The organism is Hydrogenophaga sp. L310 (assembly GCF_055703065.1).
The window spans coordinates 1-110396 of record NZ_JBVPZA010000006.1 but is presented as its reverse complement, the minus strand read 5'-3'; the positions used below and the strand labels follow the sequence as shown (position 1 = coordinate 110396).

Here is a 110396-nt window from a genome sequence, read left to right as displayed (position 1 = left end):
GAGGTAGTTGGTGTAGATGGCCTTGACATCGGTGCTCTCTTGCTCGATGACAGGCCAGGTTTCCCTGGGTTTGAGAAGAATGGCTTGTATGCGGTCAACGATCGACATGGTTCCCTCCTGTTGAAAAACCTTGCGCGGCCTGGCGCCGCCTGTGTGCCTGGTCCCGCCACCTCCGGCAGGGCCAGACTCTGAAATGGATCAGCGCGGATTCTCGAAGAACACCGCGTTGGTGTAGTCGCTGATCTCGAAATACACCTTCTTCTCGCCCGGGTCCACCTGCATGTTGAGGTTTTCGTCCAGGGTTCCATAACCATAGCGGTAGGCGCGCGGTTTGCCGTCGTCGGTACCCAGCGCGGTGCTGACCTTGTCGATCTTGAGGAAGCGGCGCACCACCTTGTCGCCGGCGTACACCTCCAGCACGCCGTTGGTGCCGGTCCAGTTCTGGATATCGCGGCTGAGCTTGTTCTGCTGCTCCTGCGTGCAGCCGACGGCGATCAGCGTGGCAACAACCAGGGCGGCGGTCAGCAGGCGGCTGGTAGGCTTGTTGTGCATTCAATGCTCCAGGAGTTCTGGCAGGCATTGTGCCGCAGGCTCGCGCAGGCAGTGGTCGGCCACGCGGTCGAGCTCGGTCGGCTCCGGGTTGATCACCACCACGCGGGCGCCGCGCTGGTGGGCGGCCAGCGCCAGCCCGGCCGCGGGGTAGACCACGCCCGAGGTGCCGATGACGAGCATCAGGTTGCAGGCGTTCGCGGCCTCTTCAGCCGCTTCCAGCGCGCCGGCTGGCAGGCTCTCCCCGAACCAGACCACCGCCGGTCGGCGCAGGTTGCCGCAGACCGGGCAACGGGGCGGTCGCCCCGCCTGCAGTGCTCCGGCGTCGCAACACGGGCGCGCTGCATCCAGCCACTGGTCCTGCAGGATGCTGCCGTGGATGGCGATGGTTTCGTGGCTGCCCGCGCGCTGGTGCAGGCCGTCCACGTTCTGCGTGATGAGCGTGAGCCGGCCCGGGTGGCGCTGCGAAAAGGCCGCCAGCGCGAGATGGCCGGCGTTGGGAGTGAGCTTCGCGATCATCTCGCGGCGGAAGGCGTACCAGTCCCAGACGCGCTGCGGATGGGCGCGAAAGGCGGCTTCGGTGGCCAGCTCTTGCGGGTTGAACTGCGCCCACAGACCGGTCTGCGCATCTCGGAACGTGGGCACACCCGATTCGGCGCTGATGCCCGCGCCGGTGAGCACCGCGATGCGGCGTGCTTCACGGATCCACTGGCGCACCGTGTCCCGCATGGACGCGACCTTCAGCTGCGCTGGCGCAGTGCCTCGTACAGGCAGACGCCGCTGGCCACCGAGACGTTGAGGCTTTCCACTGCGCCAGCCATGGGGATGCTGACCAGCTCGTCGCAGGTCTTGCGCGTGAGCTGGCGCATGCCGTCGCCCTCGGCGCCCAGCACCAGCGCCACAGGAACCTTGAGGTCCACCTGGTACAGCGTCTTCGGTGCGTCGTCGCTGGTGCCGATGATCCAGATGTTGCGCTCCTTCAGTTCGTTCAGGGTGCGCGCGAGGTTGGTCACCATGAAGTACGGCATGGTCTCAGCCGCGCCGCTGGCCACCTTGGCCACAGTGGCGTTGATGCCCGCCGCGTGGTCCTTGGGCGCGATCACCGCGTGGGCTCCCGCACCATCGGCCACGCGCAGGCATGCGCCCAGGTTGTGCGGATCGGTGATGCCATCGAGCACCAGCAGCAGCGGCACGGTGCCGGCGGCCTCCAGGCCTTCAAGCAGTTCATCCAGCGAGTGCACCTGCGGCAGTTCCTGCACGCGAGCGGCCACGCCCTGGTGGCCGTGGCTGCCGGCGAGCTTGGCGATGCGCAGGCTGTCGGCCTCGATCAGACGCACGCCCGATTCTTTGGCGCGCTCCAGAAACTGGCGCATGCGCGCATCGCGACGCGTGGACTCGAAGTAAACCTCGACGACGGATTGGGGCGCGGTTTTCAGGCGCACGCCCACGGCGTGAAAGCCGAAAAGCACTTTGGGGGAAGACATCCTCAGATTATCAACGCCCTCCGGGCGCCCCGCGTCGCCTTCGGCTCGGATGATCACCGCCAGCGCGCAATGCCTCACCCAGGATGCGGCGGAACTGGCTCCGCCAGGCCGCATCGCATAGCCCCCTTGAGGGGGTCGCGCGCAGCGCGGCGGGGGTGTTCAGGTCAAGCCGGTGCTTCCGCGGTCTCCACCACCTGGCCGGCCTCGATCGTGATGCGGCGCTCGCAGCGCTGGGCGATGGCGCGGTCGTGGGTCACGAGCACCAGGGTCGTGCCCTGCTCGCGGTTGAGCTCGAACATCAGCTCCATCACCTTCTCGCCCGTGGCGAAGTCCAGGCTGCCGGTGGGTTCGTCGGCCAGCAACACGGCGGGCTGCACCACGAACGCCCGCGCCAGCGCCACGCGCTGCTGCTCACCGCCCGAAAGCACCTTGGGGTAGTGGCCCAGCCGTTCGCCCAGGCCCACACGCTGCAGCATGCGCGTGGCGGTGGCGCGCGCATCGCGCCGGCCCGCCAGCTCCAGCGGCAGCATCACGTTTTCCAGCGCGTTCAGGTTGCCCAGCAGCTGAAAACTCTGGAACACGAAGCCGACCTTTTCCGCACGCAAGGCGGCACGCTGGTCCTCGTTGATCACAAACAGGTCCACACCGTCAACCAGCACGGTGCCGCTGGTGGGGGTGTCCAGTCCGGCCACGATCGACAGCAGGGTGCTTTTGCCCGAGCCCGAGGCCCCCACGATGGCCGCAGTCTCCCCTTTGTTCAGGGAGAAATCGATATCGCGCAAAATGGTCAGGGTGCCCGTGGAGTCGGTCACCGACTTGAACACATGCTGCACAGCAATCATCACATCCGACATGGAAAGGCCTTCCGGTTGAAACGACGTCACTTTAACGCCCTGCTCGTCGGGGCAGCCTGCCTGGGGTCTATCGGTGCGGCGATGGCACAGACCGCCTCGGCGGCCACAGTGCCCACGGTGCTGGTGGTGGGCGACTCCCTGACCGCCGAATACGGCCTCCGGCGCGGCAGCGGCTGGGTGGCGCTGCTGCAGCAACGCCTGGACCAGGAAAAGATCCCCGCCCGCATGGTCAACGCCGGCATCAGCGCCGACACCACATCGGGCGGCCGCTCGCGCCTGCCGGCCCTGCTGCGCCAGCACAAGCCCGCCGTAGTGATCATCGAGCTCGGTGGCAACGATGCCCTGCGCGGCATGCCGCTCAGCATGACGCGCGACAACCTGGCCGCCATGGCCCGGCTTTCCCGCGGGGCCGGTGCCCGCGTGCTGCTGGTGGGCATGGAAGTACCGCCCAACTACGGCACCAGGTACACGCAGGAATTCCGCCAGGTGTTCAAGACCGTGGCGCAGGCCGAGAAGATCGGTCTGGTGCCCTTCCTGCTGGCGGGCGTGGCCGATGTGCCCGATGGGACAGCCACGCTGTTCCAGAGCGACCGCATCCACCCGAACGAACTGGCACAACCCACGCTCGCCGGCAACGTGTGGCCCGCGCTGCGCGGGCTGCTGACGAAACGATAATCCGGCATGCCCGTTCACACCCTGCCCGCCAGCGAAGCACTGACCCAGCTCGACCGCTTCGACACCATCATCGACGCCCGCACCGAAGACGAACACGCGCTCGACCACGTGCCCGGCGCCCTCAACTGGCCCACGCTGAACAACGCCGAGCGCATCACCATCGGCACGATGTACAAGCAGGTCAACGCATTCGAGGCCAAGAAGCGTGGTGCGGCCCTCTCCGCGCGCAACATCGCGGCCCACATCGAACGCGACGTGATCGACAAGCCCCGGGACTGGAAACCGCTGGTGTATTGCTGGCGCGGCGGCAACCGCAGCGGTGCCCTGGCCACCATCCTGGGCGCGATCGGCTTTCATGTCACGCTCATTGAAGGTGGCTACAAGGCCTGGCGCGCGGCACTGGTCGAGTCCCTGCCCGGCCTGGCCACCCGACTGCACTACCGCGTGGTCTGTGGCCCCACCGGCAGCGGCAAGACGCGGCTGCTGCAGTCACTCGCCGCCCAGGGTGCTCAGGTGCTGGACCTCGAGGCACTCGCGAACCACCGCAGCTCGGTGCTGGGACACATCCCGGGCGTACCACAACCGAGCCAGAAACGCTTTGACAGCCTGATCTGGGATGCCCTGCGCCACTTCGACCCGGCGCGGCCGGTGTACGTCGAGAGCGAAAGCAAGAAGGTGGGCAATGTGCGCGTGCCCGATGCTCTGATCGACGCCATGCGCGAGAGCCCCTGCATCGACCTGCGGCTGTCGGACGAGGAGCGTGTGGCGCTGCTGCTGGAGGACTACGATTTCTTCGTCCAGGACAGCGCGCATTTTTGCCAGCGGCTGCAAGCGCTGACCGAGTTGCGTGGCAAGGCCGTGGTAGAGGACTGGATCACGCAAGTGCAGACGGGGCAGACACCGGCGGTGGTGCTGGATCTGCTGAAGCTGCACTACGACCCGACCTACGCCCAGTCCATTTCCCGCAACTTCAAACAATACGCCCAGGCACACCCATGCGTGCTGCGCGACCGCTCGAAGATCTCGCTCGACAAAGCGGCCGCGTCATTGATGGCGTCCGAAGCTGCCGCGGCGCCGGCCTCGCTGGCCGGATGAGGCAGACCGCCTGAACCGGCGGCTCAGGCACCAAGCCAGAGCACGGCGACACCCAGCGGCAGGTTCAGATCAGCGGCACGCCGGTCTTGGACTGCAGGAACTCGCGCGTCACGTCCGGCGCCAGTTCCACCACTTTCAGGCCTTCGGGCGTGACGTCCATCACGGCCAGGTCGGTGATGATGCGGTCGACCACGCCGATGCCGGTCAGCGGCAGGGTGCACTGGGGCAGGATCTTCAGGTCTTCACTGCCGTCCTTCTTCTTGGCCACGTGTTCCATCAGCACGATCACGCGCTTGACGCCCGCCACGAGGTCCATGGCGCCGCCCATGCCCTTGACCATCTTGCCGGGGATCATCCAGTTGGCCAGGTCGCCCTTGTCGGTCACCTGCATGGCGCCCAGGATGGACAGGTTGATCTTGCCGCCGCGGATCATGGCGAAAGACTGGTCGCTGCCGAAGATGGCCGAGCCCTTCATGGTGGTCACGGTCTGCTTGCCGGCGTTGATCAGGTCCGGGTCCACCTCGTCTTCGTAGGGGAACGGGCCGATGCCCAGCATGCCGTTTTCGCTCTGCAGCCACACTTCGACGTGGTCGGGCACGTGGTTGGCCACCAGCGTCGGGATGCCGATGCCGAGGTTCACATAAAAACCGTCCTGCAGTTCCTGCGCCGCACGCGCGGCCATCTGGTCTTGGGTCCAAGGCATGGTGTTCTCCTTATTTGCGGTCGCGGGTGGTGCGCTTCTCGATGCGCTTTTCCGGGGTCGGGTTCAGCACGATGCGGTGCACGTAGATGCCCGGCAGGTGCACGTCGTCGGGGGCGATCTCGCCGGTGGCCACGATGCGCTCCACCTCGACGATGCAGATCTTGCCGGCGGTGGCGGCCGCGGGGTTGAAATTGCGCGCCGTCATGTTGAAGCGCAGGTTGCCGGACATGTCGGCCACATCGGCCTTCACCAGCGACACCTCGGGCACCAGCGAACGCTCCATCACGTAGGTCTCGCCGTCGAATTCGCGCAGTTCCTTGCCTTCGGCCACCAGGGTGCCGACACCGGTCTTGGTGAAGAAAGCCGGAATGCCGGCGCCGCCGGCGCGCAACTTCTCGGCCAGCGTGCCCTGCGGCGTGAATTCGAGTTCGAGTTCGCCGGCCAGGTACTGGCGCTCGAACTCCTTGTTTTCGCCCACGTAGGACGAAATCATCTTCCGGATCTGGCGCGTCTGCAGCAGCTTGCCCAGACCGAAGTCGTCCACGCCGGCGTTGTTGGAGATGGCGGTCAGGTTCTTCACGCCGGAATCGCGCAAGGCGTCGATCAGCGCTTCGGGAATGCCGCAAAGGCCAAAACCGCCCACGGCGATGAGCTGGCCGTCAGCCACCACACCCTTGAGGGCCTCGGCTGCGCTAGGGTAGATCTTGTTCACGTCGGTTGCTCCAGTGGTTGAACAGGGATGAATGCAACGATACTACGTAACAGCATACGTAGTTTGACCTAATGACTAACCCGAACACCGATCTCTCCGGCATCGACTACCGGCTCGCGTTCGACCTGGCGCCAATCGGGCTGGTGCTCTCGCGTCAGCGCACGATTGTGGACTGCAACCAGGCCTTGTGCGAGATGTTTGGCGCCGCGCGCGAGCAGCTGGTGGGCCAGAGTTTTCTGGTGCTCTACCCGAGTGCCGACGAGTACGAGCGCACCGGGGCGCGCATCGCCCCCATCCTCGGGCGCAGCGGCACCTACGCCGACGACCGCGTCATGAAACGCGTGGACGGCCGCTTCAAGGGCGAGACCTTCTGGTGCCACGTCACGGGCCGCGCGCTGCACCTTGAGGCACCCCACGAGGCCGGCATCTGGAGCTTCGAAGACCTGAGCTCACGCCGCGCGGTCAAAGCCGAACTCACCGGGCGCGAACGCGAGGTGGCCGCCTTTCTGATGGGCGGTCTGACCAGCAAGGAAATCGGCAAGACGCTGGGCATCAGCCACCGAACGGTGGAGATCTACCGCGCGCGGCTGATGCGCAAGTACCAGGCGCACAGCACACCGGACCTGGTGCACCGACTTCTCGCAGGTTAAGCGCGATCCGGCGCCGGGCAGCCCCAAGCCGGATCAGCCCCCTCGGGGGGCAGCGACCCGCGCAAGCGGTGGAGCGTGGGGGTTGTCAGTTCACTGCGGCTGGTAGCCGCTGTCCTTGATGATCTTTGCCCAGACCTCGCGGTAGGCCACCTCGCGCTTGCCCAGCTCGGCACCGCTCATGAAACCCACGGTCAGGCCCATGGCGGTCAGCTTGTCCTTCACATCGGACATGACGATCACTTTCTGCAGGGCCGCAGCGAGTTTGTCCAGCGCGGCTTTGGGTGTGCCCGCCGGCGCGAAGAGGCCGTAGTACGGCACCTCTTCGAAGCCCTTGATGCCGAGCTCGGTGAAGGTCGGCACCTCGGGCAGCGCGGCCTGGCGTTGTGTGCCCATCACGGCGACCACGCGCAGCTTGCCGGCCTTGTGGTTCTCGATGAAGTCGGGCACCGAGCCCACGCCCGCGGGAATGATGTTGCCCAGCATGTCGCCCATCATGGGCGCGCTGCCGCGGTAGGGTGCGGCCACCAGGTCCAGGCCAAACTGCTTGCCGATCACCTGCACGGCGAACTGCGGCGTGGACGCGGGCGCGGGGATGCCCATGGTCGCCTTGCCGCCGCTGCCCTTGACACTGTCGATCCAGGCCTTGAAGTCGCGCGCGGGTGTGCCACCCGACAGCGCCACGGCGTTCACGAAGGTGGCAAACCCGGCCACGGGCACGAAGTCCCTGGCGGGGTCGAAGCCCGGGTTTTTCATGGTCAGCGGCAGGATGGACACACTGTGGTCGTGACTCAGGAACACGGTGTGGCCATCGGCCGGCGCGACCTTGAGCGCATGCGCGGCGAGCTGCCCGCCCGCACCGGGCTTGTTGTCCACCAGCACGTTGCCGCCGAGCTCGGTCTGCAGGCGCTCGGCGAGGATGCGGGCAACGGCATCGGAACCACCACCCGCGGGAAAGCCGACAAGGATTTTGGTGGGGATCTGCGCCTGGGCAAGACCGAAACCAGCGACGGCGGACAGGGCCAGCGCGAGGCGGCCGGCACGGGTGATGAAGGAACGGCGGGGCGATGTCATGGGTTCAACTCCTGAAGAAAAAAAACAGTGGTGTTCGGGGTGGCGCAGTCAGGCCTTGGGCGGCTCCACCACCTCGGCCGCGGTGCGGAACGCGTCCACCGAGGTGGGGATGCCGCAGTAGATGGCCGCGTGCAGCAGCACCTCCTGGATTTCCTGCACGGTGGCGCCGTTGTTCAGCGCGCCGCGCACATGGCCTTTGAGTTCGTGCTGCTTGCCCAGTGCGGTCAGCATGGCCACGGTGACCAGGCTGCGGGTCTTGCGGTCCAGGCCTTCGCGTTGCCAGACATCGCCCCAGGCGGCGCGCGAGATGTGGTCCTGGATCGGCTGGGTAAAGGGCGTGGTGCCGGCCAGGGCCCGGTCCACGAACGCATCGCCCATGACCTCGCGGCGGGTGGCCAGGCCCTTGTCGTACTGCTGATCCTGCATGCTGTGCTCCATGTGTCTGTTCAACGTGGGCCCCAAGGATAAACTTTCGGGACAAGCAAAACCCTGACCGGAGACAAACCATGAGCGATGCACGCTACCCCCTGCCCGACCTCAACACCCTGCCCGAGGACCTCAAGGCCAAGATCCTGGAGGTGCAGGAAAAAGCCGGCTTCGTCCCCAACGTCTTCCTCGCGTTGGCCCGCCGCCCGGCCGAATGGCGCGCCTTCTTCGCCTACCACGATGCGCTGATGACGCCTGAGACCGCAGGGCGCGAGAGCGGGCTCACCAAGGGCGACCGCGAGATGATCGTCACCACCACCAGCGCCGCCAACCACTGTCTCTACTGCGTGGTGGCGCACGGCGCGATCCTGCGCATCTACGAGAAAAAGCCGCTGGTGGCCGACCAGGTGGCGGTGAACCACCGCAAGGCCGACATCAGCCCGCGCCAGCGCGCCATGCTCGACTTCGCGATGAAGGTCTGCCTGGCCTCGCATCAGATCGACGACGCCGATTTCGCCGCTCTGCATGCCCATGGTTTCAGCGACGAAGACGCCTGGGACATCGCCGCCATCACCGCGTTCTTCGGCCTGTCCAACCGCATGGCCAGCTTCAGTGGCATGACGCCCAATCCGGAGTTCTACCTGATGGGGCGCGTTCCCAAGGCGAAGTGAACGGCTGTCGGCTGTCGGCTGCCAAGAATCAGCCCGGCAGCCGCGGCAGGCCACCCGCGCTTTCGATCAGCGCGCGGGCATGCGCCGACATCGCCACCGATTTCTGTCGCGGAAAATCGACCCACACCACCGTGGCACCACCGTTGGCGTAAACCGTGTCTGGTTCATCGGTGCGCAGCATCTCGTGGTAGGTGTCGAACGAGGTGCGGCCCATGGCGCCCAGGTAGGTGCGCACCAGCACATCGCCCGGAAACTCGAGCTGCCGGATGAAGTTGCAGAAGGCGTTGACGATCACCGGCCCCTCGCCCTTCGGATCGGCCGGCAGGCCCATGCCGAAGAACCAGTCCAGGCGCGCGATCTCCATGTAGCGGAAGTACAGCGTGTTGTTGACGTGGCCCATGGCGTCCATGTCGCCCCAGCGGATGGGAACGACCACGCTGTGCACCAGCTTCTTGTCTTCGGGAAGGTCCAGTTTCATCGGTGTGCCTTGATGGATGCGAGGATGCCCAGCACGAACAGCATGCAGGCCGCCCATTGAATGGCGGCCGGCCACTGCCCGCTCCAGGCAAAGGTGTAGATCAGTCCGAACACGGTTTCGCTCACGATGAGCTGACCCGCCAGGCTCGGACTCAGGCGCCGGCTGGCCATGTTCCACAGCACCGCGGCCACCCAGGCCGATCCGATGCCGGTGACCGAGCACACGGTCACAAAAACCCAGAAGCCGGGTCGGGCCGACATCTCGCCCCAGGCCGATCCCCACAGCGCCCACAACAGCAGCGCACCCACTCCGGCGGCCACGCCCAGCCAGTTGGCCCACTCGGTCGAATTCACTTCCGGGTGACGGCCCAGCCAGGCGGCGTTGAGCAGGCCGAAGGCGGTCCAGCTCGCCATCGCCGCGACGGCGTACAGGATGCCGCGCCACAGGTGTGCGCCACCCGCCTCACCCGCGGCCTCACCCGTGGACTGCATCATGAGCAGCATGCCCAGCGCCGTCAGCAGCAGGCCCGGCACCAGCGCCACCCAGCGCATCGCCTGCGGTTTGCCCAGCACCATGACCCAGAGGGGAATCGTGCCGATGATGAGCACCGGCAGGGCCGCGCCGGCGTCGGCGATGGCCAGCACGAGCAGCAGGTAATAGCCGGTGTACCCCAGCACGCTCAGGACCAGCGCGGCACCGGCCTGCCGCAGCGTCGGCACACGCGGCACCGGCCCGCCCGCTGCGCGGTGCACGTGGCCCAGCAACAGCAGCAAGGCCGAGAACAAGCCGCAGGCCACAAACCGGCCCACGGTGTAGTCCACCGAGGTGAACCCCTCGACGATCAGCGGGGCGACAAAGGTCATGCCCCAGAAGGCCCCGGCGCCCAGCCCCGCCAGGATGCCCGTCACCATGCCGGACGGCCAGGCCAGCGGCCGTCCGGCGTCAACCGACATCAAGCGTCACACTCCAAAGCCGTCGTCGGCAGCGATCACGGCGCCGTTGATGAAATGGCTCTCGTTGCTCACCAGCATCATCAGCACGGCGTCCAGATCGGAAGGTTGACCCACGCGTTTGCGCGGCAGCATGTTGATGAGTTTCTGGCCCTGCTCGGTCTGCCAGTGGTGGTGGTTGATTTCGGTGTCGATGTAGCCCGGGCAGATGGCGTTGACGTTGATGCCGAAGCGGCCCCACTCCGCCGCCATCGCCTTGGTCATGTGCACCACCGCGGCCTTGCTCATGCAGTACACGCCGATCTGCGGCAGCACCTTGAGCCCGGCCATCGAGGCGATGTTCACGATGCGTCCGCCCACATAGGTGCCGGGTGCCGCCCCGTTGGCCCGGGCCAGCATGCGTTTGGCCACTTCCTGTGCGACAAAAAACGCGCCCTTGGTGTTGGTGTCGAACACGAAGTCGTAGTCTTCTTCGCTCACCTCCTGCAGCCGCTGCGTGGTGCTCACACCCGAGTTGTTGATCAGGATGTCGATAGCGCCCACTTCGGTTTCGGCGTGTGCGACCGCGGCCTTGATAGAGGCCAGGTCGGTCACGTCGAGCGCGACCACATGCGCATCGCCACCATCGGCTTCGATGTGGGCACGCAGCGCCATCAGGCGGTCGGTGCGGCGGCTGGCCAGCACCACGGCGGCTCCGGCATTGGCCAGTGTCTTGGCGAACTGCTCACCCAGACCGCCCGAAGCGCCGGTGATGAGGGCCACGCGGCCCGAGAGATCCAGGGTGTAAGCCATTTAGAGTTGCTCCTCGAATGAGACCATCGCGAACACGCTCGCGCCAGACGTGACATGGATTGTGGCGCATCGCCCACTAGAATCCGTCTCCATCACGACAATGTCTGCCCCATGTTCCTGACGATGGGCTTGCGCTGTCAGACGAAACATCCACCAGAGACCGCACCCCATGAGCCCAGAAGAAATCCTCAGCACCTACGGCCCACGCGAAGCGATGGAATACGACGTGGTGATCGTCGGCGGCGGCCCCGCCGGCCTGGCCACCGCCATCCGCCTGAAGCAACTCGCAGCCGACAAAGGCAGCGAGATCAACGTCTGCGTGCTGGAGAAAGGCTCCGAGCCCGGCGCCCACATCCTCAGCGGCGCGGTCATGGACCCCAAGGCCATCACCGAACTGTTCCCGAACTGGAAGGAACTCGGCGCCCCGCTGAACCAGCCCGTGACCGGCGACGACCTGCTGGTGCTGAGCGAAACCGGCGCCCAGCGCACGCCCGACTGGCTGATGCCGCGCAACTTTCACAACCACGGTTGTTACGTCATCAGCCTGGGTGCGGTCACCAAGTGGCTCGGTGAGCAGGCCGAAGCGCTGGGCGTGGAGATCTTCCCCGGCTTCAGCGCCGCCGAAGTGCTTTACAACGACGACGGATCGGTCAAAGGCGTCGCCACCGGCAACCTCGGCGTGGGCAAGGACGGCGAGCCGATGGAGAGCTTCCAGATCGGCATGGAGCTGCATGCGAAGTACACCGTGTTCGCCGAAGGTGCGCGTGGCCACCTGGGCAAACAGCTGATCGCGAAGTTCAAGCTCGATGAAGGCAAAGACGCCCAGACCTTCGCCATCGGCATCAAGGAACTCTGGGAAGTGCCGGCCGACAAGGCCAAGCCCGGTCTCGTGGTGCACACGGCCGGCTGGCCGCTGAACGACGACGCCTTTGGCGGCGGTTTCTTGTACCACCTCGAAGGCAACAAGGTCACGCTGGGCTATGTGATCGGCCTGGACTACCAGAACCCGTGGATGAGCCCGTTTGAAGAGATGCAGCGCTGGAAGACGCACCCCAGCATCAAGGCGCACATCGAAGGTGGCAAGCGCCTGGGCTACGGCGCCCGCGCGCTGAACAACGGCACACCCCAGGCCCTGCCCAAGCTGGTGTTCCCGGGTGGCGCGATGGTCGGCTGCAACGCAGGCTTCCTGAACGCCGCGCGCATCAAGGGCAGCCATGCGGCCATCAAGAGCGGCATGTTGTGCGCCGAGGCCGCGTTCGAAGCGGTGGCCGCAGGCCGCAGCAGCGACGAGCTGACCGCGTTCGAGACCGGCTTCAAGGCCAGCTGGCTGCACGAGGAACTCTGGACCTATCGCAACTTCAAGAACTGGTTCAAGAAGAGCCCGCTCATGGGCAAGCTCATGACCGGCGTCGAACACTGGTTCCTGCCCAAGATCGGTGTGTCCAACCCGCCCTGGACGCTGCACAACACCACCAAAGACCACACCAAGCTCAAACCGGCCAATGAAATGCCGCAGATCACGTACCCGAAACCCGACGGCGTGATCACCTTCGACCGCCTCTCCAGCGTGTTCGTCAGCAACACCAACCACGAAGAGCAGCAACCGGCGCACCTGACGCTGAAAGACGCCAGCGTGCCGGTAAACATCAACCTGGCGAAATACGCCGGCCCCGAGAGCCGCTACTGCCCGGCCGGGGTCTACGAGTTCGTCAACAAGGACGGGGCCGATCAGCTGGTGATCAACGCGCAGAACTGCGTGCACTGCAAGACCTGCGACATCAAGGACCCGACGCAGAACATCGTCTGGGTCACGCCCGAGGGTGGGGGTGGTCCGAACTACGCCGGCATGTGAGGCGCTCAAACCCTTGAAATGGTCGCTCGAAGCGGCCATTTCCCTTTGCAGCAACGCCCGGGCCGCACCCTGCGGCTGATCGGCAGGTCAAGTATTGCAAAAAGTATCAAGGCAGATATTCTGGCGGTACCTGTCAACCCACCGCCATGAACACCGCAGCCCTCTACCAGCACCGCTGGACACTGATCCGGATGCCCCTGGCGTTGTTCGCCATCGCACTGGCCAGCGCGGTCTGGTGGTGGTGGTATCCCATTCCGCCGACCCGGCTGATCATCAGCACCGGGCAGGCCGATGGCGCCTACCAGTTCCACGCCTCGCGCTACGCCGAAGCACTGGCCCGCCGGGGCATCCAGCTGGACGTCCTGCTGTCGGACGGCTCACCCCAGAACCTCGAACGCCTGCGGGCCGTCCCCGCATCGGCCGATCTGGCCCTGGTACAAGGCGGCTTCGGCTGGTCTTCCGCCGTCGGCCCTGGCATTCCGAAGGCTCCTGTGCAGACGCTCGCCAACGTGGACATCGAAGCCTTGTGGCTGTTCAGCCAGGGCGTCCCGCTGACCACGCTGACCGATCTCGATGGCCTGCGTGTGGCCGCCGGGCCCGAGGGCAGCGGACACCGCAACCTGTTGCGGCGCCTGCTGGCGCAGGACCGGGTCCCGCCCGAAGACATCCGCTGGTCGGACCTCAGTGGCCTGCCCGCCCGCGACGCCCTGCTGCGCAACGAAGTGGACGCGGTGTTCATGGTCTCTGCGCCGCGTTCACCTGGCGTGGAGGGCCTGCTGGCGGCCCCCGGCGTGCGGCTGGCGACGCTGCAGGGCACCGGGGCGATCGCCGAACGCAACAAATACCTCGAAAGCCGCCTGCTGCCCCAGGACGGCATGGGCGCCAACCTGCCCTCTGTGGACACGTCCATGCTGACCACACCGACCCATCTGCTGGCCCGCGAAGACCTGCATCCCGCGCTCAAACGGGTGGTGACCGCCGTGGCCCTGGAGGTGCATGGCGAGGGTGGACCCTTTCATCGCGCCGGCGAGTACCCCACCTTGCACGCCAGCGACTTCCCCTCAGCGCCCGAATCCCGCAGTGTCATGTTGCGTGGTCCCAACCTGTTTGAAAGGCACCTGCCGTTCTGGTGGGCCCAGGTGGCCAAACGCCTGCTGCTGATCGGCCTGCCGGTGCTGCTGGTCACGACCCTGCTGCTCCTGCTGGTGCCGGCCTGGCTGCGCTGGCGCCTCGAAGGCCACGTCATGCGCTGGTACGGTGAGCTGCGCTTCATCGAGGACGATCTCGCCAGCCAGAATCTGGATGTCGGGGGCATGGCGCTCAGCCACATCCACAACCGCCTGAACCACATGGAAACGGCCATCGCGGCCATGCAGCTGCCGGAGGAACTGGCCCAGCACTGGTTCACCCTCCGGCAACACGTCGAGTTCGTGCGTTCGCGCATCCTGGAGTACCGCGGACGATGAAACTCATGCTGCTCTACCGCCACCGCTGGCTGCTGATCTACCTGCCCATCCTGCTGGCGCTGGCGGTTGCGCTGACCATGGTCACCCGACTCTGGCATCCGCTGCCACCGCCGCGGCTGGTGATCGGGACCGGTCCGAACCAGAGCAGCTACCTGCGGCTCGCCCAGCTTTACGCCAGCCGCCTGGAACACCACGGCATCGCCGTCGACCTGGTCACCCACCCCAGACCACAGGACGCGCTGCAACACATGAAGCCGGGTGACGGTGCGATCGACGCCACCTTTGCCCAGGGCCTGTACGCCCCCGCCAACGCATCCCTGGCCCCGGCCGACGGCGTGCAGGCGCTGGCCGTGATCGGCCACGAAATCATCTGGGTTTTCGCACGCGAGGACATCACAGACATGGGGCAGCTGCGGGGTCGGCGCATCGCCACATCGGTGGCGGGCTCGTCCAACCGGATCGCGGCCGATCTCCTGCTGGCCCACCTGCACATCCGTCCCGACGAGGTGAAGTTCGTGCCCGAGGTGGGTGACTCGGCGATCGCCTCCCTGACCGGGGGCCGTGTGGATGCCGTCATCCATGTCGCCACCGGCGATTCCCAGACCGCCAACGCGCTCGCCCGGATGGACGGCGTGCACATCCTGGGCATGGAGCGCGCCGGCGCCCTGGCAGCACGCGAACGCCGGCTGCGGACCGTGGTCATGCCGCAAGGCGCCATCGAACTGCGCAGCCAGCTGCCCGCCAGTGACCTGCCCACCATGGTCACCCAGACGCACCTCCTGGCCAGGCCTGGCCTGCACCCCGCCCTGCAGCGCGCGCTGCTCGATGTGGCCGGCGAGCTGCACGTCATGAGCGGTTTTTTGGAGAGCCCGGGTCGCTACCCCACCACGGTCGGCAGCGACTTCCCGGTCTCACCGGTCGCCCTGCAGCACGCCAGCGGCATGCGTCCCTGGATGGAGACACTGCTGCCCTTCGGCATGGCGCAAAGAACCGAGCTGTTCCTGTATGCGGTACTGCCGCTGAGCCTGCTGGGTGTGGCCCTGCTGCTGCGCGCGCCGCGCTACATCGACTGGCGGGTCGACGCCGCGCTGCAGCACATCTACGGCGAAGTGCGCTTCATGGAGGAAGACCTCGCCCGGCAACCGGCCCACAAGCCGGTCTCGATACAGCCCCTGCTGGAACGGCTGGACACCCTGGAGCGGCAGGTGGCGCAAATGCAGCTGCCCAACCGCTACGCCGGACGCGGGTACACCCTGCGCCAGCATCTCTACCAGACCCGTCAGCGCCTGATCGTGATGCACGCGAGCTGAGTCAACAGGCTCCGCAGCCCGCCCATGCACCTCCATGCCGAGCTGATGCAGCGTCTTCAGGCACTCGCCAGCGGGCCGCGTCGCCTGCTCGGCATCGTCGGCGCCCCCGGTTCGGGCAAGTCCACGCTCGCCCACCTGATCGCCCAACACCTGGGTGAGCAGGCCCAGGCAGTCCCCATGGACGGCTTCCACCTCGCGCAGGCCGAACTGGAACGGCTGGGCCGGGCCCGACGCAAAGGCGCTCCCGACACCTTCGATGCCGCGGGTTATGCCGCACTGCTGCGCCGCCTGCGTGCGCAAAGCGGTGACGAGGTGGTCTATGCGCCCGACTTCCGGCGCGAGATCGAAGAGCCGGTGGCCGGCGCGCTGCCGGTGTTCGCCCGCACGCCGCTGATCGTCACCGAAGGCAACTACCTGCTGCTCGACGAAGGCGACTGGGCACCGGTGGCCGGGCTGCTCGACGAAGTCTGGTACCTGCACGTGGACGCCGCCCTGCGGCTGGAGCGCCTGAAGCGCCGGCACGAACAGTTCGGCCGCAGCCGGGAACAGGCACTGGACTGGATCGCCAGCACCGACGAACCGAACGCCCGGCGGATCGAAGCGTCGGCCCACCGGGCTCAGCGCCACATGGGCTGGGATCCGGCGGCCAACTGCTACACATTCCTGAGCATTTGACCCCATGCTGGCCGCGGCTTTCACACCAATGACATGCGGCGCCGGCAGAGTAGCGCCTGTCGTTGGAGCAAAAAATGTTGAGAAAAACAGAAAAGGGCCGGCTGGAGCTGCGCCCGGGCAACCGCACCCTGGGACAGCGTGAGCGGGCCATACTGCTGCTGGCCGATGGACAGCAAAGTGAACCGCAGATGGCGGGCCTGTTCACCGGCGACGGCCGGAAGCTGATTGATCTGCTGCTGGAGCGGGGCTATCTGGAGCGACAAGGTTCCGGGCAAGCGGGCAAGGGCCACGCCAAAGAGATCCAGCACATGCCGAAAAGCGTGCTGGAGCCGGACCCGGCCAGCACCGTTGGTGGGCACGGCGATGCTTTCACAGGCACCCGGTCGCTGGCCACCGCCCGCATGTTCCTGTTCGATCTCAGCGAGCGCCTGTTTGCCCCGCGCGACAAAGCCCTCGCGGCCCGATACCGGTCCGCGCTGCGCGAGGCACGCGATGCCGTGGCCATGCTCGCGGTGGGCCGGGAGATGATCGTTGACGTGGAAGCGCTGGCAGGCAGCGAGCGTGCCGACGGCATCAGTGAGCGGCTGGCGAAACTGTTGCCCGTGGAACTGCTGGAAACCATGGGTTGAGCCCGTTAGGGCAAGCTATCCGTTAAACTCGCCGGGTCAGGAGAGAGCCCCCCGAACCGGGAGCCGCCGAAGGCGCAGGCGACCGCTACACGGTCCTGAACGCTCAGGCAAAAGGACTGGCAAGCACCGGCTGCAAAGCGGGTGTACCCCCCTGGAGAGAGACCGCCCGCGAGGCGGTCCACCGAAGGAGCAAATGCGGCATCGCCCGCGTGAATCTCTCAGGTAAAGCGGACAGCGGGGCAGCGCACGGATGAACCGTGTCCACCCTCCCCCGGGAGGCCTGCCCCATCAGCGAGCGCTTGAGCGCCGCAGAAAGCCCGCCGTGACCGACGCCTCCGAACTGCTCAAGACCCCGCTGCACGCCCTGCACCTGGAACTCGACGCCCGCATGGTGCCCTTTGCCGGTTACAGCATGCCGGTGCAGTATCCCGCCGGCCTGATGGCCGAACACCTCCACACCCGCAGCGCTGCCGGCCTGTTTGATGTCTCCCACATGGGCCAGCTGCGCCTGGTCGGGCCCGACGCCGCCGCGGCGTTCGAAACCCTGATGCCGGTCGACGTGATCGGCCTGGGCGTGGGCAAGCAGCGCTACGGCCTGCTGCTCAACGAAGAAGGCGGCATCATCGACGACCTCATGTTCGTCAACCGGGGCGACGACATTTTTGTCATCGTCAACGGTGCCTGCAAACACGGCGACCTGGCCCACATCAAGGCCTGCATTGGCCAACTGTGCCACGTGGACGCGCAGTTCGAGCGCGCCTTGCTTGCCCTGCAAGGCCCGCAGGCCGTCACAGCCCTGCAGCGCCTGCTGCCGGACGTGGAAAAACTGGTGTTCATGACCGGTGCGGCCTTCACCTGGGCCGACGCCGACCTGTACGTTACCCGCAGCGGTTACACCGGTGAGGACGGCTTCGAGATTTCGCTGCCCGCCCCGGTGGCAGTCGACTTTGCCCGCGCCCTGCTGGCGCAACCCGAAGTGAAACCGGTGGGACTGGGCGCGCGCAACTCGCTGCGCCTGGAGGCGGGCCTGTGCCTCTACGGGCAGGACATCGACACCACCACCACGCCGGTGCAAGCCGGTCTGAACTGGGCCATGCAGAAGGTGCGCCGCACCGGTGGCGAGCGCGCCGGCGGTTTCCCGGGTGCAGCCCGCGTGCTGGCCCAGCTCGACGGCACCGAGCAGCTGACCCGCAAGCGCGTGGGCCTGGTGGCGCTGGAGCGCGTGCCGGTGCGCGAACACGTCGAGCTGCAAAACACCGCGGGCGACACCATCGGCGAAGTCACCAGCGGCCTGTTCGGCCCCAGCGCCGGCAAGCCCGTGGCCATGGGTTACGTCAACCTCGAGTACGTCGCCACCGGCACCCGCGTCCACGCCATCGTGCGCGGCAAGGTGGTGCCCATGGACGTGGCGCCCATGCCCTTCGTGCCGAACCGTTACTTCCGCGGCTGAACAACCCCTTTTCTGTCCACTTTCTTTACTGGAGCCCTTCATGACCACCAAGTACACCGAAGACCACGAATGGATCAGCGTTGACGGCGACGTCGCCACCGTCGGCATCACCCACCACGCACAGGACGCGCTGGGCGACGTGGTGTTCGTGGACCTGCCCGAAGTGGGCAAGAGTTTTGCCCAGAAGGACGTGGCCGGCGTGGTCGAGTCCGTCAAGGCCGCGGCCGATGTGTACATGCCCGTCAGCGGCGAGATCACCGAAGTGAATGAAGCCCTGCGCGCCGACCCCTCGCTGGCGAACAGCGACCCGCTGGGCGCAGGCTGGTTCTTCAAGGTCAAGCTGAGCGATGCTTCGCAAGTGGATGCCCTGCTCGACGAAACCGCTTACGCCGCTTTCGCGGCTTGAATTTGGCCCACCCCTGCCGCGCTGCGCGCGCCTCCCTCCAGGGGGCGGCGCTGGCGGACCGACAAAGCCGGTTCCGCGGCGCACTTGAATCGGGACACTTCGCTCGCGGCGGGTGTCTTTCGCTCTTCTGAGTTTTTGACTTTCCTCTTTCCCAACCAGGTCGTCCCATGCTGATGCCGTCCGTCAAACCCCTGGATGAACTCGAAAATGCCAGCGAGTTCATTGCCCGCCACATCGGCATCAGCGAAGCCGACGAAACGCTGATGCTGTCGGTCATCGGCGAGGCCTCGCGCCGTGCCCTGATCGACGGCATCGTGCCGCGCAGCATCGCGCGCAGCACCGGCATGGACCTGCCGCCCGCCGTGACCGAAGCCGCCGCGCTGGCCGAACTCAAGGCCATCGCGGCGAAGAACCAGGTGTTCAGGAGCTTCATCGGCCAGGGCTATTACGGCACGCACACGCCGGGCGTGATCCTGCGCAACGTGCTGGAGAACCCCGCCTGGTACACCGCCTACACGCCCTACCAGGCCGAGATTTCGCAAGGCCGCATGGAGGCGCTGGTCAACTTCCAGACCATGGTCACCGACCTGACCGGCATGGCCATCGCCAACGCGTCCATGCTGGACGAAGCCACCGCCGCCGCCGAGGCCATGACGCTGGCCAGACGCTCGGTCAAGGCCAAGGGCAACACCATCGTGGTGGCCGGTGACGCGCACCCGCAGACCATCGAGGTGGTGCAGACCCGCGCCGCGCCACTGGGCCTGACCGTGAAGCTCGCGAACTCGGCGCAGGAATGGGCCGACGCGCTCGCGGGCGACGACTACTTCGCCGTGCTGGCGCAGTACCCGTCCACCAGCGGCCGCATCGACGACCTGCGCGCCGAGGTGCAGACCGTGCACGGCAAGCAGGCCGCCTTCATCGTCGCGGCCGACCTGCTGGCGCTCACGCTGCTGGTGCCCCCGGGCGAGTTCGACGCCGACATCGTGGTCGGCACCACGCAGCGCTTTGGCATGCCCATGGGCGCCGGTGGCCCGCACGCCGCCTACATGGCCTGCCGCGACGCGTTCAAGCGCTCCCTGCCCGGCCGCCTGGTCGGCGTGAGCGTGGACACCCACGGCAACCCCGCCTACCGCCTCGCGCTGCAGACGCGCGAACAGCACATCCGCCGCGAAAAGGCCACCTCCAACATCTGCACGGCGCAGGTGCTGCCCGCCGTCGTGTCCAGCATGTACGCTGTGTACCACGGGCCGCAGGGCCTGAAGCGCATCGCGCAGCGCGTGGCCGCCTACACCGCCGTGCTGGCCCAAGGCCTTCAGCAACTGGGTTGCACGCTGACCAGTGCCTCGGCCTTCGACACGTTGACCGTCAAGGCTGCCGACGCTGTGCAGGCCCAGGCGGTCGTGGCCAAGGCGGTGGCCAAAGGCGCCAATCTGAAGCTGTCCTGGGGCCAGTACGTGAGCCTGTCGCTGGACGAAACCACCACGCGCGACGACATTGCGCTGCTGTGGTCGGTGTTCGCACAGGACGGCCAGACCCTGCCCACGTTTGACGCTTTCGAAAAGGGCATCGAGCCGCTGATCCCTGTCGAGCTGCGCCGCACCAGCACCTACCTCACGCACCCGGTGTTCAACAGCCACCACAGCGAAACCGGCATGCTGCGCTACATCCGCGCGCTGTCGGACAAGGACCTCGCGCTGGACCGCAGCATGATCCCGCTGGGCAGCTGCACCATGAAGCTCAACGCCACCAGCGAGATGATCCCCATCACCTGGCCCGAGTTTGCCAACGTGCATCCGTTTGCCCCTGCCGACCAGTTGCAGGGCTACAAAGCGCTGGACGAGCAACTGCGCGCCTGGCTCTGCCAAGCCACGGGCTACGCCGGCATCAGCCTGCAGCCCAACGCCGGCTCGCAGGGTGAATACGCGGGCCTGCTGGCCATTCAGGGCTACCACGCCTCGCGCGGTGACAGCCACCGCAACATCTGCTTGATTCCGTCGAGCGCCCACGGCACCAACCCGGCCAGTGCCCAGATGGTGGGCATGACGGTGGTGGTGACCCAGTGCGACGAGAACGGCAACGTGGACCTGGCCGACCTGCAGGCCCAGTGCGAAAAACACAGCACCAACCTGGCCTGCGTGATGATCACCTACCCCTCCACCCACGGCGTGTTCGAGACCACCGTGAAAGAGCTGTGCGCCCTGGTGCACAGCCATGGCGGCCGCGTCTACGTCGATGGCGCCAACATGAACGCCCTGGTCGGCGTGGCAGCCCCCGGCGAGTTCGGCGGCGACGTGAGCCACCTGAACCTGCACAAGACCTTCTGCATTCCGCACGGCGGCGGCGGCCCTGGCGTCGGCCCGGTGTGCGTGGTGGAAGACCTGGTGCCTTTCCTGCCGGGTCATGCCACCGGTGGCGTCAAGGGCAGCGTGGGCGCTGTGTCCGCAGCACCTTTGGGCAACGCCGCGGTGTTGCCGATCAGCTGGATGTACATCCGCATGATGGGCGCCGATGGGTTGAAGCACGCCACCGAAGCGGCCATTTTGAGCGCCAACTACATCAGCAAGCGCCTGGCCGACCACTACCCCACGCTGTACGCATCGACCAACGGCCATGTGGCGCACGAGTGCATTCTGGACCTGCGGCAACTGAAAGAAACCAGCGGCGTGATGGCCGAAGACGTGGCCAAGCGCCTGATGGACTACGGCTTTCACGCACCCACGCTGAGCTTCCCGGTGGTCAACACACTGATGGTGGAACCGACCGAGAGCGAAACGCTGGAAGAGCTGGACCGCTTCATCGACGCGATGATCGCGATCCGCAATGAGATCCGCCTGATCGAGGCCGGCACCTGGCCACAGGACGACAACCCGTTGAAGAACGCGCCGCACACCGCCGCCAGCGTGCTCACGAGCGAGTGGGCCCACCCCTACCCGCGCGAAACGGCGGTGGCCGCCGCGGGCCGTGCCGTCAACACCAAGTTCTGGCCGTCGGTGGGCCGGGTGGACAACGTCTACGGCGACCGCAACCTGTTCTGCAGTTGCGTGCCCATCAGCGACCTGGCTTGAAGCCACACTGAACGACAGAGGGCGCCGATGGCGCCCTTTTTCATGGCGCGCTGGCCATGCGCTCAAAGCCTTTGATCCACACGGGCAGCTGCTCGCGCAATAGCCGCAGGGCCGGCGCCTCCTGGCGCTGCGCGAGCGTGACCAGGCCGAAGCGCGCCGTGGCGTCCAGGGGCGGGCTCATGTCCAGCGGCACCAGCCCGGGCGCTGCGGCCTCGGCCGTCAGCACAATGGCCAGGCTGCGCCGCGCCACCTCAACGATGCTCTGGGTTTCGTCGCAGCGCAGGGTCACCATGTCGTCGGGGTTGGCCTGCGGGCCGTAGCGCCCAATCATCACGCGCGCCACCTCGTCGCTCAGCGGGGTGGACGCCACCGGGTAAGCCAGCAGCTCGTCCAGGGTCACGGGCCGGCCCAGCTGGGTCAGCGGGTGGTCGGGGCGCACCAGAAAGCCTGCGGGCAATTCGAACGCCTGGGCCACCTGCAGGTCGGCCGAGGGGCGCACCGAGCGCACATCGACCACGGCCGCATCCAGCAGCTGTTCGCGCAGGGCATCGATCAGCACCGCGGTGTTGCCGCGCGAGATTTGCAGCTGCAGCTTGGGGTGGTACTCGGCCATGTGCAGCATGAGCGGCAGGGACAGCAGCGCACCGGGACCCGAACTCAGCCCCACGCGCAGGCTGCCGGTCAGGCCCGCATGCAGTCCTTTGCCGGTTTGCTTGAGCGCCTCGGCGTCGGCCACCAGGCGGCGTGCGCGCGGCAGCGCCTCGTGGCCGAAGGGTGTGAGCGCGATGCGCCGGCCCAGGCGGTCAAACAGCTGCCCGCCCAGTTCGTCTTCCAGCGCCTGAATGCTGCGCGTGAGCGCGGGCTGCGTGAGGAACAGCGTCTTGCACGCCTGCACAAAACTGCCGACTTCGGCCAGCACCACGAAGTGCCTGAGTTGTACGAGGGTCATCCCTGATCTCCTGTCGAATTCATGGGTTCTTGCCGATCAATGCATTGGACTTTAAATCAACCGCTTCTTAACATGCAACAAAGTTCATGTTCAGGAGACACCCGGATGGATCGACTCAGCGAAACGGCAATACAGGCATTCACCCTCCTGCGCCGCGATATCCACTGCCATCCCGAGCTGGCTTTCAACGAGCGCCGCACCGCGGCCTTGGTCGCGGCCCAGCTCGGCGCCTGGGGTTACACCGTCACCACCGGACTGGGCGGCACGGGCGTGGTCGGGCAGCTGAAACGCGGCGCCTCCAGCCGCACCCTCGGCCTGCGCGCCGACATGGACGCGCTGCCGATTGCCGAGGCCACAGGCGCCGCCTGGGCCAGCTGCACGCACGGCGTGATGCACGCCTGCGGTCACGACGGCCACACCGCCATGCTGCTGGCCGCCGCCCACCACCTGGCGCAGCATGGGCGCTTTGACGGCACGCTGAACCTGATCTTCCAGCCGGCCGAAGAAGGCGGCGGTGGCGCGCTGAAGATGATGGAAGACGGCCTGTTTGAGCGCTTCCCCTGCGACGCCATCTTCGCCATGCACAACATGCCGGGCCATCCGCAGGGGCGGCTGGTGTTCCGCAGCGGCCCGACCATGGCCTCGTCCGACTTCGCCACCGTCACGCTCCACGGCCACGGCGGGCACGGCGCCATGCCGCACAAGGCGACCGACGTGGTGGTCGCGGCGGCCTCGCTGATCATGGCGCTGCAAACCGTGGTGTCGCGCCATGTGGACCCGATGCAGCCGGCTGTCGTCACCGTGGGCGCGATCCACGCGGGCAAGGCCAACAACGTGATCCCCGCCGAGGCGCGGCTGGAGATCAGCGTGCGCGCGCTGGACCCGCAGGTGCGGCGCAGCATGGAGCAACGCATCCGCGAGCTGGTGCGCCTGCAGGCCGAGAGCTTCGGCGTGCGCGCCGAGATCGCCTGGCGGCCCGGCTACGCGGTGCTGGTCAACGATGCGCAGCAGACCGCCCGCGCGCTGGCGGTGGCGCGACGGCACTTCCCGGCCGAGCAGATCGACCCGCAGGGACCCATGCTGACCGGCAGCGAAGACTTCGCCTTCATGCTCGAACGCGTGCCGGGCAGCTACCTGTTCATCGGCAACGGCACCGACGGCGAACCCGGCGCCTGCATGGTGCACAACCCGGCCTACGACTTCAACGACCTGAACATCGCCCCCGGCGCGGCCTACTGGATCGCGCTGGTGCAGGACCTGCTTTCCCCCCAGCCCTGAGCCACCGCTCATCAACGCCTTCCCCTCGACAACCACAACGGAGACCACCCCATGAACGCACGCATCCGCATCCACTCAGCTCTGGCCGCCGCCGCGCTGGCCACCCTCGGTCTGGCTGGCACCGCCATCGCCCAGACCTTCCCCGCCAAACCCGTCACGCTGATGGTCCCCTATCCGGCGGGCGGCCTGTCGGACGTGATCGCGCGTTCGGTCAACGTCACCCTGGGCAAGCAGCTGGGCCAGCCGGTGGTGATCGAAAACCTGGGCGGTGCCAGCGGGTCGATTGCGGCGCAGAAGGTGCTCAACGGCCCCTCGGACGGCTACACCGTGTTCCAGGGTTCGCCCAACGAGCTGATCCTCGCGCCGCTCGCGATTTCATCGATCAAGTTCAAGAGCGAGGATTTCCGCCTGGTGCAGATGATCGCCACCGCGCAGATGGCTTTCCTCGCGAAGAAAGACCTGCCGGTCAACAGCGTGGACGAGTTCCTCGACCACGCCCGCAAGGCCGCCAAGGATGGCAAGCCGCTGACCTTCGCCAGCGTCGGCCCCGGTTCGTTCTACCACCTGCTGGGCGAGCACCTGTCCAAGGTCACCGGCATCCCGATGATCCATGTGCCCTACAAGGGCGGGGCCCCCGCCGAGCAGGACCTGATGGCCGGCCAGGTCGACTTCTTCCTCTCGCCCTACGGCAAGAAGTACGACGAGATGGCCAAGCAGGGCCGCATCAAGGTGCTGGCCATGCTCAACAACGGGCGGCTGGACAGCGTGAAGCAATACCCCGCCATCAGCGAGAGCAAGCAGCTCAAGGACTTCACCTTCAACATCTGGACCGGCTACTTCGTCAAGAAGGACACCCCGGAACCCGTGGTCACCGCGCTGCACAAAGCCATCAGCGACACGCTGGGCGACGCAGGCGTGCACCAGGCCCTGGAGGCCAACAGCCTGCTGCTGCCCAAGCCACAGTCGCTGGCGGCCATGGACAAGGCCTACACCGACGGCACCCAACAGTTTCGCGCCATTGTCAAATCCATCGGGCTGCAGGCACAATAAACGCCTTCTTCCGTCGATCGGGAGAGACCGGCGCCCTCAGGGAAGGCCGGCGCCGAAGGAGCAACCGCCCCGGAAACTCTCAGGCAAAAGGACCGATCGACGACCGCGCTTTTCAAAGCGCAACACTCTGAAGAGTGGCCAGGATTCGTCTCCCGGCCCACCGCAGGAGCAAGCCCGCCGTCACGGCGGGTGAATCTCTCAGGTCACAAACAGAGGGGGTCATGGCCCGCACACGGTGTGCGGGGCGTGCCCCTTTGTTTGACGGCTTTCAAAGAGATTCCCATGGCACAACACCTCATCGTCATCGGCGGCGGCATCACCGGCGTCACCAGCGCCTACGCCCTGGCCCGTCAAGGTCACCGCGTCACCCTGATCGAAAAACACCGCTATGCGGGCATGGAAACCAGCCACGCCAACGGCGGGCAACTCTCGGCCTCCAACGCCGAAACCTGGACCCACCCGTCCACCCTGCTCAAGGGCATCAAGTGGATGCTCAAGGCCGACGCGCCGCTGCTGGTGAACCCCAAGCCCAGCTGGCACAAGCTGAGCTGGTTCGCCGAGTTCGCAGCCAACATCCCCAAGTACCGCGACAACACGATTGCCACCACCAAGCTGGCCATTGCCGCGCGCGAACACCTGTTCGGCTGGGCACAGGCCGAAGGCATTGATTTCGACTTGAAGCAACAGGGCATCCTGCACATCTACCGCGACAAGGCCGGCTTTCAGCACGCGGGTGAAGTCTCCAAGCTGCTGGCCGAAGGCGGCCTGCCGCGCCGCGCCGTCACACCCGACGAGATGCGCGCCATCGAGCCCACGCTGGCGGGTGACTATTACGGCGGCTATTTCACCGAGAGCGACAGCACCGGCGACATCCACAAGTTCACCCACGGTCTGTCGCTCGCCTGCGAGCGCCTGGGCGTGAAGCTGCTGACCGGCCACACCGTGAAGCGCGTTCAGAGCGACGGCAGCACGGCACACGTGACGCTCTCCAGCGGCGAGGTGGTGAGCGGCGACGCGGTGGTGGTCTGCGCCGGCGTGCACAGCCGCGCCCTGGGCGCGCAACTCGGCGACCGCTTGAACGTCTACCCGGTCAAGGGCTACTCCATCACCGTGATGCTGAACGACGAACAGAGCCAGGCCGCCGCGCCGCAGGTCAGCCTGCTCGACGACGAAACCAAGCTGGTGACCAGCCGGCTGGGCGCCGACCGCTTCCGCGTCGCCGGCACCGCCGAGTTCAACGGCATGAACCTCGACATCCGCGCCGACCGCATTCGCCCGCTGGTCAACTGGGTGAACCAGTGCTTCCCGGGCGTGAGCACCCGCCGCGTCGAGCCCTGGGCCGGCCTGCGGCCCATGATGCCGGACATGCTGCCACGCGTCGGCCCCGGCAGAGCGCCCAACGTGTTCTACAACACCGGCCACGGCCACCTGGGCTGGACACTGTCTGCCATCACCGCGCACCAGCTGACCGGGCATGTGGCGCAGTGGCAGGCGCAACAGCGCCACACGCGCCAGGTGATGCCCGCCCCCGCTGTCTGACGCCGCACGCGCAACCAGCGGCGATCAGCGGGTATGGCGCCTGCTGGCCCGCTGGCGCGGCGGGCTTGGGCTAAGCTCCCTGTGTTACTCCCAGCCGAGCCGCCCATGCCCACCGATTTCCGCGTGCTGAGCGTCATCCCCCCGATGACGCAGCTCAACACGCCCTATCCCTCCACCGCCTACCTCACCGGCTTCCTGCGTTCGCGCGGCATCGACGCGGTGCAGGAAGACCTGGCGCTGGCGCTGGTGCTCCAACTGTTCACGCCCGCCGGGCTGGAAGCTGTGCGCGGCCGTGCGCTGGCCCAGCCCGAGGCGCAACGCTCGGGCAGCGTGCACGCCTTCCTCGACCAGTTCGACGCCTACCGCAGCACCATTGGCCCGGCCATCGCCTACCTGCAGGGGCGCGACTCGACGCTGGCCCACCGCATCGCCGCGCGCGGCCTGCTGCCCGAAGGCCCGCGCTTCTCGGCGCTCGACGCCTACGTGGACGACGGCAGCGGCGACCCGCTGGCCTGGGCCTTCGGCGCGCTCGGCGTGCAGGACAAGGCGCGTCACCTCTGCACGCTCTACCTCAACGATCTGGCCGACGTGCTGCGCGACGCGGTGGACGAACGTTTCGAGTTCGTGCGCTACGCCGAGTCGCTGGCCAGCAGCCAGCCCACCTTCGACCCGCTCGCGGCCGCACTGGCCGCGCCGCCCACGCTGGTGGATCACTTGCTGAGCGACCTGACGCTGGCCGCCATCCACCGCCACAAGCCCGCGCTGGTGCTGCTATCGGTGCCCTTTCCCGGCTCGGTCTACGCGGCCTTGCGCATCGCGCAGACCATCAAGGCGCACCACCCGCACATCCGCATCGCGCTGGGCGGCGGTTTTGTGAACACCGAACTGCGCGAACTGTCCGACCCGCGGGTCTTCGATTTCGTGGACTTCGTGACGCTGGATGCGGGCGAGCGGCCGGTGCTCTCGCTGATCGAACACCTTCATGGGCAACGAGGGCGCCAGCGCTTGCAGCGCACTTTTGTGCTCGAAGACAGCACTCACCCCAACCCACCCCCAGGAGAAAAGGGAGAAAAAACCAGCACGGCCACCGTGCGCTACGTCAACTTTGCCGAGCCCGACATCCCGTTCGAAGACGTGGGCACGCCCACCTGGGACGGCCTGCCGTTGGACCGTTACCTGAGCCTGCTCGACATGCTCAACCCCATGCACCGCCTGTGGAGCGACGGCCGCTGGAACAAACTCACCGTGGCGCACGGCTGCTACTGGAAGAAGTGCAGCTTCTGCGACGTGAGCCTCGACTACATCGGCCGCTACGAAACCGCCACGGCAGAGAAGCTGGCCGACCGCATCCAGCAGATCGTCGAAGAGACCGGCCAGACCGGATTCCACTTTGTGGACGAAGCCGCGCCGCCCAAGGCCCTGAAGGCGCTGGCCGAAGAACTGATCCGGCGCCAGCTCAACATCTCGTGGTGGGGCAACATCCGCTTTGAAAAAACCTTCACCCCCGAGCTCGCGGAGCTGCTGGCGCAGAGCGGCTGCATCGCCATGAGCGGCGGGCTGGAGGTGGCGAGCGACCGCCTGCTCAACCTGATGAAAAAAGGCGTGTCGGTCGAGCAGGTGGCGCGCGTCACCAAAGGCTTCAGCGACGCCGGCATCCTGGTGCACGCCTACCTGATGTACGGATTCCCCACGCAGACGCTGCAGGACACGGTGGACGCGCTCGAATACGTGCGCCAGCTGTTCGAGGCCGGCTGCATCCAGAGCGGCTTCTTCCACCGCTTCAGCTGCACCGTGCACTCCCCCGTGGGCATGGACCCGGCGGCGTATGGCATTGAACTGATCCCGCTGCCGCCGGTGAGCTTCGCCAAGAACGACATCGGCTTCATCGACCCCACGGGCACCGACCACGACGCGCTCGGCATCGGCCTGCGCAAGGCGATCTACAACTACATGCACGGCCTGTGCGTGGAAGACGATGTGCGGCGCTGGTTCGAGCACCTGCCGCACAAGGTACCCAAACCGACCGTGAGCCGGCACCGGATCGGCAAGGCGCTGGCCGCCGCGGCCCACTGACCCCGGCCAGAGGCCGCGCAGGGACGGCGCGCCCTCAGCGCATCATCTGCAGGTACGCGGTGGTCACCGCCACCTGGGATTCGTCCAGCGAGGTCGCCACGGTGGTGCCGAACGCCATCCGGTCGTCAATGGGCCAGACCTGCCCGACGGTGGTCGCGATCGCGTTGGCGAACGACACATCGCGGAAGCGGCCGAAGCGTGCGTCGTTGCGGCCATCGATCTGCTGGTCGAGCATCGACGCCAGAGACGGGGTGACGCTGCTGAGCACCATCACGTTGCGCGGGCGGGTGGCGTAGGTGTTGACCGTGGCGCCGGGTTCGGCCCAGTCCACGCTCTGGAAACAGACCCGCACTTCCTGCGGGTTGCCGTTGCTGTCCAGGTAGACGTAGCGGTCCGCGCTGCCGGCCGTGCGCCCTTCGGGCAGGCGCACGCCGGCGGCCAGGAACGCGTTGAGCATGTCGTTGCCGCACAATTGGCTGCGCGCAGGGGCGGTGCCGCCGTTGATCTGCCCGGTCGGGTTGGTGGCGCTGTCGCCGGGCGGGCGCCCCACGCCGTTCACGTAGGCCTCGTACGCCAGTTGCCAGCCCTGCACGAAGTCGGTGGACAGGCGCTGGTTGGCCGCGCTGCGCTGCAGGTCGCGGCCCACGGCCACGGCGCCCAGCAGCAGACCGATCACCAGCAGGGTGATGCTCAGCTCCACCAGGGTGAAGCCGCGCTGGCGATGGCCAGGCTTGGTGGGCTTGGCATTGGTTGGTCGATTCATGGTGCACACCCCGAAAACATATGTAGGACTCAGAAGCCGATGGCATCCGCGAGCAGCGCGTTGCGGTTGATGGAGATGGACAGGTCGGTGATCGCCGTGGTGCGGGCCGCAAATTCGGCGTGCGTGTCCTGGGCGTCCACCAGCGAGTCCACGGCCAGCCCCATGGCGACACCCGCAGCAATCCCGCCCGCCACCGCGGCGGCGATCCCGACCGCGGCCAGGCCGATCTGGAACGATCGTGCGCCCACGCTCATGGTGGTGTCGGCGGTGGCCGAGAGCATCGCCTGGGCGGCGTCGGCCCCGCCGGCAATGGCGCTGGTCACACCTGCCGTGGCGGCCGCGACGTCCGCCTCCGCCAGCTTGACCAGCACGTACAGCTGGTCCCGGTAGTCGTACAGGGCCCGCTCCAGCACGAACGCTCCGGTGGCGGCGTTGAAGTGGGCGTGTTCGGCCACCGACAGGCCCGTCTCGCAGCCCAGCAGGGCAAACAGCTCGGCGTGGCTGGCGGCGAGCACGGTGTCGTCGTAGGCGTGGGTCGCGCGGGTGCTGGACGATTCGAAGGTCGGCGACGCGTCGCTGGCCGTGGCGTTGGCGCCGTCAAAGGCCTGGCCGTTGCCGTCGGCATCGAGCAGCCCCGGCGCGGCGATGGCGAACGCGGCCGGGCGGCGAACGCCCGCGGAGATCACCCCGAGTGACCCGGCGGGCGCGGTGGCGGCGTCCGAGGCGGTGTTCAGCGCCAGGCAGACATCCACCTGGTTGACAGCGGCGGCACCGCCCACGCCGCAGGGCGGCGCGTTGGCCGCATTGCATGCGCTGTTGAGCGGCGCCGCAACGTCGCCGGACTGGGTGGCACCCAGCAACCCCGCCGTGGCCACGGGCAGGGGCGGCGCGCTGCCATTGGGGGCGTTGCCGTTCTGCGGGCGGGGGTCGGGCGTGCGCACGCGCAAGGGGTTCATGCGGTCCTGCGCCACCGCCAGGTCGCGGTCCAGATGGGCTGTGGCCGAGGCCTCGCGGGACACGCCGTAGCGCAGCCGGCCGGCCTCGGGTCGGGGCAGAGCCAGCGTCTGCCAGGGCACATAGCCGACCTGGCGCAGCCCCCCGCCCGCGAGCGAGCAGGACTCCACGCCGTTGGCGTCGGCCGCCGGGCAAGGCAGGCGGTGCCGGGCGTACAGAAAACCCAGCACCGACTCGCGGGCCTGTTGTTGCGCATCCAGCTGCACGGCAGACACCCGCTGGCCGGCGGACTGCTGCCAGAACGCCACCGCCCCCCACACGATGAGGCCCAGCGCCAGCAGCGCCACCGAAATTTCCACCAGCGTGAACCCCTTCATCCGCTGTCTCATGGGTTGAGTCCTTTCGTGTCGAGTGCGATGGACTGGCTCAGCGCATCGGCCAGCGCGTTGAATACCCCGGCCGCGTAGGTGCTGGTGGCGACGAGCTTGGCCCTGGAGTCCACCAGCGCCTGTTGGGCATCCACCAGGTCCTGCGCGGCCAGCCCGACTTCCGTGACGGCCACGGCCATGTTGACGGCCGCGATGGCCACGGCGTAGACGGTCAGGCCTTCGGTGTTGGCCGCCGAGGCCAGCCCCACCAGGGTGCTGGTGGTGGAAATGGCCAGGCCCATGGCGGCCATGGCCACGCCGGTTTCGGCGCCGCTCACGCCGTCTTCGGCCGTGGTCACGTCGAATTCGCGCAGCGACCAGTATTCCTGCATCACGCGGGTGGTGTCGTACTGGGCGAAGGCCGCCTGGGCCGAGCCCTGGGCGGCGCTCAGCCGCGCCACGCAGCCCAGGCGCGTGGACAGGTCGGCCGGCCCCACGGCCAGGCCGATGTCGTCGAAGCCCTCGTCCTGCGCGCGGCCCGGCAGGTCGAACCGCCACGAGCCGCCCGCTCCGACCCGGTTGTTGCCGTCGAACTGGCCGTTCATCCCCGGGTGCACCAGCGTGTAGGCCACCGGCAGGCTGGCCGTGATGTTGCCGGCGCTCAACACGCCGGCTGCCGTGGGATTGGCCGCGAAGCCGCGCAGCACGCGGCACCAGTCCAGCCCGTTGACCGCCGTGCGCCGGGCCGCCGCCGAGGTGATCAAGCTGGTCACCTGCGTGGCTGCGGTGGCCGCGGCCGGCGCCTCGGCGGTGGCCACCGGCAGCACCGGCACGCCGTTGAAGTCGATGTTCAGGTCGGGCGATATCCAGGCCGCTCCGGTGGCGGCCAGGTCGGCACCACCACCGCGGTTCACGCCGTAGTGCAGCACGCTCATGTCGCTGCTCAGGCCCAGCGTTTTCCAGGGCAGGAAAACGGCATCGGCCGTGCCGCAGGCTTCCACCCCGCCGGTGTTGGCCGCGGAGCACGGGAGCCGGTGGCGCGTGAGCACGAAGCCCTCGACCGCCGATTGCGCCTCGCCCAGCTGGCGCCGCATGTCCTGCGCCGAGACGGGTTGTTGCGTGGCGGCAATCCAGCGCCAGAGCATCAGCCCGATCACGCCGACGATCACCAGCGACACGCCCAGCTCGATCAGCGAGAAACCGCGCTGCCGGCGGCGGATGACAACGGGGCTCATCGCGTGCCCCCCTTCACATCGACGTTGATCAGCAGATCGGCGGCCGTGGTGGGCGACCAGGGCGTGACACCGGTGCCGGTGAGGTTGCAGGCCGGCGGGTTGTCGGCCTGGGCCTTCAGGTCGTCGTAGCGCTTCTTGGTATCCACTTCCATCTGTTGCGCGGCGCTGAGCTGCGTGTTCAAGCCGTCGAGCTGGCGCTGTATCGTCAGAGGCCTCATGTATTTGCTGTCTGCGTGGGGTTGCGTCGATCCCGTGTTACCGCCCGAGCCATACAGGTCCCGCATCGCCGACTGCACGTACGGGCTGCTCTCATAGCTTCCCGCCGGGCAGGCCGGTACCGGGAGGGGCTGCGGGGTGCAGGCCACGTAGGTCAATGGTGGGTAATAGAAGTTGTAGGGGCCCAGGCTGCCATTGAAGAGAGCGCTGTAGGCCGACTGGTAGTTGCCGCGCGCGCCGTTGAGCACCGCCAGCGCGCTGGCTTCGGCGGTGATGGCGGCCTGCAGGTTCGCCCAGGCCTGGTTCCGCTTGACGATGGCGTTGTCGCGCTCCGAGGTGAGCGTGGTGACGTCGTTGAGCAGCGCCAGCTCACCCTGCTTGTTGCTGCGCTGGAGCTGCAGCGCTTCCTTGGCGGTCGGGTTCGTCTCGGCGGCGATCTGGATGTCCAGCGCGGCGATCTCCGCCTGCACCTGGGGTATCAGCGTGGTGCGGTTGGCCAGCATGTTGTTGTAGCGCACGACGATGTCGCTCCAGCTGTTGTATTCGTTCTGGTAGTTCACCCGGGAGGCCTGGGCCGCGGCGTAGTCCACGGCCTCCTGGTTCCAGGTGTTCGAGCGGTTGACCAGAAGGTTGACGGTGCCGTCGAGGTCGGACGACGAGCCGCCGTACCTCACCCAGTAGTACAGGGTGTTGATCGCGTTGGTCTTCGCGGTGTTCGCGCTGGCCAGTTCGATCTGCTTCTGCGCGATCTCGCCCTGCACGCGGGTGACCTCGGCCTTGGCCTTGTTCCACTCGGTCAGCGACGCGGCGAGCGCCGCGCTGACATCGGGCACGGGGCACGACACCGATTCCGGCGGCCGGCTGTTGTCGGCCAGCACCAGTGCGTTGCCCGCCATGATCGCGGCCGTGACGTTCAGGGCGATGGTCGCGGTGTTGGCCACGGTGGACGCACCGGCGAGCACGGCCGAGGCGATGTGCTGCGGGAAGGCGGCGCAGGCGTTCACCGCCAGGCCCAGCGTGGCGCCGCACAGCGTGGCCTCGGCCACCGCGTTGCCCGTGTCCGAGGCGGCTTCCACCACCGAAGCGGTCAGCTCCACCGCCGTGATCGCCGCGCCCAGGGCGGCGAAGATCACCGCCCGCTCGGCGGCGTCGATGTTGTCCTCGCGCATCTCGTCAACCTGATCCACCACGTCCAGCCCCAGCGCCACGGTGTCGATCGACTGCGCCAGCGGCTGGCAGTGGAAGGCCGACTGCAGGCTGGCGAACGAGCGCTCGCGCACCACATCGTCGTAGCTGCTGAGCAGCGGCGAGCGGTCGGGGTCTTCCACGGTATGGCCCGCCGAGGCGTTGACGCCGTCGAACAGCGAGCCGTCGCCGTCGGTGTCTTCCAGGCCCGGATGCACCAGCGCATAGGCCACCGGGCGCAGGGGCGCGGAAGTCACGTGGGCCATGCCCGTGCTGAAGGTGGCGACTGCGCCCTGCCCCACCCGCTGGCACAGGTCGGGCAGGGTGATGATGTCGGCCTGGTAGCTGCCGCCGCTGGCGGTGGTCTCGCGCATGGCCGCGAAGGTGGTCGCGTCCCCGTCGTACTCCAGCGGGCGCCAGTTGTCGCCCCTCAGCGCCAGGTCGTAGGCGGTGGCGCCGCGCTGCACCAGGTAGCGCAGTTGCGCCACGCCCACGCCCGCATCGGCCCCCGCCAGCTTGAGCGACACCGAAGGCAGCCAGCCCTTCTGGGCCCCCGCGGCACAGTCCTCCAGCCCGTCACGGTCGGTGTCGGGACACGGCAGGCGCTGCATCACGGTGGCAAAGGTGATCACGGCGGTGTCTGCCTGGGACAGGGACGCGCGCTCCTGGCGCGAGCTCTGCAGCGCGGAGCGCTCGCGCCATTCGAGGTAGCCGACCAAGGCCAGCCCGCCCACGATGGCGATGAACAGCAACACCTCCAGCAGGCCCAGGCCACGCTGGCGGCGCCGGGCTTTCAGGGTGGGCACACCGGCCCCGGGCGCCACACGCATCAGCCCCCTCCCAGCGAGTGGTTGACCGACTGGCGCACCAGGTCGTAGATCGGCAGCAGCAGCGCCACGATCAGGAAGATGAACAGCGCGCCGGCCAGCAGGATGAGCGCGGGCTTGATGATCTCGCCCAGCGACTTGACCACCACGTCCAGTCGCTTGCGGTATTCGCTGGCCAGGCGGTCGAGCTGTTTGTCCAGCGAACCCGACTCTTCGCCCACGGCGATCATGCGCACCGCCATGGCCGGAAACCCGCCCACGCGGCGCATCGAAGCGCCGATGCCTTCGCCGCGCGCCACGCCGTCGCGCACCCGCAGCAGGCGCTCGCGGTAGAACTGGTCGGTGGTGGCGCGGGACAACACGTCCAGGCTGACCATGAAGTCCAGACCGGCGCGCACCAGCAGGGCCAGGTGTTCGCTGATGAAGGCCATGCCCGAGGAGGTGGACAGGGTGCGCGCGATCGGCAGGCGGTGCAGCAGCTCGTGGCAGGCGAGCTTGAAGCCGGGGATCGAGCGGTACAGCCACATCAGCAGCAGGATCAGCAGCACCACACCGACCACGAACAGGACCAGGAACTGGACCAGCGCGTCCGACACCGTGATCAGCCACTGCGTGAGTGGCGGCAGCTTGGCCTGGAGCTGCTTGAACAGCTGGGCCATGTTGGGCACCACGTAGTAGAGCCAGAAGAAGCCCACACCCAGGATCGTGGTGAACACCAGCACCGGGTAGATCAGCGCCGTGCGGATGTCGCGGCGGATGTCGATCAGCCGCTCGATGTGCGAGGCCGACTCCAGCAGCATCCGGGGCAGCTCGCCCGACTGGTCGCCGATCTCGGCCAGGTTGCGCACGGTTTCGGGGAACACGTCGGGGTGGCGCGCGAACGCCTGCGGCATGCGCATGCCCGAGCCCAGGTCGGTGTGCACGCGCTGCGCGAGCTCGGCCACGCCGTCGTCGCCGGACTCGTCTTCCACCAGCGTCCTGAGCGCCTCCATCATCGGGACGCCCGCGTCCAGCATGATGCCCATGTCGCGCAGGAAACCGGCCAGGTCCTGCTGGCGCACGTGGCGGCGAAACAGCCGCAGCCGCAAGTCGTTGACGGCGGTGAACCAGGCCGGCAGGCGCACCAGGTTGAGCACGGCACCCTCGGTGGTCTGCTCCAGGCGCAGGCGTACCGAGTGGTCGCGCTCGACCAGCAGGCGCAGAAAGCCGCTCTTGACCTTGCCATGGGGCAGCAGCACGCGGTAGAAGTAGGTCCGCAGACCGGCGGCAGTGCTCATGGCTTACTCCAGTCCAATGGCGCGGCGCACCTCGTCGACCGTGGTCTCGCCCTGGAGTACCCGGTACCGGGCCAGGTGCACCATGGGCTTGAGCCCGCTGGCCTCGGCCAGCTCGCGGATGCGCGCCCGGGGCGCTTCGCCCACGATGGCGTCGGCCAGCTCGCGCTTGACCGTGAGGATTTCATAGACCGGCAACCGGCCGCGGTAACCGGTGCCGCGGCAGTGGGTGCAGCCGGCGCCGTGGTGCACCATCGAGACCGCCGGCCCGAGCCAGGCTTTTTCGTCTTCGGTCGCGGCGCGCTGGGTCTTGCAGTAGGGGCAGATGCAGCGCACCAGGCGCTGGTTGATGACCGCCACCAGGTTCTCCGCCACGGTCTCGGCGTCCACCCCGAGCAGCCGCAGGCGGGGCACCACGCCAAAGATGCCACCCACGTGCAGGGTGGAGAGCACCAGGTGCCCGGTGGACGACGCGTCAAGCGCGGCCCGTGCCGTCTCGGCATCGCGCACCTCGCCCACCAGGATGATGTCCGGGTCGTGGCGCAGGAAGTGCCGCATGGCGCTGGCAAAGTCGTAGCCGGCGCGCCGGTTCACCTCGGTCTGGCAGGCCACCGGCACCCGGTACTCCACCGGGTCTTCCACCGTCAGCACGTTGCGCTCCACCAGCGGCTGCACGCGCAGGGCGGCGTGCAGGGTCGTGCTCTTGCCCGAGCCGGTGGGGCCGGTGATCAGGATCAGTCCGTGCGGGCGGGCGAAGGCCTTTTCCATCTCGGCCACGTCGTCTTCCAGGAAGCCCAGGTCCTGCAGGCGGTCGAGGTCGCTGCGCTCGGCCAGCAGGCGCATGGCCACGCGTTCGCCGAACTCCGAGATCATGGTCGAGACCCGGATCGTGTAGGTGGCGTCCATCAGCTTGATGGTGAAGCTGCCATCCTGCGGCAGGCGCTGCTCGCTGGCGTCCATGTCGGCCTTGAGCTTGATGAACGACACCAGGCGGTCCAGCGAGGGCGGCATCGCAAACATCGGGCGCAGCACGCCGTCGATGCGCATGAGCACCCCGCGGCTGCGGGCGGTGGGGGCGAGGTGCACGTCCGTGGCGCGCTCGCGCACGGCGGTGTGCAGGATCAGCTCCATGAGCCGGTCGGGGCTGTAGGCGTGGTCGCGGTCGTCAGCGAGCTTGCGGATCTCGGATTCGATCAGCCGCTCGACCGGGTTTTCCTGGAAGTAATAGTGCTGGTGAATGGCGTCGATGACGGCGAAGAACTCGCCCTGCCAGAACACCACCTCCTGGCCCACGCGGCGCTGGATCAGCGTCGCCACGGCCTCGGGCTCCGCGTCGCCCAGCAGCACCCGCAGCTTGTCGCCCTCACGGCCCACCGGCAGGAAGTTGTGCGTCAGGCACAGGCTGCGGTTGAAGGCCGCGGCCACTTCCGGGTCGACCGCGGGCACCTCCCGGAATTCGATGCCGCGCTGGATCGCCAGCTGGCGCGCCAGGTCCTTGGCGCTGATGAAGCCGAGCTCCACCAGCATGCGCCCGAGCTTGTGCCCTTCGACCGCCTGCTTCTGGCGCACGTAGTCGATCACGACCTGGCTGACCAGACCGTTGGACACCAGCATCTGGCTGAAGCTGAGACGGGTTTCTTTCATGGGTTCCATCCCGGTATCACTGTTCTTGTACATAGAACTTCTCCAATAGCAGGCCGCTCAGGGGGTCCACCTCACCCGAGGGACTGAGGCCCAGTTCGTTCTGGAATTGCTGCAGGGCGCGCCGGCTGCGCTCACCCCAGATGCCGTCCACTTCCCGGGGCAGCAGGCTGCCGTATTCGGTCAGCGCGATCTGGAAGCGGGCCGCGGTCAGCCGTTTGTTCAGGGCGTGGCCGGCCTGGGGCGTGCTCCAGGTCAGCCAGGGCTGGCCCTGGCGGGTGTCCATGCAGACATCGGCCAGCCGGGCCAGGCGCGCACCCAGCAGCTGATGGGTCCTTTGCGCCAGGGGCTGGCTCACCACGATGCGCCCGGCGGGCTGTTCGGTGGCGGGCTCGCACCCGGCGCCAAAGAGGCCCTGGGTCGCCACCGTCTGCGGCGCGGGGGCCGGCGCTGTGCCGGGCGACGGCGGGTTCAGCGCGACCGCCCGGGCGGCCACAGCATCCGCCTGCGGCTGCGCGCGGCCGGCGTCCAACCCGCCAAAGCGCGACCCCAGCGCCGCCCCGGTGGCGACCAGGCCGGCAAGGGCGGCGGCGACCAGCCACGGCCGGCGGTCACGCACCGGCGGCACCACGCGCACGGCCGCTGCCGTGGGCGTGTCCACCAGATCGACCCGGCTGTCGTTGATGGCCTCTTTCATCAGGTTCGAGTCGATGACGTTGCCGTTGCGCGCCGCCAGTCCGTACAGGCAGCGGTCCATGATCAGATGGATCTGCCGGGGCACGCCCTGCGTTTCGCGCCAGAGCAGCTGGCAGGCATCGGTCTGCAGCACGAGCGAGCCATCGCTGCCGGACGACTCGAACCGGAACCGCACGTAGTCGGCGATCTCGGCGCTGGTCAGGCCGTACAGCCGCGAATGCTTGACCAGGCGGCTGCGCAGCTGGCGCAGGCTGTGCTGGGACAGCATCTCTTCGAGCTCGGGCTGGCCGGCCAGCAGGATCTGCAGCAGCTTTTCCTGGTCGGTCTCCAGGTTGCACAGCAACCGGATCAGCTCCAGCGAGCTGGCCGAGAGGTTCTGCGCGTCGTCGATGATCAGCAGGCAGGTCTTGCCGTCGCGGTGGTTGGCGAGCAGGAAGGTGTTGAGCGCGGCGATGTCGGACGACATCGCGCCGGTGCCTTCCAGACCGAAGTCCTGCAGCACGGCGGCCAGCAGCTCCGGCCCCTGCAGGAAGGTGTTGAACACCAGCGCGGAGACCACGTTCTTCGCCGCCAGGTCCGTCATCAGGCGCCGCACCAGCGTGCTCTTGCCCATGCCGACTTCGGCCGTGAGCAGTGAGAAGCCCTTGCGCGACAACACGCAATGCTCCAGCTCGACGAGCTGCTCGTCCAGGTGTGGCGTCGAGAAGTAGCAGCCCGCGTCGGGCGTGTAGGGAAAAGGGCTGCGCACCAGGCCCAGGGCGGTCAGGTGGCTGTTGGGGGTGTTCATGGCTGGGCCTCGCTGCGGGCCAGCTGATCCACCGCCGTGCGCAACACGGCCGAATTCGGGTTCTGACGCAGGGACTTGGCCAGCACGTCCCTGGCCTGGTCAAGGCGCAGGCGTTTCTTCTCGATGGCGGCCAGGTTGAGGCTGGCGTGTTCGTCGCCCGAGAGCTTGGCCAGCAGGCGCCGGTACAGGCGCTGCGCGCCGTCCAGATCGTCGGTCTGGTGGGCAAACCAGGCCTCGGCGCGCAGGCGGGCCACCGACGACTCCGGCAGCTTCGCCTGGATCGCCAGCAGCTGCTGGCGGGCCGTGTCCACATCGTGGCCAGCCAGCGCGTGGTTCAGCGCATCGAACAGGGCCGGCAACTCGTCGGGCACGGGCCGTGCCACAGGCACGCTCGCTGGGGGAGGCGCGCTCTCGGCGTCTCCCTTCCTCGCGGCGGCGGGCTCGGCGGACTGGCGTGCGTCCTGAGCATTCGGGACGTTCGACACGTTCTGCTCGGACCCGGCCGGCGCCCTGGCCGGGCCGGTCGCGGCCGGTGCCGGTACCGACAACGACGGCGAAAACACCAGTTGCGGCGAAGCGGTGGGCAGCGGCCGGTCCGCCTTGGGCAGGTCCACTTCAGGCAGATCCGCCACAGGCAAGGCCACCGGGGCAGCGCCCAGCAGCGCCGGAGCAGCGGGCGCAGGCGCCACGGACGGCCCCTGCTGGGCCGCCAGGGCCAGGCTCACCATCCAGCCGGTCAGCACCGCCACGGTCACGCTCCCCACGCCCCACAACACCGGCGCGGGGTTCCAGCCGCGCCGGACCGGCGCGGGCGTGGCCACACCGGTCCTCCGACGGCCAGAGGGTTGTAACGGTGCCGCCTGCTGTTCGGTTTGTTTGAGGGCCTGGTAGATGAGGCTCATAGGAGGCGCACACGCAGCACGACGATGAGCTCACGGGCGGACTGGCTGGTGTTTTCCTTGGTGACCAGCTTTCCGAAGAGGGGCACATCCGACAGGAACGGCAGTCCGCCGTTGTTGTTGGCGCTCTTCTGGTCGATCAGGCCGCCGACCACGACCACGTCGCCATCGTTCACGTTCAGGGTGGTGGTGAGGCCCTTGTAGGCCACCTGGGGCAGGCTCACGCGGTTGGAGTCGTTCACCTCGACCAGAGCCAGGCTGGAAGGGTCCACATCGCTTTGCACCGGGTTGATCAGCAGTTCGATGCGACCGTCCTCGCGGATCATGGGCAGCACGCCGACCATCACGCCGGAGAACACGGCGTCGGTCTGCACCTCGGACGAGGTGGTGGTCGCGCCCCCGCCGATGTTGTTCTCCGCCGAGCTCGACTTGGACACGTAGCGCTGGCTGGTGCCCACCGACAGCATCGCGGGGGTGCCGTTGCGCACCTGGATGTTCGGGTTGGACAGGATGCGCAGGTTGCCGAACGAACGCAGGGCGTTGATCACGGTCGATCCGCTGCTGTCCTGGTAGGCCAGGCCGCCGCCGGTCTGGCCCGTGCCCTGGCCGACCAGCCGGGCCGGAATGGTCAGGCTGCTCGCGGGGTAGTTGCGCGTGCGCGAAGAGTTGGGCAGATTGGCCACGCCACCGGCCAGTTCCAGCGCGCTGGAGCCGAAGTTCAGTGCGACCCGGCTGCGCAGCTGGGTCCAGTCGATGCCGAACTGGTAGCCATCGTTGAGCGTCACGTCGATCAGCTGCGCCTCGATGTAAACCTGCTTGGTCAGCATGTCCTGGGTGTTCTTGATGAGCTTTTCCACCGAGCGCATCTGGGACGGACGGGCCTTGACGAACAGCGTGCCGGAGGTGCGGTTCAGCGTGAAACCGTGTTGCTGGTTGGGCTGCACCACCTGGGTCGGGTCCTGGTTGCCGCGGGCCGCGGAAGCCGGGTCGACCACGGGCGAGCGGGCCTCTCCCAGGATGGTCTTGAGGTTGTTCTCGATCTCGGTGTAGGGGTCGGCCCGGTTTCCGGCCGCAGCACTCATGGACAGGCTGCCCGAGATCGCGGAGTTGGCGCCGGTGGCGTTCGAGCCGAACACGTTGCCGCCCGAGTTCAGCGACATCTGCGTGTTGATGTTGAGGAAGTCCATCGCGAAGAACTTCTCTTCGTGCAGCTTCACGCGCAGGGTCTGGTTGCGGATTTCGCCGGCCACGTCGTAGCTGCGCAGCAGCTCGTTGAAGGCCTCGCGCAGCGACACGTCCTTGAGGAACATGTCGGTCAGCGCACCCTGCTGCACCACCGCCGGCTCGACGATCAGGTTGACCTTGGCCGCGTCGGCGAAGGCGGTGAGGATCTGGCTGATGTTGCCGTTGGAGACGGCCACGCTGATGGTCTTGCCTTCCAGCGGGTCGTAGGTGGGGGCCGCGGGCTCCAGGGGTTTGACCGCCGCGGTGCGGCGCATCTCCCGCAGGATCTGCTCCTGCTGGGCCAGCAGCTTGGCCGACTCGGCGCGCGACACCTCCTGCATGCGCTTCAAGGAATCGACGTCGGGGTCGCTCAGGTGTTTGGCGCTCTGGGGCGGCGGAGCCACGCAGGCGCCCAGCAAGGCTGCCGAAACAATCGCGGTGGTGGTGGCCATTCCGGGCTTGAGCATGGAGATCTTGAAGTGGTGCATGGCGGTCTTTGAAGCGGAGAAAACGGTGAAGGAAAGGGCGGGGGCTCAGGGCAGGCTCTTGCGCAGCCAGCCGGCCAGCTGCGCCGGCGATTCGGAAAGAACGACGTCGTCGTTGGCGGCACTCACGGGGGTTCCGGGGCTGAACACACACGGGCCGGCGCTGGCATGCGGCGGGTCCAGCCGCTCGCCGTCACCGCTGCGGTCCTTGAGCGGCACCACGATCCAGTAAGCGACCGACGTCTGCCGGTTGGCGGTGCAATCCACCGCGCCGGCCACACCGCCGTCGCCGGTCAGGTGGGGCTGGTCGCTCGCCAGCGCCAGGCCGGCCACGTTGTTCAGGGCAACGATCAGGTCGCTCACGTCGCGGTGGTTCACATGGCCGGGCGCGTCGCCGGTGCGCTCCAGGTTGAGCGCCAGGTCCGCGTCGGCCGCGGCACTGGCGTTGGGCGCGCGGTACACGGCGTAACGGGCGCGGTATTCGGCCACGGGCAAGCCGGCGCCCACGCTCACATAAGGGAACCAGCCGATCCGGTTGCCGCTGCCGCAGACACCGCCAGCCAGACTCTCCAGGCCTGTGCCCGCAGCGCTGGTGTCGGGGCATGGCAGGCGCCCGTGCCGCACGGCGAAAGCGCGTAGCTGCGACTGCACCTGCCGGGCCATGTCCTGGGCCTGGCGGCGGTCCTTGCCATCGAGCACCGTGTCGTAGGCGGAAAAAGCGGCCCAGCTCAGCAAGCCGCCCACCACCAGCACCACGGCCATCTCCACGAAGGTGAAGCCGTGTTGCGCGCGGGTGCGGACGGGCCTTGTGCGCGCCCGGCTCAAGGGTGTTTCTCCCCGGCCAGCAGGTCTCGCGAGTACGACTGCATGGTCTTCGCGCCGTTGGCCATGCGGTCGCTGATGTCGCGCAGCTCGCCCAGGATGGCCTGGCGGCGCGCCACGTCCTGGGGCGCCGTGCTCTGGGCGATGCGGCCCAGTTCCTCGCTCAGGCGCTGGGTCGTCACGCTGTGCTGGATCATCTCCCGCATGACCTGGAAGTACCGCGGGTCGAACTGGCCCTGCCCCAGCGTCTCGATCTCGTCGAGCAGCCCCTGTGTCTCGGCCAGCGACAGCTGGGGCCCTTTGCTCAACAGCTCGTTGACCTTCACGCGAATCCGCACCCGGATCTGGCGGCGCTGCTCGCGCGTCAGGGCAGGGCCACTGGCCTGGGCCTGGGGGGCCACGGTCCAGGGGGCGGCGCTGCCTTCAGCGCCCAGCCCAGGCCCGGGCGGCGCGGTGCCGGTGGACGGCGCTGGCACATTGGCGGGCGAGCCCGGCAGGCCCGCGGGCGCGTCCAGCGCGCCGCCAGCCGGCAAACGGATCTGGGGTGCACCCGGCCGCGCCACCACCAGACCCGGCTCCGAGGCCGGCCTGGACAACCAGACGCCGGCCAGAAAGGCCAGCAGCAGCAGACCCAGCCCGCCTCCAACGATCACACCCTTGTTCATCAGTGGCCTTTGCCCCGCGAAGGAAAGGCGCCGAGCACGCGCAGGCGCTCCAGCGGAACGGCGACATCGATCTCTTCGCCACGGGCGGAGAACGTGACCGTCTCGATGCGGATGGACTTGACCACGAGGCCACCCGCCACCTGGTCGCCCACGCCCACCAGATACCCATCGACCACGGCCTTGCCTTCGCTGCCGTCGCGCAGCACCACGCTCACACGCGGCAGGGCCACAGCCGAAAGCGCGACCCGCTGTGGCCGCGGGCTCCCTTTCACCGGCTTGGCCGCGGCCACCTCCAGCGGCAGGGCAAAGATGCTGCCGTAGTCCGCCTGCGCCTGCACGCCCTGGTCCACCGGCGTGGCCGGCGCCCGGCCGATCTGTGCCAGCCCGTACGGACGGCCCGCGGCCGCGCCGCGCAGGGCCACCAGCGCGGTTTTCACCTCGTCCTGCTCGCGCACCTGCTGCTCGCTCAGGGGACTGAGCGATACCTGCAGGGGCGGCATCGGCCGGCCATTGCCGCCGATCTGCTGGGCAATGCCCGCCATCGCCAGTACCAGCAGCGCCGTGGCGGCGGTGGTGAGTGTCAGGGCTGCGTATTTCATGGGCTGTATCACTGGATGCTGTACTCGGAAAATGACACCGCGCCGGGTGCCCGCCAACCGGCGGGCCACCCGATCACGGGCCAGGCACTCAGAGGCTCTTGCCCGGCTCGACGGGCTTCAACAGGTAGGCGAACGCGCCCGGTGAGCCGTCGTTGGGAGACACCGATTCGGCCTGCCAGCCCTGGGTCTGCAACTCGGCCAGAAAGCGGCGCAGTTCCCGGTTGGCCGGACCATCCACCACGCCGTCCACGCGGAAGCGGGGTTTGGCCTGGCTGTCGGTCCTGACCAGCTGGACACGCTGCACCCGCACGCCGGGGCGCGCCGCCTGGCGCACCGTGGCGAGCATCTGGATCGGGTCGTGGACCGCGGCGAAACCGAGTTGGCGCACGAAGCTGGCCGCCTCGGGATCGAGGGCCGAGGCACTCGCCTGGCCGACCTGGCTCACGCGCTGGCGCAACTGCTCCGTTTCGTCCTGCAGCGCCTGCAGGGTGGTCTGCTCCTGTGTGATCAGGTGGTTCGAGAAAAAGGCAAAGGCACCCAGCCCCACCGTCATCACCGCGATCAGCGCGGCCAGCGGCACCACATAGCGCTCGCTGAGCCAGGCCATGCGGCCCAGCCAGGGCGCCTGGATAGCGTTCGAATCCATCGCGTCGAGCAGGTTCGGCAGCACGCTGGCGCAGGTGGCCTCGCCGTTGAGGAACGACTCGTGCGGCATCAGGCGCACGTCGTTCAGGCCGGCTTCGGCCAGCCGCCCGAGCAGACCACGCTCCACGTCCAGATCGTCGGACAGCACACCGCCCCAGCACACGCCCTTAGGCGCGCCGGTCCAGCCACTGGCCTTGAGCTGCATCACCACGGTGCGCAAGGGGGCGTGCAGGTCGGCGGGTTCGCTGCCGATCGCCGTCGCGCCGGCGTAATGCATCTTGCCGCCGGCCGCGCTGAACGCGTGCAACTGCGAGCCCAGGTGCAGCACCTGCAACTGCTCGTCCGCGGCCGGACCCTGGAACAGGCCCGCCAGCGGCACGATCAGGCAATGGTCGGGCTGCTGCTGCGACCAGGTCTGGAACTGTTGCCACAGCTCCAGCGGAATGGCGGTGTACAGCACCACGCTGCTGTCGGTGTGGCGTATCTGCCGGTGCACGAACACCTGCAGCGGGCCGTCCACGGCACCTTCGGCGCGCACTGCTTTTTCGATGATGGCCGCGGCGTACTCGGCCTTGCCCTTGCAGGCCTGCACACCGATCTGCGACTGGGCGAACTCCACCACGACGAGCGCGGGGCCCTTGACATCGGCCCAGGGCTGCAGCTCCCGGCACTGGCCCTGCGCGAGCTGGAACCAACCCTGCGCGCAGACAAGAATGATCTGGTCAGGTTTCATTGGGCACCCAACGGAAAGTAGACAACACCGGAGAGCTCCAGACTGAAGCCCCGGTCATCGGGCAGTGCCGGCGTGAACAGGCCCGCCGTGGGGCTGACCACCGACACGTCGAAACGATCGGCGGCAAACCACTGGAGGCCGCCACCGCCGAGCTGCTGGCCCAGCAGGCGTTCGGCCTCCAGGCGCGACACCGCCGACGGCGCACGCTGGACACGACGGCTGCTCCAGCGGGCGGGGTCGAAGCCCTCGCGCTCGGCCAGCGCGCGGATCTCGGCGTCCTGGCGCGCGTAACGCTCGCGCTGCTCCACCACGGGCATCAGGCCACGCAGCTGGCCCAGCTCGGCCCGGGTGGCGGCCACCTGTGCGCGGGCCTGGTTCAGCTGCGAGACCTGGCTCATGGCGAGCCAGGCCGCCACCGCCAGGGCGACAGTCACAGCGCCGAGGACGATCAGACGTCGATGACGAGACATGGCCATTTACTGATCCATCATCCAGTGGGCGGTCAGCAGCGTGACGCGGTCTTCGTCGTACTGCCGGCCCGTGGCGGTCGCCGCGTCAGGGTTGTTCGCCCCCACCGTGATGGCGTCGGTACCGCTCTGGTTGTTGCCGCCGATGTTGCTGGCGATCGTGTTGTTGGCCTCCCAGGACGTGCCCGGGGCATTGGCGTCGACGGCCTGGGTGTGGGCCGCACGGGCCTGGATGCGGAAGCGGCCTTCGCGCGAGTCGGGCTTGCCGTCGACCAGCTGGTCGATGTAGCGGGCCAGGTCGGGCGTCAGTCCACGCACCACCATCACGTTGCCGGAACCGCTGGCGGTGCCCGCCGGGTTCCACTGGAAACACACCTGCACTTCGGCGGAGTTGCCGTTGGTGTCCTGGTAGACGTAGCGGTCTTCGTGCCCTTCGCCGCGGCCCGGCGGCAGGCGCACGCCGTGGCGGGTCATGAGCGTGCGCAGCGTCTGCACGGCCAGCGTTGTATCGCCCGCGCCAGACTGGTTGACGGCGTAGCCCTGGCCTTCGCAGATCTTGGCGCCGGTGCCAGTGAAGTTCTCGGGAATGCCGGCGACGGCCTGGCCGCCGTTGCGCTGGCACGCCCCCGTCCCGCCGATGGTGGTCTGGGCACCGTTGATCATGTAGGTGGGCGCCTGCTGGCAGTCACCGACCACGGTCCCGGTGCGCTGGTAGTACTGGTCGTACGCCATCTTCCACTGCTCCAGGAATTTGTTGGAGACCTTGGTGTATTCGGCGTTGCGCTGCACATCCTTGCCAATGGCGATGGCACCGATGATCAGGCCGATCACCGCCAGCACAAGGGTCAGCTCGATCAACGTGAAGCCCGACTGGGCGCCCCGGCGGGCTTTGTAAGAATGGGTCATGGCGTTGTTTCCTGAAGAATGGGGACCGGAGGTCACTGGTTCATCTTGTAGACGGCGACCACGGTCACCACCTGACTCTCGTCGCGCTGGAGGTTGTCACCCGCGGCACCTGCGAGGCTGGCGGCCGTGTCGTCATTGGTGCGGTTCCACTGCACGCCGGGCGCGTTCGCTGTGCCGTTGTCCACGCCCTGCAGGCGGAAACGGCCTTCCTGGGCATCGGGCTTGCCGTCGACCATCTGGTCGAGCATGCGCGCCAGCTCGGGTGTGAGGCCCGAGACGATCATCACGTTGCCCGCACCCTCGGGAGCGCTGGGGTTGTTCCACTGGAAGCAGACCTGCACCTCCTGCGGGTTGCCGTTGCTGTCGAGGTAGACGTAACGGTCTTCAAAACCTTCGGCACGGCCGGGCGGCATGCGGATGCCGGCCTGCGTCATCTGTGTGCGCAGAGTGGTGGCCGCGGCGGCGGTGCGCGCGGTCATGGCCGCGTTGTCGGCCTTGTCGCACACCCGGGGCGGTGCCACGACCGCGGTCATGTTGCCGCCCGAGATCGGGAGCACCCCGCCGGCCACGTAGGCGACGCCGTTGACCATCAGGCGCGGCGCCACCTGGTCGTCGCCCACGACCACGCCGGTGCGCTGGTAATACTGGTTGTAGGACTGCTCCCACTGGTCAATGAACTTGTTCTTGACCTTGGTGAACTCCGCATTGCGCTGGACATCCTTGCCGATGGCCATGGCACCAATGATCAGGCCGATGACGGCCAGCACCACCGACAGCTCCACCAGGGTGAAACCGCCTTGGCGTTGCTTTCCAGCAACGCCACCGAATCGCTCAAATCCACGCTTCATGAAGACTCTCCAGTGATTTTTTGTAACCGCCGCGAGTCTATGGAGTACGTTTCTGCTTAATCTGTCACAACCTGTCACAACTCAGCAATACCTTGATAAAGGTCCTGCAGACCTGTCAAAGTGGTGTCAGGCGTGATGTGTCGCACGCCGTGCTGCGGTGCACGGCGGCGTGTGTGGCACGGCGACCCGGGCAGGGTCCGGTGCCGGGCGGGGCGTGTTTATTCGAACCGCAGCGGGCTTGCCAGCCGGTAGCCCCGGCCCCGCACGGCGTTGAGCGCGTCCGCGGGAAAGCCCATGCCATCGAGCTTTCGGCGCAGGCGCCGGACGAGCGAAAACAGGGCGTTGTTGTGGTCGATGTCTTCTTCCAGTCCGGACCACAGCAGACGCCTGAGGGTCTCGCTTTCCACCACGGTGCCGTGTGACAAGGCCAGCGCGTGCAGCAGCATGGCCTCGCGGGCGGTCAGCTGGCAGGGCTCGCCACCGGGCCAGATCAGCTGACCCTTGGCGACCTGCAGCACCGGCAGGGGATCGGCCGGCTCAGACTCCGCGGCCAGCGGCTGGCCGCGTTTCACCAGGGCCGTCAGCGCCAGCTCCACCTCTTCCATCTCGGCGGGCTTGAGCATGTACACGTCGGCCCCGCAGCGCCAGCCAGCCAGACGATCGGCCGGCGAACTGCGCCCGGACAACATGACAATGCCCAGCCCCGGGTGGGCCGCTTTGACCCAGCGCGCCACCTCGGTGCCGCTTTCCTGGGGCAGTCCGACGTCGAGCAGCATCACGTCCGGCACGTGCTCGGCCAGGGCCAGGCGCACGCCCTGGCCATCGCTCACCGCGCGAACCCGCCAGCGGCCGCTGTCCTGGAGGAAGTCCACCAGGGCTTCGCGCAAATCGGTGAAGTCTTCACAGACCAGTACATCCCACATCCATCCCACCTTGTCCCCGCCTGGCGGCGGAAAGAAAAAAGAAACACCGATGCCGGGCGGCCCCGTCAGCGTTGCACCGGCTTGACCGCCACGAGGGGCAGCACCAGCGTGAAGGTCACTTCCTGGCCCTGCACGCTGCAGCTCACGTCGCCACCGAGCATCTGCGCGATGCCCCGGACCCAGTACAGCCCGAGCCCCGAACCCGAGTACTGGTGGGCACTGGGTGCCCGGTAGTATTTTTCGAACAGCCGCTGCAGGTCCGGCGCGCCGACCGCACCCACCTGATTGACCACCGACAAAGCACACTGGGGCCTGCCCGTCGAGGCCATCGGTCGCACCGCCACATCCAGCACCACCATAGACCCGGAGGCGGAATATTTGAGCGCGTTGTTCACCAGGTTGCGAACCATCATCAGCACCCGCTCCAGCCCGCCCGCCACCAGCCACCGGTCGCCATGCGCCAGCGTGGACAGGCGCAAGGTATCCACACGCACATGCCGGATGTGCTCCGCCACCAGGCGGTCCAGCAGCGCGGACATCTCGCAGGTCCCCAGCGCCGCTTGGACCGAGAACCCCTCGTCGTCGCTCATCCGGTGCTCCAGCTCGCTCGTGGCCTGCACCTGCTGCAACACCTCGCGCATCTGCTGCACCGAGGCCTCGATGCGATGCAGGTCGCGCAACGCCGCGTCGCGCGAGGCATGGCCGACCTGGGGCAGTTTGCGCTCCAGTGCCGCCCGGGACAGGGCCACGACGGACAGGGGTGAACGGATTTCGTGCAGCAACATGCTCAGGAAGCGCTCGTCTTCCTCGCGCCGCTGGCGCTCGATGTGCACTTGCTGCTGGATCAGCGCGAGCTCGCGCTGATCCAGCTGTAGCTGGCGGCGCAGCAGGACGCCACGGCGCAGCAGCACCAGATGGAGGATCACGGCGGTCAGCAGGTTGATGAACACCCCCGGGTAGAGCTGCATGAATCCCGAGTCCAGCCAGCCCAGGTGGGTGGCGTACAGCAGCCCCAGGAACACCAGGGTGATCACCATATTGATCCGCAGGAGGTTGAGCAGGAAAACGTCGTGGTACTTCAGCGCCAGCACCATGCACACGCCCAGCACGAGGGAAGCCGGCATGACGACGTTGTTCAGCTGCAGGGCCAGATCGACCCGGTCGAGCGCAATCAGGATCAGTTGCACCGGCAGCGCCGCCAGCGTGAGCCACCACAGGCGCAGCAGCCAGGCGGGCGCTCCGTACTGCCGGTACAGCAGCCGGTACAGCAGGGCGCCGCAGAAAAACAGCACGAAGCCACTGAGCACCGACGCCAGGTCGGCGGCCCGGGGCTGGTCGGGGAACAGGAACTGGTTGCCCAGCCCGAAGTAGAAGACCACGGTGGCCAGCGTGGCGAACTGGAACAGGGCATTGGCGGCCCAGAACCGGTCGCGGTAGAGCACCGAAGACAGCGCCGACGCCAGGGCCAGGACCAGCACCGCGCCACAGTACAGGCCCACGCCCGCGAGCGTGAATCCGTTTTCCCGGTCCGCCACCTGCGGGCTGAGCAGGCGCACGCGGATGTTGAGCGCGTTGCGTGTGACCACCCGCACGAACGCGCGCTGCCCCTGGTCCAGCCGCATGTCGGCGCTGAAGGCCAGGTCTTTGCGCATGCGCTGGTCGAAGGCGATGCGATCGCCTTGCTGGTGGACCTGCCAGCCAGACGCCGTGCTGCGGTCCGGGACATAGATGCGCACGTCGTCGAGGTAGCTGGGCTGCACCACCACCACGGCGACGCCCCCCGGCGTCGCCGCGGAAGCCCGCACCTCGAACCAGCGCGCCGCGCTGGAATGACCCAGCGCCATCACCGGGGCCACGGGTTCAAACGCGGTGGGCGGCAGCGCCGACACCGTCTGGATGTCCATGATTCCCTGCGGATCGATGGCCAGCCCCACCACCGCCAGCCCCGCATCCCCCTCGATCAGGCTGGCCAGCCCGATGCTGGCCCACGCCGTGCACAGCGCCACCACCACACTCACCAGGTGGCCGTGGGCGCCGGAGAAGGACGCGCGCTCCAGCAACGACGCCCAGGCCTGGCGCCACCACCCGCCGCGGGGCTTGGGCGCGGCGTCGCTGGTCAGCATCCGCGCGGCACAGCGGCTGACTCTGGCTTGATGGCGTCCCGGGTGAAGCCCATGTCAGTCCGCCCCGGCCGCGATCTGCCGCAGCGCCTGCTCGAACACCGCCGCCGGCTGGCCGCCCGAGATCAGGTGCCGGTCGTTGATGATCACGGCGGGCACGGAGTGGATGCCGTTGTTGTTGTAGAACTGCTCGCGCTCTCGCACGTCCTGCGCGAACGCGTCGCTCGCCAGCACTTCGCGGGCACGCGCCTCGTCCAGGCCCACGCTCACCACCGCCGCCAGCAGCACCGCGTGGTCGGCCGGACTTTCCGCACGGCCGTGGTAGGCCTCCAGCAGCGCTTTCTTCAACGCGTGCTGCTGACCCGGAGTGCCGGCCTCTCCAGCCCACTGCAGCAGCCGGTGCGCGTCGAAGGTGTTCCAGATGCGCCCGCGGCCTTCGGCCTTGAATGTGAACCCCGCTTCGGCGCCGCGCTGGCGGATGGTTTCGCGGATCTGCGCCTGTTGTTCGGCCGTGCTGCCGTATTTTTGTGTCAGGTGTTCGCTGATGTCCTGGCCCTCAGGGCCCATCTGCGGGTTCAGCTCGAAGGGCTGGAAATGCATCTCGGCGCTGATGTCGCCCTGCACCGCGGCCAGGGCTTGTTCCAGTGCGGAGAGACCGATCGCGCACCAGGGGCAGGACACGTCGGACACGAAATCGATTTTCAGGGTGGTGCTCATGGAGCGGCATGTTACGGCCGGTGCAAGCCCCGCGCCCGCGCATGGGCTTGCGCGACAATCGGCGCTTCGCCTTTTCTTCGCTCCCCCCCACGCACCATGACCGACCGCTACGCCGTCATCGGCAACCCCATTGGCCACAGCAAATCGCCGTTGATCCACGGCGCCTTCGCGTTGGCCACCGGCCAGGACATGGAATACACCGCCATCGAGGGCCCGCTGGATGGCTTCAAGGCCACGGTTGAAGCCTTCATCGCCGCCGGTGGCCGTGGCATGAACGTGACGATTCCGTTCAAGCTGCAGGCCTTCGAAATCGCCACCGACCCGATGGAATCCGCCCGCCTGGCCGGCGCGGTGAACGCGCTCAAGTTCGAGGGCGGCCGCATCTTTGCGCAGAACTTCGACGGCCTGGGCCTGGTGAACGACATCCAGCGCAACCTGGGCGTGTCGCTGGCGGGCAAACGCGTGCTGATCTGCGGCGCGGGCGGCGCCACGCGCGGCGCCATCCTGCCGATCGCGGCACAGAAGCCCGCACTGATCGCCATCGCCAACCGCAGCGCCGACAAGGCGCACGGCCTGAAGGTCGACTTCGCGGCCCACGCCACGCTGCAGACCGGAGGCTACGAAGACCTGACCGGCGAACGCTTCGACGTGGTGCTCAACGCCACCTCCACCGGCCTCTCGCAGGCCGATCTGCCGCTGGCAGCCAGCGCCTTCGCGCCCGGCGCGCTGGCCTATGAGCTGGTCTACGGCAAGGGCCTCACCCCCTTCCTGAAGCAGGCTCAGGCCGCGGGCGTGCAGAACATCGCCGATGGCGTGGGCATGCTGGTCGAGCAGGCGGCCGAGGCCTTCGAGTGGTGGCGCGGCGTGCGCCCGGACACCCAGCCGGTGATCGCACGCTTCACGATTCCTCTGGTCTGAGCCCGTTTTGACTTCGCACCGCTGGGCACAGGCCGTGCCCCTGCTGGCCGTGTTCGGCTCCGTGGTCGCGCTGGGCATCGGCACCTCGTTCGCCAAACAGCTGTTTCCGCAGGTGGGGTCGCTCGGCACCACCGCGCTGCGGGTGGGCTTTTCGGCGCTGCTGTTGCTGCTGATCTGGCGCCCCTGGCGCTGGCCGCTGTCGAAGGCAGACGCGAAAAGCCTGGTGCGCTACGGCGTGGCGCTGGGCTGCATGAACCTGATGTTCTACCAGTCGTTGCGCACCATCCCCTTCGGCGTCGCGGTGGCCATCGAGTTCAGCGGACCGCTCGCGGTGGCCTTCTTTTCGTCGCGCCGCGCGATCGACTACGTGTGGATCACGCTGGCCGTGGTCGGCCTGGGCCTGCTGCTGCCGCTGGGGCACGACGTGGCCAGCCTCGACCCCACCGGCGTGATGTTCGCACTCGGCGCTGCGGTGTGCTGGGCGTCGTACATCGTGTTCGGCAAACGCGTGGGCCATCTGCACGCGGGCCACTCCGTCGCGCTTGGCCTGACCATGGCGGCGATCACCGTCGTGCCCTTCGGCATCTGGCACGCGGGCAGCGCCCTGCTGGAACCGGGCATCCTGCTGTTCGGACTGGGTGTGGCCGCGGTGTCCAGCGCCATCCCGATCTCGCTGGAAATGGTGGCGCTCAAACGTCTGTCGCACAGCGCGTTCGGCGTCATGGCCAGCATGGAGCCGGCCGTGGCCGCGCTGCTCGGCCTGCTGGTGCTGGGCGAGCAGCTGAGCGGCCTGCAGTGGCTGGCCATCGGCTTCATCATGGCCGCCGCTGCGGGCAGCTCGGTGACGGCGCAGCCCGAGCCGACGCGCCATGCAGCCGACGAAATCGTGATGTGAAGCGAGGCCAACTCAATCAGGGGTGAACGGCACGAAGCGGACCCGGTTGGGCTGCTTCCCGGGCGCCAGCTCGAAGTGCTGTGGAAACTTCTTGAGGAGCTTGGTCGTCTGCGCGTTCTTGCCCAGCAGTTTGCCGTCGTGCAGGGCCTTCGAGACTTCACCCAGCGGCTGCCATGCGCCCGCTTCCAGGGCGGGCACCGCCGCCAGAATGCGCGGGACCGTCACCGTGTCTGCGGGTGCAACCGGTTTGTCTGCTGTTTTCTTCGATGCCACCTTCTGCGCTGGCGGAGCCACAGGTTCCGCCTTCTTGGCCACCGCCTTTTTCGCTGGTGCCTTCTTGGCGGCGACGGTGGATGCGGGCGCTGCTGCGGGAGCGGGCTTCCTTGGCTTCTCGGGCGCAGGGGCGGACACAGGGGATGGCGCGGACGTTCGAGCGGACCTCGCATGGCCCACGTACAGCACGCGGTCGTAGGCCGGCACCGCTTCGGGCGCCATCTTGCCCGCCTCGGAGACGCAGACCACCTGGATGCCGCGCTCCCGCAGCCGCACCACCAGCGGCACAAAGTCCGCATCGCCCGAACCGATGACGATCATGGCCGGCGCCGGTTGCTGGCAGGCAAACGCCATGGCATCGGCGGCGAGCGCGATGTCGGTCGTGTTCTTGCTCAGCGACAGGTTCACGAACGGCCGGATGGCCCAGGTGCGCAGCGTGTCGGCCAGGCCCTTGAGGTTTTCGGCGCTGCCATAGGCCCGCCGCACCGCGAAACTGCCCTCGGCGGCTTCAAGTGCCTTGAAGGCTTCGTCCACCCAGGCGGGCGAAGAAAGGTTGTCCGCATCGATCAGAAAAACCCGCATGGCTGTGTCCTCCTTGGTTGAGCCTGCAATGTACACAGTGCCACCAGCCTGGCTTGTCAAGGACAGGCTGGTGGCCAGGCTGCGAAACCCGCAAATGCCGCACAGGCCGCCCGTTCCTTGCCGACTGCCATCCGCACTCTCGGCTGCGACATCAGCCCGGCAGCGCGAACACAGTCGCGGCGGCAAACGTGGCAGGGAGCGTGGCCGGGACATCGCTGGCCGGTCCACATACCTCGTGCAGCAGAAGCGGCCTGGCCACTTCGATGCGGAATCGGCCGCGACCGGTGCGCTGGATTTGCATGGCGGCATGGCGCTCTGCGAGTCGACGCTGCAGCAACAGCAGGCGCACGCTGAGGTTGTCCTGCACGGCGGGAAGGCGCAGTTCGTGGCCAGAGAGTCGAAGCTCACGCGTGCTGAACTCGCAGCGCTGATGGCGCACATTTTCGCGCGCGAGCTTCCAGAACAGTGAACCAGCCACGCCCTTGATCAGGTAGTGCGTGTCCAGGAACACGCTGCCGTCGCACGGGTAGTAGCGCACCTCGACGGGTTCAGTTTGCGGAATCGGCATCACCGCAGCAGTTCCTTCAGGTGGCAGTGGCGGGCTTGCGAGCGGCATCAACAAGCGCTCGAATCGCCCAGCGCCGCACGCGCCGCGCTTCGGTGTCGTCGAGTTGCAGAACATCCTTGAGCGCCAGCATGGACTCGGTGCCGACCACCATCGCCAGCGCGCGCGTGAGCGTTTTCAGCGCGACAGGACGGAACTGGCGACGCGCCGGCTCCAGCGCCGCCTCGATCAGCGGCGTGCGGCGGTTCTGGCGCATCGGAATGGTCGAGTCATCGGTACGTCGCACACTGCGATCGAGCGCGTGCTTCATCATCAGGCGCAGGGCAACCTCGTTGTCGCGGATCATCGCCTCAAGCGCCGAGTCCACTCGCTCCATGCGGGCCACCGGGTCCTCGGGTGGCCCGTCGAGGAACAACTGCTCGGGCTGGGGCGTATCGAGATCCAGGGATGCCTCGACGATCAACGCGTTGACATCAGGAAAGTGACGGTACGCAGTGGCGCGCGAGACCATCGCCTCCTCGGCAACCTCCTCGAGGCTGGGATTCCGGCCCTGGCGCGTGAGCCGTGCAGCGGCCTGCAACAAATCTTTGCGTGTGCGGCGCAACTGATTCGCGCGCGCCCCGGATTCTTTCTTCATGCCGCCTCCTGCTGTTGCAACTGTTCGAGGATGGCCTCGACGTCGTCGTTGGCCTGGTGGCGGAAGTGCTCGTCGAGCACGCGATCCATCTGTGCGCGGGAAAGTCCCATTCAAATCTTCCTTTTGCCTGTTTTTTAATGAGACTATTTTCTCGTAACTGGATTTATTTCGCAAGAGGGGTTTGTTTTAGCAAATTTTTAGCGTTTGGTTAGCTAACTCTTCACATCGCGGCCAGGTGCTGGCGATCAAACTTTCCGGACCTCCACACATCCCGGAAAGGACCACAGCAATGCCCTCGACTTTTTCCCTCGCTGCCGCAACCTGCGCGCTCATCGCGCTGGCGGCCCCTGGCCCGGCTTCCGCATTGGACGGGGACCGCGTGCTCGTCGCGCGCGGCCGCTATCTGGCTCAGACCGCCGGCTGCAACGACTGTCACACGCCTGGCTACGCATCGGCCGAGGGCCGCGTTCCCGAAGCGCTATGGCTCACCGGCGATCCGCTCGGCTGGAGCGGCCCCTGGGGAACCACCTACGCGACCAACCTGCGTCTGTACATGCGCGAGCACAGCGAGTCTTCGTGGCTGCGCACCGCACGCAGCTTCAAGCCGCGGCCGCCGATGCCGTGGTTCAACGTGCACGCCATGGACGAGCGCGACCTGCGCGCGCTGTACCACTACATCCGTCACCTGGGTCCGGCTGGCGCACCGGCACCGGCCTACGTGCCACCCGGACAAGCTCCCGCGGGACCTGTCGTGCAGTTCCCCGGCTGACGCATGCCCATAAACCCACTTCCCAATCGTTTGAAAGGAATCCTGACCATGGACCAACCCACCTTGCTGCCGGCGCGCCGCATCGGCCCCGACACCGACCTGTTCTGCACTCACGTGCCTTTGCCCGGCCTGGGCGTACTGCCGGTCAATGCGTATCTGATCCACGCCCGCGAGCCGGTGCTGGTGGACACCGGCATCGGCGCATTGCGCGATGACTTCGTGGCTTCGCTGGCCGCGAGGATGGACCCGGCTGATCTGCGCTGGATCTGGCTCACCCATGCCGATGCGGACCACATGGGCGCGCTGCGCGCCGTCATGGATGTGGCGCCGCAGGCCCGTGTCGTCACCAACTACCTGGGCGTGGGCAAGCTGGGACTGCATCAGTTGCCGCTGGAGCGCACCTGGCTGCTCAATCCGGGGCAGGCGCTGGACGTGGGCAACCGCCGTCTGCTCGCACTGCGTCCGCCGGTCTACGACGCGCCAGATACGATGGCCTTGTTCGATACCCACACCCGCCACCTTTTCAGCTCGGACTGCTTCGGCGCGGTACTGGCGGAGGCGGCCGGGTCGGCGGCAGAAGTCAATTCGGTCGAACTGCGCGAGGGGCTCGCGCTGTGGGCGACCATCGACGCGCCCTGGCTCGCGCAACTCGACCGTGAAACGCTGGCGGCTGCGTGTTTGCCGTGGCGCGACCTTCGGCCGCAGCGTGTGCTCAGCAGCCATTTGCCCCAGCCGAGAAGATCGAGGCGTTGCTCTACTCGGGCCTTGAGTCTGCGCGCGAGCGTGCGCCCTTCGTCGGCCCTGACCAGCAGGCTTTCGAGCAGGCGATCCGGCTCGCTGAGCCCGCACTCGCATGAGCCACTGGTCGTCCTGGTCGTCAGCGACGGTTCCTGCGCGGCGCGCGATGCTGCGGGCTCACGCCTCCGATGTGCTCAGGCGCCGGGAACGAACACCATCGCGATGCTGACCCAGACACCGAAGCTGAAGTAGGGCGTCAGCCAGAGCGCGTCGGCCTTCCACGCGGCCCAGTTGCCGCTGCGCACGCGACGTTGCCAGGCGTCGCGCGCGCCCTGGTCGAGGCGCAAGTAGGCTTGCCCGCCCGCGCACCCGTGCCGGTAACGGCGCCAGTACATCGGCGCGTCCACGCCCACGACATAGGCAACGAAGGCCATCGAGCAGAGAATCCCGAAGATCGCCAGCGAGTTCACCCAGCCACTGCTGTCGAGAGCGATGACGCCCAGCAGGGCCGCCATCCACGAAAAGCCAGCCGCCCAGAGCATGGACTCGACGGCCTGGCTGAAGTGATTCAGCGTCAGCACGCTGTGCCAGCAGAACCACTGTGCCACCACCATGAACACCGGGACCGCCCAGGCGGCCTTTTGCACCCACGGCATGCCAGCATGCACGCCCAGCTGCTGGACCAGCAGCCCCAGCTGTATCGCGAAGCAGATCTCGGCGACCGTGGCTGCGGCGCGGCCCAGGAAGATGCTGGACAGGCGCGTGTCCACGACCACGAGCCGCTCGAGGTCCACCCGGGGCAGCACCGAGCGGTAGGCGCACACCAGCACGTAGACACCAGACAACGCGAGCTGCAGACCCCCGTGGACACCGCTGACAGGCCCGAAGTGCCATACGGCCAGCCACAGGCACACATTCAGCGCGGCCAGCGCACACAGCGCCCGCCACCACGACCGCACGTTCGCGTCTGCTCCTGCAAGTCCCAGCGCAATACTGTGGCGAAATGATGACATCAGGCGACGAGCTTAACCGGCTGACGATCGCAGAGGCAAGCGCCGTCGCCGCAACAGTCGCGGACTCGCGCGTTGCACACAAACCGCAGCCAGAACCCGAGGTGGCTTCAAGCGCCGCAGCACGTCAATCCCGGTCCGGCGCCCCCAATGGGAAGAGCGGGCGAAACGGCCGCGCCTCTTCCACCGCGCGCGCAAACGACGGGCGGGCCAGCAAGCGCGCCCGGTAGGCGCGCAGCGCGGGATACGTCTCGGGAATCGGGTGCACCCAGTCCGCGTAGAACAGCGAGGGCGCGGCGGCGCAGTCGGCCAGCGTGAAGTGTTCGCCATGGGCCCATGTCTTGCCGGCCAGGTGCCCTTCGAGCCAGACGTAGGCGCGCTCCAGCCGCTCGCTGGCGATGGCCCGCCCTTTGTCGACCGCCATCGGATAGCGCTGGAGCGCGGTGTCCACCGCCAGCTGCATCGCGCTCATCACGTACAGATCGAAGTAACGGTCGAGGAAGCGCACGTCCAGCGCGGCCATCGGGTCGGCGGGCAGCAGGCGCACGGGGCCGGGGTGGGCAAGCTGCAGGTATTCGATGACGAGGCTGGTCTCGACGATCTGGCGTTCGCCATCCAGCAGCAGCGGGAACCGGGCGATGGGCCAGCGCCGCAGCCACTCCGCTGCGTGCTCCGGCGTGTCCGGCCCGATACAGCGGAATTCGAACGGGGTGTCGTTCTCGTAGAGCGCGATGAGCGCTTTCTGGGTGTACGAAGAAAAGGGGTGACCGTAAAGCACGAGCGACATGGTGGAACCTCTGGATTCAAACCGATGGCAGCAGGCAGGCGATGCACTCTACAGGACCTGTCAGCCGTCGGACAGTTCCCCCACCGGTTCGCCACGACAATGGCCCGGTGAAAGCCCACCACTTCGCCCAGCTCGTCGGCCTCTCCGCGCTCTGGGGCGCCTCCTTTCTTTTCCTGCGCATCGCCAGCCCCCTGCTCGGCCCGCTGGTGCTGGCGGGTGGGCGCGTGGCGCTCGCGGCGCTGACGCTCTCGGTGATCATGCGCGTGCTCAAGCACCGCTGGCCCTGGCAACACTGGCGCGAGCTGCTGGTGCTCGGCTTGCTCTCGGTGGTGGTGCCGTTCCTGCTCTACGCCTGGGCCGCGCTGCGCCTGCCCGCGGGCTACAGCGCGCTGCTCAACACCACCGCGGTGCTGTTCGGCACGCTGTCATCGGCCTGGTTCAAGGAAGACACCCTGACTGCGCGCAAGCTGCTGGGTTGTCTGTGCGGCTTCGTGGGGGTGGGCCTGATCGTGCGGCTCGGGCCGGTGCAACCCGATACCCCCACCCTGCTGGCCGCGCTGGCCTGCATCGGGGCCGCTGCCTGCTACGGCATGTCGACCCCGCTCATGAAACGCGCCACGGCGCACATGCAGCCGCTGGCCATCGCGGCCGGCATCCACGTCATCTCGCTGGTGCTCGTGCTGCCGGGTGCTGCGCTGGCCTGGCCACAGGCGCGGTTCACGCCCGCCGCACTGGGCGTGTTGCTGGTGCTGGGTGTGATCACCTCGGGCCTGGCCTACTGGGCCCACCTGCGCATCATTCGCCACGTGTCGCCGGTGGCGGCGATGAGCCCGGTGTTCCTGATCCCGGTCTTCGGCGTCACCTGGGGCCACCTGGTGCTGGGCGAAGTGGTGTCTTCCGGCATCTTCGCGGGTGGCGCGCTGGTGTTGCTGGCGACCGCGCTGGTGACGGGGTTCAACCCGCTGCGCCGCAGCGGGGTGGAGGACCCGATCCCCTGAAAGGATGGCCAGCGGGCGGGCCCGGTCCGCCGCTTCAGCGCCGCGACTTCAACAGGTCGTAGGCGTCGCTCACACGCTTGAAGGCTTCTTCGGCCAGCTTGTGCACCAGCGGCGACACATGGCCCAGCCGGTCCGGGTGGTACTGCTGCAGCAGCGAACGGCGCGCCCGCTCCACGGCATCCCAGGAGCTGTTGCGGGCCAGACCCAGCACCGCCCACGGATCCATGGGCGCGGAACCTGGCGCCTCCGGTATTTCGGCGTCTGCGTCGGCATCCGTTTCGTCTTCGTCGGCGGCTTCGACCTCGAGCCGCTGCACGACGCAGATGCTGTCCTGCCAGTGCACCGCGTATTCCGCCTGGCAACCGGGGCAGCGGATTTCGCCGGGCTCGGGCAGGTGCGGAATGCGCAATCGTTTCTGGCAGCAGGTGCAGCGCAGGATGCCGTGTGGCGGTGCCGCGTCATCCGGCTCGGCCGATTCGGTTTCAGCCTCGGCCTCTGCCACGCTGGCCTCCAGCGCGGCGCGCAACAACTCGGTTTTCGACATCGGCCGCTGCCGCAGCTCGGCCCGCAGGGCTTCGCACACCGCGGGGTGAGCCCCATGTTCGCGGTGCATCGCGGCCAGTTCGTCCACCGCAAATCCCTGCAGCGGGCGCTGGCGGTTGGGCGGCGGCAGCAGTTCCAGATCGGCGGGTTCGGTAGCCAGCAGCCGACAGGCGTGCAGCAGGTCTTCACCGGTCAGGTCGTCGCAGGCCAGCGCGTCGGCCGGATCCAGCAGCCCAGCGAGCATTTCGATGGTCAGGCGCGGCAGATCGAGAAACGCTGCGCAGGCCTCGACCACGTCATCGTCCAGCGATTCGATGGGCCGGAAACCGATACGCAGCTGGCTCAGGCTCCAGTAGCTCACGCCCAGGGTCGAGGCCAGTTCGCTCAGCGAAAGGTTGCGTTCGTCGGCACATTGCGAGAGCGCGGCGATCAGCAAGCCGCCGGGTCGGGAGATCTCGTCAAGGTTCAGGCGCCCGCTCCAGGCGACGGGAGCGAATTCGACCGGTTTTTTCCGGAAGGCCGAGGTGTCGCGGGCGGTGGCTTGTTGCATGGCGTCTGGCGTTGGTCCTGGCTGGACAGAAGAGGGAAAACAAGCCTCTGATGGTAGCGACACTTTCGTGGCCGATCGATCAGAACGCGTGCAGCAGTCCCGCGGCGCAAGAAGTGCGGTCGTCGCCGTTGCGCTTGACGCAGTCCACGTTCAGCGAGGTGCGCTTGGGCGGGTTCGCTTTGACCGCAGGGTCCGGGCACGCCCACCCTATACTGGCCAAATGAACCAGTCAGTACCTTCTGCCGTTCCCACCCCCACGCCCACCGGTCGCACCAACGACCCGGCGCGAACCATGGCCAACATCCTCGATGTGGCCATTGCAGAATTCGCTGAAAAAGGTCTGGCTGGCGCGCGCATCGACGAGATCGCCGCCGCCACGCAGACCAGCAAACGCATGATCTATTACTACTTCGGGAGCAAGGAAGGCCTGTACCTGGCTGTTCTGGAAGAGGCCTACCGGGGCATGCGCGAGATCGAAGGCCTGCTGCAGCTGGACGACCTGGAGCCCGAGGCGGCGTTGCAGAGGCTGATCGGGTACACCTTCGACCACCACGCCAGCCACGAGCGCTACATCCGGCTGGTGATGTCAGAAAACATCCAGCGCGGCCAGTACCTGGCGCAAAGCACCAGCATCCAGCAGCTCAACGTACCGGCGATCGCCTCGATCCGCCGCCTCTATGAACGCGGTGTGGCCAGCGGTGTCTTTCGCCCGGGCCTGGACCCGATCGACCTCCACGCCTCGATCTCGGCGCTCACGTTCTACAACGTGTCCAACCGCCACACCTTTGGCCTGGTCTTCAAGCGCGACTTCGCGCTCCCTGAAGTGGCCGCCCAGCGCCGCGCCAACATCATCGAAACCATCCTGCGCTTCGTGCGCCCCTGAACGGACACCTGCCCACCATGAAAAAGATCCTCATCCTCAACGGCCCCAACCTCAACCTGCTCGGCACCCGCGAGCCCGCGCAATACGGCCACACCACCCTGGCCGATGTGGAGGCGTTCTGCAAAGCCCATGGCGAGAAGATCGGTTACGAGGTGGAGTGCCTGCAGAGCAACTGGGAAGGTGCGCTGGTCGACAAGATCCACGAATACGGCCGCCTTTTCAAGGAAGGCAAGGCCCTGGGTGTGGTGATCAACCCCGGCGCGCTCACCCACACCTCCATCGCCCTGCACGACGCCATCAAGGGCGTGGACCCCTTGCCCGTGATCGAGTGCCACATCTCCAACGTGCACGCCCGCGAAGCCTTCCGCCACCACTCGTGGGTGTCGCCCGCGGCGGCCGGCATCGTGATCGGCTTCGGCGTCGACGGCTACCTGATCGCCATGGACGGTCTGGTGCGCAAGTTCGTGAGCTCGGCCGCCACCCAGAAGCCCTGAGAGCCCTTCCGGGTTTACCCGGAATGCGTTCGATCAACGAACGAATTTGCGCGTTGATCAAACTCCCACAGCCGCTCGATGCGTTCACAAAGAGTGAACCCGGCCAACATTGACGCCCTGCCTTTCACCACACAGCGCGCCACCATGATCAACGGCAACACCGAACTCATCGCCCACATCGGCTACCCGACGCACAGCTTCAAGTCGCCGATGATCTACAACCCCTACTTTGAACACGTGGGCGTCAACGCCATCGTGGTGCCCATGGGTTGCCAGCCGGCCGACTACCCGGCCTTCCTCCAAAGCGTCTTCACGCTGACCAACATCCGCGGCGCGCTCATCACCATGCCGCACAAGGTGGTCACCGTCGGCCTGCTCGACGACGTCACCCCCACCGTGAAAGTGGCCGGCGCCTGCAACGCGGTCAAGCGCCTGCCCGATGGCCGCCTGGTGGGCGACCAGTTCGACGGCGCCGGCTTCGTGCGCGGCGTGATGCGCAAGGGCCAGCAGTTGGCCGGCGCGCGCGTGCTGGTGGTGGGCAGCGGCGGTGTGGGCTGCGCCATCGCCGCCTCGCTCGCGGGCGAGGGCATCGCTGCCATCAGCCTCTACGACGTGAACACCGCGTCCGCCGAAGCCCTGGCCCAGCGCATCCGCGACAACTACCCGGCTATCGACGTGAAGACCGGCAGCCTTGACCCGGCGGGCTTCGACCTCGTGGTCAACGCCACGCCCATGGGCATGAACGAAGGCGACCCGCTGCCGCTGGACGTGTCGCGCCTGGACGCCCGCACCTTCGTCGGGGAGGTCGTGATGCGCACCGAAATGACCGCCTTCCTCAGCGCCGCCCAGGCCAGAGGCTGCCCGGTGCAGGTGGGTTCCGACATGCTGTTCGAAATGATTCCGGCCTATCTGGAATACTTCGGCTTCCCCACCACCACACCCGAGGTGCTGCGCTCGGTAGCCCGCCTGAGTGACTGACCGCACCGCCCTGTCGGGCCGCACCGCTGCCGATCCGAAGTCCACCCGCTTGACCGATCCCCGCTATCCCCGCCCGGCCCTGGGCATCGCGCTGGCCATCGCCGCCACGCTCTGTTTCGCCCTGCTCGACACCACCTCGCAGTTCGTGGGCGGGGTGGTGCCCGTGCTCATGGCCATCTGGCTGCGCTTCCTGGTGCAGACCGGCATGACCGTGGCGCTGCTCTGGCCCAGTCAGGGCAAGGCCCTGTTCCACACCACCGCACCCGGCTGGCAGTTGCTGCGCGGTGCGCTCATGGTGACATCGGGCACCGTGGCCTACATGAGCCTGCGCTTCGTGCCGGTGGGCGACTTCACCGCCATCCTCATGCTCGTGCCGCTGGCCATCACCGTGCTGGCCGCGCCGCTGCTGCGCGAACGCGTGCCCGCGCTCACCTGGTGGCTCATCGCGGGCGGCTTCGCCGGCGCGCTCATCGTGATCCGGCCCAAGGGCAGCGACTTCCAGGGCGCCATGCTGCTGCCGCTGGCGCTCGTGCTCATCAACGCGCTCTACCAGATCGTCACCAGCAAGATGGTGAAGACCGAAGACCCCGGCACCATGCACTTCTACACCGGGCTCACCGGCCTGGTGTTCGGCACGCTGGCGCTGCCCTGGTCGTGGGCGCCCATGGCCACCTGGCAGCTCTGGGCCCTCGTGGCACTCATGGGCGTGTTCGGCTCGCTGGGGCACTACGTCATGATCCAGGCCTACCACCGCGCCCCGGCCTCGCGTCTCACACCCTATATGTACGCCCAGATCGGCTTCGCGACGCTCGCAGGCTGGATCGTGTTCGGCTACGCCCCCGATGTGTGGACCGTGGTGGGCGTGGCGCTGATCGCGGTGTGCGGTGCGCTGGGGGTCCGGGTCCGGCAGGGCTGAGGGGTGGGGAGCGGCCCGAGACAGACGATCTCAATGCGGCCGATCACAGGCTGCGTCGAACCATCATCTCCTTGATCTTGCTGATGGCCCCCGCAGGCAGCAGGCCCTTGGGGCACACGTCCACACAGTTCAGGATCGAGCGGCATCGGAACAGGCGAAAAGGGTCGTCGAGGTAGTCCAGCCGCTCGGCGGTGGCCGTGTCGCGGCTGTCCACCAGAAAGCGGTAGGCCTGCAACAGGCCGGCCGGCCCGACGTATTTGTCCGGGTTCCACCAGAAGCTCGGACACGCCGATGAGCAGCACGCGCACAGGATGCATTCGTACAGCCCGTTGAGTTCTTCGCGCTGCTCGGTGGATTGCAGGCGCTCCCGCTCCGGGGCGGGCACCTCGTTGAGGAGGTAGGGCCTGATCGAGTGGTACTGCTTGAAAAAGTCGGTCATGTCGACGATCAGGTCGCGGATCACCGGCAGGCCGGGCAGGGGTTTGAGCGTCACCACGCGCTGCAGCGTGTTCATGTTGGTGATGCAGGCCAGTCCGTTCTTGCCGTTGATGTTCATGGCGTCCGAGCCGCAGATGCCTTCGCGGCAGGAGCGCCGAAAAGACAGGCCCGGGTCCAGGGCCTTGAGGCGCATGAGCACGTCGAGCAGCATGCGATCGCCGGGCTTGACGTCGAGCTCCAGCGTCTGCATGTAAGGCTTGGCATCAAGGTCCGGGTCGTAGCGGTAGATCTTGAAGGTGTGCATGGAGGTTCTTTCAGTGGGGGCTTATGACCTCACCAGCCGCTGCATCCAGTCGAGCAACACGGTGGGCAACGAGGCCGGCGTCTGCAGCAAGGCGTGGTGCTGGGCGCCGAACACGGCGGGCAGGTAACTGGCGGCCTGCCGGTCCACAGCCAGGCAGAACGGCGAGATGCCCTGCAGCCGGGCTTCGGTCACGGCCTGGCGGGTGTCTTCGATGCCGTAGCGGCCTTCGTAGACATCGTTGTCGTTGGGTTTGCCGTCGGACAGGAGCAGCAGCAGCCGGTGGGTGGCGCCTTCGTGCATGAGTGTGGCACTGGCGTGGCGCAAGGCGGCGCCGGTGCGCGTGTACTGATCGGGTTCGAGGGCCGCGATGCGCAGCGCCACGGCGGGGCAGTAGGGCTCGTCGAAGCGCTTGATGTCCCACAGGCTCACCGCGGCGGGCCCATTGCCCGAGAAGGCCTGCACCGCGAAGGGCTCGCCCATCGCACCGAGGGCGATGCACACCAGCAGCAGGGCCTCGCGCTCGACGTCGATCACCCGGCGGCTGTTCGAAATCCAGCCGTCGGTGGAGCCGCTGACGTCGATGAGGATCAGGATGGCCATGTCGCGCCGGGTGCGCTGTTGTGAGCAATACAGGTCGTCGGCCATGGGCCAGCCGGCGCGCAGGTTCGCCAGACCTTCCACGCAGGCTTCGAGGTCGATGTCGTCGCCGTCGGTCTGGCGGCGCCGCAGCGTGCGCTGGGGGCGCAGGGCCGCGAAGCGCTGGCGGATGGCGCCGAGCAGCGCGCGGTGCGCGGCCAGCGTGTCGTCCACCCATTGCTGCGCGCCGGCCGGTGCCGCCAGCAGACGCACCGTGGCGCCTGGGTGGCGGTAGGCCTCGATCCGGCAATCCCACTCGGGGTAGCTGAACGCCTGGGGTGCGTCGGACGCTGCGGCCTTGGCGTGACGGGGCTGCACCGTGGGCGGGTCATCGGACAGCAGCACCTCCCGGGCCTGGTCCGGGGTCCAGACCAGCCGCGCCTGCGCCAGCTCCGAGACCAGGTCGGCGAACTCGTCGGCCGCCGCATGCTGGTCGCGGTCGGTGGGCCGCTGCAAACCGAACGAGTCTTCGGCCTGTTCGTGGGGTACCTCGGGCGGGATCATCCACGCGCCCGGCGCTGCTTCGTCCTCCTGCCCGGCGCCTTCACGCACTTCGGGGCGACGTGCCAGGCGCGCGCTGCGAGTCGCGCGGTCGGCGGTGTCGCCGACCTCGTCACTGCCCGCCAGGGGAGAAACCATGGCCTCGCCCGGCGTGCGCAACTCGCCGGTCCAGCCATCGCGGAACAGGAGCGGGACGCCCAGGCGCCCCGCGCTGGGCAGGTCGCGGACCATTTCGGCGGCGAGGAGATGCGCGATGCAGGCCGATTCTTCCGGCGATGCATGGATGGGTGCGTGCACATTCGGCCCCTCGCAAGGCTGCGCGATCAAGTCGCGCACCCAGGCCTCCAGCGGGCGGCGCGCTGCCGGGAACTGTGCCAGCGGCGGGCGGGCTGCGAGCGCTGCCTGGCGCAAGCCGTTCAAGGAGCTGGACATGCCGCGCAACAGGCGCGCCAGCGCAGCGTCAGCCGCGATGGCTTCCAGCAGCAGGTAAATGTCGAGAACCAGCGGCGAGTCACAGAGGTCCACGCACGCAGCGCTGCCCCGGCTCGCCCGCATGGCCTGCACCAGGGCCATGGTGCGAAAGCGGTCCATGGCCAGAGCGGTATCCGCGAGGCCGGTTTCCGACGGCAGCCAGATGCACTGGCCGTCGGTGGCCGGCAGCGCCATGCGCGCCTGCGGGAAACCGCTGCGCTGGAAGGTCTTGGCGAGCCAGGTGGGCCGTGCCGGCATCTGCGCCGTGCGCAGGCGGTAGGCCGTGCCGAACACCGCCTCGATCAGCAGGCCCAGTCGCGGCGCCACATCGACCAGCAGGGTCACGGGCCGGGAGGGTGCCCTGGCCCGATGCCGTCGCCACAAGCGCTGTGTGAAAACGGTCGCGTGCCGGGCCACGTCGGTGATCACGTCCTCGGCTTCGGCCATCGGGGTGTTCCTCGATCAGATGAAGGTGGCGTCGACCAGGTCGCGCATCGCACCCACCAGCGCTTCGTCGTCCGACAGCGGCGACACCACAGCACTCAGGCAAGCCTGCCGCGGCGGGATGCCACTGACCACCAGCGCGGCCGCCGCGATCAACAAGCGGGTGCTCGGCACCTCCACCAACCCGCGGTCGCGCAGTTGGCGCAGCCGTTGCCCGAACGACACCAGCGCCACGGCCGTGGCATGGTCGGCACCGGCCTCGCTCTGGATGATGGCCGCCTCTCGCTCGGCCGGTGGAAAGTCGAAGTCGAGCGCCACGAAGCGCTGCCGCGTGCTGGGCTTGAGGTCCTTGAGCATGCGCTGGTAGCCCGGGTTGTAGGAGATGACCAGCTGGAAGCCGGGAGCCGCCACCAGCGTTTCACCGGTCTTGTCGATGGGCAGGATGCGGCGGTGGTCGGTCAGTGAATGCAGGACCACCATGGTGTCCTGCCGGGCTTCGACCACCTCGTCCAGGTAGCAGATGGCGCCCTCGCGCACGGCACGGGTGAGCGGCCCGTCCTGCCAGGCCGTGCCGTCGTGGCGGATCAGGAAGCGGCCAATCAGATCGCTCGCGCTCAGGTCGTCGTGGCAGGAGATCGTGACCAGGGGGCGTTTGAGCTTCCAGGCCATGTGTTCGACAAACCGCGTCTTGCCACAACCGGTCGGGCCTTTGAGCATCACCGCCAGCCGCAGGGCGTGGCAGTGCTCGAAGATGGCCACTTCTGCGCCCGACGGCAGGTAATACGGCTCGTCGGCGGTCGATCGCTCTGACCCGTCCAGTGGGCCGACTGTGTGGAGCAACGGAGCGGCCAAGGGGTCCCTCACAGGGTTGACAAGATGGCTTCGGCTTTGGTCGAGCGAGGCGCACCGGGGTCCGCCTCGACATCGAAGCGCGGTGCATGGCGGAAGAAGTCGTAGATGAACAGCCCCACGCCGATCGCGAACAGCGAGCCGGTGGCGATCAGCATGACGAAGTGCACCTGGATCTTCAGCTGCGCGTCGAGGTAGCCCATGCCCATGATGCGTTCCAGATAGACCTGCGCGATGCCGGCGGTGGCGAACGAGAGCGTCATGCCGAACATGCCGCCCAGCTGCATCCAGAACGCCCAGTAGCCGAGGCTGCTGCCTTGTTCGCTGCGCCCCGGCGTCATCGCCGGCAGGGCATAAGTGATCATGGCCAGCACGATCATCGCGTAGGCCCCGTAGAAAGCGGCGTGCCCGTGCATGGCGGTGATCAGCGTGCCGTGGGTCCATTTGTTGACATCCGGAAACGTGTGCGCCAGGCCCAGCAGGCCGGCACCGAACAGGGTGAACAGCGCGCTGCCGATGGTCCAGTGCAGCGCCAGCGTGTTGGGATGCGACAGGCCGGCGCGGCGCATGGCCGAATACGCGAACATCGCCATGCCCACCAGCGCGGCGGGCTCCAGCGCGCTGAAGATGCCGCCGATGGGCAGCCAGTACGACGGAACGCCCACCCAGTAGTAGTGGTGCGCCGTTCCCAGGATGCCGGCGATGAACACCAGGCCGACGATCACGTACAGCCACTTCTCCATCACCTCGCGGTCGGCACCGGACAGGCGGATCAACAGGTAGGCCAGGAAACCGCCCTGGATCATCACCCACACGCCCTCGACCCAGAGGTGGATCGTCCACCAGCGGTAGTAGATGGAGACGGTGTAGTTTTCGTATTCCAGCAGCGCGGGCAAATACAGCAGCGCGGCCAGGCCGAGGCCGAGCACCAGCACGCCCTCGGTGGTGGTGAAGCGTCTGGAGCGCCAGATCGTCATGCCGATGTTGTAGAGAAAGATCAGCATGCAGATCACGATCACAATCTTGTGCGGCAGGGGCTGTTCCAGCAGCTTGTTGCCGGTGCCGTAGCGAAACAGATAGCCCACCACGGCGGTCACGCCCATCAGGGTCCAGAGGACCAGCTGCACATAGGCGAGCCTGGTGCTGTAAAGCTCGGTGCGCGATTCGTCGGGCACCATCCAGTAGGTGGCGCCCATGAAACCGGTCAGCACCCACACGATCAGCAGGTTGGTGTGGATCACCTTGGTCACGTCGAACGGCAGGATGTTCAGCAGGGGATCGGGTCCGACGTATTTGGCGGCCGACAACAGCCCGAACACCAGTTGCAGCCCGAACAACACCATGGCCACGGCGAAATACCAGTAAGCAACCGATTGAGACCTGTAGCGCATGTCAGAACTCCTGCAGAAGTGGCGGCGGAGGCCCGCTGCCCGAGTGGGTTTGGCGGCTTCGAAGCCCGTTACTTGAAAGTCGCCAGGTACGCAGCGAGGTGGTTGACCTGTTCGGATGTCAGGTCCTTGTCGTAGGTGTTCGGCATGAAAGAGACCCCGTCGGCCGAATACATGGTGCCTGCAACCAGGTGCGCGCTGGGCTGGGTGATGGACTCGCGAATGAAGGCCTCCAGGTCGGTGGCGCTGCCCTTGTAGCCGGGTGACGCCAGGGTCTGCTGTGCGCGTGTGGCGATGCCGGCCAGCGAGGGGCCCGCCATGTCGGCTCCTGCCGTGAGGGAGTGGCAGGCGGTGCAGGCGGGTGCGGCGGTTCTGAACACGCGCTCGCCCAGGGCCACCGGGTCCTTGGCGGAAGCATCCGCGGTCGATCCTGCTGCAGGCGTCGATGTCCCCGCCACGGCGGCTTCGAGGGTCGGTTTGCCGGCCCCTGTGCCAGAGCCGGTGACCGTGATCGGCCGCGGTGGCCAGTCCTGGTTGTCCACCCGGCTGACCCAGTCCAGGAACGCGATCAGGCCATCAATGTCGGCATCGCTCAGGTCCTGCCGGGGCATCAGCCGGCGGTGGCGCTGTTCGTCGTAAAACTTCGACGGGTCTTTCAGGAAGGCCCGCAGGTAGGGCGCGCCGCGCTGTTGCGCGATCTTGGTGAGGTCGGGTGCGTAGTACGCCCCTTCACCGAACAAGGTGTGGCAGTTGATGCAGTTGTTCTTGTGCCAGACATCCTTGCCCAGGGTGACCGCGGGCGTGATGTTCTGTGCGTTCGTCAGTTTCGGAAACTGGCGGTGGCTGTCGACAGTGAGCCCCAGAAAAATCAGCGTGGCGACCAGGGTGGAGCCGATCGCGAAGTAACGTGCCTGGCGCTTGTTCATGTGTCTGCTCCCGCGTCAGACGCTGATGCCCGTCCAGTAGATGATGCTGATGGCGCTCGCGTACGCGATACCGGCCAGCATCAGACCGAGCACGACATGGCTGAACACCTGGAGACTTCGGTACGCGGTCATGGGGAGCACCTCGACGGTTGCGCCTGCGCGCTCTCGGAGGCGAGAGAGGCAGGCAGACGGTGCATGTTGGCGAGTCCGCGCCACTCGGTCCGTGCGGTAGCGTACCGAACCGAGGGCGCTTGCGAGCAAGCGCCCTCCTGACCACCAACCGGTGGTCTTCGACCGCAAGCCTGGCTGGAGCCGGGGGACGGCACAATAGGGCCGATTTATCTGCCCTGGCCTCCGGCCGGGCTCAGACCGTCGTTGCCATGTCTTCTTCCATGTCCCGCCCCTCCCCGTCCCTCAAATCCCGTTGCGCGCCGCTGCTGCTGTGCGCCCTGCTGGCCGCCTGTGCGGCACCGATGTCCACGGATGTCAGCGAGGCCGACGAGCCCGAAGAAAGCAGCCACGTCCCGGTACCGCCGGTGGTGCTGGATGGCACGGCCTGGCAGGCCACCAACCACATCGAGGGCCTGGTGCCCGGCACGCACTGGGAGCACCAGGTCTACGCCAGCCGCCGGCCAACGCGCTACAGCGCCACCGAACACGAGGGCCGCCCGGCCGTGATGGCCCGGGCCGACGGCGCCAACAGCACGCTGAGCCTGCCCCTGACCCCACCGCCCGGCGCCCTGCCCCAGCGCATCCGGTTTTCGTGGTTCGTGCCGGCGCTGAACCCGAAGTTCGACCTGCGCGAGAAGGGTGAAGACGATGCCGTGGTGCGCCTGATCCTGAGCTTCGAGGGCGACCGCAGCAGCCACTGGCGCGCGCGCGACCACCTGGTGTCCGAGTTGTCGAACCTGATCGCGGGCAAGCCGCTGCCGTTCGCTTCGATCATGTACGTCTGGGACAACCGCTACCCCGCGGGCACCGTGATCCCCAACCCCTACACCGACCGCATCCGCCAGATCGTGGTCGAGTCCGGGCCGGACCGGCTCAACCAGTGGGTGGACTTCGACCGCGACATCGAAGCCGATTTCCGTCGGGCGTTCGGCGAAGCCCCGGGTCCGCTGGTCGGCCTGGGCCTGATGAGCGACTCCAACAACTCGGGCGACTCGATCACCGCCTGGTACGGGCCGATGGACCTGACGCTGTCGCCCGCGACACCCTAGGAGCCGGCGTCTGTCGGCCGGACCACGCCGCGGCGCGGGATCGGTGTCGAGAACACGATGGAGGTGCGGGTCTCGCCGTAGCCGTTGATGTCGCCGAGAAAGCGCTCCAGATCGGGCAGGTCCAAGGCCACGACCTGCAACACATACGAGTCCTCGCCGCTGACGTGGTGGCACTCCAGCACCCGCGCCGAGGCGCGCAGCTTGTCGATCAGCGCCTTCTTGCCCGGTTGCGGCACGTTGATGCCAACGATGGCGCGCACGCCGTAGCCCACCTTGGCGGGGTCGATGTCGGCGTGCACACCGCGCACCACGCCCGCCTCCTGCAGGCGCCGAAGACGCTCCAGCGTGGCCGGCACCGACAGCCCGACCGCCGCGGCCAGTTCCTTGAGCGAGGCACGGCCATCGGTCTGCAAGGCGGACAGCAACCGCCAGGCTTTGTCGTCCACTTCCATGATCTGCTCCCTGTTGCCGATGAAGCCTAAGAATTTATCGAAAAACAGCCACACGGCCTAATTTTCGTGATTCTCCCCATCAGATCACCGCTTTAGCATCGGGGCATGGATGCCACATCGCTCACCGTCTTCTTCAAGGCCGCCCTGATCGGCCTGCTCATCGCCGCGCCGGTCGGCCCCATCGGTCTGCTGACCATGCAGCGCACGCTGGAACGCGGCTTGGCCGCCGGGCTGGCCACCGGCATGGGCGCGGCCGTGGCGGACGCTTTGTATGGTGCGATCGGGGCATTTGGCGTGAGCTGGCTGATCCATACCCTGATCGAGGCCAAAACGCCGCTGGCGCTGGGCGGCGGCGCGGTGCTGCTGGTGCTGGCCTGGAAGACCTGGCGCGCGCCCGTGACCGACGCGGTCGCCCCGGCGCGCGATGCCAGCGACCTGCTCGGGCTGGCGGCGGGCACCTTCGTGTTGACCCTGGCCAACCCGGCGACCATCGTGTCCTTCATCGCGGTGTTCGGTTCACTGGGCGGCAGCCTGCAGTCGGCGCCTTCACCGTTGTGGATGGTGGCCGGTGTGCTGGTGGGTTCGGCCGCCTGGTGGCTGCTGCTCACGGCGCTGATCGCGCACCAGCGGCACCGCTTCACACCGGCCTGGCGCAGCCGCATCAACCGCGGCTCGGCCCTGCTGCTGGCCGGGTTTGCGCTGTGGCAATGGGCTTCGCTGGCGGCCCGGTGAACAGCCTCAGCCGCCGAGACCGGCGAAGACGTTCTGCACGTCTTCGTTGTCGTCCAGCGCGGCCAGGAAGGCTTCCACCTCTTCCAGCGCTTCGGCGCTCAGGCTGGCCGGGTCGATGGGGTTCTTGGGTTTGTAGCCCAGCTTGGTCGACAGCACGGTGAAGCCGTGTGCGGGCAGCGCGCGGCTCACGAGGTCGAGGTCCGTCGGGTCGGTGAGAAAGACACACACGCCTTCTTCGTCGGCGGGTTCGAAGTCCTGCGCACCGGCTTCGATGGCGGCCAGCTCGGCATCCGCATCCTTCGCAGCAGCCTCGGCTTCGATGATGCCGACGTGGTCAAAGTCCCAGGACACCGAGCCGCTGGTGCCGAGCTGGCCCTTGCGGAACAGCACGCGCATGTCGGAGGCGGCGCGGTTCACGTTGTCGGTCAGGCACTCGACCATCACCGGCACGCGGTGCGGCGCGAAGCCTTCATAGATCACATGGTCGAACTGCACCGACTCCCCCGTGAGGCCGGCGCCCTTCTTGATGGCGCGGTCCAGCGTGTCCTTGGGCATGGAGACCTTGCGCGCCTGCTCCACCACCAGGCGCAGCCGCGCGTTCGCCGCCGGGTCCGCCCCGTGGCGCGCGGCGATCATGATGTCCTTGGCGAGTTTGCCGAAGAGGCGGCCCTTGGCGTTGGCGGCCAGATCCTTGTGTTTTGCTTTCCACTGCGCGCCCATGGGGAGTTCCTTGTGTTGTGTGCTGACCGGGGTGCATGAGTTTAGTGGACGGGCTGCGCGGGACACCGCCGTCCGGCAGGGGCTGCGCTCAAGCCACCGTCGCGAGCCGGTGCTCCAGCTGGCGCAACCGCAACGCGCAACCCGTGGCCACCAGCGCACAGGCCGCCGAGAGCCAGAACACGCTGGCCAGTCCGAAAGCCGAGCTCAGCAGCCCGCCGCCCAGCCCACCCATGACGCCCGGCAAGCCGTAGCCGATCACGGTGTAGAGCGCCTGGCCGCGCCCGCGCAGGCGGCCCGGGAAATGGTGCGAGAGCAGCGCAATGCAAACCGAATGGTGCGCGGCGAAGGTGATGGCGTGCAGCGCCTGCGCCAGCAACAGCAACGGCCACACCAGCGGCAGACCGGCGGTGAGCCCCATGCGCAGCGCCATCAGGCCCGCGGCCAGCGCCAGCCAGCCGGTGAGCGACATGAGCGGCAGCCAGCGCCCCTGCGTGAAGAACCAGCCGATTTCGATCACCACCGACACCGCCCACAAGAGGCCGATCACGGTCTTGCTGTAGCCCAGTGAATCGAGGTAGAGCGAAAAGAAGACGTAGATGAAGATGTGCGCGAGCACATGGAAAAACACGGCCGCAAAGAACCAGCGCACCGGCGGCTGGCGCAGCACGGGCCACATGTCGGGGTGATCGGCCTCAAAGTGCGCGGCTTCCTTGAAGTCCGGCAGCAGCCAGACACTCGCGGTCACCGCGGCCAGCGTGCCCAGGGTCCAGGCCGGGAAGTGGCCCATGCCGAATCGCTCGAACCACCAGCCCGCCACCACCACCGTGAGCAGGAAACCCAGCGAACCCCAGAGCCGCACGCGGCCATAGCGCTTCGCATCAAAAGCCCCGCCCTGACTCACCAGGTGCGCCAGCGCGGCCTCGCTCATGGGCATCATGGCGCTGGTGTGGGTGAACATGAGCAGCAGCACGATGAACAGCGCAACGCCGCCGAGCGGAAACCACAGCCCGATGGAGAGCAGCAGCGCCACCGTGGCCCCATAGCGCAGCAATTTCACGCGCTCGCCGGTGCGGTCAGACAGCGTGCCCCAGGCGTAGGGCGCAAACAGGCGCGTGGCCGACTGCACCGAAGTCAGCACGCTGATGGCGATCAGGCCGAAGCCCAGCTCTTTCAGCCAGAGCGGCAGGTAGGGGTTGAAGAAGCCGATGTGCGCGAAATAGCTCGCGGACAACGCTGCAAACGGGAACAGCTGTTTTCTTTCGGGCTTGTGCGGCACGTTGGTCAGCAAGAGGAGAACTTCGCTGGCACGCCTCCAGCACACACCGCAGAACCGGCTTTGCCGGGCTGCTGGTGTGGTCCCCCTTCAGGGGGAAGACGCGAAGCGGCGCAGGGGGTGCTCACCTTCCTGCCGCAGCGATGTCCGGCGTGTCCACATGCACATCGCCACACTGCGCACGGTGGCGCAGCGCGTGGTCCATCACCACCAACGCCAGCAGCGCTTCCATGATGGGCGCCGCGCGGATGCCGACACAAGGGTCGTGGCGGCCCTTGGTGATCACTTCGGTGGGTGCGCCGGCCACGTCGATCGAATCGCGTGGGACCAGGATCGAGCTGGTGGGCTTGATGGCGATGGACACGTCCAGGTCCTGCCCGGTGCTGATGCCACCGAGCGTGCCACCGGCCTTGTTGCCCACAAAACCGCCAGGCGTGAGCGAGTCGCCGTGCGTGCTGCCCCGGTCGGTCACGCTGGCGAAACCGGCGCCGATCTCGACGCCCTTCACGGCGTTCAGGCCCATCATGGCGTAAGCGATGTCAGCGTCGAGTTTGTCGTACAGCGGCTGGCCCAGTCCCACCGGCATGTTCTGCGCCACCACCCGCAGCCGCGCGCCACACGAGTCGCCGCTCTTGCGCAGCGCGTTCATGAAGGTTTCGATGGCCGAGACATCGGCCACTGGCGCGAAGAAGGGGTTGTTGGGCACGTGGTCCCAGCTCTCGAAGCCAATGGCCACGTCGCCCACCTGCGTCATGCAGGCGTGGAACGTGGTGCCGTATTTTTCTTTCAGCCACTTCTTCGCCACGGCGCCAGCGGCCACGGTGGGCGCGGTCAGGCGGGCCGAACTGCGGCCGCCACCGCGCGGGTCGCGGATGCCGAATTTCTGCCAGTAGGTGTAGTCGGCATGACCCGGGCGGAAGGTCTGCAGGATGTTGCCGTAGTCCTTGCTGCGCTGGTCGGTGTTGCGGATCAGCAGGGCGATCGGTGTGCCGGTGGTCTTGCCTTCGTACACGCCACTCAGGATTTCCACCGCGTCGGGCTCGTTGCGCTGGGTCACAAACTTCGATGTGCCGGGGCGGCGGCGGTCCAGATCGGTCTGGATGTCGGCCTCGGACAAGCCCATGCCGGGCGGACAGCCGTCGATCACGCAGCCAATGGCCGGGCCGTGGGATTCACCGAAGTTGGTGACGCAAAACAGGGTGCCGAAGGTATTGCCGCTCATAGTGAACCGGATTATCCCAGAGGGCCGATGGGGCAGGCGTGGACCAGTCTGGTGCTCGCCTGTGCCAGGAGACCCGGCGAAATCCGGGACGGGGGACATTCACGGAGCTGAACGCCCGGGTGCCCGATCCCGCGAGGTGCCAGCGCACGAAGCACCCTTAAAACGCCGCCTTCAGCTCATCAATGTCATCCGGTTCGGCCTCCGCCGCAGCCACCCATTCCTGCAGGGCCGGCAGCAGCCCGCCCCGGGTCTGATCTCGTTGAGGTATTCGCCAATGGCGAACGTGTCCCACACGTGCACGCCGTCGCGGGCCTGGTTCGAGAAGAACCGGATCAGCCACGAGCCGCTGCCACACGCAGGGTTCATGCGCCGCGTGTACCCCGGCTCCGTGCAGCTCTCGGCCTTCATCAGCACGAACCCGGAGCGCCACAAGCAGTCGTGCCGCAACATCTACGACCACCTGGAACACGACCGCGATCCGCCGCATCGCGCTGATGACGGTCGAAGGCGAACGCGACCACCCCAGAGTGCGGGACAGGATCCACGCCTCAATGGGTTGAACCCCGAAAACCAGAACACCCCGACTGGCGGGGCGTTCTGTTCGGGGTGGTGGCACGAGCGAAAGGCTCTCAGCCTCTCAAGGCATGTTCGGCTCGGTCTTGCCGGATTCGGCTTCTTCTTCCGGCCAGTCACGGATGTAGGCCTTGAGCATCTTGTTTTCGAAGTTCTGGCTGTCGACCACAGCCTTGGCCACGTCGTAGAAGCTGATCACGCCCATCAACATCTTGGCGTCCATGACCGGCATGTAACGGGTGTGCTTTTCCAGCATCAGGGGGCGCACCTCATCAAGTTCGGTCTCGGGGGTGCAGCTCATGGGATGGTCGTCCATCACGGCGCGCACCGCGCGGGTCCCGAGCACACCGTTGTTCTTCGCCAAGGTGTGGATCACTTCCCGGAAGGTCAACATGCCCACCAGCTCGCCGTGTTCCATGACGGCCAGCGAACCGATGTCGAACTGGGCCATGGTGGCCGCCGACTGGATCAGCGTGTCGTCGGGATGGCAGGTGTAGAGGGTTCCGCCCTTGACGCGCAGGATGTCACTGACTTTCATCGCCGTTCTCCTCGGAGTGTTTTGTGTCGCCAGCCGGTCTGGCATGCATGGGAATATAGCCCACAATAAACCCGAAAACCACCGCATTCAGCCCGATGCGGACGCATTCGAACCCCACAGGAGACAGACCCCATGCCCGGTTATTCCGACCCCGGCTTTGACACGCTGGCGCTGCACGCTGGCGCCACGCCCGACGCCACCGGCGCGCGCGCCGTGCCGATCCACCTCACCACCTCCTTCGTCTTCGAGTCCAGCGACCACGCGGCCGCCCTCTTCAACCTGGAGCGGGCCGGCCACGTCTACAGCCGCATCAGCAACCCGACCAACGCGGTGTTCGAGCAGCGCATGGCCGCGCTGGAAGGCGGCATCGGCGCCATCTCGGTGGCCAGTGGCCAGGCCGCCTTGCACCTGTCCATCGCCACCCTCATGGGCGCGGGTTCACACATCGTCGCCAGCACCGCGCTCTACGGTGGCAGCCAGAACCTGCTGCACTACACGCTGCGCCGCTTCGGCATCGAGACCACTTTCGTGAAGCCCGGCGACATCGACGGCTGGCGTGCCGCCGTGCGGCCGAACACCCGGCTGTTCTTTGGCGAGACCGTGGGCAACCCCGGCCTGGACGTGCTGGACATCCCGACCGTGGCGCAGATCGCGCACGAGGCCAAGGTGCCACTGCTGGTGGACAGCACGCTGACCACGCCGTATCTCATCAAACCTTTCGAACACGGCGCCGACCTCGTCTACCACTCGGCCACCAAGTTCCTCAGCGGCCACGGCACCGTGATCGGTGGTGTGGTGGTGGACGGCGGCAGCTTCGACTGGGACGCCAGCGGGCTGTTTCCTGAGCTGACCGAGCCTTACGACGGCTTCCACGGCATGACCTTCAGCGAAGAAAGCACCGTGGGCGCTTTCCTGCTGCGCGCGCGCCGCGAGGGTCTGCGCGACTTCGGCGCCTGCCTCAGCCCGCACAGCGCCTGGCTGATCCTGCAGGGGCTGGAGACGCTGTCGCTGCGCATGGAGCGCCACATGAGCAACACCGAGAAGGTGGTTCAGTTCCTCGCCAGCCACCCGCTGGTGGGCCGCGTGGGCCACCCACTGCTGGAAACGCACCCCAGTCATGCGCTCGCGCAGAAGCTGCTGAAGCACGGCGCGAAAGGCGCGGGCGCGGTGTTCAGCTTCGACATCAAAGGCTCGCGCGAACAGGGCAAGGCCTTCATCGAAGCGCTCAAGATCTTCAGCCACCTGGCCAACGTGGGCGACTGCCGTTCGCTGGTGATCCACCCGGCCAGCACCACGCACTTCCGCATGAGCGACGAAGCGCTGGCCGGTGCCGGTATCGGCCCCGGAACGATCCGCCTGTCCATCGGGCTGGAGGATCCGGACGACCTGATCGACGATCTGAAACGCGCGCTCAAGGCCGCAGAGAAAGCGGGAGCCTGACCATGTACCTGCAAGTCAACGGCGCCCAGACCTACTGCTACACCGGCGGCAAAGCCTTCGATGCCGCAAAACCCACCGTCGTCTTCATCCACGGCGTGCTCAACGACCACAGCGTCTGGATCCTGCAGACCCGCTACCTCGCCAACCACGGCTGGAACGTGCTGGCGGTGGACCTGCCCGGCCACTGCAAAAGTGGTGGTGAAGCACCGTCTTCGGTCGAAGAAGCGGCGGACTTCATTGGCGCCCTGCTCGACGCGGCCGGCGTGCAGCGCGCCGCCCTCATCGGCCACAGCTGGGGTTCGCTGATCGCGCTCGAAGCCGCGTCCCGGCTGAAAGACCGCGTGAGCCACCTGGTGCTGGTGGGGACGGCCTACCCCATGAAGGTTTCGCCGGCGCTGATCGAGGCCTCGCTGAACGAGCCCATGAAAGCGCTGACCATGGTCAACGTGTTCTCGCGCTCCACCCTCGCCGCCCCCCCCTCGGCGCTTGGCCCGGGGACCTGGGTCTACGGCGCCAGCATGGCGCTGGGCCGGCGCGTGCTGGCCAGCAACCCGAAGGTCAACGTGTTCCACCGCGGCTTCGTGGCCTGCGACACGTATGCAAATGGCGAGCAGGCCATCACGGCCATCACCTGCCCCGTGCTGTTCCTGCTCGGCGCCCAGGACCAGATGACACAACCCAAGGCCGCGCAGGGCCTGATCAAGGCGGCTCAGGCGGCGGGCAAGACCGCGCGGGTGGAGAAGCTCCCGGTCGGCCACCACCAGATGACGGAAACACCCGACGCCACGCTGTTCGCCATCCGCGACTTCCTTCAGGGCCGTTAAGGCTCACTTGGCGAAGGCGCTCGGCCAGGCGTTGCGGGTCGCCGCCGCGGCCTGGCGAACCCATCGCCGCAGTGCGCGCCAGACGGTGAGGCTCCAGCCACGGCGCGGCGCCGGTTCCACCAGCGGCGTCAGCAGGTACTCGCTGTAGCAGGTCGGCGCGTCCTCTGAGGGGCGGGGCCCTGCGTCGGCGCCGATCAGTATCCAGTCCTGCAGCAGATCGACGCTGGCGCCGGGGCCGAGAAACAGGTCCTGCGCGGCGTTCGGCTGGGTCAGCCAGAAATGGCCGCTGACCACCCTCAGGCGCATGCCGGCGCTGGCATCGATCATGCGGGTCTGGCGCGGCAACAGGCGGGTGGGTTGGGCGGTGGGGTGCATGACGGGCCTCCTGTGGATGAGGCTCCACTGTCCGTGTTTGAGCCCTGGCGCAACAGACACACAGATCGCCCAGCTTGTGAGCACCAGAAGCGCTTTTCGCGCCATCTGTGTGGTCTCTTTGGGGCCCATCTGTACCGGTCACCCAGGCGCGTGTGCGCCTTGTGGGGGCCGGCACTCGGTTAGCATGGAAACGCCATGCCTGCGCCCCATCCCACGCTCGCGCTGTGTCCGGCCCCGTTGGTCGAACCGGTCTCCGCCCTGCCGCTGTACCAGCAGATCGCGCAGACACTCGCGCAGCTGATCCACAGCGGTGCGTTCAAGGCCGGTCAGCGCCTGCCGTCTGTGCGGGAAACGGCGCTGACGCAGGGTGTGTCCATCTCCACAGCGATGCAGGCCTACCGCCAGCTCGAAGAGCAGGGCCTGGTGCAGGCGCGCCCCAAGGCGGGCTACTTCGTGCGCCGCGCCCAGCGCATCGCCCAGCCCGGCCTGAGCGCGCCGCCCCAGCGCAGCTTTCTGCTGGAGCGGCAAAGCCGTTCCGAGGCCTTCGCCATGCTGCACCAGCCCGGCGACCGGGCGACGTTTGGTGGTTTCACCCCGCAAAGCAGCGAACTGTTTGACGAGGACCGTCTGCGGGTGGCCATCGGCCGCGCCTCGCGGGTGCACCGGCACAGCCTGACCGAGTACAACAAGGCCGACGCCGGACGGCCTGCGCTGCGTCAGGCGGTCGCCCAGCGCGCCCTGCAGCTGGGCTGCGCGCTGGACGCCAGCGGCATCGTGATCACCGCCAGCTGCACGCAGGCCGTGAGCCTGTGCCTGCGCGCGGTCACGCAGCCGGGGGACGTGGTGGCACTCGAATCTCCCACTTTTTTTGGCTACCTCGACCTGATCGAATCCCTGGGCCTGCGGGTGCTGGAGATCCCCACGCACCCGGCCACCGGGCTCTCGCTGCCCGCGCTGGAACTGGCGCTGGACACGCAACCCGTCAAGGCCGTGCTCGCCGCGCCCACGCTGTCCAACCCGCTGGGATCGGTCATGCCGCTGGCGGCCAAGCAGCGGCTGGTGCGCCTGCTGGCCCAGCGGCGGGTGCCCTTGATCGAAGACGTGGTGTTCAACGACCTGTTGTCCGGGGATCAGCGGCGCAAGGCCGCCAAGTCCTGGGACACCGAAGGCAACGTCATGGTCTGCGGATCGTTTGCCAAAACGCTGACGCCGGGGATCCGCCTGGGCTGGGTCGAGGCCGGTCGCTGGCGCGATGCCGTCGCCACCCACAAGCGGCTGCAGGGCGCCGCCACCAACGTGGTGCTGGAAGAGGCGCTGGCCGATCTGCTGACCCAGGGCAGCTACGAAGCCCACCTGCGCCGCCTCACGGCGTCCATGCGGCAACGCCGCCACGAGGCACGGCATCTGATCGCGCACCACTTCCCCACCGGCACACGGGTGAGCAATCCGCCGTCGGGCGATACGCTGTGGCTGGAGCTGCATCCGGCGATCGCCAGCATGGACCTCTTCAAACGCTGTGCCAGCGAGGGCATCACCTTCGGCCCGGGCGAACTGTTCACCGCCACCGACCGCTACCGCAACTGCCTGCGCCTGAACTTCTCGGGCCCCTGGAACGCCATCACCATGCAGGCCCTGGCGCGCATCGGCGAGATCGCGCGCCAGATGCTGGAGCGCCCCGCTGCCAGCCCGACGTCCCCGCTACTGCGGCGCGCTTAGGCGACTGCGCGGCGGGAAAACCAGCACCCGCGTTCCTCCGCCCGCAGCCACAATGGCCGCACCATGCTGAAAGACCCGATCACCCCACCCATGAGCGCCGCGCGGGCGCACGAGATCGCCAACGCCTTCGACCTGCGCGCCCTGCCCGCCGACTTCCTGACCAACCCCTACCCGGTGTACGCCGCCCTGCGCGAGCACGAACCGGTGCGCCACATGCCCGACGGCTCGGTGTTCCTCACCCGCCATGCCGACCTGGTGGCGGTGTACCGCGACGCGGCCACCTTCAGTTCGGACAAACACGTGGAGTTCGCGCCCAAGTACGGCGCGGACTCGCCGCTGTTCGAGCACCACACCACCAGCCTGGTGTTCAACGACCCGCCGCTGCACACCCGCGTGCGCAAGCTCATCATGGGCGCCCTCACCCGCCGCGCCATCGCCGACATGGAGCCCGGTCTGGTGATGCTGGTCGACAGCCTGCTGGACCGGCTTGAAGCGCAGGGCGGCGGCGACCTGATCGAAGACTTCGCCTCGGCCATTCCCGTCGAGATCATCGGCAACCTGCTGGGCGTGCCGCACCAAGACCGCGACCCGCTGCGCAACTGGTCGCTCGCCATCCTGGGCGCGCTGGAACCGGTGGTGACGCCCGAACAGCACGCGCTGGGCAACCGCAGCGTGACCGAGATGCTGGACTATCTGCGCTCGCTGGTGGCCGAGCGCCGCCAACGCCCCGGCGACCCGGAGCGCGACGTGCTCACGCGACTGATCCAGGGCGAGGTGGATGGCGAAAAGCTCAGCGAGGTCGAGTTGCTGCAGAACTGCATCTTCCTGCTCAACGCCGGCCACGAGACCACCACCAACCTCATCGGCAACGGCCTGATCCTGCTGCAGGAGTTCCCGGCGGCGCGCGCGCAGCTATTGGCCGATCTGCAGGCCACGGCCAGCGATGCCGCCGCGCAGGAACAGGTGCTCACGCTGGCGGTGGACGAGTGCCTGCGCTTCGAATCGTCCAACCAGCTCGGCAACCGGCGCGCGCTGAAAGCCACGCAGGTCGGCGGTGTGGACTTGCCGGCGGGCGCGCTGGTCACGCTGTGCATCGGCGCGGCCAACCGCGATCCGGCGCAGTTCCCCGACCCCGAAACGCTGGACCTGCGGCGCGCCACCAACAAACATCTCGCGTTCGGCTTCGGCATCCACCAGTGCGCGGGCCTGAGCCTGGCGCGGCTGGAGGGGCGCATCGCCATCGGCCGCTTCCTGCAGCGCTTCCCGGACTACCGGCTGAGCGCAGCACCCACGCGCGGCGGACGGGCGCGTTTCCGCGGTTTCCTGAACGCGCCTTTCAAGCTCGGCTGATGCTCGGACAACCCACGCTCGCAGGAGATCCTGCTGACGAAGCGCAGCGGCCGGGCTCTCAACTCAAGGAACAGACGGCACGACCAGCGCCTGGGCCACGGTGAGTTCGCCCAGCCGGCTCTCGGCCCAGAAGCGGCTGGTGCCGGCCTGGCGCGCGAGCAGCAGGCGCTCGGCCAGCGGTGCCACAGGGGTCAACGCCGGATCGATCAGCAGCACGTAGCGCTCTTCGTCTTCGTCGAGCCGCCCCAGCCAGTCCAGTGCCACGAGGGCAGCCACCGGTTCTTCGAGCTGCAGGGCTTCCACGCGCAGCGTGTGGGCCAGCGCGGCCAGGCTCTGGCCTTTCTGCGCCGCGCCCTGCGCCAGGTGCAGCTGCTCCAGCACCTCCAGCGCCAGCTGGAAGCTCCAGCCCGGGCTGTCACCGCGCCGCGCAATGCCCGCCAGCAGGCTGGGCAGGTAGGCGGACACCACCGCGCCCAGCAGGATGATCACCCAGGCGACGTAGAACCACACCAGCAGGATCGGCACGGTGGCGAAGGTGCCGTAAACCACCGAATAGGTCGGCACCTGGGCCAGGTACCAGCCCAGCGCTTCCTTCGCCAGCTCCAGACCACTGGCCACGAACAGGCCGCCGATGAGCGCATGGCCCCAGCGCACGTGGGTGTTCGGCACATAGCGGTAGAGCGCGCCCATGCCGACCACCACGATCGCAAACTGCACCGTGTCCAGCAGCAGGCGCACGCCACCCGGCAGCACCGAGACCATGCCGCGCGAAGCGGTCAGGGCGTAGGAGGTGGCGGTGAGGCTGACCGCCAGCAGCAGGGGTCCCAGCGTGAGCACCGCCCAGTAGACCAGGATGCGCTGCGCCAGCGGGCGCGCCCGGCGCACGCGCCAGATGTCGTTGAGCTTGCGGTCGATGGTGAGGATCAGCGCCAGCGCGGTCACCAGCAGCACCAGCGCACCGGCCCAGCCCATCTGGCCGGCCTTGGCGGCGAACTGGTTGAGCGAACTCAGCACCTGCCGGGCGATGTTGTCCGGGATCAGGCTCTTGACCAGCCAGCCCTGCAGCGTGACCTGCAGGCGGGCAAACATCGGGAAGGCGCTGAAGATCGCCAGCGCCACGGTGAACAGCGGCACCAGCGAGATGGTGGTGGTGAAGGTCAGGCTCGACGCGGTGACGCCCAGGCGGTCTTCGCGGAAGCGCTCGCGCAGCGTGATGGCGGTGTTGCGCCAGGGGAATTTCAGCGTGTCTTCCCACAGCTCGCGCAGAAAGGTTTCCATCGCCCGCAGGCGCTCATTCAGGGTCATCCCGGTATCATCCCAGATTGTCCCTGGGGCGCACCTCCGGTGCCGCCGCCCCGCCAACTTTCCCCCTCCATGCCCGCCGCCCTGCACACCCCTTCGTCGCCCACCTCGCCCGCCGTCTCGTTCACCCGCTGGCTCGCCGTGGGCAGCCTGCTGGGCCTGATCGTGCTGTGCCTGGCCTGGGAACTCTGGCTCGCGCCGCTGCGCCCGGGGGGCTCCTGGCTGGTGCTCAAGGTGCTGCCGCTGACCCTGCCGCTGGCCGGGCTGCTGAAGAACCGCATGTACACCTACCGCTGGCTCAGCCTGCTGGTGTGGATCTACTTCACCGAAGGCGCGGTGCGCGCCACCAGCGACAGCGGGCTGTCCGCCGCGCTGGCCGGCATCGAGGTGCTGCTGTGCGTGCTGTTGTTCGTGGCCTGTGCGCTGCACGTGCGCATCCGCCAGCGCGCCGCCGGCCAGGAAGCCGTGGCCGCCGACAAGGCCCGCCACGCCGCGGCCACCGGCGCCGCGGCCGACCCTGTCAACACCACCTCCACAACCCGCCCATGAACGCACTGCTCGACCAACTGCGGGCCATCGTCGGTGCGACCCACGTGCTCACGCACGACGACCCGGCCACCGACCTCAGCGCCTGGGAAAACGACTGGCGCCAGCGCGCCCGCGGCTGTGCACTGGCCGTGGTGCGCCCTGGCAACACCGGCGAAGTGTCTGAGGTGGTGAAAGCCTGTGCGGCGGCCGGCGCATCGATCGTCCCGCAGGGCGGCAACACCGGTCTGGTGGTGGGCTCGGTGCCCGATGACAGCGGCACGCAGGTCGTGCTGTCGCTCACGCGCATGAACCGCGTGCGCGCCATCGACGGCGCCAACCTCACCATGACGGTCGATGCCGGCTGCGTGCTGCAGGCGCTGCAGGAAGCCGCCGAACAGGCCGGCTTCCTGTTCCCGCTCTCGCTCGCGGCCGAAGGCAGCTGCACCATCGGCGGCAACCTGGCCACCAACGCCGGCGGCACGCAGGTGGTGCGCTACGGCAATGCGCGCGATCTCTGCCTGGGCCTGGAAGTGGTCACCGCGCAGGGCGCCGTGTGGCACGGCCTGACCGGCCTGCGCAAGGACAACACCGGCTACGACCTGCGCGACCTCTTCGTCGGCAGCGAAGGCACGCTGGGCGTCATCACCGCGGCGACCATGAAGCTCTACCCGCTGCCCGCCGCGCAGCTCACCGCCTGGGCCGCCGTGCCCAGCCTGGAATCGGCCGTGGCCTTGCTGGGCCTGGCGCATCAGCACCTGGGTGCGGGCCTGACCGGCTTCGAAGTCATGGGCCAGTTCGCGCTGAGCCTGGTGGCCAAACACTTCCCGCAGCAGCGCGTGCCGCTGTGGGAAGACACGCCCTACTGTGTCTTGCTGGAAAACAGCGACAGCGAGTCCGAAGAACACGCGCGCGCGCAGTTCGAGCGCTTGCTCGAAACCGCTTTCGAGAACGGCGTGGTGAGCGACGCCGTGGTGGCCGAGAGCCTGCAGCAGGCCCACGCGCTCTGGCACATCCGCGAAAGCATTCCGCTGGCGCAGGCCGAAGAAGGCCTGAACATCAAACACGACATCAGCATCCCGGTTTCGCGCATTCCGGCTTTCTGCGCCGAGACCGACGCCCTGCTGGAGCGCGAGATCCCCGGCGTGCGCCTGGTCAACTTCGGCCACCTGGGCGACGGCAACCTGCACTACAACGTGCAGGCGCCCGCCGACGGCGATCCCAAGGCCTTCCTGCGCGAGCAGGAAGCGCGCGTGAACACCCTGGTGTTCGACGCGGTGGCGCGCTTTGACGGTTCCATCAGCGCCGAACACGGCGTGGGCAGCCTCAAGGCCGACAAGCTGCCGCGCTACAAGGACCCGGTCGCACTGGCGCTGATGCGCTCCATCAAGCAGGCGCTGGACCCGCAGAACCTGCTGAACCCCGGGCGCGTGCTGCCGCGCTGACCCTGGCACCGGGTCACGCCGGCCTCTTTGCACACCGGGATCTGCCGCTTGGCCCACCTGCTCCTGCTCGCCATCGTCTACGTGTCGTTCGTCAGCCTGGGGCTGCCCGACGCCGTCATGGGCGTGATCTGGCCAGCGATGCGGGCGGACATGGGCCAGCCCCTGGCGGCCCTGGGCGTGCTGACCCTCACCATGACGGTGTGCGCCGCGCTCAGCGCGGGCTTTGCCGGGCGCATCGTCGCGCGGGTGGGCACCGGCGTGGTGGTCGCGGCCAGTTGCCTGATGACCGCGCTGGCCCTGGTGGGGTTTTCGGTGGCGCCTTCGTTTGCCTGGCTGGTGCTTCTCGGCATTCCGCTGGGCGCGGGCGGCGGCGCGGTCGATGCCAGCCTGAACCACTTCGTCGCTGCGCACTACGCGTCGCGCCACATGAACTGGCTGCACGGCTTCTGGGGCGTGGGCGCCACCACCGGTCCGGCCGTGATGGGTCTGGCGCTGGCCAGTCAGGGCGGCTGGACGTTCGGCATCCTCGCCCTCGGGCTGGCCCAGCTCACACTGGCCGCGCTGCTCTGGGCCACGCTGTCGCTCTGGCGGCGTGAACGTTCCCAGCCGGCGGACGCCGCTGCGACACGCGAACCACCGGCGGTCTTCAAACCGGTCGCGCGCCGCGCCCTGTGGCTGGCGCCGCTGTGTTTCCTGTTCTACGTGGCGGCGGAAATGGGCACCGGCCTGTGGGCCGCCAGCATCCTGGTGAACGACCGGGGCATCAGCCTTGCGCAGGCGGGCTTCTGGGTCTCGCTGTATTTCGGCTCCATCACTGCGGGGCGTTTCGGCGTGGGCCTGGTCTCGAACCGCCTGGGCAACCGGCGGCTGGTGCGCCTTGGGGTCACACTGGGCCTGGCCGGCGCTGCGCTGTTTGCCCTGCCCGGCCTGCCGGCGGTGCTGTCGCTGGCGGGCCTGGTGCTCATGGGTCTGGGCTGCGCGCCGGTATTTCCTTCGCTGATGCACGAAGCCGCGCGGCGCTTTCCGGCCGACGTGGCGCGCACCGTGATCGGCAGGCAGATGATGGCCGCCTACGCGGGCGGCTCGGTCATCCCGGCCGCGTTTGGCCTGCTGGCCACCTGGGTCGGGCTCGGCGCGGTGATGCCGGTGGTGATGCTGCTGCTGATCGCCCTGCTGTGGGCGACCCGCGCGCTCGACCGGCTGACCTGAAACGCTGCGGTATCAGACGGCTTTCAGACGCGCTTCGTTGAGCTGTGACGCGCGCAACGAAGCCGGCCGTGCCTGCATCCGCGCGGCATAGGCCTCGAACACCGGCCGCTTCTCGATGGTGCCGAACATCAGGCCCCACACCACGCTGGCCCCGACGTAAACATCGGCCGCGGTGAACTGTTCACCGCACACATACGGCCCCTTCGACAGCCCGAGCTCCAGCGCGTTCATCGTGTCGGTGTAACAACCGAAGCCGACCATGGCGCTGCGACCCTCGGGCACTTCCCAGCCGAGCGAGCGCGCCACCACGGCCTGCTCCAGCGGCCCGGCAGCGAAGAACAGCCAGCGAAAGTAGTCGGCCCGGGCTGGCGAACCGGGCGGCGGGATCAGGCCTTTTTCCGGGAACCGGTCACCCAGGTAAGCGCAGATGGCCGCAGCCTCGGTCACCACAGCGTCACCATGGCGCAGCGCCGGCACCTTGCCCATGGGATTGACCGCCAGGTAGTCCGGCGCCTTCATGGTGGTGCCGTAATCGAGCCAGACGGTTTCGTAGGGCTCTGCCAGTTCTTCCATCATCCAGTGCGCGATGCGGCCGCGGGACTGGGGGTTGGTGTAAAGGGTCAGTGAAGGCATGGCGGAGTCTCCGGTTGGCGGATGCGACGAGGCCGCATCGTAGCCCTCAGACGCGTGGCGGTCCACCGTGGCGCAGGGGTGATCCAGAGCGGGCACAATCGTGGTTTCGCCTGCCCGTTGGCCTCTGAAACTGTCCCATGACCGACCATAGCCCCCAGCGCCCTGTGCGCTCGCAATACGAAGATTTCATGCGCCACGTGTTCACCCAGGGCGTGAACAAAGGCGACCGCACCGGCACGGGCACCCAAAGCGTGTTTGGCCACCAGATGCGCTTCGACCTCAACGAAGGCTTCCCGCTGGTGACCACCAAGAAGGTGTTCCTCAAGGCCATCATCGTCGAGCTGCTGTGGTTCCTGCGCGGTGACAGCAACGTGAAATGGCTGCAGGAACGCGGCTGCACCATCTGGGACGAATGGGCGCGCGCCGACGGCGACCTCGGCCCGGTCTACGGCGTGCAGTGGCGCAGCTGGCCGACGCCCGACGGCGGTCACATCGACCAGATCGCCGACATGATCCAGACCCTGAAAACCAACCCCGATTCGCGCCGCATCATCGTCAGCGCCTGGAACGTGGCCGAACTGAACAAGATGGCGCTCATGCCGTGTCACGCGTTCTTCCAGTTCTACGTGGCCCCCGCCACCGAACCCGGTGGGCGCGGCAAACTCAGCTGCCAGCTCTACCAGCGCAGCGCCGACATCTTCCTCGGCGTGCCCTTCAACATCGCCAGCTACGCCCTGCTCACGCACATGGTGGCACAGCAGTGCGACCTGGACGTGGGCGACTTCATCTGGACCGGCGGCGACTGCCACATCTACGACAACCACCGCGAACAGGTGGAACTGCAGCTGAGCCGCCAGCCCTTCGCCTACCCGACGCTCAACATCAAGCGCCGACCCGATTCCATCTTCGACTACCAGTACGAAGATTTCGAGGTGCAGGGCTACGAGTGCCATCCGGCCATCAAAGCCCCAGTCGCGGTGTGAGGATGGCCCCCACGCTTGCCCACCTCGTGTGGACGCTGCCCCCCGAAGGGTCGCCCACCGGCTTGGGGCGGCCCTACGCCGGCTCATGATCTCCCGCCGCCAGCTCTGGGCGTTGCTGGCCCTCACGCTCATGTGGGGCGTCAACTGGCCCATGATGAAGCTCTCGCTGCAGCAGCTCTCGCCGCTGTATTTCCGCGCCAGCACCATGCTGCTCGGCGCGGCCTGGCTGTTCGTCTACGTGGCGGCCCAGGGCGAGCGCATGCGCCCGGCCGGACGCGAATGGTGGGCCATCGTCTGGCTCGGCCTGCCCAACGTGCTGGGCTGGCACACGCTGTCGATCTTCGGCGTGCAGGAGCTGGCCTCAGGGCGTGCAGCCATCCTGGGCTTCACCATGCCGATCTTCACCGTGCTGATCGGCGCGGCCTTCTTCGGTGAACGCATCACGCCGCGCGTGCGGCTCGCGGTGCTGTGTGTCAGCATCGCCATCGCCCTGCTGCTGTGGAACGAACTGCAACGCCTTTCAGGACGCCCGGTGGGCGTGGCCTGGATGCTGGGCGCCGCCGCCTCGTGGGCGCTGGGCACGCTGCTGTTCCGCCGCGCGCACCTCACGCTCTCTCCGCTGGTGGTCACGGTCTGGATGCTGCTGCTGGGGAGCTTTGTCGTCTGGGTACTGGCGCTGTCGCTGGAGCCGCTGCCGCAACCGGCCACGTTCACGCCCCTGATGTGGATCAGCCTGGCCTACGGCGCGCTGATCAACTACGGCATCGCGCAGCTGATCTGGTTCAGCATGGCGCGCGACCTGCCGCCCGCCACCAGCGCCATGAGCGTGATGGCGATCCCGCTGGTGGGCACGCTGAGCGCCACCTTCATCATCGGCGAGGTGCCGCACTGGCAGGACTGGCTGGCCATGGGCTTCGTGATGCTGGCGATCGCCAGCGTGCTGTTGCCGCCGGGCGCGCTGTGGCGGCGGCCCGTCGCGGCACAATCGACGGATGCCTGACACCACCGCCCCAACGCCCGCTCGTTTGCACCTGATCTACGCCCGCGCCGCCAACGGCGTGATCGGCAAGGACAACGCCCTGCCCTGGCACTTGCCCGAAGACCTGGCGCACTTCAAGCGCACCACACTGGGCTGCCCGGTGATCATGGGTCGCAAGACCTGGGATTCGCTGCCACCGAAGTTCCGGCCGCTGCCCGGGCGCCTCAACATCGTGGTCACGCGCGACACGGGCTGGGCGGCCGACGGCGCGACCGTCGCCCTCTCGCTGGAAGCCGCGCGCGACCACTGCCCGCCCGGCAGCGACGCCTGGGTGATCGGTGGCGCGCAGGTCTATGCGCAGGCGCTGCCCCTGGCCACCAGCGTGGTCATCACGGAGATCGCACGGGATTTCGAGGGCGATGCCTTCGCTCCCACGCTGGGCCCTGATTGGGTGGAGAGCGCACGCGAGGATCATGTGAGCGTCAGCGGTCTGCCCTTCAGTTTCGTGACCTACCAGCGCGCCGCAGCCCTCTGACCTGCGGCCACAGGTCGTGGAACCTCACTGGCCCTTGACCTTGGCCAGCAGCGCGCTGACCTCGGCACGGCGGCCTTCGTCAGCGATCTGGCGGCCGGCGCGACCGGGCGCCTGCAACGCCTTTTCAAGGTAAGGCACGGCCTTCTGCGGCTCGTCGGTCTGCACCAGGAAGTCGGCGTAGAAGTAGTTGGGATCGATGCCCTGGGGGTTGATCGTCAGCGCCTTCTGCAGCAGCTCGCGCGCCTTGGCCTTGTCACCAAAACCCAGCGGCCAGCCCGGCACCTTGTAATAGAGCACGCCCAGGCTGTTGTAGGCCGAACCGTCGAGCGCGGCACCATCGACCTGGATCGCCGACTCGTACAGGCCTTTGGCCTGCTTCACCAGTGGCAGCGCACCGAGGCCGCCTTTTTCACCCGCCCAGGAACTCAGGATGATGCCTTCCCAGACCAGGGGTTCGGCACGACCGGCGAAGCTCTCGCTCACCTGGTGCGCCCGGGTCGCCAGGGCTTCAAAACGCTTCTCGCGCTCCTTGGCCGGCGTCTTGTAGTTGACCTGTTCCCAGGCTTGCTGGAGCTCGCGCACCGACTCTTCCACGGTGGCGGCGCTGGCCGCCAGCGGCACCGCCAGCAAGGCCAGGGCCGACAGCGTGGCACCCAGGAAACGGCGGCGCAGCGCGCCGACCCGGAGGGTTGGTTGGGTGGTATCAAACATGTTCAGATCCTTCATATCAAATGGGGGAGCTCAGCGGAGTGATCACCGGAGGGCGATCGGTGGTGGTGGCGGCTGCGGGCAACGCGCGGCTGTTGCGCTTGAAGCCCGCATCGAGCCAGGTGGGCGCGAGGCCGTTGAGGCGCACGGCCAGCGACTCGGGAAAACCCACGAACCGCTCGGCCGCTTCGCTCTCCAGCAGCGCCAGCAACTCGACCGCCACGGTCTGCGGGCTGTCCATCGCGGTGCCGGTGGCCTGGTTGTAGGCCTCCACCGCCTCGTTGTTGAAATCGGTGCGCGTGCTGCGCGGGCCGAGGTACTGCACCTTCACCGGTGTCTCCTGCAGCTCGCGGCGCAAGGCTTCGGCGAAACCGCGCAGGCCGAACTTGCTTGCGCTGTAGGCACTGAAGCCGGGCAGACCCAGGCGTCCAAGCACCGAACCGACGCAGATCACCTGGGCCTTCGGCTGGGTGAGCAGGTGCGGCAGCATGGCCTGCGTCAGCAGCATGGGCGCGATCAGGTTGGTCTGCACCACGGCCTGGATGTCGCGGGCATCGAGCGACTGCAGGCGACCGAACGATGCGAGGCCGGCGTTGTGCACCAGCACGTTGCAGCCCCAGGCGGATGCCAGCACCGACAGGCTCGCCAGGTCCTCCGGGCGCGACAGATCGGCCACCCGGAAGTCAACGCGGGGCGACTTCACACCGGTCAGCTGGGACAGCTCGCTGGCCTGGACCGCCAGGCCCGCCGCCGATCGGCCGACCAGCATCACGGCAGCACCCGCCTTCAGCAGCGCCTGCGCCACGGGCTGACCGATGCCACCGCTGGCGCCCGTGAGCACCACGCGCGCACTGGATGCCTTCATGCCAGCGCCTCCTGCTTGCCCGTTGCCTGGGCCTTGACCACGGGCAGCGGCAGGCCGCGGAAGACGTCACCGTAGAGGCGGAAGAAAGCGCGGGCGCCGTGCACGATGTCGCGCTGGTCCTGCGGGTCCTCGATCTGGTCCATCAGCAGCGCAAAATGGGCGGTGTGTTCCTGGTCCAGCGTGCCGTGCGAGCGCAGGTAGCTGAAGGCCGCATCCGGCAGACCGAGCGGCTGCTGGATGCTGTCGGCCGCCAGCAAGGCCAGCGACACGCTGGTGCCTTCAAGCACATGCACCATGCCGAAGAAGCCCAGCGGATTGCGCCGGGCGATGGTGTCGTAGGCATAGGCCACCATCACTTCGGTGGCGTGGCTTGGCTGACCGTTGCGCACCGCCTCGGCGTCGGCACCGCAGGCGCGGATGTCGTCGAGGATCCATTCCTCGTGGCCGCGTTCTTCTTCGACGTATTCGTCCATCGCGTCGTTGAGCCAGGCGTGGTGCGCCGGCAGCGCGGCCTTGCAGGCCTGCAGCAGGGGCACGGTGTGCTTGACGTGGTGGTAGGCCTCGGTCAGGAAGGCCACATAGCTCGGCAGGGACACCACGCCCTGCAGGCAGCCCTGGATGATGGGGGCGGACAGCAGCCCCATGCGGGCCTGTTCGGTTTCTTTCAGCAGCTCGGCGTGAAATGGCATGTTGGTCTTTCGGAGAGGGGGAGATCGGTTCAGAGGACGGCGTCGGCCAGCAGGCCGAGCGCTTCGGCATGGCGGGCCAGAATGGCGTCGCGCTGGGGCCGTCCGTTGGCCGTGGCCATGCCGGTGTCGGCCGAAAAAGCAGCGGCGGCGCGGACCCAGTGGCGGATCCGGGCGTAGTCGGGCAAGCTGGCGTTGGCCACGTGCACGGCAGCGTGCAGTTCCGAGTCAGCGATGGCCGGGTTCGTCGGCCAGAGCACCGCGCTGAGCGCGGCCTGGCCGTCCCCAAGCACCACGGCCTGGCCGATCGCGCTTTCGCCGCGCAAGGCGGTCTCCACCCACTCGGGCGACACGTTGCGGCCGAAGGCGGTGATCAGCACATTCTTGCGGCGACCGCGCACCTGGACAAAACCGTCGGCGTCGATGTGCCCGAGATCGCCGGTGGGCCACCAGTCGGGTGGTGCCTTCGGGTCACCCAGGTAGCCCGCAAACAGGCTGCCGCTCACTTCCAGTTCGCCATCGCGGGTGACCCGCACGCTGGCGTGCGGCAGCGGCTTGCCGGCGCTGCCGGGGCGGTCGGCACCGGGCAGGTTCAGCGTCTGCACCGAAGCCCCTTCCGACAGCCCATAACCCTCATAAGCCGGAATGCCCAGCCGGTGCGCGGCCTCGATCAGCGGCGCCCCGACGGCCGCACCGCCCACGGCGACCATGCGCAGCGAGGCCGGCGCGCGTTGCCCCTGGCGGGCGAGCCAGCCGACCCAGGCCCGCAGCATCTGCGGCAGCAGGATCAGGCTGTTCGGCTGGTGCTGTTGCACGGCCGCGTGGAAGCGTGCCGGGTCGAAGCTGGACGAACCGGTGAGACCCAGATCGCCCAGGGGCAACACGATGATTTCGGCACCGCGCGCCAGGGGCGCCATCACACCCGCGATGTTCTCCAGCAGCACGGCAAACGGCAACGCACACAGGTGGCGGCGAATGCCCAGCGGCTCCAGCGCCTGCACCAGGCCATCGGCCACCTGCCGCATGCCCTGCGCGGTCAGGCAGACCCCTTTGGGCTGGCCGGTCGTGCCTGAAGTGAAGGTGATCTTGGCCGTACCGGCCGGAAAGGTCTGTTGCAGCGCGGGCAGGCGCAGGCATTGCAGGGCCTGACCGGCCACGGTGCAGTCCTGGCGCGGTGCGTGGGCCCACTGGTTGGCCACGGCTTCGGTGGTCAGCAGGCTGTCCACGCCCGCGGCCATCAGCGCATGAGCGATCTGCGCTGGCGTGAAAAACGCGGGCAGCGGCACGTGCACCACACCCGCCAGCCCGGCGGCCAGATCGGCCACCACCCAGGCGGGCGAGTTGTCCATCAGCGTGGCCAGCACGCGTGTGCCCTGGGCCCGCAACACATGTGCCAAGGTTTGCGCGGCCTCGTGCATGGCCGCGTACGTGATGCTGCGCTGGCCGTCGTTCAACGCGATGGTGGTTGCGTCGGTGTTCAAGAAGCGGCTCCCGCGCTGCGCTGGCGGCGCTCCAGCAGACGCAAGGCCTGCTGCACCTGGCCGGCCAGGACCACCGGGTGGTGCTCGTAGTAGCTGCCCCACTCGGAAGCCGCATCACCCAGGGCCTGCGCGTCGGCGCGCCCCAGCGCCAGCGGCGTGACACCCAGGCGCACGAACAGGTGGCGCAGTTCTTCGGTCAGCGTGCTGACCACCCACGAAGCCCCTTCCACCGCGAGGTGGTGCGCCATCAGAAAGATCAGGCGACGGCCTTCACCCGGCCGCTCAGCGGCCAGGTGACCCACTTCAAAAATGCCTTCCGGCGCCACCGCTGCGCCACTCTGGTGCGCGGCCAGCAACTGCCCGATCGGCGCGTCGAGGTAACGCTGCAGGAACAGCGTGCCCTGGTGCGCCCGCCGGTACCCGGCTGCGGCAACAATCTGCTGGCTCAGCGGATCGCGCAGGCACACCAGCGTGGGCGCAAAACCCGTCACCCGGGCGCCAAACCGGCGTGCGTACACGCGGCCAATGAAGGCTTCGACTTCGCCACGCCGCGGATCGTCCACGGTGTGCACGGTCAGGCGGGGTACGGGCGCTGGCGCGACCAGGGTCGGCAGGCGATCATCCGGAAAAGAGGACAGGGCCATCAACATCCAAGCTCCTTGTGTCAGCCCCGGTTTCCAGATGAACCGGGTGACTTCAGGCGCATGGTGGGCGGGCCACATTAAATGGTCCTTAACCGGTGAGGGCCGTGCCGGCATGAGCGGCAAAACCTAGAATGGCGGCTCCTCTTCCACCTGCCCGCCCCCATGCAACTCGCCACCTGGAACATCAACTCCCTCAACGTGCGCCTGCCCCAGGTGCTGGACTGGCTGGCGGCCCATCCGGTGGACGTGCTGGCGCTGCAGGAACTCAAGCTCACCGATGACAAGTTCCCCGTCCAGGCCTTCACCGACATCGGCTACCAGGCCCAGTGGTTCGGGCAGAAGACCTACAACGGGGTGGCGCTGCTGAGCAAGGTGCCCGCCGTTGACGTCATCAAGAACATCCCCGGCTTTCAAGACGAGCAGTCGCGCGTGTTGTGTGGCACGTTTGACGGCGTGCGGGTGATCTGCGCTTACTTCCCCAATGGCCAGGAGCCCGGCAGCGACAAGTTCGCGTACAAGATGCGCTGGCTCGACGCCCTGCGCGAGTGGCTGCGCGCCGAGCTGGCGGCGCATCCGCAACTGGTGTTGATGGGCGACTACAACATCACCTTCGACGACGCCGACGTGTGGGACCCGGTGGGCCTGCGCGAAACCATCCACTGCACCACCGAAGAACGCACCCACCTGCAGGCGCTGATCGGTCTCGGTCTGACGGACTCGGTGCGCCTGTTTCCGCAACCCGAGAAGAACTACAGCTGGTGGGACTACCGCGATTTTGCGTTCCGCCGCAACCGCGGCATGCGGATTGACCACATCCTGGTCAGCGAAGCGCTGAAGATTCGCGCCACCGCCTGTGAGGTGGACAAGCTGCCGCGCAAGAACGAGCGCCCCAGCGACCACGCGCCGGTGGTGCTCACTCTAAATTGAGTTCCTGAATCTTGCGGGTGATGGTGTTGCGCCCGATGCCCAGCTTCTGGGCCGCTTCGATGCGGCGACCCCGGGTGTTCGCCAGCGCCGTCTGGATCAGGCAGGTTTCAAAACGGTGCGTGAGCACATCCCACACATCGGTGCGCCCCGCTTCCAGCAAGGCCTGGGCCTCGGCCTGCAATCCCGACTCCCATGCCGGCACACTGCCCTCCGCGGGTGGCATCACCATGGCCACGGGAGGCACCGAGGCAGGCAGCGGCGAAGTCCAGGCCGAAGCGACGGATTCCGGCATCGCCGCGACCGCAGGCGGTTCGTTGTCCACCGGGGTCGTGTCCGCCATGGCCAGCACTTCGGGGGGCAGATCCTTGAGGTCGACCACCTGCGAGGGCGCCATGACCGTCAGCCAGTGGCACACGTTCTCCAGCTGGCGCACGTTGCCCGGGAAGTCAAAAGTGCCGAGCAGCTTGAGTGCCGCCTCGGAGATGCGTTTGGGTTCCACGCCGAGCTGCTTGGCGCTCTGCTGCAGGAAGAAGCGCGTGAGCATGGGCACGTCTTCACGCCGCTCGCGCAACGCGGGCAGGCGCAGGCGGATCACGTTGAGGCGGTGGAACAGGTCCTCGCGGAACACGCCTTCCTTGACCCGCTGCTCCAGGTTCTGGTGCGTGGCCGCGATCACCCGCACATTGGCGCGCACCGCGCTGTGGCCGCCCACGCGGTAGAAATGGCCGTCGGAGAGCACCCGCAGCAAACGCGTCTGCAGGTCAAACGGCATGTCGCCGATTTCGTCGAGGAACAGCGTGCCGCCATCGGCCTGCTCGAAGCGGCCGCGGCGCATGGTCTGCGCACCGGTGAAGGCACCTCGCTCATGGCCGAAGAGTTCGGACTCCAGCAGGTCTTTCGGGATCGCCGCGGTGTTGATCGCCACAAAGGGCCCACCCGAACGCGGCGAGTGTTTGTGCAGCGCACGCGCCACCAGTTCCTTGCCCGAACCCGACTCGCCCGTGATCAGCACCGTCACCTGGCTCTGGCTCAGGCGGCCGATGGCACGGAACACGTCCTGCATGGCCGGCGCCTGGCCCAGCATCTCGGGCGCGGCCGTCATGCGTTCTTCGGCCACTTCCTCGCGCTGGCTCTCTTCCACCGCGCGACGGATCAGCTCCACCGCCTTGGGCAGATCGAACGGCTTGGGCAGGTACTCGAAGGCACCGCCCTGGAAGGCCGAGACCGCGCTGTCCAGATCGGAGAACGCGGTCATGATGATGACCGGCAGGCCAGGCAGTTTTTCCTTGACCTTTTCCAGCAGATCCAGACCCGAGCCACCGGGCATGCGGATGTCGCTCACGAGAATCTGCGGACCTTCGCTCTCGGGCGTTTCGGCCAGGGCCTTGAGCACTTCCTGCGGGTTGGTGAAACTGCGCGTGGGCAGGTTCTCTCGAAGCAGGGCTTTCTCCAACACGAAGCGGATCGATTGATCGTCATCCACTATCCAGATCGGCTTCATGTGTTCGTGTTCCCTTCGTCAGTCGAGGCGTTGTTGTTTCGGTTTCACGGCAACGGAATCAGCAGTTTGAAATCCGTGTGACCGGGCACGCTCTCACACTCGATCAGGCCATGGTGCTGCTGGACAAAAGTTTGAGCCAGCGTAAGTCCGAGACCCGAACCCCCATCGCGCCCCGACACCAGCGGGAAAAAGATGCGGTCCTTGATCGAGTCTGGAACACCAGGCCCGTTGTCGATCACATGCAATTCCAGTGCCAGCCGATAACGCTGCTTGCCGAAGGTCACTTGCCGGCCGACGCGCGTCCTCAGAACGATCTGTCCATCACCCGCCGCAATGCGCTCGCCCAGCGCCTGCGCCGCGTTGTGCGCGATGTTGAGCACCGCCTGGATGAGCTGCTCGCGGTCACCGCGAAACTCGGGGATGGAGGTGTCGTAGTCACGCACCACCTTCAGCCCTCTGGGAAACTCCGCCACGATGAGTGAACGCACGCGCTCGCAGACTTCGTGGATGTTCACGTCACCGACCACATGTGGCCGGCGGTGCGGCGCAAGCAGGCGGTCCACCAGCGACTGCAGACGGTCGGCCTCGTGGATGATGACCTGGGTGTATTCGATCAGCTCTTTGGATTCGAGCTCCATCTGCAGCAGCTGCGCAGCGCCCCGGATACCCCCCAGCGGATTCTTGATCTCGTGCGCCAGGTTGCGGATCAGTTCCTTGTTGGCCTGGGCCTGGTCGATCAGGCGCTCCTCGCGCTCCTGGCGGGTTTGCAGCTCCAGCGGCAACAGCTCCACGATGACTTCGCCCGGCACCTCGGTCTGCGCCACCACCACGTGCACAGGCAACGGCTCGTGGGTGGCTCGCTTGAGCCAGGTGTCGTAGCGCAATGCCGCAAACTCGTTGCCCCGGGCGCCACTCAGGGCGCTCTGCAGCAGCGTGGGCTCGGTGAAACAGTCCTGCAAGCGCGAACCGTTGATGCTGCGCCGGGACATGCCTAGCGCATCTTCCAGTGCGGTGTTCGCGTACAGCACGACGCCATCAGCCGCGACCACGGCCACCAGGGTGGCCAGCATGTCGAGCGATTGAAACCGGCCCGTGGGCAAGAGCGCAGGAAACGTGTCGTGCTCTGCAGGAGGGGCCGCTTCGAGGCGGGCGGAGAGGGGAAGTGTGGTGGGCTTTTTCAAGCCACCTATTTTGCGGCAGAACCGGACGGCGCCCCGGACCCGCTGTGCCTGTTGAGCTCATTGCGGATGCTGGTCACATCGCTCTCGGCACGCGCAACGGCCGCCTTGAGCTCGGCAACCCGGTCCAGATAGCGCTGGTAGTTGCGCGATTCGATGCCTTCTTTTTCCGGCTCGCCATTGGCATAGGCCTTCTTGGCATCAACCAGACGCGCTTCCGCGCGGCGGAGTTCGGTCTCCAGGATGGCACGTGCATCGCTGTCGCGAGCGCGTTGCTCGACCGAATCCGTGCGGGTGTTGCCGTTGCGCGCCGGTGCACTGCTGGATCGTGGCGCACTGGGCGCGACCGTGCGTTGTGGCACGGGACCCTGGATGATGGTGATGTTGCCACCCTCCATGAGCTTGCAGCCCCGGCTCTTGGCCACCTCGGCATTGTTGGTGTACTCGTTGCCGCAGCGGTAGATGCGCTCCTGTGCCTGCGCCTGGACCAGGCACAGCCCGGCCAGACAGGCAACGAGCCCACGAATCGTGTGGGTGGAATTCAAGTTCAGCAAATCGGCTTCTCCGTCTCAGGAACTCTGGTCAGTTGATTTTTCAGTATGACCCAGATTGCCCACAAAAGTGCCCAGATGGGGTGTCCGGGTGGTGAAATTGCCGCACTCCCCATGCAAAAAGGGACGGTCAAAGCCGTCCCTTCTGTTTGGGGTCCACGTTGAACGCGGGCCACTGAAAACCCGCCCGGTCAAGCCGGGACAGGGATCACAGGCTGTAGTACATGTCGAATTCGACCGGCGCCACTTCGATGCGACCGCGGTTGACTTCGGCCGTCTTCAGCTCGATGTAGGCGTCGAGCATGGAGTCGGTGAACACACCACCCTTGGTCAGGAAGGCGCGGTCCTTGTCCAGGTACTCCAGCGCCATGTCCAGGCTGTGGCAGACGGTCGGCACCAGCTTGTCTTCTTCCGGCGGCAGGTGGTACAGATCCTTGGTGGCGGCTTCGCCCGGGTGGATCTTGTTTTCCACGCCGTCCAGACCGGCCATCAGCAGGGCCGAGAAGCCCAGATAGGGGTTCATCAGGGGATCGGGGAAGCGGGCTTCCACGCGACGACCCTTGGGGTTGGCGACGTACGGGATGCGGATCGAGGCCGAGCGGTTCTTGGCCGAGTAGGCCAGCTTCACCGGCGCTTCAAAGTGCGGCACCAGACGGCGGTAGCTGTTGGTACCGGGGTTGGTGATGGCGTTCAGGGCACGGGCGTGCTTGATGATGCCGCCGATGTAGTACAGCGCAAACTCGCTCAGGCCGGCATAGCCGTCGCCAGCGAACAGATTCTTGCCGTCTTTCCAGACCGACTGGTGCACGTGCATGCCGGAACCGTTGTCACCGGCGTAGGGCTTGGGCATGAAGGTCGCGGTCTTGCCATAGGCGTTGGCGACGTTGTGAACCACGTACTTCTGCAGGATGGTCCAGTCGGCGCGCTGCACCAGGGTGCTGAAGCGGGTGCCGATTTCGTTCTGGCCGGCGCCCGCCACTTCGTGGTGGAACACTTCGACCGGAATGCCCAGCGATTCGAGGATCAGGGCCATCTCGGCGCGCATGTCCTGCGTGCTGTCGACCGGGGGCACGGGGAAGTAGCCGCCCTTGACGGTGGGACGGTGGCCGCGGTTGCCGCCTTCGAGCTTGGCGCCCTTGTTCCAGGGCGCTTCGTACTCTTCGATTTCGTAGAAAGTGTGGCCCGGGGCGGTGCTCCAGCGCACGCCGTCAAACAGGAAAAACTCGGGCTCCGGTCCGAAGAAAGCCGTGTCGCCCAGGCCGGTGGACTTGAGGTAGGCCTCGGCGCGCTTGGCGATGGAACGCGGATCGCGGTCGTAGGCCTTGCCGTCGGCAGGCTCGATCACGTCACAGGTCAGGATCAGGGTCGTTTCTTCGTAGAAAGGATCGATGTTGGCCGTGTTCGGATCGGGAACCAGCTGCATGTCCGAGGCTTCGATGCCCTTCCAGCCCGCGATGGACGAACCATCAAACGCATGACCCGAAATGAATTTGTCCTCGTCGAAATGCGAGACGGGCACGGTGGTGTGCTGTTGCGCACCACGGGTGTCGGTGAAACGAAAGTCGACGAATTTGACTTCGTTGTCTTTCACCATTTGCATCACGTCTGCGACGGTCTTGGCCATCAAATACTCCTGTTACTTGGTAGGTGGAAATAGATACGACGCTGGTGTGAAGCAGTTTTTGTGCCATTTCTCGACCCATGGATGACGGGTCCACAAACCTGGTTCGCACGCGGCCGGCCATTATGGCGCAGGCCACCTGATCCGCCATGGCCTTGAATGCCCAATCACGCCAGCCAACACCGTGGTGACAACGCGGCGCCACGCACCCCATCAACAAGCACCAAACAGGTGCAAAAGGCCAAAGCACCAAACAGGTGCAAACCTTCAACGCACCATTTCAGGGCCCAATGGGGCGCCGTGGGCGCGCAAACCGGCCAGCAACTGGTTGAAGGCCGCGGTTACCGCCGCGGGCTCCCCTTTCACCCCGAGTTCGATGTGGCGGCCAAAAACCGGGTGGTCCACGCTGGGCAGGCTGAACACCTTGACGGGATGCTGCCGCTCGATCTGCTCCATCAACGGCGTGAGCGCGGCCTCCATGGCGCCCATGACCACCACCGACCGCTCCAGCCAGCAACCAGCGCGGTGCAGATGGGCGTAGGTCTGGTCGAGCACCGCTTCGATCATGGGCCAGGCCATCACCGGAAACCCGGGCAAAAAATGCACCGCGCCCCCGCCCGGACCATCGCAGGAAAAGCCTGGAATCCTGTTGTACGGATTGGCGATGATCCTGGCACCCACCGGGAACACGCCCATGTTGAAGCGGTGCACGTTATCGGGGCGCTCCGGGTCGTACACCTCTCCGCGCTCTTGAGCCAGATCGCGCATGCGCTGCTCGATGAGCACCTGCGCCTGCGGATGCAGGGCCAGATCACATCCCAGCGCCGCAGCCGCACACTGGCGCGTGTGGTCATCGGGCGTGGCGCCGATGCCGCCGCAGGAAAAAACCACATCGGATGAGGCAAACGCTTCGCGCAGGGCCGCTGTGATGCGCGGACGCTCGTCGCCCAGGCAGCGCGCCCAGGCCAGCGAAAGGCCACGCGCCTGCAGCAGTTCGATCACCTTGGGCAGGTGTTTGTCGGCCCGTTTGCCCGAAAGGATTTCGTCGCCAATGATGATCAGGCCGAAGGACGGCGCTGCGGGTTCGCTCGAAGACATGAAGGGGGTTCAACTTCCGGAAGACGTGGATGGCGGTAAAAAAGGCGGCGTGCCGGGCCCATCCGGCGGTGGGTCAATCCGGCCCGGGTCCGCCTGAGGCACCGCCTCAAGGATCTCGACCGCCGTGGTCGCCCGCAGACGCTCCAGCGCCGCCAGGGCGAAATGGGCAAACCAGAGGGACGCAAAGGCAAAGACCAGTGTGTAGATCCAGATCGCGACCGGAATCAGCAGCGGAGCCAGGGCGATCAGCATGGCGCCCGATGCCCAGATCAGGCTGGGGGCTGCACCGAGATAGCCGCTGAGGATGCCCATCAGCAACAAGGTGCCCCGGTGCTCCCGCATCAGCGCCTTGCGCTCCGGAGCGCTGGCATGCACCGCCAGCGCATCAAAGGCAAACACCCGGTACGTGAGCCAGCCCCAGATCAGTGGCGGCACGATCAACACCAGCGGCGGCACCAGCCACAGCGGCATCGACACCAGCAACGCGACCAGCGCCAGCAGCGTGGAGCCGAGCGACCAGAGCACGCTCACGATCAGCGAGCCGCCCTGCTTGCGCTCCATGGCTGGAAAGCGGCGCTGACCCACCAGCTCGACCATGGCGGGCGTCATGAACAATGCCACCAGCAGCAGCGACAGCACCACGATCACCGGCGTGGCCAGCACGAGCACCAGCAGCGGTGCGAAGACCGCCCGCAAGGCGCCCATGCCCACCCGATCCAGCCAGCCCAAGGCACCCTGCACGAATCCATAGGTTTCCAGCCAGGCCGTCACGGAGGCGACCGTTGATTCCCAGAAAAAGTAGCCCAGGCCAAACGACAGTGCCACCATCAGGACCAGCGGCAGAAACGACAGCGCGATCACCCGCGGATGCATGCAATACACCGCAGCACGCCAGAAAGCATGGAGCATGGGTTTCATCGCAGCAAGAATACAGGCTTTCAACCCGCCAGGGCCCCGCCGGACCCGACCGAGTGGCAAGGCATGAACCGTGAATCCCGACCTCGAACCGGCCATCATCGATCCACACCGCCATCCCATGAACAGCACCCCCATCGACGGCATCCAGCTGGAAACCGTCCACCTGCCCGGCCCCCCGGATCGCGCACCGCTGGTGTTTCTGCACGAAGGGCTGGGCAGCGTGTCCATGTGGCAGCAGCGCGGGCAAGACTGGCCGCGCGAACTCTGCGCCGCCACCGGTCGTGCCGGCTGGGTCTATTCGCGCCGCGGCTATGGCCAATCGGATCCGGTTGCCGATGTCAGGGGGCCATCGCGCTGGCAGGGCAGCTGGCATGTGGGTCGCCACGAACCGGACTACATGCACCTGGAGGCCTTCAACGTCCTGCCCACGCTGCTCGCCGCCTGGGGCGTGGAACGCCCGGTGCTGGTGGGGCACTCGGACGGCGCCAGCATCGCGCTCCTGCACGCCAGCCGCCACCCCGTGAGCGCCTGCGTGGTCTTGGCGCCGCATGTTTTTGTCGAAGAAGTCGCCCTGAACGCCATCGCACAAGCGCGCAACGCCTATCTGTCCGACGCCACCGGCAACGCCCAAAACCCGCGAGCAGGCAACCAGAACCTGCGCGACCGGCTCGCGCGCCACCACGCCGATGTCGACAATGCGTTCTGGCAATGGAACGACATCTGGCTGAGCGACGCCTTTCGCGCTTTTGACATCCGCCCCGAATGCCGGCAGATCCAGGCCCCGCTGCTCGCCATCCAGGGACTTCAGGACGAATACGGCAGCCTGGAACAGTTGCGCGAGATCGAGCGCGCGGCGCCTCATGCCCGGACACTGGAGATACCCGATTGTGGACACAGCCCGCACCGCGACCACCCCGCCACCCTGACCAGCGCCATCGAACGTTTTCTCGCCTCCTTGCCCTGAATCCTCCGTCCGGGGGATGTACGCGGACAGCCACCTTGGGCACAATTTCTGGCCGCACACCCCCGACCCGCATCGCCAGAACAATCACCCCATCCACACGCTGGCGCACAGCCCCCAGATCAACCGCGTCAGCCGCCGGCAGGCCCTGTGGCTGTTCGGCTGGCCCCGGTCGGAACCTCCCCGTGCAGACCCACGCCACGCATCAGCCTTCCGCAACCCCACAAGGCCCCTCCAAACCGCAAGGAAGTCACGATCAAGCCGTGCGATATCACCACAAAAGTAACCATTCTTGTATCAAAAATATACATTTGACACATCATTCCTACGTATCCGCCTTGAGTCCCTTTTCACCATGAACTCCTGGAACAACCCATGGCTGCTGGCCGTGCTGGCACCTGCGCTGCTGGCGCTGGGTGCGGTGCTGCACCGCTATTGGGAAGCCAGGCAGGCCAAGGCGCGCCGACGCATTCCCAAACACTGGCCCCTGAGCGCCCGCTCCATCACCAACAGCGAAGAAGCGCGCGTCTGGCACTGGCTGGCTCGCGCGTTCTACGACCACCACATCATGATCAAGTTGCCGGTCACGCGCTTCACCCTGCCGCGGGACAAGGAAAATGGCATGGACTGGTACAAGTTGCTCGGTGGCGTGTACTGCACGTTCACCATCTGCAAGTCCGATGGCCGTGTGGTGGGTTGCCTGGATGTGCCGGGTCGCAACGCCCTGCCACGCAGCACGCGCCTGCTCAAACACTCGCTGCTCACCCAGTGTGGCCTGCCTTACTGGGTGGTTCGCTCCAGTGCCCTGCCCACGGTTTCAGAGATCCGGGCCGAATTCCTGGGCGAAACGCCCACCGCCCAGTCCATGCGCGAACGCGAGCAGGAAGAGCGCGCCATGATCGCCGCGCAAAACAACCTGCGTTCGGCACTCACCCGCCAGCGCGGCAACCGCCAGAGCGATTTCAGCCCCCTGTCCACCTGGCCCAGCAGCACCTCCGGCGACTCCCGGGCCAGCGAACTCGGCTCGCAATGGCAGGAAAATTCCTTCCTCATCCCTCTCGACAGTCGCAAGGGCGAGTTGCTCTGAGTGGCGCGCTCGCTCAGGCGGGCTTCGAAGCGGGCACCTTCAGCGTCAGGGCCGCGACCTCTTCACCGCTGAGCCAGCGCCATTGACCCGGCGCCAGCTCGCCTGAGAGCTGCAAACCGCCGATGGACGACCGGTGCAAACCCTCCACCCGATTGCCCACAGCAGCCACCATGCGCTTGACCTGGTGGTATTTGCCCTCGGTCAGCGTGAGCTGCAGGTGGTGTTCACCCACAGCGCGACAAGCCGCCGCCTTCACCGGCCGGGGATCGTCATCCAGCACCACGCCAGCCAGCAAACGCGCCACCTGATCCGGGGTGATCGGATGCTTGAGTTGCGCCTCGTACACCTTGGGCACATGGTGCCGCGGTGAAGTCAGACGGTGAATGAACTTGCCGTCGTCCGAGAGCAGCAGCAGGCCGGTGGTGTCCTGATCCAGGCGCCCCACGGCTTGCACACCCGCGGCGGCACCACCTCCGCGCATGCGCAAGGGGCCAGGCAACAGGGTGTAGATGCTGGGGTAGGTGCTGGGCTTCTGCGAACACTCCGTTCCCGCCGGCTTGTGAAGCAACAGATAAGCCAGCGCATGGTATTCCCAGCGCTCACCCTGCACCCAGAAAACCAGCCCCTGCTCGTCCACCACTTTGGCCGGGTCTTCGCAGACCTGCCGCTGCTCACCCAACTGCACCAGCCCCTGCTGCACCAGGCCGCAGCAAACGCGGCGTGTGCCGAAGCCCTGGGAAAAAAGAATGTCCTGCAACTGCATCATGATCGGGAATACCACCGCGGTTGAACATGAACCGCACGAATGGGCAGACAAGAAAAAAGCCCCGAAGCAATGACGCTTCGGGGCTTTCTGGTTGTGGTGGTGGTGGAACACGGAACCGAACCCGCGTCCGTCATCTGAACCAGATACGAAAGCAGCGCCATTGTAGGTGCCCACCTGTACGAAACGAGCATCTCGGAAATCCGGCCGTCCAACGCTGCACCAGTTCGGACAACCATAAACACACCCATTTACACCCATTCTTGGACGCCTTCACCACCAGCCGGGCCTAGATGCCACTTGCCTTAGTCCCATTTTGGGACTACACTTCGACCCATGCGAGTGATTGCCGTGTCTACCCTTCGGGCCTTCTGGGAGCGCTACCCCGACGCCGAGCAGCCGCTGAAGGCTTGGTACGAGGAGGCCACCAGCGCGAGCTGGAGCCAGCCCGCCGACATCAAGGAGCAGTACCGCAGCGCCAGCGTGCTGAAGAACCGTCGCGTGGTCTTCAACATCAAAGGCAATGACTACCGGCTGATCGTGGCCATTGCTTACAAGTTGCAGATCGTCTACGTGAAGTTTGTCGGCACCCACAAAGAGTACGACGCAGTGGACGCCGAAACCGTTGAAATGGCCTGACCGGCCACGGAGGAAAACATGGACATCCGCCCTATTCACACCGAAGCAGACTACAAGGCCACTCTCAAAGAGATTTCGGCCTTGATGGAGTCCGATCCTGATCTGGGCACGCCAGAGGGGGATCGCCTGGACATCCTGGCCACGCTGGTGCAAGCCTACGAGGCCAAGCACGTACCCATCACCGCGCCAGATCCGGTGGAAGCCATCAAATTCCGGATGGATCAAAGCGGTCTGTCCGTCAAAGATCTTGAGCCGATCATTGGCAAGAGCAATCGCGTCTACGAAGTCCTTAGTCGCAAGCGCCCGCTGACGTTGGCCATGATCCGCAGACTGCACAAGAGCCTGGGCATCCCGGCCGATGTGCTGATTGCGGAGACGGCTGCGGGGTGATCAGCGAATACTGAGCTTGGCTTCTACGGTGAACAGCGTTGTCATGGGGTCATCTGTTCAGGAGAAAAAGATGCACTACCCCGTGATGACCGAAAAGCACCTCGCCGACCGCTGGCAGGTCAGCCTCAAGACACTACGACGCTGGCGACTCGACGGCGAAGGGCCTGTGTGGCACAAGCTGTTCCGACAAGTGCGCTACCACGACGCCGACGTCCTCGAATTCGAGCAACGAAGCGCGCAGCACCTGATGACGATGCTAGGCATCACTCGGGAGTTCAAGCCCGTCGAATCGGAGGCGACCCTCGGCCAAGGCCTCGGTGCCGAAGCCGAAAGCCACTACTTCACAGCAAAGGAAATCGCCGAGGCAGCATCGCTGCCGACCCACCTTTTTCGCGATCAGACAGAACGCAATCGCAAGCGCGTGCCGCACCTGATGCTGGTGGGCAACCTGCGGTTTTCACTGCCCGCGATCCTGGCATGGGAGATCGACAACAGTGTGCGTGGCAATGCCGCTGCAGCAGCCGTCGACGAAATCGAGAGCCCGGCCACCCCTTCGGAGCCAGCCAAGCGCTGGCACGAAATCGTCAGGGAGCAGGACGCAGCGCAGTTCGATTCCGCGCCGTAGTCTGAACGGTTGTCCCTGTTTTTGGCCGAAAGTCCACCGTTTCGGCCATTTGTCCCTTGAGGGTGGAACACGGAACCGAACCCGCGTCCGCTTTCAGAACCAGATAGTAACGCACGGGTCTTTAGGGCGCGGATTCGACGATTTGGCCGAACCGCAGCTGGGTGCCACGTCAAGGCTCCAGCGAAGTTCAAACGGGGACTTGACACCCGGCAGGCCTGCGATGCCAACCCAGATCACTCAAACCACCCCAGAATTCAAAAATATATTTGTTTTTTGCACTTTTGAGTCATAATAAGACTCTATTTTATAAAAATGAGGTGAATGCAATGCTGGTCGAGTTCCGCGTCAAGAACTTCCGCAGTCTGCGCGACGAGCAGGTGCTTAGTCTTGTTGCGTCCAAGGACAAGACCCTGCAGGACACCCACACCCAAGCCACCGGCATCAGTGCCGCACCCACCCTGGTGCGCAGTGCTGTGGTCTATGGTGCCAACGCGAGCGGCAAGTCCAATCTCATTAAAGCCCTGCAGTACATGCGCGGCGTGGTGACCGAGTCCGCGACGGCGATCCAGCCGGGCCAGACCTTCGCAGTTCAGCCCTTCCGACTCGATGTCGATTCCGCCAGTCAACCCAGCGAGTTCGAAGTCACGTTCCTGCTCGATGGTGTGCGCTACCAGTATGGCTTTTCCATGACAGCTCAGCGGATCGTCAGTGAGCACCTGCTGGTTTACAAGGCGTTCAAGCCCCAGCGTTGGTTCACACGCCGCTTTGACACTGAGACCGGCAAGGATGTCTACGACTTCGGTCCCGGCCTGAAAGGACCCAAGAACCTGTGGGAAGGTGCCACCCGACCGAACGCCCTCTTCCTGTCGATGGCCGTACAACTCAACAGCGAAGCCTTGCGACCGGTGTTCGACTGGTTTGTGAATCGCCTGGTGATCTTCAACGAGCAAGCCCAACTCAGTCCACAGGTGTCCATTCAGATGCTCAAGCAGGATGACGGCCGCAAGGAGATTTGCAACTTCCTCTCTGCTGCCGACATCAGCATCGCCGACATTGATGTGGAAACACGCAAAGTCCCTGGGCAGGCCGTTCACTTTGACTTGGTGGCCGGTAAAACTGAAGTGCGCTCGGAAGAAATGGAAGAACACAAGCTGCGCTTCCATCACGTCACCGAACAGGGCAAAGCCGTGTTTGAATTGATGGACGAATCCAACGGCACGCGCAATTTGCTGTTTCTTGCAGGACCAGTGCTCGACATCCTCCGCAAAGGGCTAACGCTGGTCATCGACGAGCTCGACACCAGCTTGCACACCTTGCTGGTGCGCGAACTCGTGCGACTGTTCCACCGCCCAGAGATCAACACCGGCGGCGCACAACTGATATTCACGACGCACGACACGTCGCTGCTGGACGCACCAGATTTGTTCCGACGCGATCAAGTGTGGTTCGTAGAAAAAGACCGTGATCAGACCTCGGCGTTAGTCAGCTTATCCGAATTCAGCCCGCGCAAGAACGAGGCACTGGAACGCGGCTACCTGATGGGACGGTATGGCGGCGTGCCATTCCTCAGCCACACCCTGGGGCTGAAACACTGATGGCTCGCGACAACTCCCCCAAAGAGCGACAACAGAAACAGCTTGAGCGCAAGCAGGGACGGCGGGCGAGCTACGACCGCATCTTGATCGTTTCTGAAGGCAGCAAGACCGAGCCGAATTACTTTCGTGAGATCCGTGCGGCCTTCCGCTTGCACACTGCCAATGTGGAAGTTCGACCCAGCGAATTAGGCACTGCACCTATCCAGGTGGTGCAGTACGCCCAAGCATTGTTTGAAGATGGCGACCGCCACAAGAACATTCAGCGTCGCGCGTTCGAGAAGGTCTATGCCGTGTTTGACCGCGATGACCATGACAGTTATCACGAGGCGCTGACGCTGGCTGCCTCGCTCGATGGCAAGCTCAGGAACGATGCCAAGCAGCCGGTAGCCTTTCAGGCCATTGCTTCCGTGCCCAGTTTTGAGTTGTGGCTGTTGCTGCATTTTGAGGATATTCAGGCTCCGCTGCATCGTGATGAAGTGATGCGCCGCCTCAAGCTGCACATTCCAGGGTACGACAAAGGTGCTGGCAACGCGTTCGCGATCACCGGCGCGCATTTATCGGTCGCCACCCTGCGTTCAGAACGGTTGTCAGCGCGTTTCACGGCGCACACAGATCCCGAACCGTTCACTGCCATTGTCGAATTGGTGAGGTTGCTGACAACACTTCGTGGCTGACATCGCAGCGATAAGCGCAGCCATTGCGGAGCGCACCGTCGTGTCATGACATCGTTGTGACGATTCGTCTCACTTGTAAAGACAAGGAGAAGAAATGGGTGTGAATGGGTGCTTGATTGGTTTGCAGCCATACCGAGTCGCCAACATCGTTGCACAAGGCAATAGGCCACCAGAGTTGGCCAGCGGGTTCCATACAAATTTTCGTATGGAGAAACTCGATGCCCACCAAAAATTGCGCCTGCTGCGGCGAGCCGTTTACACCCCGACCTCAGGTCCCCGATCAATCCTACTGTTCGGCACCCGCCTGTCAACGCGAGAGACGACTTCGGTGGCAAAGCGTCAAGATGCAGACCGATCCCGACTACCGTGAAAACCAGTCACGCAGCCAGCGCGCGTGGCTTGATCGTAATCCTGATTAGTCGCCCCTGAAGAATCCCCGGAACCCGCATAAACACAGGGCTTTCGGGGTGATTGCGGGTAGCCGGAACTCCCAGTTTGATTTCCAATAGGGGCAGTTTTCTGGGAGTTCTGCCGTGCTGTTTGCCTGCCCCGCCACCGACGATTTCTTCCGCTCGCGCATCGATCACATGATCGATCTGCGCCATCCGCTGGCGGTGTTGGCCTCGCGCATGCCCTGGCAAGAGATCGAAGCGCGGGTGGCTCAGGTCTTCTCCCGCAAAGGCCGCGCTGGTGTGGTCATGCCCGACCTGGACCTCTTCGGTGAGCAGGTGCAGCGTGCAGCAGTGGCCAGCAACGCAGGACGCCCCCGCATACCGCTGCGCATCATGATCGCGCTGCTGTACCTCAAACACGCCTTCAACGAGTCCGACGAGGGTGTCGTCGAGCGCTGGGGCGAGACGCCGACCTGGCAATTCTTCTCGGGCCAGGCGTACTTTGAACACCACCGCCCCTGCGACGCCACCACCCTGATCAAGTTCCGCCAGTTGCTGGGCGAAGAAGGTGTGGAAGAACTGCTGGCTCAGACCATCAACGTGGCCGTGGACCTCAAGCTGATCAAGCCGCAGGAGCTCACGCGCGTGATCGTGGACAGCACCGTGCAGCACAAGGCCGTTGCGCATCCCACCGACAGCCGACTGTTGGAGACGGCGCGCGCCAAGCTGGTGGAGGCGGCCAAGGACGCCGGCATCGAGCTGAAGCAGACCTTCGCCAAGGAAGGCCAACACCTCAGCCACAAGGCCGGGCGCTATGCCCACGCCCGCCAGTTCAAGCGCATGCGCCGGGCCATCAAACGCCAGCGCACCATCGTCGGCCGACTGCAGCGCGAGATTGATCGCAAGGCCAGCGCCATCGGGGCTGCCGTGCGGGATGCGCTGGGCGAGACCTTGAACAAAGCCCGGCGCATCGTGGCCCAGAGCGGCCAGCGCAAAGCCGCCGAAGGACAACCCAAGCTCTACGCCTGGCACGCGCCCGAGGTGGATTGCATCAGCAAAGGCAAGGCCAAACAGCCCTACGAGTTCGGGGTCAAGGTGGGCATCGCCAGCACCTTCAAAGGCAACCTGATCGTGGGCGCCCGGGCGTTCCACGGCAACCCGTACGACGGGCATACGCTGAGCGAGCAACTGGAGCAGGCCACGATCCTGATGCAGGACAGCAGGGCAAAACCAGTGACGGCGTTCGTCGACTTGGGCTATCGGGGTGTGGATGCGGACAACCCGGATGTGCACATCGTGCACCGGGGCAAGGCCAAACGGATCAGCGAGCAGGAGCGACGCCAGCTCAAGCGGCGCCAGGCCATCGAACCCATCATCGGCCACCTCAAAGCCGATCACCGCATGGACCGCTGTCACCTCAAAGGTGAGCGGGGTGACCGGCTGCATGCGGTGCTGTGCGCTGCCGGTTTCAACATCCGCTGGTTGCTGCGCATGATCGCCAAGAAGGGCATCACCTTCTTGCGATCTGTTTTTTTGTGCCTGCAGCAGGCCCTGTCCCAAGGCCGGTCTTGGCTGGCGTCTGTCATGGCGCTGGGCATCGGGACAGAAAACACCTGGCTATCGGCCCGTCGTTCCCCGCGCTTCCACCCTCTGGATGTTCACGCGTCGGCTTCTGCTTGAAATGAATATTTCAGGGACGACT

At 66.9% G+C, this 110396-nt stretch carries 109 protein-coding genes, 1 pseudogene and 4 riboswitches (1 of these 114 running past the window's edge); of the genes and pseudogenes, 47 read left to right on the top strand and 63 right to left on the bottom strand.

Annotated features, from left to right (window positions below):
- From AC0GNO_RS12240 to AC0GNO_RS12220, 5 genes are all read right to left on the bottom strand, one after another.
- Window positions 1-108 carry the start of a Yip1 family protein gene (locus AC0GNO_RS12240; RefSeq protein WP_472904099.1) on the bottom strand. 1131 nt of this gene lie to the left of the window's left edge, so only the first 108 of its 1239 coding nucleotides appear in the window; it begins with the start codon at window positions 106-108; its stop codon lies beyond the left edge, outside the window.
- 90 nt (window positions 109-198) lie between these two features.
- Window positions 199-552: a hypothetical protein gene (locus AC0GNO_RS12235; protein ID WP_472904098.1), complete on the bottom strand. Its 354-nt coding sequence runs from the start codon at window positions 550-552 to the stop codon at window positions 199-201.
- Window positions 553-1278 carry an SIR2 family NAD-dependent protein deacylase gene (locus AC0GNO_RS12230; protein ID WP_472888800.1) on the bottom strand — a complete coding sequence of 242 codons (726 nt, stop codon included), beginning with the start codon at window positions 1276-1278 and terminating at the stop codon, window positions 553-555.
- A gap of 11 nt (window positions 1279-1289) precedes the next feature.
- Window positions 1290-2033 carry a 23S rRNA (guanosine(2251)-2'-O)-methyltransferase RlmB gene (gene rlmB / locus AC0GNO_RS12225; RefSeq protein WP_472888801.1) on the bottom strand — a complete coding sequence of 248 codons (744 nt, stop codon included), beginning with the start codon at window positions 2031-2033 and terminating at the stop codon, window positions 1290-1292.
- A 164-nt stretch (window positions 2034-2197) separates the two neighbouring features.
- Window positions 2198-2887 carry an ABC transporter ATP-binding protein gene (locus AC0GNO_RS12220; RefSeq protein ID WP_472888802.1) on the bottom strand — a complete coding sequence of 230 codons (690 nt, stop codon included), beginning with the start codon at window positions 2885-2887 and terminating at the stop codon, window positions 2198-2200.
- On the opposite strand from AC0GNO_RS12220, the gene AC0GNO_RS12215 reads away from it, so the two are divergent.
- Window positions 2858-3562, top strand: a complete 705-nt coding sequence (locus AC0GNO_RS12215) for an arylesterase (RefSeq protein WP_472888803.1) — start codon at window positions 2858-2860, stop codon at window positions 3560-3562. The genes AC0GNO_RS12220 and AC0GNO_RS12215 overlap by 30 nt on opposite strands.
- Before the next feature lie 6 nt (window positions 3563-3568).
- On the top strand, window positions 3569-4657 hold the full coding sequence (gene mnmH, locus AC0GNO_RS12210) for a tRNA 2-selenouridine(34) synthase MnmH (RefSeq protein WP_472904097.1): 1089 nt from the start codon (window positions 3569-3571) through the stop codon (window positions 4655-4657).
- A gap of 64 nt (window positions 4658-4721) precedes the next feature.
- Here mnmH and AC0GNO_RS12205 read toward each other — a convergent pair whose 3' ends face one another.
- Together AC0GNO_RS12205 and AC0GNO_RS12200 are read right to left on the bottom strand one after the other, a co-directional pair.
- Window positions 4722-5360: a CoA transferase subunit B gene (locus AC0GNO_RS12205; RefSeq protein ID WP_472888805.1), complete on the bottom strand. Its 639-nt coding sequence runs from the start codon at window positions 5358-5360 to the stop codon at window positions 4722-4724.
- A 10-nt stretch (window positions 5361-5370) separates the two neighbouring features.
- Window positions 5371-6072, bottom strand: a complete 702-nt coding sequence (locus AC0GNO_RS12200) for a CoA transferase subunit A (RefSeq protein WP_472888806.1) — start codon at window positions 6070-6072, stop codon at window positions 5371-5373.
- Between the two features lie 71 nt (window positions 6073-6143).
- On the opposite strand from AC0GNO_RS12200, the gene AC0GNO_RS12195 reads away from it, so the two are divergent.
- Window positions 6144-6722 (top strand): helix-turn-helix transcriptional regulator, encoded by a 579-nt coding sequence (locus AC0GNO_RS12195; RefSeq protein ID WP_472904096.1) that lies wholly within the window; start codon window positions 6144-6146, stop codon window positions 6720-6722.
- A 90-nt stretch (window positions 6723-6812) separates the two neighbouring features.
- On the opposite strand, the gene AC0GNO_RS12190 is transcribed toward AC0GNO_RS12195, so the two are convergent.
- Both AC0GNO_RS12190 and pcaC read right to left on the bottom strand, forming a co-directional pair.
- Entirely contained in the window at window positions 6813-7793 is a 981-nt protein-coding gene (locus AC0GNO_RS12190) for a Bug family tripartite tricarboxylate transporter substrate binding protein (protein WP_472888808.1), read from the bottom strand.
- Window positions 7794-7841: 48 nt separating this feature from the next.
- Complete coding sequence (pcaC, locus tag AC0GNO_RS12185) at window positions 7842-8219, bottom strand: 4-carboxymuconolactone decarboxylase (protein WP_472888809.1); 378 nt, start codon at window positions 8217-8219, stop codon at window positions 7842-7844.
- Window positions 8220-8299: 80 nt separating this feature from the next.
- Here pcaC and AC0GNO_RS12180 point away from each other — a divergent pair, with 80 nt between their 5' ends.
- Window positions 8300-8890: a peroxidase-related enzyme gene (locus AC0GNO_RS12180; protein ID WP_226466046.1), complete on the top strand. Its 591-nt coding sequence runs from the start codon at window positions 8300-8302 to the stop codon at window positions 8888-8890.
- Between the two features lie 28 nt (window positions 8891-8918).
- On the opposite strand, the gene AC0GNO_RS12175 is transcribed toward AC0GNO_RS12180, so the two are convergent.
- The 3 genes from AC0GNO_RS12175 to AC0GNO_RS12165 are packed head-to-tail and all read right to left on the bottom strand — an operon-like array spanning window position 8919 to window position 11110.
- Window positions 8919-9368, bottom strand: coding sequence for an acyl-CoA thioesterase (locus tag AC0GNO_RS12175; protein ID WP_472904095.1), 450 nt, complete (start codon window positions 9366-9368; stop codon window positions 8919-8921).
- Window positions 9365-10321, bottom strand: coding sequence for a DMT family transporter (locus tag AC0GNO_RS12170; protein WP_472904094.1), 957 nt, complete (start codon window positions 10319-10321; stop codon window positions 9365-9367). Before AC0GNO_RS12170 ends, AC0GNO_RS12175 begins: the two co-directional genes overlap by 4 nt.
- 6 nt (window positions 10322-10327) lie before the next feature.
- Complete coding sequence (locus AC0GNO_RS12165; RefSeq protein ID WP_472888812.1) at window positions 10328-11110, bottom strand: SDR family oxidoreductase; 783 nt, start codon at window positions 11108-11110, stop codon at window positions 10328-10330.
- A 169-nt stretch (window positions 11111-11279) separates the two neighbouring features.
- On the opposite strand from AC0GNO_RS12165, the gene AC0GNO_RS12160 reads away from it, so the two are divergent.
- The 8 genes from AC0GNO_RS12160 to gcvP all read left to right on the top strand — a co-directional run bounded on the left by AC0GNO_RS12160 (window position 11280) and on the right by gcvP (window position 21963).
- The gene (locus AC0GNO_RS12160) at window positions 11280-12962 is read left to right on the top strand and encodes an electron transfer flavoprotein-ubiquinone oxidoreductase (RefSeq protein WP_472904093.1); all 1683 of its coding nucleotides are present in this window, start codon (window positions 11280-11282) and stop codon (window positions 12960-12962) included.
- A 146-nt stretch (window positions 12963-13108) separates the two neighbouring features.
- Window positions 13109-14428 carry a TAXI family TRAP transporter solute-binding subunit gene (locus tag AC0GNO_RS12155; RefSeq protein WP_472904092.1) on the top strand — a complete coding sequence of 440 codons (1320 nt, stop codon included), beginning with the start codon at window positions 13109-13111 and terminating at the stop codon, window positions 14426-14428.
- Window positions 14425-15738, top strand: coding sequence for an ABC transporter substrate-binding protein (locus AC0GNO_RS12150; RefSeq protein ID WP_472904091.1), 1314 nt, complete (start codon window positions 14425-14427; stop codon window positions 15736-15738). Before AC0GNO_RS12155 ends, AC0GNO_RS12150 begins: the two co-directional genes overlap by 4 nt.
- A 24-nt stretch (window positions 15739-15762) precedes the next feature.
- On the top strand, window positions 15763-16413 hold the full coding sequence (locus tag AC0GNO_RS12145; RefSeq protein ID WP_472904090.1) for a nucleoside/nucleotide kinase family protein: 651 nt from the start codon (window positions 15763-15765) through the stop codon (window positions 16411-16413).
- A gap of 74 nt (window positions 16414-16487) precedes the next feature.
- A complete protein-coding gene (locus tag AC0GNO_RS12140) occupies window positions 16488-17042 on the top strand; it encodes a hypothetical protein (protein ID WP_472904089.1) in 555 nt (184 codons plus the stop codon).
- Window positions 17043-17069: 27 nt separating this feature from the next.
- Window positions 17070-17171: riboswitch (glycine riboswitch) on the top strand.
- Between the two features lie 12 nt (window positions 17172-17183).
- Window positions 17184-17287: riboswitch (glycine riboswitch) on the top strand.
- Window positions 17288-17364: 77 nt separating this feature from the next.
- Window positions 17365-18492, top strand: coding sequence for a glycine cleavage system aminomethyltransferase GcvT (gene gcvT, locus AC0GNO_RS12135; protein ID WP_472904088.1), 1128 nt, complete (start codon window positions 17365-17367; stop codon window positions 18490-18492).
- Between the two features lie 40 nt (window positions 18493-18532).
- Window positions 18533-18898, top strand: a complete 366-nt coding sequence (gcvH, locus tag AC0GNO_RS12130; protein ID WP_472904087.1) for a glycine cleavage system protein GcvH — start codon at window positions 18533-18535, stop codon at window positions 18896-18898.
- Between the two features lie 167 nt (window positions 18899-19065).
- The gene (gene gcvP, locus AC0GNO_RS12125) at window positions 19066-21963 is read left to right on the top strand and encodes an aminomethyl-transferring glycine dehydrogenase (protein ID WP_472904086.1); all 2898 of its coding nucleotides are present in this window, start codon (window positions 19066-19068) and stop codon (window positions 21961-21963) included.
- 40 nt (window positions 21964-22003) lie between these two features.
- On the opposite strand, the gene AC0GNO_RS12120 is transcribed toward gcvP, so the two are convergent.
- Entirely contained in the window at window positions 22004-22912 is a 909-nt protein-coding gene (locus tag AC0GNO_RS12120; RefSeq protein ID WP_472904085.1) for a LysR family transcriptional regulator, read from the bottom strand.
- A 105-nt stretch (window positions 22913-23017) separates the two neighbouring features.
- On the opposite strand from AC0GNO_RS12120, the gene AC0GNO_RS12115 reads away from it, so the two are divergent.
- From AC0GNO_RS12115 to AC0GNO_RS12100, 4 genes are all read left to right on the top strand, one after another.
- Complete coding sequence (locus tag AC0GNO_RS12115; protein ID WP_472904084.1) at window positions 23018-24190, top strand: M20 aminoacylase family protein; 1173 nt, start codon at window positions 23018-23020, stop codon at window positions 24188-24190.
- A 51-nt stretch (window positions 24191-24241) separates the two neighbouring features.
- On the top strand, window positions 24242-25240 hold the full coding sequence (locus tag AC0GNO_RS12110) for a tripartite tricarboxylate transporter substrate binding protein (protein WP_472904083.1): 999 nt from the start codon (window positions 24242-24244) through the stop codon (window positions 25238-25240).
- Between the two features lie 8 nt (window positions 25241-25248).
- A riboswitch (glycine riboswitch) is annotated at window positions 25249-25345 on the top strand.
- A 12-nt stretch (window positions 25346-25357) separates the two neighbouring features.
- Window positions 25358-25463: riboswitch (glycine riboswitch) on the top strand.
- A gap of 59 nt (window positions 25464-25522) precedes the next feature.
- Complete coding sequence (locus AC0GNO_RS12105; RefSeq protein ID WP_472904082.1) at window positions 25523-26779, top strand: D-amino acid dehydrogenase; 1257 nt, start codon at window positions 25523-25525, stop codon at window positions 26777-26779.
- A 105-nt stretch (window positions 26780-26884) separates the two neighbouring features.
- Window positions 26885-28852 carry a B12-binding domain-containing radical SAM protein gene (locus AC0GNO_RS12100; protein ID WP_472904081.1) on the top strand — a complete coding sequence of 656 codons (1968 nt, stop codon included), beginning with the start codon at window positions 26885-26887 and terminating at the stop codon, window positions 28850-28852.
- Between the two features lie 34 nt (window positions 28853-28886).
- Here the strand turns inward: AC0GNO_RS12100 and AC0GNO_RS12095 are convergent, their stop codons facing one another.
- The 19 genes from AC0GNO_RS12095 to AC0GNO_RS12005 form a co-directional block, all read right to left on the bottom strand.
- Window positions 28887-29615 carry a type II secretion system protein gene (locus AC0GNO_RS12095; protein ID WP_472904080.1) on the bottom strand — a complete coding sequence of 243 codons (729 nt, stop codon included), beginning with the start codon at window positions 29613-29615 and terminating at the stop codon, window positions 28887-28889.
- A gap of 29 nt (window positions 29616-29644) precedes the next feature.
- On the bottom strand, window positions 29645-30958 hold the full coding sequence (locus tag AC0GNO_RS12090) for a type II secretion system protein (RefSeq protein WP_472904079.1): 1314 nt from the start codon (window positions 30956-30958) through the stop codon (window positions 29645-29647).
- Entirely contained in the window at window positions 30955-32172 is a 1218-nt protein-coding gene (locus AC0GNO_RS12085; RefSeq protein ID WP_472904078.1) for a type II secretion system protein, read from the bottom strand. Before AC0GNO_RS12085 ends, AC0GNO_RS12090 begins: the two co-directional genes overlap by 4 nt.
- Window positions 32169-34403, bottom strand: coding sequence for a type II secretion system protein (locus AC0GNO_RS12080; RefSeq protein ID WP_472904077.1), 2235 nt, complete (start codon window positions 34401-34403; stop codon window positions 32169-32171). Before AC0GNO_RS12080 ends, AC0GNO_RS12085 begins: the two co-directional genes overlap by 4 nt.
- Window positions 34403-35677, bottom strand: coding sequence for a type II secretion system F family protein (locus AC0GNO_RS12075; protein WP_472904076.1), 1275 nt, complete (start codon window positions 35675-35677; stop codon window positions 34403-34405). Before AC0GNO_RS12075 ends, AC0GNO_RS12080 begins: the two co-directional genes overlap by 1 nt.
- A 3-nt stretch (window positions 35678-35680) precedes the next feature.
- Complete coding sequence (locus tag AC0GNO_RS12070; protein ID WP_472904075.1) at window positions 35681-37318, bottom strand: GspE/PulE family protein; 1638 nt, start codon at window positions 37316-37318, stop codon at window positions 35681-35683.
- A gap of 16 nt (window positions 37319-37334) precedes the next feature.
- Window positions 37335-38798 (bottom strand): AAA family ATPase, encoded by a 1464-nt coding sequence (locus AC0GNO_RS12065; protein ID WP_472904074.1) that lies wholly within the window; start codon window positions 38796-38798, stop codon window positions 37335-37337.
- Window positions 38795-39700 (bottom strand): tetratricopeptide repeat protein, encoded by a 906-nt coding sequence (locus AC0GNO_RS12060; RefSeq protein WP_472904073.1) that lies wholly within the window; start codon window positions 39698-39700, stop codon window positions 38795-38797. Before AC0GNO_RS12060 ends, AC0GNO_RS12065 begins: the two co-directional genes overlap by 4 nt.
- A complete protein-coding gene (gene mshL / locus AC0GNO_RS12055; protein ID WP_472888834.1) occupies window positions 39697-41409 on the bottom strand; it encodes a pilus (MSHA type) biogenesis protein MshL in 1713 nt (570 codons plus the stop codon). Before mshL ends, AC0GNO_RS12060 begins: the two co-directional genes overlap by 4 nt.
- 45 nt (window positions 41410-41454) lie before the next feature.
- Window positions 41455-42231 (bottom strand): type II secretion system protein, encoded by a 777-nt coding sequence (locus tag AC0GNO_RS12050; protein WP_472904072.1) that lies wholly within the window; start codon window positions 42229-42231, stop codon window positions 41455-41457.
- Window positions 42228-42893: a hypothetical protein gene (locus tag AC0GNO_RS12045; protein ID WP_472888836.1), complete on the bottom strand. Its 666-nt coding sequence runs from the start codon at window positions 42891-42893 to the stop codon at window positions 42228-42230. The genes AC0GNO_RS12050 and AC0GNO_RS12045 overlap by 4 nt, the downstream gene beginning before the upstream one ends.
- Window positions 42893-43492 (bottom strand): hypothetical protein, encoded by a 600-nt coding sequence (locus tag AC0GNO_RS12040; RefSeq protein ID WP_472904071.1) that lies wholly within the window; start codon window positions 43490-43492, stop codon window positions 42893-42895. The genes AC0GNO_RS12045 and AC0GNO_RS12040 overlap by 1 nt, the downstream gene beginning before the upstream one ends.
- A gap of 88 nt (window positions 43493-43580) precedes the next feature.
- Window positions 43581-44870: a hypothetical protein gene (locus AC0GNO_RS12035; protein ID WP_472904070.1), complete on the bottom strand. Its 1290-nt coding sequence runs from the start codon at window positions 44868-44870 to the stop codon at window positions 43581-43583.
- Window positions 44867-45340, bottom strand: a complete 474-nt coding sequence (locus tag AC0GNO_RS12030) for a hypothetical protein (protein ID WP_472888839.1) — start codon at window positions 45338-45340, stop codon at window positions 44867-44869. Before AC0GNO_RS12030 ends, AC0GNO_RS12035 begins: the two co-directional genes overlap by 4 nt.
- A gap of 6 nt (window positions 45341-45346) precedes the next feature.
- The gene (locus AC0GNO_RS12025) at window positions 45347-46243 is read right to left on the bottom strand and encodes a type II secretion system protein (protein ID WP_472904069.1); all 897 of its coding nucleotides are present in this window, start codon (window positions 46241-46243) and stop codon (window positions 45347-45349) included.
- Window positions 46244-46275: 32 nt separating this feature from the next.
- Window positions 46276-47091, bottom strand: coding sequence for a type II secretion system protein (locus tag AC0GNO_RS12020; RefSeq protein WP_472904068.1), 816 nt, complete (start codon window positions 47089-47091; stop codon window positions 46276-46278).
- A 218-nt stretch (window positions 47092-47309) separates the two neighbouring features.
- The gene (locus AC0GNO_RS12015) at window positions 47310-48014 is read right to left on the bottom strand and encodes a response regulator transcription factor (protein WP_472904067.1); all 705 of its coding nucleotides are present in this window, start codon (window positions 48012-48014) and stop codon (window positions 47310-47312) included.
- Between the two features lie 65 nt (window positions 48015-48079).
- Window positions 48080-50137 (bottom strand): sensor histidine kinase, encoded by a 2058-nt coding sequence (locus tag AC0GNO_RS12010; protein ID WP_472904066.1) that lies wholly within the window; start codon window positions 50135-50137, stop codon window positions 48080-48082.
- Between the two features lie 54 nt (window positions 50138-50191).
- Window positions 50192-50851, bottom strand: a complete 660-nt coding sequence (locus AC0GNO_RS12005; RefSeq protein ID WP_472904065.1) for a DsbA family oxidoreductase — start codon at window positions 50849-50851, stop codon at window positions 50192-50194.
- Window positions 50852-50947: 96 nt separating this feature from the next.
- On the opposite strand from AC0GNO_RS12005, the gene aroE reads away from it, so the two are divergent.
- Window positions 50948-51769 carry a shikimate dehydrogenase gene (aroE, locus tag AC0GNO_RS12000; RefSeq protein WP_472904064.1) on the top strand — a complete coding sequence of 274 codons (822 nt, stop codon included), beginning with the start codon at window positions 50948-50950 and terminating at the stop codon, window positions 51767-51769.
- 7 nt (window positions 51770-51776) lie between these two features.
- Window positions 51777-52664 carry an EamA family transporter gene (locus AC0GNO_RS11995; protein WP_472904063.1) on the top strand — a complete coding sequence of 296 codons (888 nt, stop codon included), beginning with the start codon at window positions 51777-51779 and terminating at the stop codon, window positions 52662-52664.
- Between the two features lie 12 nt (window positions 52665-52676).
- On the opposite strand, the gene AC0GNO_RS11990 is transcribed toward AC0GNO_RS11995, so the two are convergent.
- The 3 genes from AC0GNO_RS11990 to AC0GNO_RS11980 form a co-directional block, all read right to left on the bottom strand.
- Complete coding sequence (locus AC0GNO_RS11990) at window positions 52677-53519, bottom strand: NYN domain-containing protein (protein ID WP_472904062.1); 843 nt, start codon at window positions 53517-53519, stop codon at window positions 52677-52679.
- A 151-nt stretch (window positions 53520-53670) separates the two neighbouring features.
- Window positions 53671-54087 (bottom strand): hypothetical protein, encoded by a 417-nt coding sequence (locus tag AC0GNO_RS11985; RefSeq protein WP_472904061.1) that lies wholly within the window; start codon window positions 54085-54087, stop codon window positions 53671-53673.
- Between the two features lie 16 nt (window positions 54088-54103).
- Complete coding sequence (locus AC0GNO_RS11980) at window positions 54104-54721, bottom strand: TetR/AcrR family transcriptional regulator (RefSeq protein WP_472904060.1); 618 nt, start codon at window positions 54719-54721, stop codon at window positions 54104-54106.
- A 289-nt stretch (window positions 54722-55010) separates the two neighbouring features.
- Here AC0GNO_RS11980 and AC0GNO_RS11975 point away from each other — a divergent pair, with 289 nt between their 5' ends.
- Together AC0GNO_RS11975 and AC0GNO_RS11970 are read left to right on the top strand one after the other, a co-directional pair.
- On the top strand, window positions 55011-55490 hold the full coding sequence (locus AC0GNO_RS11975; protein WP_472904059.1) for a c-type cytochrome: 480 nt from the start codon (window positions 55011-55013) through the stop codon (window positions 55488-55490).
- A 48-nt stretch (window positions 55491-55538) separates the two neighbouring features.
- Window positions 55539-56480, top strand: coding sequence for an MBL fold metallo-hydrolase (locus AC0GNO_RS11970; protein WP_472904058.1), 942 nt, complete (start codon window positions 55539-55541; stop codon window positions 56478-56480).
- On the opposite strand, the gene AC0GNO_RS11965 is transcribed toward AC0GNO_RS11970, so the two are convergent.
- Entirely contained in the window at window positions 56423-57241 is an 819-nt protein-coding gene (locus tag AC0GNO_RS11965; RefSeq protein WP_472904057.1) for a hypothetical protein, read from the bottom strand. The genes AC0GNO_RS11970 and AC0GNO_RS11965 overlap by 58 nt on opposite strands.
- 124 nt (window positions 57242-57365) lie before the next feature.
- On the bottom strand, window positions 57366-58025 hold the full coding sequence (locus tag AC0GNO_RS11960; RefSeq protein ID WP_472904056.1) for a glutathione S-transferase family protein: 660 nt from the start codon (window positions 58023-58025) through the stop codon (window positions 57366-57368).
- A 107-nt stretch (window positions 58026-58132) separates the two neighbouring features.
- On the opposite strand from AC0GNO_RS11960, the gene AC0GNO_RS11955 reads away from it, so the two are divergent.
- Window positions 58133-59023, top strand: coding sequence for a DMT family transporter (locus AC0GNO_RS11955; RefSeq protein WP_472888858.1), 891 nt, complete (start codon window positions 58133-58135; stop codon window positions 59021-59023).
- A 34-nt stretch (window positions 59024-59057) separates the two neighbouring features.
- Here the strand turns inward: AC0GNO_RS11955 and AC0GNO_RS11950 are convergent, their stop codons facing one another.
- Window positions 59058-60116 (bottom strand): DnaJ domain-containing protein, encoded by a 1059-nt coding sequence (locus AC0GNO_RS11950; RefSeq protein ID WP_472904055.1) that lies wholly within the window; start codon window positions 60114-60116, stop codon window positions 59058-59060.
- A gap of 220 nt (window positions 60117-60336) precedes the next feature.
- On the opposite strand from AC0GNO_RS11950, the gene AC0GNO_RS11945 reads away from it, so the two are divergent.
- The 4 genes from AC0GNO_RS11945 (at window position 60337) to AC0GNO_RS11930 (ending at window position 63387) form a co-directional block, all read left to right on the top strand.
- Window positions 60337-60999: a TetR/AcrR family transcriptional regulator gene (locus tag AC0GNO_RS11945; protein ID WP_472904054.1), complete on the top strand. Its 663-nt coding sequence runs from the start codon at window positions 60337-60339 to the stop codon at window positions 60997-60999.
- 17 nt (window positions 61000-61016) lie between these two features.
- A complete protein-coding gene (aroQ, locus tag AC0GNO_RS11940) occupies window positions 61017-61493 on the top strand; it encodes a type II 3-dehydroquinate dehydratase (RefSeq protein WP_472904053.1) in 477 nt (158 codons plus the stop codon).
- 144 nt (window positions 61494-61637) lie between these two features.
- Entirely contained in the window at window positions 61638-62471 is an 834-nt protein-coding gene (locus AC0GNO_RS11935; RefSeq protein WP_472904211.1) for a shikimate dehydrogenase family protein, read from the top strand.
- A complete protein-coding gene (locus tag AC0GNO_RS11930; protein ID WP_472904052.1) occupies window positions 62464-63387 on the top strand; it encodes a DMT family transporter in 924 nt (307 codons plus the stop codon). Before AC0GNO_RS11935 ends, AC0GNO_RS11930 begins: the two co-directional genes overlap by 8 nt.
- A gap of 43 nt (window positions 63388-63430) precedes the next feature.
- On the opposite strand, the gene AC0GNO_RS11925 is transcribed toward AC0GNO_RS11930, so the two are convergent.
- From AC0GNO_RS11925 to AC0GNO_RS11905, 5 genes are all read right to left on the bottom strand, one after another.
- The gene (locus AC0GNO_RS11925) at window positions 63431-64129 is read right to left on the bottom strand and encodes a succinate dehydrogenase iron-sulfur subunit (RefSeq protein WP_472904051.1); all 699 of its coding nucleotides are present in this window, start codon (window positions 64127-64129) and stop codon (window positions 63431-63433) included.
- A 21-nt stretch (window positions 64130-64150) separates the two neighbouring features.
- Window positions 64151-66184 (bottom strand): nitric oxide reductase activation protein NorD, encoded by a 2034-nt coding sequence (locus AC0GNO_RS11920; protein ID WP_472904050.1) that lies wholly within the window; start codon window positions 66182-66184, stop codon window positions 64151-64153.
- Window positions 66185-66199: 15 nt separating this feature from the next.
- Entirely contained in the window at window positions 66200-67000 is an 801-nt protein-coding gene (locus tag AC0GNO_RS11915) for an AAA family ATPase (RefSeq protein ID WP_472904210.1), read from the bottom strand.
- Window positions 67001-67041: 41 nt separating this feature from the next.
- Complete coding sequence (locus tag AC0GNO_RS11910; protein ID WP_472888866.1) at window positions 67042-68421, bottom strand: cbb3-type cytochrome c oxidase subunit I; 1380 nt, start codon at window positions 68419-68421, stop codon at window positions 67042-67044.
- Between the two features lie 68 nt (window positions 68422-68489).
- On the bottom strand, window positions 68490-69344 hold the full coding sequence (locus AC0GNO_RS11905) for a c-type cytochrome (protein ID WP_472904049.1): 855 nt from the start codon (window positions 69342-69344) through the stop codon (window positions 68490-68492).
- A gap of 392 nt (window positions 69345-69736) precedes the next feature.
- Here AC0GNO_RS11905 and AC0GNO_RS11900 point away from each other — a divergent pair, with 392 nt between their 5' ends.
- Window positions 69737-70564 carry a DUF3047 domain-containing protein gene (locus AC0GNO_RS11900; protein WP_472904048.1) on the top strand — a complete coding sequence of 276 codons (828 nt, stop codon included), beginning with the start codon at window positions 69737-69739 and terminating at the stop codon, window positions 70562-70564.
- Here the strand turns inward: AC0GNO_RS11900 and AC0GNO_RS11895 are convergent.
- Window positions 70561-71016, bottom strand: a complete 456-nt coding sequence (locus AC0GNO_RS11895) for an Lrp/AsnC family transcriptional regulator (RefSeq protein ID WP_177139088.1) — start codon at window positions 71014-71016, stop codon at window positions 70561-70563. The two genes, AC0GNO_RS11900 and AC0GNO_RS11895, sit on opposite strands and share 4 nt — an antisense overlap.
- 105 nt (window positions 71017-71121) lie before the next feature.
- Between AC0GNO_RS11895 and AC0GNO_RS11890 the strand changes: the two genes are divergently transcribed.
- Window positions 71122-71748 carry a LysE family translocator gene (locus AC0GNO_RS11890; RefSeq protein WP_472904047.1) on the top strand — a complete coding sequence of 209 codons (627 nt, stop codon included), beginning with the start codon at window positions 71122-71124 and terminating at the stop codon, window positions 71746-71748.
- Window positions 71749-71754: 6 nt separating this feature from the next.
- On the opposite strand, the gene AC0GNO_RS11885 is transcribed toward AC0GNO_RS11890, so the two are convergent.
- From AC0GNO_RS11885 to aroC, 3 genes are all read right to left on the bottom strand, one after another.
- Window positions 71755-72468, bottom strand: a complete 714-nt coding sequence (locus AC0GNO_RS11885; RefSeq protein ID WP_472904046.1) for a YebC/PmpR family DNA-binding transcriptional regulator — start codon at window positions 72466-72468, stop codon at window positions 71755-71757.
- Between the two features lie 88 nt (window positions 72469-72556).
- The gene (locus AC0GNO_RS11880; protein WP_472904045.1) at window positions 72557-73756 is read right to left on the bottom strand and encodes an MFS transporter; all 1200 of its coding nucleotides are present in this window, start codon (window positions 73754-73756) and stop codon (window positions 72557-72559) included.
- A gap of 109 nt (window positions 73757-73865) precedes the next feature.
- Window positions 73866-74963, bottom strand: coding sequence for a chorismate synthase (gene aroC, locus AC0GNO_RS11875; protein ID WP_472904044.1), 1098 nt, complete (start codon window positions 74961-74963; stop codon window positions 73866-73868).
- On the opposite strand from aroC, the pseudogene AC0GNO_RS11870 reads away from it, so the two are divergent.
- Window positions 74863-75372, top strand: a pseudogene (locus tag AC0GNO_RS11870) (hypothetical protein); the annotation flags it as partial. The gene aroC and the pseudogene AC0GNO_RS11870 sit on opposite strands and share 101 nt — an antisense overlap.
- Window positions 75373-75600: 228 nt before the next feature.
- On the opposite strand, the gene AC0GNO_RS11865 reads toward AC0GNO_RS11870, so the two are convergent.
- Window positions 75601-76074 carry a CBS domain-containing protein gene (locus AC0GNO_RS11865; RefSeq protein WP_472888881.1) on the bottom strand — a complete coding sequence of 158 codons (474 nt, stop codon included), beginning with the start codon at window positions 76072-76074 and terminating at the stop codon, window positions 75601-75603.
- Between the two features lie 132 nt (window positions 76075-76206).
- Between AC0GNO_RS11865 and AC0GNO_RS11860 the strand changes: the two genes are divergently transcribed.
- Window positions 76207-77514: an O-acetylhomoserine aminocarboxypropyltransferase gene (locus AC0GNO_RS11860; protein WP_472904043.1), complete on the top strand. Its 1308-nt coding sequence runs from the start codon at window positions 76207-76209 to the stop codon at window positions 77512-77514.
- Window positions 77515-77516: 2 nt separating this feature from the next.
- Entirely contained in the window at window positions 77517-78338 is an 822-nt protein-coding gene (locus AC0GNO_RS11855) for an alpha/beta fold hydrolase (RefSeq protein WP_472904042.1), read from the top strand.
- Window positions 78339-78341: 3 nt separating this feature from the next.
- Here AC0GNO_RS11855 and AC0GNO_RS11850 read toward each other — a convergent pair whose 3' ends face one another.
- Window positions 78342-78713 carry a DUF2917 domain-containing protein gene (locus AC0GNO_RS11850; RefSeq protein WP_472904041.1) on the bottom strand — a complete coding sequence of 124 codons (372 nt, stop codon included), beginning with the start codon at window positions 78711-78713 and terminating at the stop codon, window positions 78342-78344.
- Window positions 78714-78908: 195 nt separating this feature from the next.
- On the opposite strand from AC0GNO_RS11850, the gene AC0GNO_RS11845 reads away from it, so the two are divergent.
- On the top strand, window positions 78909-80429 hold the full coding sequence (locus AC0GNO_RS11845; protein ID WP_472904040.1) for an aminotransferase-like domain-containing protein: 1521 nt from the start codon (window positions 78909-78911) through the stop codon (window positions 80427-80429).
- 63 nt (window positions 80430-80492) lie between these two features.
- Window positions 80493-81779 carry a cytochrome P450 gene (locus AC0GNO_RS11840; protein ID WP_472904039.1) on the top strand — a complete coding sequence of 429 codons (1287 nt, stop codon included), beginning with the start codon at window positions 80493-80495 and terminating at the stop codon, window positions 81777-81779.
- Between the two features lie 63 nt (window positions 81780-81842).
- Here the strand turns inward: AC0GNO_RS11840 and AC0GNO_RS11835 are convergent, their stop codons facing one another.
- Window positions 81843-83084: a YihY family inner membrane protein gene (locus tag AC0GNO_RS11835; protein ID WP_177139131.1), complete on the bottom strand. Its 1242-nt coding sequence runs from the start codon at window positions 83082-83084 to the stop codon at window positions 81843-81845.
- A 69-nt stretch (window positions 83085-83153) separates the two neighbouring features.
- Between AC0GNO_RS11835 and AC0GNO_RS11830 the strand changes: the two genes are divergently transcribed.
- The 3 genes from AC0GNO_RS11830 to AC0GNO_RS11820 are packed head-to-tail and all read left to right on the top strand — an operon-like array spanning window position 83154 to window position 86260.
- Complete coding sequence (locus AC0GNO_RS11830) at window positions 83154-83630, top strand: DUF2069 domain-containing protein (protein WP_210822998.1); 477 nt, start codon at window positions 83154-83156, stop codon at window positions 83628-83630.
- Complete coding sequence (locus AC0GNO_RS11825) at window positions 83627-85051, top strand: FAD-binding oxidoreductase (RefSeq protein ID WP_472904038.1); 1425 nt, start codon at window positions 83627-83629, stop codon at window positions 85049-85051. Before AC0GNO_RS11830 ends, AC0GNO_RS11825 begins: the two co-directional genes overlap by 4 nt.
- A 48-nt stretch (window positions 85052-85099) precedes the next feature.
- The gene (locus AC0GNO_RS11820) at window positions 85100-86260 is read left to right on the top strand and encodes an MFS transporter (RefSeq protein WP_472904037.1); all 1161 of its coding nucleotides are present in this window, start codon (window positions 85100-85102) and stop codon (window positions 86258-86260) included.
- A 12-nt stretch (window positions 86261-86272) separates the two neighbouring features.
- Here the strand turns inward: AC0GNO_RS11820 and AC0GNO_RS11815 are convergent, their stop codons facing one another.
- Window positions 86273-86893 (bottom strand): glutathione S-transferase family protein, encoded by a 621-nt coding sequence (locus tag AC0GNO_RS11815; RefSeq protein ID WP_472904036.1) that lies wholly within the window; start codon window positions 86891-86893, stop codon window positions 86273-86275.
- Between the two features lie 137 nt (window positions 86894-87030).
- On the opposite strand from AC0GNO_RS11815, the gene AC0GNO_RS11810 reads away from it, so the two are divergent.
- The 3 genes from AC0GNO_RS11810 to AC0GNO_RS11800 all read left to right on the top strand — a co-directional run bounded on the left by AC0GNO_RS11810 (window position 87031) and on the right by AC0GNO_RS11800 (window position 89390).
- Window positions 87031-87876, top strand: a complete 846-nt coding sequence (locus AC0GNO_RS11810) for a thymidylate synthase (RefSeq protein ID WP_472904035.1) — start codon at window positions 87031-87033, stop codon at window positions 87874-87876.
- A gap of 85 nt (window positions 87877-87961) precedes the next feature.
- Window positions 87962-88876 carry a DMT family transporter gene (locus AC0GNO_RS11805; protein ID WP_472904034.1) on the top strand — a complete coding sequence of 305 codons (915 nt, stop codon included), beginning with the start codon at window positions 87962-87964 and terminating at the stop codon, window positions 88874-88876.
- The gene (locus AC0GNO_RS11800; RefSeq protein ID WP_472904033.1) at window positions 88869-89390 is read left to right on the top strand and encodes a dihydrofolate reductase; all 522 of its coding nucleotides are present in this window, start codon (window positions 88869-88871) and stop codon (window positions 89388-89390) included. Before AC0GNO_RS11805 ends, AC0GNO_RS11800 begins: the two co-directional genes overlap by 8 nt.
- A 24-nt stretch (window positions 89391-89414) precedes the next feature.
- Here the strand turns inward: AC0GNO_RS11800 and AC0GNO_RS11795 are convergent, their stop codons facing one another.
- The 5 genes from AC0GNO_RS11795 to AC0GNO_RS11775 are packed head-to-tail and all read right to left on the bottom strand — an operon-like array spanning window position 89415 to window position 93774.
- Window positions 89415-90101, bottom strand: coding sequence for a tetratricopeptide repeat protein (locus AC0GNO_RS11795; RefSeq protein WP_472904032.1), 687 nt, complete (start codon window positions 90099-90101; stop codon window positions 89415-89417).
- A 16-nt stretch (window positions 90102-90117) separates the two neighbouring features.
- Complete coding sequence (locus AC0GNO_RS11790; protein WP_472904031.1) at window positions 90118-90963, bottom strand: SDR family oxidoreductase; 846 nt, start codon at window positions 90961-90963, stop codon at window positions 90118-90120.
- Window positions 90960-91652, bottom strand: coding sequence for a TenA family transcriptional regulator (locus AC0GNO_RS11785; RefSeq protein ID WP_472888896.1), 693 nt, complete (start codon window positions 91650-91652; stop codon window positions 90960-90962). The genes AC0GNO_RS11790 and AC0GNO_RS11785 overlap by 4 nt, the downstream gene beginning before the upstream one ends.
- A 29-nt stretch (window positions 91653-91681) precedes the next feature.
- A complete protein-coding gene (locus AC0GNO_RS11780) occupies window positions 91682-93130 on the bottom strand; it encodes an AMP-binding protein (protein ID WP_472904030.1) in 1449 nt (482 codons plus the stop codon).
- Window positions 93127-93774: a thermostable hemolysin gene (locus AC0GNO_RS11775; RefSeq protein ID WP_472888898.1), complete on the bottom strand. Its 648-nt coding sequence runs from the start codon at window positions 93772-93774 to the stop codon at window positions 93127-93129. The genes AC0GNO_RS11780 and AC0GNO_RS11775 overlap by 4 nt, the downstream gene beginning before the upstream one ends.
- A gap of 162 nt (window positions 93775-93936) precedes the next feature.
- Between AC0GNO_RS11775 and xth the strand changes: the two genes are divergently transcribed.
- The gene (gene xth, locus AC0GNO_RS11770) at window positions 93937-94701 is read left to right on the top strand and encodes an exodeoxyribonuclease III (protein WP_472904029.1); all 765 of its coding nucleotides are present in this window, start codon (window positions 93937-93939) and stop codon (window positions 94699-94701) included.
- Here xth and ntrC read toward each other — a convergent pair.
- The 6 genes from ntrC to AC0GNO_RS11740 form a co-directional block, all read right to left on the bottom strand.
- Entirely contained in the window at window positions 94688-96202 is a 1515-nt protein-coding gene (ntrC, locus tag AC0GNO_RS11765; RefSeq protein WP_472904028.1) for a nitrogen regulation protein NR(I), read from the bottom strand. The two genes, xth and ntrC, sit on opposite strands and share 14 nt — an antisense overlap.
- Window positions 96203-96246: 44 nt before the next feature.
- Window positions 96247-97272, bottom strand: coding sequence for a nitrogen regulation protein NR(II) (gene glnL / locus AC0GNO_RS11760; protein WP_472904027.1), 1026 nt, complete (start codon window positions 97270-97272; stop codon window positions 96247-96249).
- A gap of 116 nt (window positions 97273-97388) precedes the next feature.
- Window positions 97389-97925: a hypothetical protein gene (locus AC0GNO_RS11755; protein ID WP_472904026.1), complete on the bottom strand. Its 537-nt coding sequence runs from the start codon at window positions 97923-97925 to the stop codon at window positions 97389-97391.
- Window positions 97926-98139: 214 nt separating this feature from the next.
- Window positions 98140-99555 (bottom strand): type I glutamate--ammonia ligase, encoded by a 1416-nt coding sequence (gene glnA / locus AC0GNO_RS11750; protein ID WP_472888902.1) that lies wholly within the window; start codon window positions 99553-99555, stop codon window positions 98140-98142.
- 264 nt (window positions 99556-99819) lie between these two features.
- Window positions 99820-100650, bottom strand: coding sequence for a competence/damage-inducible protein A (locus AC0GNO_RS11745; RefSeq protein WP_472904025.1), 831 nt, complete (start codon window positions 100648-100650; stop codon window positions 99820-99822).
- A 9-nt stretch (window positions 100651-100659) separates the two neighbouring features.
- Window positions 100660-101568, bottom strand: coding sequence for an EI24 domain-containing protein (locus tag AC0GNO_RS11740; protein ID WP_472904024.1), 909 nt, complete (start codon window positions 101566-101568; stop codon window positions 100660-100662).
- 118 nt (window positions 101569-101686) lie between these two features.
- Between AC0GNO_RS11740 and AC0GNO_RS11735 the strand changes: the two genes are divergently transcribed.
- Together AC0GNO_RS11735 and AC0GNO_RS11730 are read left to right on the top strand one after the other, a co-directional pair.
- Window positions 101687-102532 carry an alpha/beta fold hydrolase gene (locus AC0GNO_RS11735; RefSeq protein ID WP_472904023.1) on the top strand — a complete coding sequence of 282 codons (846 nt, stop codon included), beginning with the start codon at window positions 101687-101689 and terminating at the stop codon, window positions 102530-102532.
- Between the two features lie 352 nt (window positions 102533-102884).
- Entirely contained in the window at window positions 102885-103616 is a 732-nt protein-coding gene (locus tag AC0GNO_RS11730; protein WP_472904022.1) for a DUF2726 domain-containing protein, read from the top strand.
- Window positions 103617-103629: 13 nt separating this feature from the next.
- Here AC0GNO_RS11730 and AC0GNO_RS11725 read toward each other — a convergent pair whose 3' ends face one another.
- Window positions 103630-104379: a 16S rRNA pseudouridine(516) synthase gene (locus AC0GNO_RS11725; protein WP_472904209.1), complete on the bottom strand. Its 750-nt coding sequence runs from the start codon at window positions 104377-104379 to the stop codon at window positions 103630-103632.
- 336 nt (window positions 104380-104715) lie between these two features.
- On the opposite strand from AC0GNO_RS11725, the gene AC0GNO_RS11720 reads away from it, so the two are divergent.
- The 6 genes from AC0GNO_RS11720 (at window position 104716) to AC0GNO_RS11695 (ending at window position 110374) form a co-directional block, all read left to right on the top strand.
- On the top strand, window positions 104716-105018 hold the full coding sequence (locus AC0GNO_RS11720; protein WP_472904021.1) for a type II toxin-antitoxin system HigB family toxin: 303 nt from the start codon (window positions 104716-104718) through the stop codon (window positions 105016-105018).
- Window positions 105019-105036: 18 nt separating this feature from the next.
- Window positions 105037-105408, top strand: a complete 372-nt coding sequence (locus AC0GNO_RS11715) for a helix-turn-helix domain-containing protein (RefSeq protein WP_031672505.1) — start codon at window positions 105037-105039, stop codon at window positions 105406-105408.
- Window positions 105409-105478: 70 nt separating this feature from the next.
- Window positions 105479-106033, top strand: coding sequence for a helix-turn-helix transcriptional regulator (locus AC0GNO_RS11710; RefSeq protein ID WP_472904020.1), 555 nt, complete (start codon window positions 105479-105481; stop codon window positions 106031-106033).
- Window positions 106034-106359: 326 nt separating this feature from the next.
- Window positions 106360-107628 (top strand): AAA family ATPase, encoded by a 1269-nt coding sequence (locus tag AC0GNO_RS11705; RefSeq protein ID WP_147073207.1) that lies wholly within the window; start codon window positions 106360-106362, stop codon window positions 107626-107628.
- On the top strand, window positions 107628-108302 hold the full coding sequence (locus AC0GNO_RS11700) for an RloB family protein (RefSeq protein ID WP_147073209.1): 675 nt from the start codon (window positions 107628-107630) through the stop codon (window positions 108300-108302). Before AC0GNO_RS11705 ends, AC0GNO_RS11700 begins: the two co-directional genes overlap by 1 nt.
- A 536-nt stretch (window positions 108303-108838) precedes the next feature.
- Window positions 108839-110374 (top strand): IS5 family transposase, encoded by a 1536-nt coding sequence (locus tag AC0GNO_RS11695; RefSeq protein WP_472904208.1) that lies wholly within the window; start codon window positions 108839-108841, stop codon window positions 110372-110374.
- Window positions 110375-110396: the final 22 nt, after the last annotated feature.

What these genes read in the sequence shown, in the direction of transcription:
- AC0GNO_RS12235 (WP_472904098.1), bottom strand. Translation starts at nt 552, where the DNA reads ATGCACAACAAGCCTACCAGCCGCCTGCTGACCGCCGCCCTGGTTGTT.
- AC0GNO_RS12230 (WP_472888800.1), bottom strand. Translation starts at nt 1,278, where the DNA reads ATGCGGGACACGGTGCGCCAGTGGATCCGTGAAGCACGCCGCATCGCG.
- rlmB (WP_472888801.1), bottom strand. Translation starts at nt 2,033, where the DNA reads ATGTCTTCCCCCAAAGTGCTTTTCGGCTTTCACGCCGTGGGCGTGCGC.
- AC0GNO_RS12215 (WP_472888803.1), top strand. Translation starts at nt 2,858, where the DNA reads ATGCTGCACAGCAATCATCACATCCGACATGGAAAGGCCTTCCGGTTG.
- AC0GNO_RS12220 (WP_472888802.1), bottom strand. Translation starts at nt 2,887, where the DNA reads ATGTCGGATGTGATGATTGCTGTGCAGCATGTGTTCAAGTCGGTGACC.
- mnmH (WP_472904097.1), top strand. Translation starts at nt 3,569, where the DNA reads ATGCCCGTTCACACCCTGCCCGCCAGCGAAGCACTGACCCAGCTCGAC.
- AC0GNO_RS12205 (WP_472888805.1), bottom strand. Translation starts at nt 5,360, where the DNA reads ATGCCTTGGACCCAAGACCAGATGGCCGCGCGTGCGGCGCAGGAACTG.
- AC0GNO_RS12195 (WP_472904096.1), top strand. Translation starts at nt 6,144, where the DNA reads ATGACTAACCCGAACACCGATCTCTCCGGCATCGACTACCGGCTCGCG.
- AC0GNO_RS12190 (WP_472888808.1), bottom strand. Translation starts at nt 7,793, where the DNA reads ATGACATCGCCCCGCCGTTCCTTCATCACCCGTGCCGGCCGCCTCGCG.
- pcaC (WP_472888809.1), bottom strand. Translation starts at nt 8,219, where the DNA reads ATGCAGGATCAGCAGTACGACAAGGGCCTGGCCACCCGCCGCGAGGTC.
- AC0GNO_RS12180 (WP_226466046.1), top strand. Translation starts at nt 8,300, where the DNA reads ATGAGCGATGCACGCTACCCCCTGCCCGACCTCAACACCCTGCCCGAG.
- AC0GNO_RS12175 (WP_472904095.1), bottom strand. Translation starts at nt 9,368, where the DNA reads ATGAAACTGGACCTTCCCGAAGACAAGAAGCTGGTGCACAGCGTGGTC.
- AC0GNO_RS12170 (WP_472904094.1), bottom strand. Translation starts at nt 10,321, where the DNA reads ATGTCGGTTGACGCCGGACGGCCGCTGGCCTGGCCGTCCGGCATGGTG.
- AC0GNO_RS12165 (WP_472888812.1), bottom strand. Translation starts at nt 11,110, where the DNA reads ATGGCTTACACCCTGGATCTCTCGGGCCGCGTGGCCCTCATCACCGGC.
- AC0GNO_RS12160 (WP_472904093.1), top strand. Translation starts at nt 11,280, where the DNA reads ATGAGCCCAGAAGAAATCCTCAGCACCTACGGCCCACGCGAAGCGATG.
- AC0GNO_RS12155 (WP_472904092.1), top strand. Translation starts at nt 13,109, where the DNA reads ATGAACACCGCAGCCCTCTACCAGCACCGCTGGACACTGATCCGGATG.
- AC0GNO_RS12150 (WP_472904091.1), top strand. Translation starts at nt 14,425, where the DNA reads ATGAAACTCATGCTGCTCTACCGCCACCGCTGGCTGCTGATCTACCTG.
- AC0GNO_RS12145 (WP_472904090.1), top strand. Translation starts at nt 15,763, where the DNA reads ATGCACCTCCATGCCGAGCTGATGCAGCGTCTTCAGGCACTCGCCAGC.
- AC0GNO_RS12140 (WP_472904089.1), top strand. Translation starts at nt 16,488, where the DNA reads ATGTTGAGAAAAACAGAAAAGGGCCGGCTGGAGCTGCGCCCGGGCAAC.
- gcvH (WP_472904087.1), top strand. Translation starts at nt 18,533, where the DNA reads ATGACCACCAAGTACACCGAAGACCACGAATGGATCAGCGTTGACGGC.
- gcvP (WP_472904086.1), top strand. Translation starts at nt 19,066, where the DNA reads ATGCTGATGCCGTCCGTCAAACCCCTGGATGAACTCGAAAATGCCAGC.
- AC0GNO_RS12120 (WP_472904085.1), bottom strand. Translation starts at nt 22,912, where the DNA reads ATGACCCTCGTACAACTCAGGCACTTCGTGGTGCTGGCCGAAGTCGGC.
- AC0GNO_RS12115 (WP_472904084.1), top strand. Translation starts at nt 23,018, where the DNA reads ATGGATCGACTCAGCGAAACGGCAATACAGGCATTCACCCTCCTGCGC.
- AC0GNO_RS12110 (WP_472904083.1), top strand. Translation starts at nt 24,242, where the DNA reads ATGAACGCACGCATCCGCATCCACTCAGCTCTGGCCGCCGCCGCGCTG.
- AC0GNO_RS12105 (WP_472904082.1), top strand. Translation starts at nt 25,523, where the DNA reads ATGGCACAACACCTCATCGTCATCGGCGGCGGCATCACCGGCGTCACC.
- AC0GNO_RS12100 (WP_472904081.1), top strand. Translation starts at nt 26,885, where the DNA reads ATGCCCACCGATTTCCGCGTGCTGAGCGTCATCCCCCCGATGACGCAG.
- AC0GNO_RS12095 (WP_472904080.1), bottom strand. Translation starts at nt 29,615, where the DNA reads ATGAATCGACCAACCAATGCCAAGCCCACCAAGCCTGGCCATCGCCAG.
- AC0GNO_RS12090 (WP_472904079.1), bottom strand. Translation starts at nt 30,958, where the DNA reads ATGAGACAGCGGATGAAGGGGTTCACGCTGGTGGAAATTTCGGTGGCG.
- AC0GNO_RS12085 (WP_472904078.1), bottom strand. Translation starts at nt 32,172, where the DNA reads ATGAGCCCCGTTGTCATCCGCCGCCGGCAGCGCGGTTTCTCGCTGATC.
- AC0GNO_RS12080 (WP_472904077.1), bottom strand. Translation starts at nt 34,403, where the DNA reads ATGCGTGTGGCGCCCGGGGCCGGTGTGCCCACCCTGAAAGCCCGGCGC.
- AC0GNO_RS12075 (WP_472904076.1), bottom strand. Translation starts at nt 35,677, where the DNA reads ATGAGCACTGCCGCCGGTCTGCGGACCTACTTCTACCGCGTGCTGCTG.
- AC0GNO_RS12070 (WP_472904075.1), bottom strand. Translation starts at nt 37,318, where the DNA reads ATGAAAGAAACCCGTCTCAGCTTCAGCCAGATGCTGGTGTCCAACGGT.
- AC0GNO_RS12065 (WP_472904074.1), bottom strand. Translation starts at nt 38,798, where the DNA reads ATGAACACCCCCAACAGCCACCTGACCGCCCTGGGCCTGGTGCGCAGC.
- AC0GNO_RS12060 (WP_472904073.1), bottom strand. Translation starts at nt 39,700, where the DNA reads ATGAGCCTCATCTACCAGGCCCTCAAACAAACCGAACAGCAGGCGGCA.
- mshL (WP_472888834.1), bottom strand. Translation starts at nt 41,409, where the DNA reads ATGCACCACTTCAAGATCTCCATGCTCAAGCCCGGAATGGCCACCACC.
- AC0GNO_RS12045 (WP_472888836.1), bottom strand. Translation starts at nt 42,893, where the DNA reads ATGAACAAGGGTGTGATCGTTGGAGGCGGGCTGGGTCTGCTGCTGCTG.
- AC0GNO_RS12040 (WP_472904071.1), bottom strand. Translation starts at nt 43,492, where the DNA reads ATGAAATACGCAGCCCTGACACTCACCACCGCCGCCACGGCGCTGCTG.
- AC0GNO_RS12035 (WP_472904070.1), bottom strand. Translation starts at nt 44,870, where the DNA reads ATGAAACCTGACCAGATCATTCTTGTCTGCGCGCAGGGTTGGTTCCAG.
- AC0GNO_RS12030 (WP_472888839.1), bottom strand. Translation starts at nt 45,340, where the DNA reads ATGTCTCGTCATCGACGTCTGATCGTCCTCGGCGCTGTGACTGTCGCC.
- AC0GNO_RS12025 (WP_472904069.1), bottom strand. Translation starts at nt 46,243, where the DNA reads ATGACCCATTCTTACAAAGCCCGCCGGGGCGCCCAGTCGGGCTTCACG.
- AC0GNO_RS12020 (WP_472904068.1), bottom strand. Translation starts at nt 47,091, where the DNA reads ATGAAGCGTGGATTTGAGCGATTCGGTGGCGTTGCTGGAAAGCAACGC.
- AC0GNO_RS12015 (WP_472904067.1), bottom strand. Translation starts at nt 48,014, where the DNA reads ATGTGGGATGTACTGGTCTGTGAAGACTTCACCGATTTGCGCGAAGCC.
- AC0GNO_RS12010 (WP_472904066.1), bottom strand. Translation starts at nt 50,137, where the DNA reads ATGCTGACCAGCGACGCCGCGCCCAAGCCCCGCGGCGGGTGGTGGCGC.
- AC0GNO_RS12005 (WP_472904065.1), bottom strand. Translation starts at nt 50,851, where the DNA reads ATGAGCACCACCCTGAAAATCGATTTCGTGTCCGACGTGTCCTGCCCC.
- aroE (WP_472904064.1), top strand. Translation starts at nt 50,948, where the DNA reads ATGACCGACCGCTACGCCGTCATCGGCAACCCCATTGGCCACAGCAAA.
- AC0GNO_RS11990 (WP_472904062.1), bottom strand. Translation starts at nt 53,519, where the DNA reads ATGCGGGTTTTTCTGATCGATGCGGACAACCTTTCTTCGCCCGCCTGG.
- AC0GNO_RS11985 (WP_472904061.1), bottom strand. Translation starts at nt 54,087, where the DNA reads ATGCCGATTCCGCAAACTGAACCCGTCGAGGTGCGCTACTACCCGTGC.
- AC0GNO_RS11980 (WP_472904060.1), bottom strand. Translation starts at nt 54,721, where the DNA reads ATGAAGAAAGAATCCGGGGCGCGCGCGAATCAGTTGCGCCGCACACGC.
- AC0GNO_RS11975 (WP_472904059.1), top strand. Translation starts at nt 55,011, where the DNA reads ATGCCCTCGACTTTTTCCCTCGCTGCCGCAACCTGCGCGCTCATCGCG.
- AC0GNO_RS11970 (WP_472904058.1), top strand. Translation starts at nt 55,539, where the DNA reads ATGGACCAACCCACCTTGCTGCCGGCGCGCCGCATCGGCCCCGACACC.
- AC0GNO_RS11965 (WP_472904057.1), bottom strand. Translation starts at nt 57,241, where the DNA reads ATGTCATCATTTCGCCACAGTATTGCGCTGGGACTTGCAGGAGCAGAC.
- AC0GNO_RS11960 (WP_472904056.1), bottom strand. Translation starts at nt 58,025, where the DNA reads ATGTCGCTCGTGCTTTACGGTCACCCCTTTTCTTCGTACACCCAGAAA.
- AC0GNO_RS11950 (WP_472904055.1), bottom strand. Translation starts at nt 60,116, where the DNA reads ATGCAACAAGCCACCGCCCGCGACACCTCGGCCTTCCGGAAAAAACCG.
- AC0GNO_RS11945 (WP_472904054.1), top strand. Translation starts at nt 60,337, where the DNA reads ATGAACCAGTCAGTACCTTCTGCCGTTCCCACCCCCACGCCCACCGGT.
- aroQ (WP_472904053.1), top strand. Translation starts at nt 61,017, where the DNA reads ATGAAAAAGATCCTCATCCTCAACGGCCCCAACCTCAACCTGCTCGGC.
- AC0GNO_RS11935 (WP_472904211.1), top strand. Translation starts at nt 61,638, where the DNA reads ATGATCAACGGCAACACCGAACTCATCGCCCACATCGGCTACCCGACG.
- AC0GNO_RS11925 (WP_472904051.1), bottom strand. Translation starts at nt 64,129, where the DNA reads ATGCACACCTTCAAGATCTACCGCTACGACCCGGACCTTGATGCCAAG.
- AC0GNO_RS11920 (WP_472904050.1), bottom strand. Translation starts at nt 66,184, where the DNA reads ATGGCCGAAGCCGAGGACGTGATCACCGACGTGGCCCGGCACGCGACC.
- AC0GNO_RS11910 (WP_472888866.1), bottom strand. Translation starts at nt 68,421, where the DNA reads ATGCGCTACAGGTCTCAATCGGTTGCTTACTGGTATTTCGCCGTGGCC.
- AC0GNO_RS11905 (WP_472904049.1), bottom strand. Translation starts at nt 69,344, where the DNA reads ATGAACAAGCGCCAGGCACGTTACTTCGCGATCGGCTCCACCCTGGTC.
- AC0GNO_RS11900 (WP_472904048.1), top strand. Translation starts at nt 69,737, where the DNA reads ATGTCCCGCCCCTCCCCGTCCCTCAAATCCCGTTGCGCGCCGCTGCTG.
- AC0GNO_RS11895 (WP_177139088.1), bottom strand. Translation starts at nt 71,016, where the DNA reads ATGGAAGTGGACGACAAAGCCTGGCGGTTGCTGTCCGCCTTGCAGACC.
- AC0GNO_RS11890 (WP_472904047.1), top strand. Translation starts at nt 71,122, where the DNA reads ATGGATGCCACATCGCTCACCGTCTTCTTCAAGGCCGCCCTGATCGGC.
- AC0GNO_RS11885 (WP_472904046.1), bottom strand. Translation starts at nt 72,468, where the DNA reads ATGGGCGCGCAGTGGAAAGCAAAACACAAGGATCTGGCCGCCAACGCC.
- aroC (WP_472904044.1), bottom strand. Translation starts at nt 74,963, where the DNA reads ATGAGCGGCAATACCTTCGGCACCCTGTTTTGCGTCACCAACTTCGGT.
- AC0GNO_RS11865 (WP_472888881.1), bottom strand. Translation starts at nt 76,074, where the DNA reads ATGAAAGTCAGTGACATCCTGCGCGTCAAGGGCGGAACCCTCTACACC.
- AC0GNO_RS11860 (WP_472904043.1), top strand. Translation starts at nt 76,207, where the DNA reads ATGCCCGGTTATTCCGACCCCGGCTTTGACACGCTGGCGCTGCACGCT.
- AC0GNO_RS11855 (WP_472904042.1), top strand. Translation starts at nt 77,517, where the DNA reads ATGTACCTGCAAGTCAACGGCGCCCAGACCTACTGCTACACCGGCGGC.
- AC0GNO_RS11850 (WP_472904041.1), bottom strand. Translation starts at nt 78,713, where the DNA reads ATGCACCCCACCGCCCAACCCACCCGCCTGTTGCCGCGCCAGACCCGC.
- AC0GNO_RS11845 (WP_472904040.1), top strand. Translation starts at nt 78,909, where the DNA reads ATGCCTGCGCCCCATCCCACGCTCGCGCTGTGTCCGGCCCCGTTGGTC.
- AC0GNO_RS11840 (WP_472904039.1), top strand. Translation starts at nt 80,493, where the DNA reads ATGCTGAAAGACCCGATCACCCCACCCATGAGCGCCGCGCGGGCGCAC.
- AC0GNO_RS11835 (WP_177139131.1), bottom strand. Translation starts at nt 83,084, where the DNA reads ATGACCCTGAATGAGCGCCTGCGGGCGATGGAAACCTTTCTGCGCGAG.
- AC0GNO_RS11830 (WP_210822998.1), top strand. Translation starts at nt 83,154, where the DNA reads ATGCCCGCCGCCCTGCACACCCCTTCGTCGCCCACCTCGCCCGCCGTC.
- AC0GNO_RS11825 (WP_472904038.1), top strand. Translation starts at nt 83,627, where the DNA reads ATGAACGCACTGCTCGACCAACTGCGGGCCATCGTCGGTGCGACCCAC.
- AC0GNO_RS11815 (WP_472904036.1), bottom strand. Translation starts at nt 86,893, where the DNA reads ATGCCTTCACTGACCCTTTACACCAACCCCCAGTCCCGCGGCCGCATC.
- AC0GNO_RS11810 (WP_472904035.1), top strand. Translation starts at nt 87,031, where the DNA reads ATGACCGACCATAGCCCCCAGCGCCCTGTGCGCTCGCAATACGAAGAT.
- AC0GNO_RS11805 (WP_472904034.1), top strand. Translation starts at nt 87,962, where the DNA reads ATGATCTCCCGCCGCCAGCTCTGGGCGTTGCTGGCCCTCACGCTCATG.
- AC0GNO_RS11800 (WP_472904033.1), top strand. Translation starts at nt 88,869, where the DNA reads ATGCCTGACACCACCGCCCCAACGCCCGCTCGTTTGCACCTGATCTAC.
- AC0GNO_RS11795 (WP_472904032.1), bottom strand. Translation starts at nt 90,101, where the DNA reads ATGTTTGATACCACCCAACCAACCCTCCGGGTCGGCGCGCTGCGCCGC.
- AC0GNO_RS11790 (WP_472904031.1), bottom strand. Translation starts at nt 90,963, where the DNA reads ATGAAGGCATCCAGTGCGCGCGTGGTGCTCACGGGCGCCAGCGGTGGC.
- AC0GNO_RS11785 (WP_472888896.1), bottom strand. Translation starts at nt 91,652, where the DNA reads ATGCCATTTCACGCCGAGCTGCTGAAAGAAACCGAACAGGCCCGCATG.
- AC0GNO_RS11775 (WP_472888898.1), bottom strand. Translation starts at nt 93,774, where the DNA reads ATGGCCCTGTCCTCTTTTCCGGATGATCGCCTGCCGACCCTGGTCGCG.
- xth (WP_472904029.1), top strand. Translation starts at nt 93,937, where the DNA reads ATGCAACTCGCCACCTGGAACATCAACTCCCTCAACGTGCGCCTGCCC.
- ntrC (WP_472904028.1), bottom strand. Translation starts at nt 96,202, where the DNA reads ATGAAGCCGATCTGGATAGTGGATGACGATCAATCGATCCGCTTCGTG.
- glnL (WP_472904027.1), bottom strand. Translation starts at nt 97,272, where the DNA reads ATGCTGGCCACCCTGGTGGCCGTGGTCGCGGCTGATGGCGTCGTGCTG.
- glnA (WP_472888902.1), bottom strand. Translation starts at nt 99,555, where the DNA reads ATGGCCAAGACCGTCGCAGACGTGATGCAAATGGTGAAAGACAACGAA.
- AC0GNO_RS11745 (WP_472904025.1), bottom strand. Translation starts at nt 100,650, where the DNA reads ATGTCTTCGAGCGAACCCGCAGCGCCGTCCTTCGGCCTGATCATCATT.
- AC0GNO_RS11740 (WP_472904024.1), bottom strand. Translation starts at nt 101,568, where the DNA reads ATGAAACCCATGCTCCATGCTTTCTGGCGTGCTGCGGTGTATTGCATG.
- AC0GNO_RS11735 (WP_472904023.1), top strand. Translation starts at nt 101,687, where the DNA reads ATGAACAGCACCCCCATCGACGGCATCCAGCTGGAAACCGTCCACCTG.
- AC0GNO_RS11730 (WP_472904022.1), top strand. Translation starts at nt 102,885, where the DNA reads ATGAACTCCTGGAACAACCCATGGCTGCTGGCCGTGCTGGCACCTGCG.
- AC0GNO_RS11725 (WP_472904209.1), bottom strand. Translation starts at nt 104,379, where the DNA reads ATGCAGTTGCAGGACATTCTTTTTTCCCAGGGCTTCGGCACACGCCGC.
- AC0GNO_RS11720 (WP_472904021.1), top strand. Translation starts at nt 104,716, where the DNA reads ATGCGAGTGATTGCCGTGTCTACCCTTCGGGCCTTCTGGGAGCGCTAC.
- AC0GNO_RS11715 (WP_031672505.1), top strand. Translation starts at nt 105,037, where the DNA reads ATGGACATCCGCCCTATTCACACCGAAGCAGACTACAAGGCCACTCTC.
- AC0GNO_RS11710 (WP_472904020.1), top strand. Translation starts at nt 105,479, where the DNA reads ATGCACTACCCCGTGATGACCGAAAAGCACCTCGCCGACCGCTGGCAG.
- AC0GNO_RS11705 (WP_147073207.1), top strand. Translation starts at nt 106,360, where the DNA reads ATGCTGGTCGAGTTCCGCGTCAAGAACTTCCGCAGTCTGCGCGACGAG.
- AC0GNO_RS11700 (WP_147073209.1), top strand. Translation starts at nt 107,628, where the DNA reads ATGGCTCGCGACAACTCCCCCAAAGAGCGACAACAGAAACAGCTTGAG.